This window comes from Streptococcus sp. Marseille-P7376 (assembly GCF_902460385.1).
Lineage (GTDB): Bacteria > Bacillota > Bacilli > Lactobacillales > Streptococcaceae > Streptococcus > Streptococcus sinensis.
Window position 1 is genome coordinate 1 of record NZ_CABPTS010000002.1, and the last position, 115,343, is coordinate 115,343.

Sequence of the window (115,343 nt, forward strand, 5' to 3'; positions counted from 1 at the left end):
TGTTCAAATCATGAATCATTTGGATCGAAAATCGCATGAATACAAAGCATTGAAACGCTACTGGAAACTCATTCAACAAGATAGTCGGAAACTCAGCGATAAACGCTTTTATCGTCCGACTTTTCGCATGCACTTGACAAATCAAGAGATTCTTGAAAAGCTACTTTCTTACTCTCAAGAACTCAGAGAACACTATGAGCTTTACCAACTCTTGCTTTTTCATTTTCAAGAGAAACAAGCTGAGCATTTCTTTGGACTCATTGAAGAAACAATTTCTTGTATAAATCCTATCTTTCAGACTGTTTTTAAGACTTTTTTGAAAGATAAGGAAAAGATTATCAACGCTCTTGAACTCACCTACTCAAATGCAAAACTAGAGGCCACTAACAACCTCATCAAAGTTATCAAGCGCAACGCTTTTGGCTTTCGGAACTTTGACAACTTTAGAACTAGAATTCTCATCGCTTTGAATATCAAAAAGGAGAGAACCAATTCGGTCCTCTCCAGATGTTAGCTGACATCAACCCACTACAGTTGACAAAGAGCCCATTTTTTTATTTGCGATACATTTTGACTTGAAGATAGAGGTCATTATAAGTCCCAAGCCATTTTGGTCCTAACTGCTGATAGACTTCTAGATGCTTCATAGTTTCTTCTGTCGGATAGAAAGCCTCATCTTCCTGTATGTCTTCTGGCAGCATAGCCTTGGCAGGAAGATTTGGTGTTGAATAGCCAACATAAAGCGCATTCTTATAAGCATTTTCTGGTCTCAGCATAAAGTTAATAAACTGATAGGCAGCTTTTTTATTTTTGACCGTCTTTGGAATAACGATATTATCAAACCAAAGGTTGCTGGCTTCTGTCGGAACGACATAGCGCAGATCCTCGTTGGCTTCCAGCATTTGACGGGCTTCACCAGAGAAGGTGACGCCTATGGCCGCGTTATTCTGAATCATGTAGCCCTTCATCTCATCAGCGACGATTGCCTTGATGTTAGGCGTCAGAGTATAAAGCTTATCGACAGCTTCCTGCAGCTGCTCTGCATCTTTGGAGTTGAGACTATGACCATTCGAGTTCAGACCAATCCCCATGACTTCGCGGGCTCCGTCAATCATCATGATAGAATTTCTATATTCTGGCTTCCAGAGATCGTTCCAGTGCTCAGGCGCGTGCTCGACCATTTTAGTATTGTAAACAATGCCTAGCGTTCCCCAGAAATAAGGAATAGAATACTGGTTTTCTGGATCAAAAGGTTGATCCAAAAAGTCCGAACCAATATTTTCCAAGCCTTTGATCTGGCTATGGTCCAATTTCTCCACCAAGTTTTCCTTCATCATCTTGGCAATCATGTACTCACTCGGGATGGCAATATCGTAGGTTGTTCCACCTTGCTTGATTTTTGTGTACATGGCTTCATTGGAATCAAAGGTTTCGTACTGAACCTGCACACCTGTCTCCTTGGTAAACTCAGTCAGCAAGTCTGGATCAATGTAATCTCCCCAGTTATAGACAACCAATTTATCACTGCCCTTGCTGTTGGTTCTGCTTTCAATCCGATAGCTAATTCCCCACAAGATCAGGATAATCGCAAGAATCCCTGCTAAAAACGAATAGAGTTTTTTCATGCTGCTTCCTCCTTCTCACGCGTGATAAAGTAATAGCCGATGACTAAAACGATACTAAAGAGAAAGACCAGAGCAGACAAGGCATTGATTTCCAAGGAAATTCCTTGCCGTGCGCGGGAATAGATTTCAACCGAAAGGGTTGAAAAGCCGTTTCCTGTCACAAAGAAGGTCACAGCAAAGTCATCTAGGGAGTAGGTGAAAGCCATAAAGTAGCCGGCAATGATGGCTGGCGTCAGATAAGGCAGCATGATTTCCTTGAGCATCTGGACTTGACTGGCTCCCAAATCATAAGCGGCTTTAATCATATCGTCATTCATTTCTTTCAGCCTTGGCAAAATCATCAGCACCACAATGGGAATTGAAAAGGCGACGTGGCTGGCCAAAACAGATACAAAGCCCAACTGGAATTTAGCCGTGGTAAAGAGAATCAGGAAGCTAGCCCCAATCATAACGTCAGGCGCCACCATCAAAATATTATTGATGGATAAGAAAGCATCCTGATACTTTTTGCGGGCCTGGTAAATATAAATAGCACCAAAAGTTCCGATAATTGTAGCAATGAGTGAAGAAAGAAAGGCTAAGAAAAATGTCTGCACCAAAATCAAAATCAAGCGTGAATCTTCAAACAGCTTTTGAAAATGAACCAGATCAAATCCAGTAAATTTATTCATATCTTCGCCAGCATTGAAAGCATAGGCAATCAAGTAAAAGATCGGAAGATAAAGGATTAGAAACACAATCGCTAAATAGAGATTAGCAAATTTTTTCATCGTTCTCTCCTTTCCTTGGTTGCCCACATGGTGAAGAGCATGGCAATAATCAGAACTACTCCGATTGTTGAGCCCATTCCCCAGTTTTGCGTTGTCAAGAAATGCTGCTCAATGGCCGTACCCAGCGTAATGACACGGTTTCCACCAATTAAACGCGTCAGCATGAAGAGACTGAGACTAGGAATAAAGACTGACTGTACACCACTTCTCACGCCATTCATCGAAAGAGGAAAGACAACATTGCGGAAGGTCTGCCATCGATTGGCACCCAAGTCATAGCTGGCATTGATGAGATTGGGATCCAAATCATCCAAGACGTTGAAAATCGGCAGAATCATAAAGGGCAGCTCAATGTAGCTGGCAACAAAGATAAAAGAAAAGTCAGTAAAAAGAATCTGCTTGGGACCGATACCGATAAAGGTCAGAAATTCATTTACCGATCCGTTTTGTCCAAAAATACCGATAAAGGCGTAAGCCTTAAGCAAAAGATTGATCCAGGTCGGCAGGACAATCAGCATAAGCCAGAGCTGGCGATGCTTGAGCTGGGTCAAAAAATATGCGGTCGGATAAGAAATGAGCAAGGTGACCAAGGTAATAATACCTGCGTAAAACACCGAGTTAAAGCTCATTTTCAGATAGGTCAGATTCTGCGATGTGAAATAAATCCGATAGTTTTCCAGCGTAAACTGACCTTCGATATTAAAGAATGATTTCCAGACAATCATCATCACTGGAGCTAGAACAAAGAGCAGAATCCAAAGAAAATAAGGAACCAGAAAAAGGTTAGAGGTTGTTTTCTTCATCTCTTTCCTCCTCAATGGCATTGATCAGCCCTGCTTCTTGCTCTTCGATTTCTACATACTCTTCAATCCGAGCATCGAATTCTTCTTCTGTTTCATTGAGACGCATGATATGGATATCCTCTGGTTCAAAGTCCAGACCGATTTCTTCTCCGACGATGGCCTTTCGAGTCGAGTGAATCATCCATTCATTGCCGAGCTCATCATAGGCGATAATTTCATAATGAACCCCGCGGAAAAGCTGGGTATCCACTTTTACCTGCAGTTTTCCTTCTTCAGGCAGGGTAATGCGCAAATCCTCTGGACGAATCACCACTTCAACGGATTCGTTTGGTCGCATTCCTCCGTCAACTGCTTCAAAGCGCTTGCCATTGAACTCGACCAAGTAGTCTTCGATCATCTTACCTGGCAGGATATTAGATTCTCCGATAAAAGTCGCAACAAAGTGGTTAATCGGCTCATCATAGATATCTACCGGCGTTCCTGACTGGACAATTTCGCCTTCATTCATGACAAAAATCCAGTCACTCATAGCCAGGGCTTCTTCCTGATCGTGGGTCACAAAGACGAAAGTGATACCGAGGCGCTGCTGCAGTTCCCGGAGCTCATATTGCATGTCCGTACGAAGCTTCAAATCCAGAGCAGAGAGAGGCTCATCCAATAGAACGACTCGTGGCTGATTGATGATGGCACGGGCAATGGCCACCCGCTGGCGTTGCCCACCTGAAAGTTTTCGAATAGAGCGACGCTCAAAGCCTTCCAGTTGAACCATTTTCAGCACTTCAGCAACCCGCTGTTCAATTTCTTTTTTGTCCACCTTCCGAAGCCGCAAAGGAAAGGCCACATTCTCAAAGACATTCATATGTGGGAAAAGGGCATAGGACTGAAAAACTGTGTGAACATCACGTTTATTGGTGGGAATGTCATTAATGCGGACACCATCCAAAAAGATGTCTCCTGTAGTCGCATCCAGTAGCCCTGCAATTATATTGAGGATGGTTGATTTCCCAGAGCCAGAAGCCCCTAGAAGCGTGTAAAATTTCCCTTCTTCTAATTCAAAGTTGATATCTTTGAGAACGATGGTATTATTGTCTTCAAAAACTTTTGAAACGTTTTTGAACTCAATGATTGGTTTTTTCAATTGACATAAATTCCTTCTTTTCCATGTATTAACAGATTTTTGGTTCTGTCAGACCACAAAGACCTCTCGAGGGCTACTATGGCCCTGCATACTTGCGATATCGATAGGCTTTCACCCCCTTTACTAAGATACACATGGATAGTTGCTATTCCAAATACTTGGACAAACCTAGGAACTAGAAATCAGAAAGAACTAGTCTGACAAATTGCTTGTCGAACTATAAAGCTTCTCCGATGATTCTAACTTCGCGTTCCAGAGTGACCCCAGAATGCTCTTTTACTGTTTGAATAACGTGGGCAATCAGATTTTCATAATCACTAGCCGTACCATGATCGACGTTAATCATAAAACCAGCATGTTTTTCTGAAACCTCTACACCACCGATTCGACAGCCTTTTAAACCAGCCTCACTAATCAACTGCCCGGCAAAATGCCCTAGCGGACGCTTGAATACTGAACCGCAAGATGGGTATTCCAAAGGTTGCTTGAGTTCACGCAGATGGGTCAAGCGTTCCATTTCATGACGAATATTTCGATGAACACCAGGTGCCAAGGCAAACTTAGCCGAAATCACAACGTCACCTGTTTCCTGAACAAGTGAATGACGATAGCCAAATCGCATATCACGAGCATCTAGGGTCTTAATTTCCCCCTCCGGCGTCAAGACCTTACAAGAAACCAGCACATGACCGATTTCACCACCATAAGCGCCAGCATTCATAAAGACAGCGCCACCGACACTACCTGGAATACCGCAGGCAAATTCAAAGCCTGTTAAGCTATGATGCAGAGCAATACGCGTTGTCTGAATCAGATTTGCCCCTGCTTCAGCCTCAATTGTGTAACCATCCACTGCTACATTGTTTAATTTGTCAAACATGATGACAAAGCCCCGAATACCGCCGTCCCGTACAATAATATTGCTGGCATTCCCTAACACCAGCCAAGGGATGTTTTCACGATTGGCGAATTTGACAATTCTAGCCAGCTCATACCGATTGCGCGGAAAAACTAAGAAATCAGCCGCTCCTCCTACCTTTGTGTAGGTATATTGACTCAAAGGTTCATTGAAGCGAATGTCAATTCCTTCTAATTCAGCATTAAATTTTTCTAAGTTTTGCATGATTTACTCTCTTTTTTACAAAATACACTCTATTATATCAAAATTATATGACATTTACGATAATTTGAATAAAAAAGCTGATAAATATCTAGCTAGACTATTGCTAATTTTACTCCACATCAAAGCAATTTTAAGGTTGAGAGGCTATAGAGACAGCAAATAGAACCCAAACTCAAAATGAGTTTGGGTTCTATTTTACCCAACAATCGCTTCAGCAATCTCTTCTTTGCTGATACCGGCAAAATAGCGGGTAATATCAATCGTTTCCAGTGCTTTGAGGACATCCTCACGTTCATAGCGAACGCCGCGAAGGACATCTTCTACAGCTGCGACGTCTTCGATACCAAAGAAGTCACCATAAATCTTGATATCTTGGATTTTAGACTCGATAACATTGGCAAAAACTTCGACCTTACCGCTAGGGAATTTTGTTCCACGACGGATGTTAAATTCAGGTGATTTGCCGTAGTTCCAGTCCCAAGTACCGAATTTGGTATCCTTGATACGATTGATTTCCGCCAGTTCTTGGTCCGAAAAGACATACTCTGTCATCTCAGGGTACTCTTTTTTCATATAAGCCAGGAGAAGATCTTTAAATTCTTCAACAGTGATTTTCTCTGGAAGCTCGTCCACAATATTGGTCACACGAGCACGGACAGATTGAACTCCCTTGGATTCAAACTTATCCTTAGAAACCTTAAGAGCATTGGCCAAGACTGACAAATCAACGTCAAAAAGCAAGCAACCGTGGTGCATAATGCGTCCGTTGATGTAGGCTTGGGCATTACCACAGAATTTTTTGCCATCAATTTCCAAGTCATTGCGGCCAGTGAATTCAGCCTTTATCCCAAGCTGAGCCAAGGTATTGATTACAGGCGTTGAGAAAGATTTGAAATCAAAGGCTTTATTCTCATCTTCTTTGGAAATAATCGTGTAGTTCAGGTTGTTCAGATCGTGGTAAACGGCTCCACCACCGCTAATGCGGCGAACCACTTCAATACCATGTTCCCGCACATAGTCGCGGTTGATTTCTTGGATGGTGTTTTGATGGCGCCCGACAATAATCGATGGCTTATTGATCCAGAGCAGGAAAATTTGATCCTCATCAAGGAGATGCTTAAAAGCATACTCCTCGAGAGCGATATTAAAGGCAGTATCATTGCTGTTGTTAATGATATATTTCATTGACGAGACATCCTTTATTTCTTCTTAGGTGAGTGGATAGCCATTCCTAGAACATCCGCAAACGCTTCGTACATCACTTCTGAATAAGTTGGGTGTCCGTGGATGGTCTTGAGCATTTCCTCAACTGTGATTTCCATTTCGATAATGCTTGACGCTTCGTTGATCAATTCTGCCGCTGCAGGACCAATGATGTGGACGCCAAGGATTTCTCCGTATTTCTTATCAGCGATAACTTTAACAAAGCCTTGAGCCGCGTCAGAAGCGATAGCACGACCATTCGCTGCGAAGTTGAATTTACCGATGGCAACATCGTATTTCTCACGAGCTTGTTTTTCGGTCAGACCAACTGCTGCTACTTCAGGAAGAGTATAGATAGCGGCAGGAGTCAAGTTGAGTTTCGCAACAACATGGTTACCTTTAAGGGAATTTTCAGCCGCTACTTCACCCATACGGAAGGCTGCGTGGGCCAACATCTTGGTACCGTTGATATCGCCCGGTGCGTAAATACCTGGAACAGAAGTTTCCATGTACTCGTTGACTTTGATACGGCCACGATCCAGTTCGAACTCAACATCTCCGATACCTTCTAGGTCCGGCACACGTCCGATTGAAAGAAGAGCCTTACTTGCGACAATGTCCTCTTTTCCTTCTACCTTGATACGAAGTTTGCCGTTTTCTTCGATGATTTCTTCCAACTTAGTTTCAGTCAGAATTGTCATCCCCTTGCGTTCCAAGATGAGGCGAAGGTTCTTAGAAACTTCCGCATCCATGGCTGGAACGATACGATCCATCATTTCAATGACAGTGACTTTTGAGCCAAATGTCATGAAGGCTTGACCAAGCTCAATACCAACAACTCCACCACCAATAATAACGAGGCTTTCTGGCACTTCATTCATTTCCAGAATATCATCACTGGTCATAACAAGAGATGATTCCATACCTGGAACATTGATCTTGCTGACTTTTGAACCACTAGCAAGGATGATTTTCTTGGTTTCAAGCAATTCCGAACCATTTACCAAAACATTCTTGTCTTTAGTAATGGTACCAATTCCCTTATGGACATCTACGCCATAGCTTCGGAGAAGGCCAGCAACACCGCCAACTAAGGTATTGACAACTTTAGACTTGGTTGCCAGGAGCTTGTCCATATCAACAGTAAAGTTAGGATTTTCAATGACAATACCGCGATTTGCTGCATGACCGATGTTTTCGATAATTTCAGCATTGTGAAGGTAAGTCTTCGTTGGGATACAGCCACGGTTCAAGCAAGTTCCGCCGAGTTCAGACTTCTCAACCAAGGCAATCTTGCCACCAAGTTGAGCCGCTTTGATGGCTGCTACGTATCCAGCAGGACCACCACCGATAACAACGATATCGTAAGCATCATCGCTCTTACCATCATCATTTGAGGCACTTACTGCAGGTGCAGGGCTAGCTGCTGGCGCTGCTGCTCCTGCTGTTGGGATATTTTCGCCTTCTTCACCAAGGTAACCGATAACCTCTGTTACTGGAACGGTTTCGCCATCACCCTTGAGAATGGCAATCAGGTAGCCATCTTCTTCTGCTTCCAATTCCATGCTGACCTTGTCAGTCATGATTTCCAAAAGGATTTCCCCTTCTTTGACAAATTCGCCGACTTTTTTATTCCATTGGACAATTTGTCCTTCGGTCATATCCACGCCGGCTTTTGGCATAATTACTTCTAAAGCCATTTTTCTTTCCTTTTCTAACTAGTTTTTCATTTGCTAAGTGCCTCTTTGCTTTTTAGAATAGCAAAGAAAATCTTATACCAACATTGAAATTGGGTCTTCAATCAAAGCCTTCAAGTCCTTCATAAACTTAGCTCCAGCCATTCCATCAACTACACGGTGGTCAATAGTCAAGCCCAGACTCATAATTGGACGGATAACAATTTCGCCATTAACAACGACAGGTTTTTCAACCGTTGAGCTGACACCCAAAATAGCAGAGTTTGGTTGGTTGATGATTGGCCCAAAGGACTGAACGCCAAACATTCCCAAATTACTGATTGTGAAGGTTGAGTTTTGCAGTTCGCTCGGTGCCAACTTACCATCCAACGTACGTCCGATAACGTCTTTAAAGGCTACAACCAACTCTGACAAGCTCATTTTTTCTGCGTTGTAGACAACTGGTGTCATCAGGCCATTGTCCATACCGACCGCCATAGCCAAATTCACATAATTGTGAGTGATGATAGTTTTACCATCTTCAGTCAAGGAAGCGTTGATGTATGGGTGCTTCATCAATGTCTTGACAACAGCAAGAGAAAGCAGGTCTGTGACCGTTACTTTTTTTCCAGTAGCTTCCATGATTGGCTCTAGCACTTTTTTACGCAAGGCCAGCATTTCTGTCATATCGACATCGTAGTTGAGAGTGAAGGTTGGTGCCGTCAGGTAAGATTCTACCATCCGTTGAGCGATGACCTTCCGCATCGGTGTCATCGGAATCCGCTCAATTTCACCGTAAGGAGTAATGTTGTCTGGAACTTCTTCCACTTTCTCGATTTGAGCAGGAGACTTAATCGTATCTGACTCAATATTTTCAGGCAGAAAGGCAAGGACGTCCTTTTTCATAATCTTGCCACGATGGCCAGTTCCTTGAATTTCTTGCCAAGCAATATTATGTTCCTTGGCAATTCGTTTTGCAAGCGGTGAAATACGGACCGCATGGGTATTTTGGTAAGTTTCCACGTCTTCTTTGTGGACACGACCGTTTGAACCTGTGCCAGATACATCGTAAAGGTTAATTCCCAAATCATCTGCTAGTTTTCTGGCAGCAGGAGTCGCTCTAAGCTTTTCGTCAGTCATGACCTCTCCTATTCTAAGTGAGTTTATTCAATGCAGCTTCTGCATTAAGATTTTCTTTTTTATACGAGTTCAATTTACATAAAAAATCTTACATTAACTAAATGTTTTCATTCTTTTTTATTATAGTTTATTCTTTGTGATAAGTCTTACGAATAGCATCTTTGATGCTTTCAACGGTCGGAATCATCGCATTTTCCAAGTTTTGTGCATAAGGCATCGGCACATCTTCACCTGCACAACGGCGGATTGGAGCATCTAGATAGTCAAATGCTTCAGATTCAGAAATAATCGCTGAAATTTCACCAATAAAACCGCTAGTTTTGTGGGCATCATTGACCAGAACGACCTTCCCAGTCTTCTTAACAGAATTGATGATAATATCCTTATCAAGCGGCACCAATGTACGTGGATCAACCACTTCTACAGAGATACCTTCTTCTGCCAATTCTTCAGCAGCTTGAACCACACGTCGTAGCATTTTACCGTAAGTAACAACTGTTACATCGGTACCTTCTTTTTTGATTTCGCCAACACCAAGTGGGATTACATACTCAGGATCTAGTGGCACCTCGCCTTTTTGGTTAAATTCAGACTTGTATTCCAGGATAATGACTGGGTTGTTGTCTCGGATAGAAGCCTTGAGAAGGCCTTTCATATCTGCCGGAGTTCCTGGAGCGACTACCTTAAGCCCTGGAATGTGGGTAAACCAAGATTCCAAAGACTGCGAGTGCTGAGCAGCAGAACCAACTCCATTACCTGCTGCACAGCGGACAGTAATTGGCACTTGGCCTTTTCCGCCAAACATATAACGCGTTTTAGCGGCTTGGTTGACAATAGCATCCATGGCGATAACAGAGAAGTCCATGAAGGTCATATCGACGATTGGACGTAGTCCTGTCATGGCTGCTCCAGCAGCTGCTCCAGAAATAGCTGCTTCAGAAATTGGACAGTCACGCACACGCTCAGGTCCAAACTCTTCCAGCATACCAACAGATGTTCCGAAATCTCCACCAAAGACTCCGACATCTTCTCCCATCAAGAGTACATTTTCATCGCGACGCATTTCCTCAGACATAGCGAGGATAATGGTGTCACGAAAAGACATAGTTTTAGTTTCCATTTTCTTTTTTCTCCTCTCTTTAGTCTGCGTAAATATCTTCAAAGGCAGATTCAAGCGGCGGGAATGGGCTTTCTTCTGCAAACTTGACAGATGCTTCTACTGCTTCTTTGACACTAGCTTGGATTGCTTCCAGCTCTTCCTCGCTTGCAATCTTGTTTTCCAGCAAGTATTTACGAAGATATTCGATTGGATCTTTTTTCTTCCATTCTTCTACTTCTTCACGAGTACGGTATTTACCTGGGTCAGAAGAAGAGTGTCCCAACCAACGATAAGTTACGCTCTCAATCAAGACAGGTCCTTTACCACTGCGAACATGCTCCACAGCCTTTTGGAAACCTTCATAGACATCCAGAACATTATTGCCATCTTCGATGAACATACCTGGAATGCCATAAGCTGCACTGCGCTCGTGGATGTGCTCTACATTGGTCATTTTCTTGATGTCAGCAGAAATGCCATAGCCGTTATTGATACAATAGAAAATAACTGGAAGATTCCAGATAGAAGCCATATTGACTGCTTCATGGAAGACACCTTCGTTGGTAGCACCGTCACCAAAGAAGCAGACAACAATCTTACCGGTCTTATGCATTTGCTGGGTCAGAGCTGCTCCGACAGCGATTCCCATACCACCGCCAACGATACCATTGGCACCAAGGTTTCCGGCATCTAAGTCAGCAATGTGCATAGAGCCGCCTTTTCCTTTACAAGTACCATTGTACTTACCAAGGATTTCAGCCATCATACCATTTAGGTCGATACCTTTAGCAATGGCTTGACCATGCCCACGGTGATTTGAAGTGATCAAATCATCAGGATTTAAAGCAAGCATCGCTCCTACATTTGCAGCCTCCTCACCAACTGAAAAGTGGGTCATGCCCGGAACTTTTCCTTTTTTTACAAGTTGTGCAATTTTCAAATCCATGCGACGGATTTCTTCCATCTTACGGAACATCTCTAACAAAAGATCTTTATCTAAAGTTGACATATTTTTGCCTTTCTAAGCATCATTCTATAGACACATTTTATCCAAAGCTGTAAGCCCTGTCAAAATTTATGCTTAGAAAATTTCACAAAGAAAAATTGGCATATCGCATAGATACACCAGTTTTGGCTAGAAAATTAATATTTTCACAAACTTTAGACTACATTGATTACTTAACAATAGCCCTATCATTTTTCTATTTCAATGACTTCATCTGCCATGTCCGAAATTATCGGATTATGAGTTGCTATGATAATCACTCGCTCCTCACTTTTTAAAGAACCATTAAATTTGTAATAATTAACGACCAAACTCGAAGAGCGACTTGTTGAATCTTTTGCTTTATTCAGCCCTTGAGGCAATTTCTCCTGACCATATAACTCATATCGAATATTTTTATCGCTATTCTCATCAGAAACTTGCACCATACGACCGATGAGGGTCGTGTTTCCCTCTGCGAGTTTATCCAATTCAGTTTTGATATTTTCATATTTGAAAGTTTCGCTGGCAGAAAAGACAAAGACTGAAGAATATAAATCATAAGTTAAACATTGGTTTGTAATTGAAAACACCCACAAAAAGAAAATCAACAGCATAACATTGGAAAAAACAAGAAAAATTCGCTTCATAATTTCTCTCTTTTCTAGCAAACAAAAAGAGGTGGCTGACCGCCACCTCCAGACATTCATGAATCTTACTCTAAAATAATGCAATAGATTTCAAATTATCTCTCGTATTCTAACTCTATTAGACACTATATGTATGTGCTAAACAAATGATTGCTGTGCCTGACGTTTTGCATGGTGTCGAAAACTATTGTGCGGCATCGTCCACTTTCTTCCCAAAATCTACCACCATTTGATCAAGCTCCTCGCGGCTTGGAGTCGTCAGCATATAGAGAACATCGCCCTGAAGCTCTGCGAAAGCTGCTGGCATATCTTTTTTGACTTTAAAGTTATCCCGATATTTTTCAAGCAAGTCTGCCTCTGAATAAGCATAATGTGAGGTCGAACGGCGAGCGGTTGCCAAGCAGAATAATGGCTCCATGTGTGACCCAGGAAATGGTTCGCCTGCTACAATAGCAGCATAACCCTTATAAAGATCGATTGAATGAGCGTAATTATAAACATCAATTGTAAAACCACCGGCCGGTCGATTATTGTATTCTAGGGCGATATAATCACCATCTTGACGGAAAAATTCTATGTGGAAAAAGCGCTCTTTCATGCCAAACGTTTTGACAATCGCTTCCCCATATTCACGAAGTTTTGGATCCATATCCTTGAGGATGTAATAGGAATTATCTGCTTTATAGAGCATCAAATCAAGCGGTGTGTGCGCATAGTCAAAGGTTGTTGAAAAGACAATATTTCCATTAGAATCAATCAGTCCATCAAAAGTACAAATCTCACTTGAAGTCACAAATTTTTCAAAGAAATAAACTGTTTCCTGATCCCATTCTGCCTTGAAACGATCAACATCTGCTCCTGTTTCAAGCTTGAAAGTGGCTGCTGCTCCAACACCATTGTCTGGCTTGGCAATCAGGGGCAGACCGATTTTATTGACAGCCAAATCCACACCGGACAGAGTTTTAACAACCTGACCTGGAACAACTGGCACACCAGCCTTTTTGAAGAATTTCTTCATTTCAGACTTAAACTTGGTCTTTTTCAGATCTTTTGGTTTGGCTCCGAAAATATTAAATTGCTCTCGCAACTGGGCATCCTGCTCCAGCCAGTATTCATTGTGGGACTCGATGCGGTCAATTGGGCCATGTTTGTAGAAAAGGAAAGCAACTGCACGTTTGACTTCATCCAGATTTTCTAAATTTTCAACACGGAAATACTCAGTTAAAGCATCTTTCAACGGCTGATCTAGTTGGTCATAAGGCTCCTGACCGATACCAAGTACTGTAATGCCCTTGTTGGCCAGCTCAATTGTAAACTGCTGAAAATTTTGCGGATAGTAAGGGGAGATAACGATATAATTCATAGTAAGACTTCCTTTCTACTTGACATTTTAAAGATTTAACTGACTTAGGAAATAAGGCATCTGCTTGCGCCACCAAATCCAATCATGGGCCACATCATGCCCCCACTCAGAGAACCAAGCTGGAATATTTTTGTGCTCAAAAGCTTCTTTTAGGGTATAGAAGGATGGCAGGCCATCTTGTTCCCAATCACCCAGGCCAGTACAAATAATGATATCTGCTTGACGGTAACGGTCGATGAACCAACCGTCGTTTTGGTTCCAGATATAGTCAGCTGGCGAGTTTTGATAAATGGCTTCGTCGTTCAAATTGTCACCGACAAAAAAGCGAGCGTCGTAAACTCCGCTAAGGGCAATCACTTTATTGAAAACATCCGGATGCTGGAGGAAGAAATTAACAGCGTGATAAGCTCCCATAGAACAGCCGGTCGTCATCATTGGGTCAAACCAGCCTGTCTTGTGCTTGATAAACGGAATCGCTTCTTCAATGACATAACGCTCATAAGCACGGTGCATCTCAGCACGATCGTGGGGATGCTTCCAGTCAGCCAGCCAGCTTTCGCTATCCACGCTGCTCAAAGTGAAAAACTGAACCTTCCCTGTCTCGATGAACCAAGAGCAGGCTTCAATCATGCCAAAATCAGCATATTCATTGTGAGTGCCACCTGACGAAGCAAAGACCACTACTGGAATACCAGCATGACCATAACGATTGATATACATTTCTCGGCCTAGATTTCCACTCCAATGACTTAAAAATTCTACATGCATTTGTTTTCTCCTTTTAGCTTCTTTTCCTACCACTTTTCACTGATAAAGCGGAAACAGTCGGGTAGATTCTCTGCCCAGTCTACTTCATTGTGAATCGCTCCGGACTGGATTTTGATGTGCAGATTATCCAGCTCCACACCAGTAGCAATCAGCTGACGGTAATAACTGAGCGAAGAATCGATATAGGCTTGTTTGATATTACCTGCCATGAGGGTCTTGTCCGTATCATCAGCTTCCTCCGTTCCAACATAGATGAAAATCCGCTGGTCAGGTTGTAGCTTCTGACGCTCTATATAACGGTCAAAGGCTTCCTGATGGAGCCAGTTAGCTGATGAAAAAACACCCAGACAGCCGACTTGGTCTTGATACTCAATGCCTATAAACTGAGTGATATTGCCCCCCAATGAGGAACCAATCATAGCTGTATGCTGGCGATCAGCCTTCGTCCGATAGTTTTCGTCAATAAAAGGTTTGACGACATCCATAACGAACTCTGCATACTCTGTTCCCTTACCGCCGAACTGAATACCAGGAATATTGGACTCTTGAAACTTCCAGGCTGAGTATTCATTCATTCGTCTCGGACCGTCGTTATCAATGGCTACGACTATCATTTTTTCAATATCGGGATTGCGCTTGATTGTCGGAATAACTTTCCAAGAATGGCCACTGAAAGACTCCTTGCTGTAAAGGATGTTTTGCCCATCGTGAAAATAGACGACTGGGTAAGTCTGCTTGGTGTCTTGAGCATAGTTTTTTGGAAGTAAAACCCTCACGCGTCGTTTTTGCTTGGTATAAGGAACCACCAACTCATGGGTTTTCATATCAAGGTAGAAATATGATTTATTCATTTTCAGAAAACTTTCTATTTTCAAAAATTTTATTTATTATATCATAAAATTAGTAAAAAAGTTAGGCGTTTCCTAACTTTTTTGAGATTTTCGGTAAAATTCTGCTCTATTTATCTAAATAGGCCTCTAAATCTGCCAATGCCCGCTCAGCAATCTTCTCATAACGCTCTTTCTTGTCACGAATTCGAGGGCCGTCCAGCTCTTTGATAATGCCAAAATTGACATTCATGGGTTGGAAATGCTTGCTGTCAGCATGGGTAACATAATGAGGCAGGCTGCCGATAGCTGTTGTTTCTGGAAAAACAAGTGCTTCTTCTCCCTTGAAGAGTCGAGCGGCATTGATACCAGCGACCAGACCAGAAGCCGCAGACTCAACATAACCTTCAACACCCGTCATCTGACCAGCAAAGAAAAGATTGGGCTGTTTCTTAGAGCGGAAAGTCTGCTCCAGCAGATTTGGAGAGTCCATGTAGGAGTTACGGTGCATGACACCGTAGCGAACAAATTCTGCATTCTCAAGACCAGGAATCATCTGAAAGACACGCTTTTGCTCACCCCACTTGAGATGAGTTTGGAAGCCGACAATGTTGTACAGACTACCTGCTGCATTATCTTGACGAAGCTGCACCACAGCGTATGGCGTCTTAAAATCTCCGTCGCGAGGTCCTTGATAGTCATCTGGATATTCTAAACCAACTGGCTTCATTGGTCCATAAAGCATGGTTTTAATGCCTCGCTTAGCCATGACTTCAATAGGCATGCAGCCTTCAAAGTATTTTTCTTTTTCAAAGGAATTGAGTGGTGCTTCCTCCGCATTGACCAAAGCCTCATGGAAATCCATAAATTCTTGCTTGGTCATAGGCGCATTGAGATAGGCTGCTTCCCCCTTATCATAACGAGATTTGAGATAGACCTTGCTCATATCAATGGTATTGACATCAATGATTGGCGCTGCTGCGTCATAGAAATAAAAACCATCGCCTCCATTGAGCGCATGGATTTTTTCTGCCAAAGCATCGCTGGTCAAAGGCCCTGTCGCAATGACCGTGATGGCATCTTCTGGAATTTCAGTGATTTCCTCACGAATGACTTCAATCAATGGATGATTGGTCACTTGCTCCGTTACTAGCTGCGAAAAACCTTCTCTATCAACTGCTAGAGCGCCACCAGCTGGCACTCGAGTCGCTTCTGCAGCTCTTAAAATGACCGAGTCCAGCCGCCGCATTTCTTCCTTAAGCAGACCGACAGCGTTGGTCAGCGCATCTCCGCGCAGGGAGTTAGAGCAGACAAGTTCGGCAAAGTCCGCAGTTTTATGTTGGGGTGTTGACTTGACACCCCGCATTTCATAGAGTTTGACTGGGATTCCGCGCTTGGCAATCTGGTAAGCTGCTTCACTGCCCGCAAGACCAGCTCCGATAACATTGATATAGGATGATGACATGATACTCTCCCTTGGATATTTCTAGATTTTCACTCTGACCATTATAACAAAAAGCTAGTAAAAAAGACAGACAGGAGAAGTCCCGTCTGTCCATCATTTTGCCATTTTTTCCAAGTAAGCAATCTTAGCAAAATCCTTATGATTGTTATTCTCGTTACGGTAAGAATCTTGAGAAGAAGCGCGGTAGATACCCAAAAAGTGCTCTGCATTCGGCAGTAGAAATTCAACATCTTCAACTTCTTTTCGAGTCAACTTCTCTAGCGGCACACCAGCGAATGCCTCCAAGGTTTCCATGACCCCAAATTCAACAGACAAGCCTTCTTTTTGAAATTCATGCTCGTGCAGATCGACCAAACGATAGCCCAAGCGATCCATCATGGGTTCAATCTTGTCCATATTATAAATACGCTCTTCATCAGGTGCTTCCCAGCCACGCTCATCACCGTGAACGTGAATGTCGATATCACGCGCCTGCCAGTCAAGTCCTGTAACCAGCTCCAGTCCCAGAGAGCCCATCAGCAGTGGAACAATTCCCATCTTATTCAGTTGAGACGCGATTTTAAGAAATTCGGCAAATTTATCTGTCATAGCCTGTTCCTTATTTTTTAAAATAGATTGAACAATACAACTTATTTCACTTTTTCCTCTTGATAGTCGCCATTGCTGCAGACCACCTGCTTACCGCCGCCGCGAACTTTCTTTTCAACTAGATAGTGGTCGCATTTTGGACAGTTACGTCCGACTGGCTTGTCCCAAGATGTGAAATCACAATCTGGATAACGATCACAGCCATAGAAAATGCGATTTCGCTTAGTCTTACGCTCGATAACTTGACCTTTCTGGCACTGTGGACAGGTCACGCCGATTTCCTTGACAATAGCTTGAGTGTGACGACAGTCAGGGAAATTACTACAAGCATAGAACTTGCCAAATCGACCCAACTTGATAACCATGGGACTGCCGCAGACCTCACAGTCAAAACCGGCTGGCTCATCCTTGATTTGGATTTTCTCCATCTCAGACTCAGCTTTAGCCACTTCCTTTTCAAAAGGTTGATAAAACTCGTCAATAACTTTCTGCCACTGCTCTTTTCCGACTTCTACATCATCCAGTTTTGCTTCCATTTCGGCTGTAAATTTCACATTTACGATGCCTGGGAAGAATTCGACAATTAGTGAATTGACAATCTCACCTAGTTCCGTCGGCTCAAAGCGCTTGGAAACCAGCTTAACATAGTAGCGTTTCTGAATGGTCTCAATAGTCGGTGCATAGGTAGATGGCCGACCAACACCATTTTCTTCCAAGGTCTTGATGAGAGTCGCTTCAGAATAACGAGCAGGTGGCTGGGTAAAATGCTGTTCTGGATTGGTATTGACACGTTTGACTGTGTTCCCCTCTTCCATGTCTGGCAGCATTTTATTTTTGTCAGAGTCGTTGTAAATAGCCAGATAACCATCAAACTTGACCTGACTGCCGTTGGCAGCAAATTGGACACCATTTTGCCCCAGCTTAACATTCATAGTATCAAAGACTGCTGCAGTCATTTGGCTGGCAACAAAGCGGTTCCAAATCAGCGTATAGAGCTTAAGTTGATCCTTATCCAGATACTTTGCGATACTTTCCGGTGTATTGAAGACGCTGGAAGGACGAATGGCTTCGTGGGCATCTTGAGCCCCAGAAGCATTCTTAGCCTTGCTGCCATGTTTGGAATATTTGGCGCCAAATTTATCCGTGATAAAGCTTGCTGCTTCATTTTGCGCCACAGGGCTGATGCGAGTCGAGTCGGTACGCATATACGTGATCAGACCTTGGACGCCAGAACCGATATTAATCCCCTCATAGAGCTGCTGAGCCACCATCATGGTCTTACGAGTTCGGAAATTAATCTTATTAGCGGCATCCTGCTGCATAGAGGAAGTCGTGTAGGGCAGCGGAGCATTGCGTCGACGCTCTTTCTTTTCGACACTGTCGACTGTAAAGTCATCACCCTTGAGGTGAGACAGAACTTCTTTGACCTCATCGTTATTAGTCAGCTTCATCTTTTTACCATTCATACCGTAAAAGCTGGCTTGAAATTGACGAGTTCCTTTCTTGAAGGTTCCGTCAATCGTCCAGTATTCTTCCGGTTTGAAGGCGTTGATTTCATTTTCCCGATCGATAATCAGCTTGAGAGCGACAGACTGCACCCGACCGGCCGACAAGCCTTTTTTGACTTTTTTCCAGAGAATAGGAGAAATGGAATAACCAACCAAGCGGTCCAGAACTCGACGAGCCTGCTGCGCATCAACTAAATTCATATCAATCTGACGCGGCTCTTTAAAAGCATTTTTGACAGCATCTTTGGTGATTTCATTGAAGACGACACGGTTTTTCTCTTGTTCATCTAGATTAAGAATATGAGCCAGATGCCAGGAAATAGCTTCTCCTTCGCGGTCCGGGTCACTTGCCAGAAAAACTTGCTTGGCTTTCTTTGCTTCTTTTTTCAAGTCATTAATCAAAGGACCTTTGCCACGGATATTGATGTACTGCGGCTCATAGTTATTCTCAAAATCGATGGACATGGTGGACTTTTTCAGGTCTCGAATATGTCCCACACTGGCTAGAACCTTATAGTTTCGTCCCAGATATTTTTCTATTGTTTTTGCCTTGGCAGGCGACTCTACGATGACAAGATTTTTCTTGGTCGTAGATTTTTTCTTTGTTTTTGTTACCAATTTAGACACCTTCTATCAGAAATAAAATCTCATAGAGTGTAAACTATTTTTTGATAGATGTCAACTACTAACTTTTCTTATAGGAAAACTTGTTTTAAAAATCAAACTCAGAAAGGACGTCAGAGCCTGATGTGATGCACTTTGCGCCCTCTTGAATCAAATGATGGCAACCGTCAGATTTTCCATCCAAAATTGATCCCGGAATTGCAAAAACATCCCGCCCTTCTTCCATTGCTCGCTCGCAGGTAATGAGACTGCCCGACCGCATTTTGGCTTCCGCCACAATGACGCCTCGGCAGAGACCGGCTATAATGCGATTCCGCTCTGGAAAATGAAATTTTAAAGGCTGTTCACCTGGACCATACTCCGTCAGCAATAGATGATTCTTACCAATATAAGCCTGTAATTTTTTATTGGCCTTGGGATAAAAAACATCCAAGCCCGTCCCAATAACAGCGATTGTCTGCCCCCCGTTTTGCAGGGCAGCCATGTGAGCTACGGTATCAATCCCACGAGCCAGTCCGCTGACGATGACCAGTTCGTTATTAAGCTCTTTGACAATCTTTTGAACCGAAGCATTGCCTTGCTTACTGCTATCTCGGCTGCCAACGACTGCAGCCTTAGGCAGCTCTAGCAGGTCTAGATTTCCCTGATAAAAGAGAAGAGTCGGAGCATCATAAATCTCGCATAAATCCCAAGGGTAAACATCGTCCAAGATAGAAAAGGATGGAAATCGGTCAAACTCTTCCTTCAAAGCTTGCAGATCGAGCCGCTTGTACTTTTCCATAAAGAGAGCAGGATTGCGGCATTCAGACACGACAGCCTTGTCTCGCAAAGAAAGCTCACTCTCTCTAGTCTCGGCATATCTCAAAACATTTAAGACCTGATGATTGGTCAAACCAGCTTTTTTCATTTTATAAATTTCAAAATTATTCATTTTTTCACCTCACTTTATTATTCGTAAAAGAAATAAAAAAGAGCTGAAAGACAGCTCAATTTTGAAAATCTTAGATTATAGTCTGTGATTACCCAAGCTGATTCAACAATGCCTGATAGATCCCAACTGTCTGGCATAAAGGTCTTGGTGACGGAGTTGATTTCCCTTTTGTTTGAGTGCAAGACCAACTTGATAAAAATACCACCAAGGTCCGTAGCTAGAAAATCGCTCTTCTTAGGCCTCCTCTTCCTTATGAATAGGAATTTCCTTAATCATCCGTGCTGGGTTGCCACCTAAGACCACATTATCACCAAAAGACTTGGTCACAACAGCTCCTGCTCCGACCACGACATTATCACCCAGCGTCACTCCTGGCAAGATCGTTACTCCGCCGCCCGCCCAGAAGTTGTCACCAATCTTAATGGGCGCTCCGTATTCAACACCTGAATTTCTCTCCACTGGATCAAGCGGATGCAATGGCGTCAGCAGCTGGCAATTGGGACCCAGCATGGCATTTTTTCCGATGGTAATGGGACAAACATCTAGCATGGTCAGGTTCCAGTTAGAATAAAAATTCTCTCCAAGGTGGATATTCACCCCATAATCACAGACTAAATCAGGCTTCATAGCTAGATTCTCCCCTGTGCTACCAAACCACTCCTTGATGATAGCGCTGCGTTTCTCACTATCGCGCTCTTGGTTAAAGTGATACTGAAAATCTCTTGACCTAGCGGCTAATTCTCTCAATTCATCATCCTGAGGGCTGTAGCTCTCTCCGGCAATCATTTTCTCATATTCACTGCTCATACTTATCTCCTTTTCATGCGTGATAGATGGATAGTCAGATAGAGCTGCTCATCATCTGAAGTTTGGTAATTGCGCGTTCGATGCAAATAATCACTAATCTTTTTGGTTGTTTCAAAGGCTAAAGGATACTTGATTTTCAGCATATCAAACATATCGTTATCTGGCAAATCTCGATGTCCATCATTAGCCAAAACCCTCTGGCAGAAGAATTTGAGGTGGGTCATGAAGCGTTCGACGTAAATATCATGATCTTCTAAAGAGGTCTCCAGACTGTATTTGACAATGGTCAGGATTTCCTCCATGAGCTGAGTTAATTCTCTCGCAGCAGCTGTGCCAGTTCCTAGCTCCGCATTAACAAGAGTCAGGGCTATAAAAGCTGCCTCATCATCTGGTAGGTCCTTGCTCAGATAATCGCTCAAGAGCTGATTTGCAAATTTTCCGACCTCATATTCTTTTGGAAAGAAACGCTTAATATCCCAAAGCAGAAAATTTTTCATGTAAAGATCGTCCTGCAGGCGCAGGGTCACACCATAGATATGATCCGCCACTGCTAAAAAAGCACTGTCCTTAAGCTTACTCTCCAGATGATTATGGGCAAAAGTGATAATCTGATCGGCCATTTCCATGATTTCAGCTGGCAGATCCATGAGGAGTTCTCTTTCCTGCTCAGAAGAAACATAGCGTTTTTCGATTAAGTCGGTTGGAATCTCATCTCCTACCTTGCGACCAAAAGCCAAGCCGCACCCCATTAAAATCACTTCCTGTCCTTCAGCTTCAGAAAGGACGACATTGTTGTTCAGTATTTTAGTAATAATCATCTTTTACCTCTCAGGGCTTTTTATTATGGACTTATCATGGATTTCACCGGTTCAAAACTTCTGCGATGAATCGGTGTGATACCGTATTTTTCCAAGCCTTCCAGATGTAGCTTGGTGCCATAACCAGCATTCTGGGCAAAGTCATAGCCTGGATAAACCTGATCAAATTCCGCCATCATCTTGTCCCTCGTCACCTTGGCTACGATGGAAGCCGCAGCGATGGACAGGGAATTAGCATCGCCCTTAATAATAGACTGCTGGGGCAAGGGCAAGTCTAACTTCATCGCGTCAATCAAAAGGCAATCCGGCTTTATCTTGAGCTGGGCTACAGCTTCTGCCATGGCTAGCTTGGTTGCTTCATAGATATTGACTCGGTCAATCGTTTGATTGTCCATAATCCCCAGACCAATGGCTAAGGCCTGATCTAGAACTGCTTGATAAATTTCCTCATGCTTTTTCTTGGGAATCTTTTTACTGTCATTCAGACCTTTGATTTTACAGTCAGGAGGCAGAATGACTGCTGCCGCGACTACTGGCCCAGCTAAAGGGCCTCGTCCGACTTCATCAATGCCAGTAATCGCTTGGAAGCCTTGACTGTAGAGTTCTTTTTCATAGCGCAGCATAAACTCCAGACGTAGATCCTCATCTAGCTCTGCTTGGATTTCTTTGTGGCGCTTGAGTAGCAGTTTTTGAACACCGCTCCGCTCATCCTGCTTCAAATTCTGAAAAAGCGGATCCTGCAAGTCAGAAACTTGAGCCAGCTGCTCTTGGATTTCCTTAATCGTGGCCATCCAATTCCTCCAGAGAATCCAATGTATAACGACCTAAGCGGCCATCACGCACTTCCTTGACAAAGAGGCTATAAAAACGATCGTAGTCCTCTCTGAAGCCCAATTTCTGGGTCATATCCATAATCATGTCTGGCGCTTCCAACTCTAAATCCAGCTGCTTAAAGCGCTCCTGCAGTACCTTAGGATAATGCTCTTTGAAATAATTGAGTCCAAAAATCGTGACCTCATCCATGGGCAGCAAATTATCCTTGATAGCTCCCGTCAAAGCGAGTTTTAATGCCACCATTTCATCTTCAAATTTTGGCCAAAGAATCCCCGGTGTGTCTAGAATTTCCAAATTCTTATTGGACTTGAGCCACTGCTGACCTTTGGTGACCCCTGGTTTATTGCCGACTATCGCGATTTTCTTACCAGCTAGTCGGTTCATCAGCGTTGACTTTCCAGCATTGGGAATCCCGATAATCATAGTTCGCAGAGTCTCGATTTGAATTCCTCTTTCCCGCTGGCGAACTAGCTTATCGGCCATCAATTTCTTAGCTGCTTCGGTCACTTTTTTAACTGCAGATTGCTCCTTAGAGTTAATAGCCAAGGTTTTGATTCCCTGACTTTCAAAATAAGCTTGCCATTCCTTGGTCAAGGTCGGATCTGCCAGGTCAGCCTTGTTTAAAATCAACAACTTGGGCTTATCTCCAACAATTTTAGTCAGCATAGGATTTTGACTAGACAAAGGCAGTCTCGCATCCACCAAAATCGTCACAAAATCTACAAATTTAATACTTTCTTGAACCTGTCTCCGAGCCTTGGACATGTGCCCTGGAAACCATTGAATAGTAGCCATTGAGTTTTTTTCCTTTCGTAGCAAGGGTTTAGAGCCCCTATTTTATTTTACTATTGTCTAAACACCAAGCGAACACCAAAACTACCATGCAATGGAAAAACCTCTTATTTGATTCTCACTTGATTTCACAATCTTTATATCAAACTGTGGGTGGTATTTGACAATATCTTTTTTGATTTTTAATAGTAAATTTGAAACAATATTTTTAGGTGAGTAACGTGGACTAAGATGTAACAAGTCTTTGAACTCATCAACACTTAATTCTACTTTATTGCTATTATCACTAGTTTCAATGAATTTTTCAATCATTCTGGAATATTTACAGGTATAACTTTTCAATTCTTCAAAATGGAAATTGTGATTTTCTACAAATTGATTTAAGGCATTTACAGTATTTTCTTGTGAACGATTTATATTATGTGTATAGCCCATTGTTGTCTCAAAGTTAGCATGTCCTACTCTAGTCATAATATCTTTCACTGCTATGTGCATCTCATTACTTTGAAGGTAACTAATATGCATATGCCTAAACGAATGGGGAGTAACATGTTTTACCCACTTAAAACCATAGTCACTTAAACAATTTGTCAATAATTTTCCTTCTATTCGTTTCAAAATTTGACGAAAAGTGCTTGATGTTATTGGAGAGCCGTATTCTGTTCTAAATACACTTTCAGAATGTGTAAAAGCAGGACAGGGATGTTTCTTCATATAAGCATCAAATTCTTTATTTCTCTGTATTGTCCTTTTAATAGCTTCGCTTGCAGCTTCAGGCAAAGCTACTTCTCTAATTGAATTGAGTGTTTTAGTTGTATCAAAATGAAATTGTTCAACTTTTAAACAATGATATTGAAGTGCCTTATCAATATGCAAGATTCCTTTTTCAAAATCAATATCTGATGGTAAAAATGCTGCTTCACTAATTCGAATACCTGTAAGCAACAATACTATAGCAAGATCATAATAGTTTGCATTTCTGCATTGGCGTAACACATCAAAAAATGCATGTAATTCATGGATTTCTAGAAATTTAGAATCATGTCTTTCTTTTGCTTTACGCCTTTTCTCTAGTGAAATATCTAGTTTTACCGCAGTCATTGGAGAAAACTTAATGACATTATATAACACACCATGATTAAAAATCTTATTACAAGTACTTTTTATATGAGTCATTGTTGAAGGCGATGCATCATACATTTCTAAATATTTATTGAGACTATTTTTCATCAGAAGTGGAGTAATCCTGTCTAACAAAAAATCATCTCCTATAATTTTCCCAAGACGCTTCATAACCAGTAGTTCTCTCTGAATTGTTTGTGGTTTAACAGAGACACACCAAGTCTGAAACCAATTTTCTTTTAACTCTCCAAATGTTGTAATCAGTTCAGGACTAAATTGACTTTCAAATGAAGTAGTTAGTCTATCTATTTTATCAAGAACCTCTCTTTCAGCTTGTTTCCTCGCCCTACTAGTATTCTTAGTATAACTTACAGTTGCTGATTTCCACTTTCCTGTTAGTGGATCTTTGTACTTTTCAACCACTTGATATAAGGGTTGCCCTTTTGAATTTGTTTTAGTTACATAATACATAATTTAATTCCTCTTAACTCTTAAAAAGAAATAAATCATTGTTGTATAGAATAAATAACTACCCTATATTATACCATGACTTCCTTATTTTGTCCGCTTTTGCTTCCATCTTAAGAAACTTTCAAATCCTTCTAGATTAATGAAAACAAGTTTATGGGTTGGGTTAATTACATACATGGAAAATGTTCTGTTTTCTCGCATTTCTTTAATCCATCTGTTCAATGTATATTGATTTAAACCATCCCATCTTTTTAGAATTCCTTTTTTATCAGCCCATTCTGCAATGGAATTTTCGACAGATATATATTTTATATTCATGTCATCATCCTTCCTAAAAAATATTTTCTCCTCCATGGCATGACTGATGAAGTCATCATAAGAATTTCACTTGCTGCTCTTTTACGGTGGCAGCCTGAACGGTCAGAAGTATCATTGTATATCATTTGTATCATGGCATATAAAGTATCGCTCTATTTTATTGATGGTTTTAAAATCGCTCTTATCATGGCGAGCCATTCAAATCTGCTCCACAAATGAGGAAAGTACCATTTTGGACTATTCAATTGTCAATGTGCTTTCTTAACCTACTACTTTTTGGAGTAATGGTCTTCTTTATTATCCACTCGACCTACAAGGTAGTCTAGACTCACCTTATAAAAATCTGCAAGTTTGATAAGGTCATTTATAGAGATTAGCCTGCTACCAGCTTCCATTTTAGAATAAGATGATCTTGTACAATTCAAAACGATTTTCGCAATAAATTCTTGTGTCAAATCATCATCTTCACGTAAATCTCTAATCCTTTTCAACATTTGTTGTCTCCTAAAACAAGTATAATATAGTTATTTTCTTATTTTTAAATATGTGACAAATTGGCACATGAAACTATTCTATATATACTTTTTAGGAAACTGTTTACTCTAAATGTATCTCATTTTCCTCAATAGATTTCATATTTTGTTTTTTCTTATATTTCTTTATTGTTTTATTAAACATTTCAAATAAATTTATTGCTTCTCTATGTTGTTCCTTCAGTTTTTCAATTCTTCCTTTATAGAAGTATAAATCCTTCTCTATTATATCTACTGAACTTTTACCTTGAATACTATTTTCTAAATTGCTAGAACTATTTGTCGTATTATTCAACAATACTTCTTCTAAACTAGTTAAATCATTAATTTTATTTTGAACTTGTTCAATCATATTCTCTAGATATGATATTTGGGCAATGAAATCCTTTGATATATCTTCAAAATCATTCGGACTATTTTCCGCAGATATAAGAAAATCTAATTGTTCTATTTTTTCTTTAATTTTGCTAAGAGGAATTCTTCTATACATATACTGCGGTTCATACTGAAGATTAAATTGCCTAATCAAAGTTTTACCTTTCATAAAGCGATTTTTTTCTGCTGAATCTTTATGATATACATAGTAAGAACTAGTTTCTCTGAGAAATACTTTAACTTTTTCTTCTTCCATATTGATTTGAATATTTGGTACAAAAATAAGTCCTTCTTGTCGGATACCAAACTGTACCTTAATGTAAATTCCATCGTCTACTACTTCTTCTATTTGATTAAGATTCAACTCTACTTCAAACTCATGAACAGTATCCCTATTTCTCTTGAAATCTTGATAGGATTTCCATAACACCTCTTCTGTCGGCAACTCTTTTTCTTTAATTAGCTTTTCTTTATTGTAAAGTTCAACTAAATTTTTATTATCTAAGACAAAAGTTTCATTTTTGTTATTAAAATAGTCTTGAAAATAACTAACACTGTACTGATTCGTTTTTCCCAATTCCTGTTCTGAAAGCTTAATCCCATTAAATTCAAATAGAACATGTTTTTCTTTCGGAATTATTTTTAAGTCAAAAAATTCTGCTTGTTGAATCAATTCATTCATATTCTTCATTTTCGGAAGTAGAAATTCTAAGATGTTTATAATTTCCCTTTGAACAAACTTTTTCTTAAAATAAGTTTCATTATAAGGTTGTTTTCTATTCAATTTACTATCACGTACGACTTGTTTCATATTTGAATCAGTCATAAAAAAAGTGACATGCTTGTGTCTAAAATCAATTTTTAAATGTAAAGCTTTTGCTTTTTTCCTGAAATCTTCAAAATTTTTCGAGTTCTCTATTAGAAAATATACCCGTTGTTTTATTTCATATTTGTAATTGGTTTTTCGATAAACTTCATACTGACGATGCGAATAACGATTTTCTATAATCTTTGCACCTGCAATTTTTGAGAGACGATCTGAAACCATTCGTAGATTACGTTCTGACTTATAATTCCATAGAAACTTTTTATCAGAATTCTGATCAATTGAATTTAGAATGATGTGATTGTGGATATGACCTTTATCGACATGTGTTGCTACGATAAAACGAAATCTACCTCCTGTCAACTCTTTAACTGTCTCATAACCAATCCGATTGATTTGTTCGGGAGTAAGATGGTCATCTGGAGAAAAAGACTGAATGATATGATGAGAATGAATTTTTCGTTGATTTACTTCTTGCCTATCATGACGAAATTCATAAAGACCATCATTACTTAAAAAATTATCATTGTACATCTTCACTAGTTCTTTATAACTAGGAAAATCTAAATAATTTCTCATACCAAAATCTGAAACTAGTGCTAGATTTTTTGTTTTACTTGGATTCAAAATATATTTGATTAGTTTACTACGATAATTTTTTCCATGAATCGCAAAGTGTTTAGTGATGACCATAAAATTTCCTCAATTTTTCAGATTGAATAAGAAAATCTTTCTCCACTTCTACTATTAACTCTTCTATACCTTTTCTCAATTCATTTAACTCAACTTCCGTTATTAAATTCGAATAATTTATGCTTCTGGCTATTTGATTAATATTATTTCCGATTCGTTTTAATTCAAAAATCAAATCTTGATAACCAGTTGTATCAATGGTGATGAAATTCATGCCAGGGTCAAGTAGGGTTCGTCGAGCATATTCTGAAAAAGATTGACAACCGCTTTGGTCGATACAATGTTTCAACTGACTCAATTCGCTATCAGACAGAAACACTTTCTTGAGATTGGTTCGGTAACGATGTTCCATGTACTCACCTCATGTATTTATCACGGAAGTCTTGGCTGAGGGGAATGGAGTTTCCAACTTCTTTAATCAACTCCTGTACGCAGGTTAAGAGAATAGATACATGATCTTGGGTAACTTGATGTTCGGACTGCGCCAATATTAAAACATCATGAACGTCACGACTGATTTGTTCTAGTTTTTGGGATTGCCAGAGGGCAAACCACTTTTCAGCAGCCATTTCAAACTCTTCCTCCAGCAATTTATTTCGAGCAAAGGGCGAAAAATGTTCAAATCCCTTATTTTTCATTATCACTTCAATCATTTCCAATTCATTTGCGGTTAAATTAACCTCTTTGCGAATGTCTCTGTATTGTTCTGACATACTATTTCCTCACTTTCATCAATGGTTGGACAATCACCGACCCCGTATTAACCACGGGAAACTTGCAAAGACAAAATCTATCATCTTGTAAGGCTTTGCGAGCTCAGATATTGTGTCCACAATTTCCCAACAATCATATCGCCTGCCATTTCAAACCTCACGGTTCAAAAAACAAACGATATGACAATGTGGTGGCTCCGCCCCCAAACCCCCAAGATAAATCTAAATTAAAAAAAGTATAACAAATACTTTTTGATAAAATTATCACAGAAAAAAGAGCCCTGTCGGACTCTTACAAATTAAAACAATGTCTCTGATATTCATACTGTCTAATACCACTACTGTCTTTGTTCATCTTGATAGAAAAAACAAAGTAATGATCACGACCGTCTAAAGATTTACTTTTGTTAAGTTTAAAATAATGTTTTTGAGACATAGCCATTGTGCGTAAAATATCATCAGTGATAAATGTTAATGGTATATCTAGAGCGGAATATTTGTAAAAATCTGACTCAAACCGTAAATAAGAATCAGAAAAATAATCCAGCTGTAATTTATCATCATATAATTCTTTACGATTCATATAAATCCACCCCTTCTATCTGGATATCGAGTATATCTTCCCATCTTAATCGAAGAAAACCAGTGTCTGATTTTATAGATATAAACTCTTTTCCAATCTCTTTAACAATACCTGATACTACTTTTCTTTGATTAGAAAACTTAAAAACAAAAGTTGCAGGGAATACATTCGTATAAAGTTGACGAACAAATAAAACTTTCTCTTCCATTGATAGAGAAATGGAGATATCTTCTCTATTTTTTTCTGCCCAAAGAGAACTGGAATGTTCTGATAAAAAGAACCCCATCCACTTAGCCATGCCACGATCCTGATATACTCGGGCAGACTCAAAAGGTAAATAAGAACGATTCATCATTTTAGTCCATCTAATCCTCCAGCTGAATGACCACCAATGAGTTTGCTTCTAGCAATTGTTCTAGAAGCTTGATCTAGGGCATTACCTTTCAATAGTGAAGTGAACCCAAATTCTGTTCGAATAGCATCGATTGCGGACTGGAGCCTTTCTTCCTTTTCTATTTTTTCAATATCATCAAATAATGAAATCAATCCAAAGGATTCATCCACTAAACCGGAATAATTCACTGCCACATTCCTGATAGCTCCTGAAGTATATTTAGTGTGAAATAACTTTAAAACGTAGTTTGTCAGTAGTGCTGTTTGATTGGTCGGTTCAATCTTCATTTGAGTATGAATAGATCGTTTCTGTTCCGCCTTAGAATACCCCAAGTGTATAGAAACTACTGTTGCTTTTTTACCAGCTCTTCTCAATCTAACTGCAACTTGTTCTGCCATCTCACGAAGTATGATCTCAATATCTCTTTGTTTAATATAATCTCTTGGTAAAACTTGAGAGTTCCCTATCCCTTTTGACTTTGGCTTATAAGGTTTATGAACGTTACTTTCATCAATCCCATTTGCATGGAACCATAACTCTAGACCCATGATACCAAGCTCTTTTTTAATCAAGTCAGGATTAGCCTTTGCCAATTCTTTAATCGAAAAGATACCTAAATTGTGTAATCTCTTCTCCATGCGATTTCCAATTCCCCAGAAATCTGTCATTTTAGGAATAGTCCATACTTTCTTTTCGATATCCTCATAGGACCAATTGGCTCTCATTGTCGGAGTTTTTTTAGCTTCATTATCTAGTGCTAACTTAGCTAATAAGGGATTAGCGTTAGACATGCCTACCGTTGAATAGATTCCTGTTTTTCTCCAAATCTTTTTTTGAATAGCAGCCGAAATAATATCTAATTTATCTTTCTTACTAATACTTTTATCAGGTACAAAATAATTTAATGAACTTGTTAAATCAATAAATCCTTCATCAATTGAATAAGGATAAATATCGTCTGGTGCCGCAAAATCTTGAAAGATTTTTTGAATTTCCATATTGACTGCTATATAAGTATCCATTCTCGGAGGAACAATCACAGTTGATTTTGCCCATTCCTCAATAAAACGTACATAATCTATCGTTGTCGGTAAACCTTGCTTCTTAGCGTTATAGTAAGAGAACTTCCTAGTTTTTACATCAAATGGTAAATCATAGGAACGTCCAACGTTTGATTTTCCAAAGACCTTTTTAAACATAGGAGAGGAAGCAAGGATTAACCCGGCAGAATTATCTGCACGACTCATAACACAAAGCGAAGTCTTAAGTGGATGTAAGCCTCTATCGACACACTCTACACTTGCATAAAAAGATTTCATATCAATAAATGCAATGTCACTCTTTGGTTCGAGACTATAATCAAACCAACTCATACTTAGTCCTCTAAAGGCATAAAGTTCCCAACTATTTTCCCTATAATGCGAGGATTCTCATCATAAGGCGCAAACTTATCTGAATAGTTACGATTGAGTGAAACTAAACGAAGCCCATTTTCTTCACGATAAACTTTCTTTATATAAGTTTGACCATCCCAATCTATTGCATAAATAGCTCCGTCATAATCAAATCCTGTTTGCTTAATAAGAGCTACCGAACCATTTTCATATGTCGGTTCCATTGAATTACCAAACACCCATGATGCAAAGTCATAATCAAATTGATGATTGAAGTAAACTGTATCGTAATTACCATCATCAAAATAAGCTGTTCCTGTACCAGCTGATAATTTTTCATAGACCTTATAAGCAAATCGTTCAGAAACTTCTAAAACTTTGGAGTTTTGATTGTTCAGCAGTTCTGTAGCATAATGAAGAGTTGCTTTTTGATTCTTTTTAGTTAGCTTGAGATAGGTTTCTACTATTTCATACTCTGATTCAAAATATCGAGGATCTACATTCAAAATCTCACTCAAATTGCTTAGATTATTTTGATTCGGTTTTGTTTTACCTGATTCCCAATTAAAGTACGAAGCTCTACTAATTCCTAAACTAGAAGCAAGTTGAGATTGAGATAAGCCCTGACTCTCTCTTTTTTCTTTTAATTTAATAGGTGAAAACATTTGTTCTCCTTTTGTAAGTTTATTAACTAACAAAAGGATACCATAGCTGCTGGAAAAAATCAAGAGTTTAATAATCCCCAAGATTTAAAATAATCATAAACTACTCTAAATTAGTACTTATATTGTTAGGAAATCATCACTGAAGAATGCTAAAACTTTTGAAAAAATATGAAGAACAGGAGATTGAGAATATAAAAAAGGATCGTTATTTTTTTATTGACGATCCAATAGACTTTATTTTAAAAATCTAACTCTACAAACCATTTCGATTAGTTAAATCTTTCAATCTTTCTTCTCCTGATTTAAGCATATCCTTCTCTACTTGATTCCATTCTCCAAATAGTAAGTCATGAAGAACGGTTGCTGCTGAAGTTGTATTTTCTTTTGAATCATATACACAACTTCTATCTCGTTGGTAAATTTGAATTCTTTCAAAGATAGCTAGTTCTTCCAATTGTCGTGTATTATTAACTAGATGATTTACAATGAAATCATGATGTTCTTTTGTAGTTGCGCGTGCTTGATTTGGATTGATAGCGTACAGTTCTTCGAATCGGATAAGAGTGCTCAGATAGGACAGCTTAGGCTTTGTCGCAATCAAGGCTAATTGTACTTCGTATCCCTTATTTTTCAAGAGTTGTGCTGTTTTCTTTGGAACATCAACTGTTCGTAAAGTTCCCTCTATCAAAAGATTGTATCCCAAATGACTCAATTCTCTTACTAAAGACTCTACCATTTTCCCCGCAAACTCTTTGGTATACTCCACACTATCTTTGCCATATTCTTGCTGCAGTTCTAAATAGTGTGGATGCTGAGAACGAAAACTATCACCATCTATGATAACAATATTTCCTTGAAACTCTTTCTGTTTAATACGATGAATTGTAGTCTTACCGGCACCACTTTGCCCTCCAAGCAAAATCGCTATAGGTTGCTTACTGGACTTTTTTCCTCTTGTCAGTGAACGAAGATTCCGCGCTAAAGCATGTTTGAATTCACTATCAGTATAATCTTGGATATCCATTAGGCTACCATCCGTTTTTCAGATATCTCTAACATACGTTCAATTCCATCCAAATAGCCGCTATATCTCTCTATTTCATCAAAAGTTTCAACTAGATAGATATTCGTATGAATCAAATCAGAAAGATCATCACTCATTAAAATCCAAGGATTAGATTCATCATCAATGCTAATTCCCTGACTATCTTGATAACGATAGAGTCGTGATAATAGATTAGCTCCTCTTTCTTTCACAATTTCAATTTTTAAAGTCAATTCATAATCTTCAACAGGATTCAGCATTTTATCTTCTCCTACAATATCGACATAAGATACATTAAACTTCTGACAAATGATATCTATTAGTTCCGTAGAGACTGAACTCGTTCCATTTTCATACCGGCTCAAGCTATTTCGAGAAATTCCTACAATTCGGGCAAAGTCGTCTTGTGTTAAGTCATGTGTTTTACGTAAGGATTTTATGTTCTTTCCAATCATGGCAAACTCCTTTTATTTTTATACCACCATTATAACATTTAGAAAAAGTAAATGCACCATTTTTGGTGCATTATTGACTGTTTTTCCTAAATCTCTCTAAATTCTTCTCCAATTGTTCTTTATGAAGTTGGTTCTTAGCTTCCTTTAATGTGTCGTCCAAAGTTTCTTCTCTGTAAGTGGCTTCTGTTTTTAGTTGTTCTGATCCTTGATCTGGAGTGAAAATGATATCTAACAGTCGGTCTATTTTTTCAAGATCTTGGACAGACATATCAGATAGTCTATGAATTAGCTTCTTAAATACATCACTATTGTCTTGGTTTTTCTTAAAAAATGTTGTAAACATCTATAACCTCTCAAAAAAAGCAGCCTATCAGGACTGCTTAGTGTAATTCCGAAATCGCATCATAAATGGACTGCAATTTCTTATTGTCTTTATTCTTTGTGTCAATCAACGTATGTAGCTCTTCAATTTTCTTTTGACTGCTTTCAATATCGCTATTGTTATCCGCAATAAGTCTTTTAAGATGTTGCTGATAACTTGTAGTGATATCTGTCTCTTTTCCTGTTCTAACCTCTGTAACTTTGGGTTTAGAACTAGAATTTGATTCCGTCACAGGTGCTTGTTTGCGCTTTTGAAAAGCTGCTTCATAATTTACATCATTACCTCCTTGATGATTTCCAAATAAGGCCGCAATTTTATCTGGATCTTCTTGATTTTCTGATTTACTTTCTAATGGTTGATTAAAATTCCAATCTTTTGTCATTCACTCATTTCATCCTTTCTAAATTCAGAATCATCGAATTGTCTTTCTTTACCAAAGGCATGGTCAAGAGCTTCTTCAAAACTCATGTGACTAATGCTTTGACGCCTTTTGAACGTCGCAAACATCGCTGTCTCCAGTTGCTCTTTGTAAGCAGCGAGTTTTTCTGTCTCTCTTGCTACCTTGCTTTCTTGCCTAGTGACCTTTTCTTCTAAGCGTTCAATAATGGTCATATACGATCCTCCTTCATTCTAATATTAGCTAAAACATCTTGATTTTGTTATCACAATTCTAAACATTGAGAGGTTTGTCTTACTGGTTGATTCCTCAATGTCTCTTTTGCAGTCTCGATCATCAATTGTAAATCTGACTTCTTTTCTCTAAGGACATCATTCCAGTCTACTTTTTCTTTCCCTGATTCATTATCAGGTAAATCCAGTAAAACAGGCAATCCTGATTGAGATAACTTATCGGAAAAATCTTTTCCTGCATCATCACAATCTACCGCGAGTGTCAATAAATCAGGATGATTATCAAAATAGCTGGTGGTATTACGAATTGTATTGATCAAAGGCAATAACTTTGAAGGTGTTACTGTATCTAAAAATTCCAACTTCTGATTTTCTTCAGTTATCAGTCGTAAAATTTGATAAGCCACAACAGACCTTTTTAATCCCTCCATAGATACCAAACGAACATCAGTTAGACTTTGTTGATGAAGTTCGTAATAGCTCATCAAGTCGATAAACGATTCACAAAAGACTAGTCTATTGGGTTTACCAATATCAAAAGATATTCCAATATGTCCATGGCTTCCTTTTAGAATCGTTTTTAACCTCTCTCTAGAAAGAGCGGGATTCTTATAAATCCCTTGTAGGCTTGCTGCCTGCAGCTTATGACGATGATCAAAGCTTTTAAAAACAATAACAGGTTCAACAGTTTCATTTGTTTTCCAACTGGCTTGTGCTATCAAACCTTGTTGAATCATCTTTTGTACGATTTCTTCTGAGATTCCTCTACATTCTGTTAAATAATATCTGGCCAGACTACAGTTAGAATCTTCTGTTCTTTTTAAAGGATAATAAAATGGTCTCTCTCTTTTTTCTTGAACAGCTTCTTTTTGAAAAGGTTCTTCAGAAAGAAAGGCTAGAGCTTCTTTAAAGGAAATTCCCTTAACAAGTCGAACAAAATCAATGACATCACCTTGAATATCTCTTGAAAACCATTTAAAAGTATTAGTAGTTGAAAAAATCCGAAATGAATCGTGTTCAGGATGTTCATAGACACTGCTAGAAATTTGTTTAAAGGAGATACCTAAACGATTGGCTACATCAAGAATTGAAATTCGCTTACATTCTTCTATTTCCATGCAACATCATCATTTTGTCGTAGTATTTGGCAGTGATGGAATAGATGATGATTCTTCTAAAGTTTTAGGAGTTGCCTTATCTAAATCATCTAACCCAGATTTCCAAACCTGTACTTGGTTGACCAATAACTTACCAGGTAGTTTAGAATAGGATAACTTAACTGTTCTTGTTTCTGTCTGATTGGTCTTTGATTGGTTGGCATTCTTTAAATCGGATACATAGGTTACATTATAAGAGACCATGGCAATGGCTTGATTCGTAGTCTGATTGACAAAGATATCTGCTTTTTCAAAATGATAATCTAAAATATAATCCTTATACACTTGGTTCATGGCATCATTTTGACTTGACAATTCTTGAGAATAAGCCGATTCAGTCATATAAGGTTGAATACGTGTATTATTTTCTCCGAGCTTTTCTTTCGTATAGTACTGAGTCAAAAATTCTTTTACAGTATCCGATGACAAAATACTTGCTTTATCTTCTGCTTGTTTGTCCTCTACAAGTTTAGCTGCAGCCAATTCAATCTCTTTACGACTTTGTTTAGCAGTCGAGTGTTGACCAGCAGTATATCCCATCATGAGAATAAAGCTAGTTGCGGCTACTGCTCCAACACTAATTAAGGCTTTAGTTTTGACTTTATTTAACATCTTAGACCTTCTTTCTATAAAAACTAGGTCAAGAATAACAAAAAGAACTTGTAAGTTTTATCACATCACAACGAAAGGTAATTCCTACATTTCAGGCGCAAAATCGTACAGTTCAGAGAAAAATATCAAAACTATCTGTCTTCAGCTTATAATGTAACTATGAAAAATTTAAAAGAAGAAAATTTGAGAAGAGCTCTTTTTCATATTGAACGACATAAACAAGCCATAAATACAAGTAATAACAGTGAGGATAATGATTTTCATAAATTACTGCTCCAATTTAGCTATGAAGTGTATGAAAGAATCAAGGCTAATAAAAAACCTTATCCGAATTTAGATTCAGATAAAGTTTTTTAACTATCTAACAAGTTTACATACTTTCCTTATTTTTGGAGTTTATGAAACGCCAACTGAATCCTAGAACCAACATTAGATTGATGAAAAGGTACACAGTCGTAAAACTAGTTAAACCATGTTGTCTGATATCATCAAAGTATAAAGTCGGTTCAGTAAAGAACAAATAAATTCCATAGGCCTCCACGAAAATAAGAAAACTGACAAAACCAATAAGGAAAAGTCCACTGGCAATAAGAAAGAGTCTCCATAAAAGAATGAGAATTCCTCCTACTGCTAAAAAAATTACTGGGATAAGGAGTAAATCTTTCATGACTTTCTCCTTTCTAGTCAATCAGTTGACGATAATGGGTGGCAAGAGAGGAATCAAACTCTTCTAATTTTTGAACTAAGTCCAAATACTCTTCTTTTTCATGTTCTTCAAAGTCCACACCTCGATGATTCTGAAGAGAGATTTCCAATTGACTAGTGAGTTCTCGTTTAGAAAAACTGTAATCCCCCGTCACTTCCTCATAATGTTCCTTTAGTTCCTTGTAGGCTTGGTATTCTTCAGGTGTTTGAAATCCCTGTACCAAAGCCTCTTCTAATTGATAATAGGTATCTTCCATCATAATTGTTACCTCGTTTCTTTCTTTCTATCTTTATTCTACCGCGCTTTTCTTTTCTTGTCCGCTATTTATATATTTTTTTTAATCTAATTCAAAAGAAAGTTGTTCCTGCTTTTCGTTTCCTTTTTCGTGGAATTGTCTTAAGGCTTGATCAATAATATCTAAATCCGTTTCTGTTTCAATCAATGGCGCGAGTACATCGTATTCGGACTTTTTAGTTTGATAATCTTCTTCCTTTGGAAAATTTTTCTCAATTTCTACCTTAGCAGTAGTCCATTTATCCTTTAATTCATCCAATAAGTTCTGAGTTTTCACTTGGTCCTCCTTGATGTGATCAATCGTATGCTGAAGCCTTTGAATTGTCCCCAAAGGAGAATACAAATCTAAACTGACAGAATACTGATTTTCTCCTACAATCTTAACAGAGAAGGTTTCAGGAAGAGGTTGATTTATTGGAAGACTAAGCATTTTAATGTCAAATCCTCTATAGCTTGCTAGGGTACGGAATTCTTTGCTGTCAGCTTGATTATGACGGATAAGACGGTGTAGGGATTCCCCTGCTTCAGATCGTTGATCAAAAGCTTGCTTACCTACCGTCATAGAAAATGCCTGGTCTTTCGACATTTCAGACTGTTGAATGTCTCCTTCATATTTGCTTAATCGTTTCTCAAGAATAGGCATATTTTCTTCACAGTAAGAGATTGTATGACGATAGTGATCCTTGCTACGTTGAAAGGCGCGTCTTTGATTTTCTAATAGAGTTAGATCATTCTCTAGTTCCATCTTATATTTGAGATAAGGATTACCTGTTGCTAGTGCCTTAAAATCAGAAGCTGTCATGGTCTGCTCATCAATGTCTTCTGCAGCACGAATCGGCTCCTTAGAAGTCATAATCTGCTTAATATAACGGAGTTTGTTCTCCTGAGTTGCCCATAGATAATTATCAAATGAACCTTTGGTAATGTAGTGGTAAATATCCACTTCCTTGTTTTCATTTCCCTGTCGGATAATACGTCCATTGCGTTGCTGAATGTCACTTGGTCTCCACGGTACATCCAGGTGATGAACTGCTTTCATCTTGCTCTGAACATTTAAACCTGTTCCTCCTTTTTCAGTTGAGGCAAGAAGAATCCGCACCTCTCCTGCATTGACCTTTCGAGACAAGCTATTCTTCTTTTCATCACTATTGGCATCATGTACAAAGGCAATTTCCTTACTAGGGATTCCTCTATCAACTAATAAAGCCTTTATTTCAGAATAAACATCAAAGCCATTATCCTTTTTCTTAGGTGTGCCAATATCTGAAAAAATCATCTGAGTAGCCTTATTTTCCATTCCCTCACGATAAATTCTTTCAACATTATCCACTACCTGAAGCAGTTTATGATTGTCTGCTAGACTATAACTAGAGTCCAATAAACGCATATCAATAGCTAGTTTCCGTGCCTCACCTGTTATCTTTAACATGTTATCCTGACTCGGATCAACTGTTCCACATTTGACCATATCTGACCTCATAACTAATTCTTCTAAATAGAGTTTCTGGTTTTCAGTTAACTCACTCTCAATAGGGATAATATGGGCTTCTGGAACAGGTAAATCCAACATATCTTGTGTTTGAATGTCAGCTGTTTCTTTATAGATTTTCATCAACTCAGGTAGATTGACAAACTTTTTAAATCGTTTCTTAGGCTGATACTTATCCCCTGTAGGAGCTAATTCCATAGAGTTTTGAATTTCTCCAAAAGCACCTACCCAAGAGTCAAAATAATCAACTTGATAGCGTTTTAAGATATCGGGTTGAATATAGTTCATCATAGTATATAACTCACTAATAGAATTGGAAACAGGTGTTCCTGTCGCAAAGACAATATTTTTAAAATCATGTTCTTCCTGAATCTGTCGAACCTTCATTTCCATATCCACATTCTTCTTAGAAGTTGTATTAGTAATCCCTGCTACATTCCCAAGTCCAGTAATTGGACGAATATTTTTAAAGTGATGTGCTTCATCCACAAAGAGAAAATCAATTCCTAAGTTCTCAAAATCAATAAAACTATCACGATTAAAGCGTTGCAGTTCTTCCAATTGTTTCTCTAGACCACTTATTGATTGCTCTGCTTCTTTAACAGTATACTTATTTTCAGAATGTGTTTTAATCTCTCGTAGTTCATTAAGTTTATCCTCGATATAGTTCATCTGTCTTTCCTTACTGACAGGGATTTTTTCAAATTGAGAATCCCCAATGACAATAGCATCGTAATCTCCTGTAATAATACGTGATACAAATTGTTTTCTTCTCGCCTTCACAAAATCTTTCTTAGTGGTCACAAAGACCTTTTTAGTAGGGAAAAATTTCATGATTTCTTGACCAAATTGAGCAGACAAACTAGAAGGTACTACATACAAGGGCTTATGAACCATCCCCAACTCCTTTAATTTAAACCCAGCACCAAGCATGGTCAAGGTCTTTCCTGAACCTACCTCATGAGCTAACAAGGCTCTTTTTTCTTCTACGATTCTTTGAATGGCATTCTCTTGGTGAGGGCGAAGGCTGATGTTTTGTGCCAAGCCATCAATGACTAGATGGCTACCGTCATACACTCGACTAACCGTCCGATTATAAAGACGATTATAGCTTTCCTCAATGACTTGTTGGACTTCTGGATACCGTAAGACAAATTCTTGAAAGAGCTCTTGTAAATGCTGCTCTTTTGCTCTTAGAACAGAGGTTTTTTCCAAATCTGTGATGGTCTTTTTCTTTTCTCCTTCCGTAATAGTCATAGTAATCGTCGGTTGGTTCGAATTAAGTAAATTCTCAAAAATCTTTCTTCCTGTATCATAACGTGACCCACTAACTCCAAGACTACTATCTTTGGCACTTGGATAGCGATAAGCAAATGATGTCCTTAAATGAACCTGCCCATCAACATGATTCACTTCAATGACTTGTTCAACATCTGGCGAAGACAATTCAAATTCACGATTGGTAAAACATTCAAAGGCAAATTTACCATAAACGGATTGAGGAATCCAACGTGACCCTATTTTAAACTCAATATCTGCAAGATGAATCCTTGGAGGGCGAACAGATTCTAATAAATCTAAAGCATGGCTCCAATCATATTCTTGGTTGTTTTCCTCCACTAATAGTTGAACTACTTCTATCTTATTGAGAATGTCTCCTGATAAAAACTGGTTCTTAGAAAGATATTTTCTTTCCCCTCTTAAATAGCTTTCTGGATCTATTAAAATCTGGTCACCCAACTCATCTAAAATAGCAGCTTGGCTATGTTCAGGATAAATTGATACCATATAGTCTAAATCAACCCCTCTACCATCCGATAAACTAGAGTTTAAGGCATCTAGAGCCGTTGAAACTCTTGCAATCACTCTCTCTGGCCTAACCAATGCTTTCTCAAAGGCTAAAGATTTTTTATATTTTACTTTCTGACTTTTAGAATCAATGTATTCATCTTCTAAACTTGCTAGTAAAGAATACTTATCGTCACTATCAAATAAGTTCCGATTGACTGAGGCATTCAAGTATCCAAATTGACTTACAAAGCGATCATAGTCATGATTGAGTTTACTAAGTAACACCTGAAAATCAGCCCGACTATAATCTGGATGACGTTGAATTTCAATTAAGGATTGATAGGTCTCTCTCAAATCAACCATGCCCTTAATGCGACTAATGTCCTTATCCGATAAGGGACTTTCATAAAAGACAGTTTTTTTGAACAGTCCCTTATATTTCCCTCTTTTACTCGCTTCTTCTGACTTGTAAACATCTAGTGCTTCCTCATCTGTCAAATGAAGTTGCACGAATCGGTCTATTTTATGTTCAGACAAAGAACTGTCCCAAGCTTTAAAATCTCCCTTCTCATCTACATAATAACTAATTTCGTCTACTTTTGAACTTTTCCGAATGCCATGCGTATCTCGGTAATAAATTTGATTTCCCTCATATCCAAAAGAATAGAGCGCTAAGTCCTCACGTATACGACTTGGGATAGAATTATCCACTTCTTCTTGGATAAAAACAGGTGCTTTCAAAGAATTGTCAATTTGTTTAGGTGCTTCCACATTCTCGAATGCTTTCATTATTTCAGTAGCTAATGTTTCTGATTCCCCCTTAACATTGAGGGTTCCTCCATTAAAATTACGTACTTCATATTCACCCAAAACTTGTGTATTGTATTTCCCATCAAAATAAGGATTGATCCAGACACGCTTATCCTCCTCAAAGGGAATAGAACCACTAAAAACAAGTTCCTCTTCATTAAGATTCTTTGCTTGATTCTTTTGAAAGAAGAGGAGATCTGTGGTCACTCGAGTACCTGCAATCTTTTTAAAAGCCGTATCCGGCAAACGAACTCCCCCTAAAAAATGAGTGTTGGTTTTAATCTCTTGTAAGACATTATCTGTCCGCTTATCCATTGTCCCGATAGATGAGATAATCGACACTTGTCCTCCGTCTCTTACTAAATCAAGTGAGTGTTTGACAAAGTAATCATGAATCATATAAGGTTTATCATAGTTTTTATCGGCAATGCGAAAATTTCCAAATGGAACATTCGTTAAGACTAAATCAAAACTATTATTTTGATAGGGAACTTCTTCAAATCCTCGCACTTCAATGTGGACATTTGGATGGAGTTGTTTTGCGATTTCGCCTGTCACACTGTCTAATTCAACCCCATAGAGTTCTGATTTATCTCGTATACTTCTAGGCATAGCCGCAAAGAAGTTCCCAGTCCCCATAGAAGGATCTAATATCCTTCCTCCCTCAAAACCATCATCCAGTAATTTTTGCCAAATCTGGCGAATAATCATTGGGTCTGTATAATAGGCTGTGAGAGAACTTTGTTTCATGGTCGAGTATTCTGATTTACTTACTAAACTCTTAAGAGTTAAACGTTCTGCTTCATACTTTGGATTGAGTTCATCGAAAAATTCATTGGCAAGACCACCCCATCCAACATACTTAGCTAGTAGTTCTTGTTCTTCTGGATTCGCTTGTCGTCCCTCTTTTTCTAATCTTTTAACAAGGTCAATTGCAGCGATATTCGTTTCAATTTTTTCTCGATTTGTCTTAGGGTAAAAGTCCTCTAAATCATCTGGAAAAACGAAATCTTGAACAGGGATATCCAACTCTTCTATACTTGAAATAAGAGTTTCTGTTTCCTTATCCTTTTCATTTTCTTCTTCCAGATAGGAAAACAAATCTATTTCCTGACTTTCACTTGATGAATCAATCTCAATCTCTGAATCTTCTTTTTCAAGTTCTACAAGAGACAATACTTGTTCAATCTCTTCCAAACTGTTCAAGTATAAGATAGGATTTTCTTCAAATAACTGGTTGGAATCATTGAATAGCTCTAGGCGAACTAAGTCATTTAACTGGGCATTTTCAATCGAAACCAACTGAAATACTTGACCTTTATAACTTACTTGTGAACCGATTGGATATTCCCTCAAAGCTTCTTCTACAATTTTATCTACTTTAGATAGGGAATGAACTTCCACATTTTCTTCTACCTGGTCAATATTATCTAAAGGTAAGACCGCTTCCTCTACTTGCTTAGATTTTTCGCTTCTAGCCTTTACATCATCAAAATGAGTAATAATCTTCAGCTTTTGTGTCAGTGGTAGTTGTTGGTAGTTTCCTTCATGATGGACAAGATCCGTAACGGTATCTAAAGTAGCCATCAATTCTGAACCCAAATAGGCTAGAACATCTCCCTCTTTTTCTTCAAAATGAATCTCAAGAACCTCTTTTTCTAGTTCTTTGGAATCAACCATTAGAAGAAATTCCTCTATATCTCTACTAATGCGGTCAGATAGATTATTCGCAACCCGATAAACATTGACTAAATTGACCTCCTGATTCTGATGACATACAAGCTCACTTAATGGTGTTAGCTTTTCTTTTTCAGATTGGATGTAAAATCGAGTGGAAAGGTTATAGGTTGCGACTTCCAGAACTAAGTTTTTCTCAAAATTACTTAATTGAGATAATTTACCTAGACCCGCTTGCCCAAAATTTCTTGTGTAACTTTCTAAATCTTGGTCATTATTTTCAGAACTGGCCTCTAGGAAAGAAACAATATCTTGATGAAACGAATAGACATGAGGTATCTCTTCTATCTTACCCTCTTCAGCCAAAAAACTCTCTACCAAGTCCTGCCATTTCTCATCAAAATGTTGCGCTTGATATCGAAGAAATAGGTCCATTTTCTCCCTATCTTTTGGAATTGTTCCACGAAACATAGCCAATAATTGCATTACTTCCATACTCGCTCCTTTCATCTATACGAAAATAGGAGAATCACATGATTCCCCTACAACTCTATCTCCATTTCAACCTCTTGAGGACTGGTTTCTAAATCACTAGACAAAAGAGAAACGGTATCTGTTCTCATGTAGTAAGTATATAAGTCTTCTAGGTCTTGTTGATTTTCAATCCCTGTTTCAATACTAATCAGAGCCTGTATAAATTCCTTGTAGTGACTCTCCATCATATCTGAAATCTTTTGTTTCATTTCCATAAATACTGAGGATGGTTCAGTTAAACTTGTTTGGTTTATGTTTTGTAAATCCTTTTCTAAGGGATTTGTTCCTTCTTCTACTTCCACTAAATCTGAACGTCCATCACCATCAGAATCTGCGCTAAGAGGATTGGTTCCTAGCGCCAATTCTTGAGCATCAGTTAGTCCATCTTGATCCGAATCACGTTGATAAATGGCTTCCATATACTTCCTTCTTTCCTAGTTAATCTTTTTTCACTCCAATCCTACCAAATATTCCTTGAAAGAAGTATCACAACAAAAAAGAGAACGAGCCAAAACTGCGTTCTCCTGAAAATGATAAAACATTACTATTAAAATAGATTACATGTAAAACTCTAATCAGGCAGAGCCTGCTAACTCATGACAGAAAAAGATGTTTAGCCTATAGTGCTGGCATTAAAAAATCCTCACACATCACGCAAGGAAATCGCTAAATAAAACAGGCTTTGACCATGTCGGGATTAATTGCAGCACATTCCAAGGATCCAGCTTTTTCTTTTTTTTATAATCGAATTTCCCAAAGAGTAAGCAAGATGAAGGCCGTCATTGCTTATGCTCATAAGATTCTCAGAATCATTTACAAACTACTTTCTGCCAAGCATACTTATCAAAAAGAGAAGGGGCTAGGACTGAGGAAACAGTTCTAACGCCAAAACTAAAAAATTTCAATTACACGCTAGTACAGGAATTGATTTTTTACGCTTTCTTACTGTTTTTTTAGAAAAAAATAGCATAAAAATCTAGTTATCCGCATAAAAACTGGACTTATCACACTTTATCAAGGTCAAAACCACTCAATTTACTACTAATTTACTACTTATGAATGAGCTTTGATACGACGATTTATCCTTGAAAAGTGAAGATATAAAGATACTTCCAATAAAATTTGAATATTTAATAGGTAGACACTTCAAAAAATGAGGTGTCTATTTTTTTACCCGATTTTGAAAGGAAGTGAACTTATGAAAACAAAAAATCAAGAATCAAAAGGTCGTTCCCCACTCTTTAAGACCATCAAACATTCATTCAGCCAATAAAAAAGAAAGGATAGGTAAAAATATGGAACTTAAATTTGTGATTCCCAACATGGAAAAAACATTCGGCAATTTAGAATTTGCTGGCGAGGATAAAGTCGTTCAGCGAAGAATCAACGGACGGCTAACTGTCTTATCAAGAAGCTATAATCTCTATTCTGATGTTCAAAGAGCAGATGATATTGTGGTGGTGCTTCCTGCTGAAGCTGGCGAAAAACATTTCGGCTTTGAGGAACGTGTGAAGTTAGTCAATCCACGTATTACCGCAGAGGGCTACAAAATCGGCACTCGTGGTTTTACAAATTACCTTTTACATGCTGACGACATGATAAAAGAATAAAGAAAGAGAGGAAAAATGATGAGATTAGCAAATGGCATTGTATTAGATAAAGACACGACTTTTGGAGAATTGAAATTCTCTGCTCTACGTCGTGAAGTGAGAATCCAAAATGAAGACGGGTCGGTTTCAGATGAAATCAAGGAACGTACCTATGACTTAAAATCCAAAGGACAAGGACGCATGATTCAAGTAAGTATTCCTGCCAGCGTGCCTTTGAAAGAGTTTGATTATAACGCACGGGTGGAACTTATCAATCCCATTGCGGACACCGTTGCTACTGCCACCTATCAAGGAGCAGATGTTGACTGGTATATCAAGGCAGACGATATTGTGCTGACAAAGGATTCTAGTTCATTCAAAGCTCAACCACAAGCAAAGAAAGAACCGACACAAGACAAATAGTCGCTAGGTAGAAAGGAGACTTTTTCGCATGAAACAGCGTGGTAAAAGGATTCGCCCATCTGGTAAAGATTTAGTCTTTCATTTTACGATAGCGTCACTCCTGCCTGTTTTCCTGCTGGTTGTCGGACTGTTTCATGTGAAGACAATCCAGCAGATCAACTGGCAGGATTTTAACCTATCACAAGCAGATAAGATTGACATTCCCTATTTAATTATCAGTTTCAGTGTCGCAATTCTTATCTGCTTGCTGGTAGCGTTTGTATTCAAACGGGTTCGCTATGATACGGTTAAACAACTTTACCACCGTCAAAAACTGGCAAAGATGATACTTGAAAACAAGTGGTATGAATCTGAACAGGTCAAAACAGAGGGTTTCTTTAAAGATAGTGCTGGTCGTACAAAGGAAAAGATAACCTACTTCCCTAAAATGTATTATCGACTTAAAAATGGCTTGATACAGATACGGGTGGAAATCACGCTGGGAAAATATCAAGACCAACTCTTACACTTGGAAAAGAAATTAGAGAGTGGCTTGTACTGTGAGCTGACGGATAAAGAGTTAAAGGATTCCTATGTGGAATATACTTTGCTCTATGACACCATAGCCAGTCGTATTTCTATTGATGAAGTAGAAGCTAAAGATGGTAAACTTCGCTTAATGAAAAACGTATGGTGGGAATATGATAAGCTCCCTCATATGTTGATTGCTGGTGGTACAGGTGGCGGTAAAACTTACTTTATACTGACACTGATTGAAGCCTTGCTTCATACAGATTCAAAACTGTATATTCTTGACCCGAAAAATGCTGACCTTGCGGACTTAGGTTCTGTGATGGCAAATGTCTACTATAGAAAAGAAGACTTGCTTTCTTGCATTGAAACATTCTATGAAGAAATGATGAAACGTAGTGAGGAAATGAAGCAGATGAAGAACTATAAGACTGGCAAAAATTATGCTTACTTAGGTCTCCCGGCACACTTCTTAATCTTTGATGAATACGTCGCTTTCATGGAAATGCTGGGAACAAAAGAAAACACCGCAGTTATGAATAAGCTGAAACAGATTGTCATGTTAGGTCGTCAAGCTGGCTTCTTTCTAATACTGGCTTGTCAACGTCCAGACGCAAAATATTTAGGCGACGGAATCCGTGATCAGTTTAATTTCAGAGTGGCTTTAGGTCGTATGTCTGAAATGGGCTATGGCATGATGTTTGGCAGTGACGTACAAAAGGATTTCTTCTTAAAGCGAATCAAAGGTCGTGGCTATGTTGATGTAGGAACAAGTGTCATATCAGAGTTTTATACTCCCCTTGTACCAAAAGGATATGATTTCTTGGAGGAAATTAAAAAGTTATCCAACAGCAGACAGTCCACGCAGGCGACGTGCGAAGCGGAAGTCGCAGGTGTGGACTGATCTTGCTGGCTGGTGTGGCAATAGCCACGCCAGCACTTAACCCCCCGTATCTAACAGGGGGGTACAAATCGACAGGAAACAGTCAAAAAAACATTAGAAAATCCTTTGGTTACAAGGGATTTACAAAATTTCAGCGTATGTCAAATGGGCTTTAAAAGTTGACATACGCCTTTTTGATTGGAGGGATTTTTACTGAATGAACAAACTTGGTTACAGCATTTAAAAGAAAAACGCTTGGCTTATGGACTATCTCAAAACCGTTTAGCTGTTGCGACTGGTATTACAAGGCAGTATCTAAGCGATATTGAAACAGGAAAAGTCAAGCCATCAGAGGATTTACAGCAGTCCCTTTGGGAAGCTCTGGAACGCTTCAATCCCGACGCTCCCCTTGAAATGCTGTTTGATTATGTAAGGATTCGCTTTCCGACAACAGACGTACAGCAGGTGGTCGAAAACATCTTACAACTGAAACTGTCCTATTTTCTTCATGAGGACTATGGTTTCTATTCTTATTCAGAGCATTATGCTTTAGGCGACATATTCGTCCTTTGCTCCCATGAACTGGACAAAGGAGTTCTGGTGGAATTGAAAGGTCGTGGGTGCAGACAATTTGAAAGCTATCTTCTGGCACAACAAAGAAGCTGGTATGAGTTCTTTATGGACGTTTTGGTGGCTGGCGGTGTGATGAAACGCCTTGACCTTGCCATTAACGATAAGACAGGGATTTTGAATATCCCTGTACTCACTGAAAAGTGCCAACAGGAAGAATGTATCTCCGTCTTCCGCAGTTTTAAAAGCTATCGCAGTGGCGAACTGGTACGCAAAGAGGAAAAGGAATGTATGGGAAACACCCTCTATATCGGTTCATTACAAAGTGAAGTTTATTTCTGTATCTATGAAAAGGACTACGAGCAGTACAAGAAAAATGATATTCCCATTGAAGACGCAGAAGTAAAAAACCGTTTTGAGATTCGATTGAAAAATGAGCGTGCCTATTATGCAGTCCGTGATTTACTCGTCTATGACAATCCAGAGCATACCGCCTTTAAAATTATCAATCGGTATATCCGTTTTGTAGATAAAGACGATTCCAAACCTCGTTCTGATTGGAAACTGAATGAAGAATGGGCTTGGTTTATTGGGAACAATCGTGAACGATTAAAACTAACCACAAAACCAGAGCCTTACTCCTTCCAAAGGACGCTGAACTGGCTATCTCATCAAGTTGCCCCGACCTTAAAGGTTGCGATTAAACTTGATGAAATCAACCAGACGCAGGTTGTAAAAGACATTCTCGACCATGCGAAACTGACAGACCGACACAAGCAGATTTTGAAGCAACAGTCAGTAAAAGAACAGGACGTGATAACAACAAAAAAATAACTCAAATACAAATTCATTGAATATAGAGAGGAGAACATTTTTATGAATTTTGGACAAAACCTTTATAACTGGTTTCTATCAAAAGCTCAATCACTGGTGCTTTTAGCAATCGTTGTGATTGGCTTGTATCTTGGCTTCAAGCGTGAGTTTAGCAAACTGATTGGCTTTTTAATTATTGCGATTATTGCGGTTGGCTTAGTCTTCAACGCTGCTGGAGTAAAAGACATTTTACTAGAGCTATTCAATCGCATTATTGGTGCTTAAATAAAACCGTTCTTTTGTGGAATATAAGTGGTTTTCTTATGTTCCGCAAAGGAATGGTACACCAAACGAAGTGCGGTAGGGATTTTTGAATCTCTACAAAGAAAGGACGTGAATATATGGACGATATGCAAGTCTATATTGCGAATTTAGGCAAATACAATGAGGGCGAATTGGTCGGTGCGTGGTTTACCTTTCCCATTGACTTTGAGGAAGTCAAAGAGAAAATCGGCTTGAATGATGAATATGAGGAATACGCCATTCATGACTACGAGTTACCCTTTACGGTTGACGAATACACTTCCATTGGCGAACTCAATCGACTATGGGAAATGGTATCGGAATTACCCGAAGAATTACAATCGGAGCTATCTGCTCTGCTCACTCATTTTTCAAGCATTGAAGAACTAAGCGAACATCAAGAGGATATTATCATTCATTCCGATTGTGATGATATGTATGACGTGGCACGCTACTACATTGAAGAAACGGGTGCTTTAGGCGAAGTACCAGCTAGTCTTCAAAACTATATTGATTATCAAGCCTATGGTCGGGATTTAGACCTTTCAGGAACGTTTATCTCAACCAATCATGGGATTTTTGAAATCGTCTATTAAATCTGTCGGTACATTACTACTGGCAGATTTTCTATTTTACGGGGTGGCTCAATCAGCTACCCCTATTTTTTATGAAAGGATTGATTACATGAAGAAAATACGAAGCTATACCAGTATCTGGTCTGTGGAAAAGGTACTGTATTCTATCAATGATTTTAGACTTCCGTTTCCCATAACCTTTACGCAAATGACATGGTTTGTCGTGTCACTCTTTGCAGTGATGATACTTGGCAACTTGCCCCCTCTTTCCATGATAGAGGGAGCATTTCTCAAATACTTTGGGATTCCTGTGGCTTTCACATGGTTTATGTCTACAAAAACTTTTGATGGTAAAAAGCCTTATGGATTTTTGAAGTCTGTCATTGCTTATGCACTGCGACCAAAGCTGACCTATGCAGGAAAAAAAGTAACGCTTGGCAGAAACCAGCCACAAGAAGCCATTACAGCAGTTAGGAGTGAATTTTATGGCATATCCAATTAAATACATTGAAAACAATCTCGTCTGGAATAAAGACGGGGAATGTTATGCTTACTATGAGCTTGTTCCTTACAATTACTCATTTCTAAGTCCAGAACAGAAAATACAAGTGCATGATTCTTTCAGACAGCTTATCGCACAAAATCGTGATGGCAAAATTCATGCTTTACAAATCAGTACAGAATCCAGCATACGTTCTGCACAAGAGCGTTCCAAAAATGAAGTCACTGGCAAGCTCAAAGCGGTTGCCTATGACAAAATCGACCAACAGACAGACGCTTTAATATCCATGATTGGCGAAAATCAAGTGAACTACCGTTTCTTTATCGGCTTTAAGTTGCTTCTCAACGATCAGGAGTTTTCTATGAAAAGTCTTACCGTTGAAGCAAAAAATGCTTTGTCTGATTTTGTCTATGATGTGAACCATAAGCTGATGGGCGATTTTGTTAGTATGAGTAATGATGAAATCCTGCGTTTTCAGAAGATGGAAAAGCTCTTAGAAAATAAAATCTCTCGTCGTTTCAAAATCCGCAGGTTAGATAAGGACGACTTCGGCTATCTGATTGAACACCTTTACGGACAGACAGGCACTGCCTATGAAGAGTATGAGTACCATCTATCAAAGAAAAAGCTGGATAATGAAACGCTGATTAAATACTATGACTTGATTAAGCCTACTCGCTGTTTGGTGGAAGAAAAACAGCGATATTTGAAAATCCAGCAGGAAGATGAAACCGTCTATGTAGCTTACTTTACCATTAACAGCATTGTCGGAGAACTGGACTTCCCGTCCTCTGAAATCTTCTACTACCAGCAACAGCAATTTACATTCCCGATTGATACGTCAATGAATGTGGAAATTGTAGCGAATCGTAAAGCCCTATCTACTGTCCGCAATAAAAAGAAAGAACTGAAAGACTTGGATAACCACGCTTGGCAAAGTGATAATGAAACCAGCTCCAATGTGGCGGAAGCTCTGGAAAGTGTGAATGAGCTGGAAACCAATTTAGACCAAAGCAAGGAATCTATGTACAAGCTGTCTTATGTGGTAAGGGTATCAGCAAATGATCTTGACGAACTCAAACGTCGTTGTAATGAAGTGAAAGATTTTTATGACGATTTAAGCGTAAAACTGGTACGACCATTTGGGGATATGCTCGGCTTACATGAAGAATTTTTACCTGCCAGCAAGCGTTATATGAATGATTATATTCAATACGTGACCTCTGATTTCCTCGCTGGTTTAGGTTTTGGTGCTACTCAAATGCTGGGGGAAAATGAGGGGATTTATGTTGGCTACAGCTTAGATACTGGACGCAATGTCTATCTGAAACCTGCTCTTGCCAGTCAAGGGGTTAAGGGTTCAGTAACCAATGCGTTAGCGTCGGCTTTTGTTGGTTCGCTGGGTGGTGGTAAATCCTTTGCGAATAACCTTATCGTCTATTATGCGGTGCTTTATGGGGCACAAGCAGTGATTGTAGACCCAAAAGCAGAACGTGGCAGATGGAAAGAAACCTTGCCAGAGATTTCCCATGAAATCAATATCGTCACTCTGACTTCTGATGAGAAAAACAAAGGCTTACTTGACCCTTATGTGATTATGAAAAATCCCAAAGATTCTGAATCACTGGCTATTGATATTCTGACATTCCTTACGGGGATTTCCTCTCGTGATGGGGAACGCTTCCCAATCCTTAGAAAAGCCATTCGTGCAGTAACCAATAGTGAAGTACGAGGGTTGATGAAAGTGATTGAGGAATTACGGGTTGAGAATACGCCACTAAGTACCAGTATAGCCGACCATATCGAAAGTTTTACAGACTATGACTTTGCACATTTATTATTCAGTAATGGTTATGTGGAGCAGTCTATCAGCTTAGAAAAACAACTGAACATTATACAGGTTGCGGACTTGGTACTTCCCGACAAGGAAACTTCCTTTGAGGAATATACCACTATGGAGCTTTTATCCGTTGCTATGCTGATTGTCATTAGTACCTTTGCTTTAGACTTTATCCATACAGACCGAAGCATTTTCAAGATTGTAGATTTAGACGAAGCATGGAGCTTTTTACAGGTAGCACAAGGAAAAACACTATCTATGAAGCTGGTTCGGGCTGGTCGTGCTATGAACGCTGGGGTATATTTCGTGACCCAAAATACAGACGACCTCTTAGATGAAAAACTGAAAAATAACCTCGGCTTAAAATTTGCATTTCGTTCCACTGACCTTAACGAGATTAAAAAGACCTTAGCCTTTTTTGGTGTAGACCCAGAGGACGAAAACAATCAGAAGCGATTGCGTGATTTGGAAAACGGGCAATGCCTTATCAGTGATTTATATGGTCGTGTCGGTGTGATACAGTTCCACCCTGTATTTGAAGAACTGCTCCATGCCTTTGATACCAGACCACCTGTGCGAAAAGAGGTGTAAATGTGAAACCATCAATAGTAAACAGAATAAAATCAAACTGGACGCTGAAACGTCTAGGTAAAGTGGCAATGACAGTGGCTTTCACACTTGTGATTGCCATTTTTCTTTTAGCCATGCTGGGAACGGTGGTTCAAGCTGCGGGCTTGGTAGATGATACGGTCAATGTGGCAAATGAATACAGCCGATACCCACTTGAAAACTATCAACTGGATTTTTATGTGGATAATAGCTGGGGCTGGCTTCCGTGGAACTGGTCGGACGGGATTGGAAAACAGGTCATGTATGGACTATATGCCATTACCAATTTTATTTGGACAATCAGTTTGTATGTTTCCAATGCGACAGGTTACTTAGTACAGGAAGCCTATTCCTTAGACTTCATTTCCGCTACAGCAGATTCCATTGGTAAGAATATGCAGACCTTAGCTGGTGTGAGTGCAAACGGATTTTCAACAGAGGGTTTCTATGTTGGATTCCTCTTACTCTTGATTTTGGTTCTTGGGGTTTATGTTGCCTATACGGGACTGATAAAGAGAGAAACCACAAAGGCAATTCATGCCATTATGAATTTTGTGCTGGTGTTTATCCTATCGGCTTCCTTTATTGCCTACGCTCCCGACTACATTAAAAAAATCAATGACTTTTCATCAGACATCAGTAATGCCAGTTTATCACTTGGCACGAAGATTGTCATGCCCCATTCCGATAGTCAAGGCAAGGACAGCGTGGACTTAATCAGAGATAGCCTGTTTTCCATACAGGTTCAGCAACCGTGGCTACTGCTTCAATACAACAGTTCAGACATTGAAAGTATCGGTATTGACCGTGTGGAAAGCCTGCTCTCCACCAGCCCAGATTCCAACAATGGCGAAGACAGAGAAAAAATTGTTGCGGAAGAAATTGAAGACAGAAGCAATACCAATCTAACCATTACAAAGACCATTAACCGTTTAGGTACAGTCTTCTTCCTATTTGTCTTCAATATTGGGATTTCCATATTTGTATTCCTATTAACAGGAATCATGATTTTCTCGCAGGTACTTTTTATCATCTATGCTATGTTTCTGCCTGTGAGCTTTATTTTAAGCATGATTCCATCATTTGATGGTATGTCAAAACGAGCCATAACAAAGCTCTTTAATACCATTTTGACACGAGCTGGAATCACATTGATTATTACGACAGCATTTAGTATTTCAACCATGCTCTATACCTTATCGGCTGGTTATCCGTTCTTTTTGATTGCTTTTCTACAGATTGTGACCTTTGCAGGAATCTACTTCAAGCTGGGCGATTTAATGAGTATGTTTTCTCTACAGAGTAACGATTCTCAAAGTGTGGGAAGTCGTGTGATGAGAAAACCTCGTATGCTTATGCACGCTCACATGCACCGTCTACAGCGGAAACTTGGACGTTCCATGACTACTCTAGGGGCTGGGTCTGCCATTGTTACAGGTAAAAAAGGACAGTCGGGTTCGGGGAGTTCTGCAAGGACACAAGCAGATCACTCCCGACCAGACGGAAAGGAAAAATCAACACTTGGAAAACGTATCGGTCAAACCATCGGTACAGTAGCTGATACCAAAGACAGAATGGTAGACACTGCTAGTGGTTTGAAAGAACAGGTTAAAGATTTGCCGACCAATGCAAGATATGCAGTATATCAAGGAAAATCCAAAGTAAAAGAGAATGTCCGTGATTTAACCAGTAGTATTTCTCAAACCAAAGCGGACAGAGCCAGTGGACGCAAGGAACAGCAGGAACAAAGGCGAAAAACCATTGCGAAGCGTCGCTCTGAAATGGAACAGGTCAAACAGAAAAAACAGCCTGCTTCTTCTGTTCATGAAAGACCGACTACAAGACAAGAACAATATCATGATGAACAGACCTCAAAACAGTCTAATATTCAGACTTCATATAAGGAATCTCAACAAGCCAAACAAGAGCGTCCAGCAGTTAAGTCCGATTTTTCAAGTCCAAAAGTGGAACGCCAAGGCAATACCGTTCAAGAAAAAACCGTTCAAAAGCCAGCAACTTCAACCACTACAGCAGATAGAACTTCACAACGTCCAATCACAAAAGAACGTCCGTCTACTGTTCAAAGAGTACCACTACAAAATACAAGAAGTAGACCACCAATCAAAACCGCCACCATTAAGAAAGTCGGTAAGAAACCATGAAGTTGAAAACTTTAGTGATTGGTGGTTCTGGATTATTCTTGATGGTCTTCTCACTGCTTCTGTTTGTTGCCATTTTATTTTCAGATGAACAGGACAGCGGAATTTCCAATATTCATTATGGAGGTGTGAATGTTTCCGCAGAAGTGCTGGCTCATAAGCCTATGGTAGAAAAATATGCCAAAGAATATGGCGTTGAAGAATATGTCAACATACTTCTTGCGATTATACAGGTGGAATCGGGCGGTACTGCGGAAGATGTTATGCAGTCCTCGGAATCCCTCGGTCTTCCACCTAATTCATTGAGTACAGAAGAATCCATTAAGCAAGGTGTGAAGTATTTCAGTGAATTATTAGCCAGTAGCGAAAGGCTCAGTGTAGATTTAGAATCGGTTATCCAGTCCTACAATTATGGTGGTGGTTTCTTAGGGTATGTGGCTAATCGTGGAAATAAATATACCTTTGAACTGGCTCAAAGTTTCTCAAAAGAGTATTCAGGTGGCGAAAAAGTGTCTTACCCCAATCCCATAGCCATACCTATCAATGGGGGCTGGCGATACAACTATGGCAATATGTTTTATGTGCAACTGGTAACGCAGTATCTTGTCACAACAGAGTTTGATGATGATACGGTACAAGCCATCATGGACGAAGCACTGAAATATGAGGGCTGGCGATACGTTTACGGTGGAGCTTCCCCGACTACTTCTTTTGATTGTAGCGGACTGACACAATGGACGTATGGAAAAGCTGGAATTAACTTACCACGAACCGCACAACAGCAATATGATGTGACCCAGCATATCCCACTATCGGAAGCACAAGCTGGCGATTTGGTTTTCTTTCATTCTACCTATAACGCTGGCTCTTATATTACTCATGTTGGGATATACCTTGGCAATAACCGTATGTTTCATGCAGGCGACCCAATCGGTTATGCCGACTTAACAAGCCCCTACTGGCAACAGCATTTAGTGGGAGCAGGACGAATCAAACAATGAGAAAGGAAGATTTAATGATGAAATTTAGAAAAAATCAGAATAAAGAAAAACAGATACCAAAGGAAAAGAAACCTCGTGTCTATAAGGTCAATCCTCATAAAAAGGTTGTGATTGCCTTGTGGGTACTTTTAGGGCTTAGTTTCAGCTTTGCGATATTCAAGCACTTTACAGCTATAGATACTCATACTATTCACGAAACAACTATCATAGAAAAGGAATACGTTGATACTCATCATGTAGAAAATTTTGTAGAGAACTTTGCGAAAGTCTACTATTCATGGGAGCAATCCGATAAGTCCATTGATAATCGAATGGAAAGTCTAAAAGGCTATCTGACAGATGAACTTCAAGCTCTCAATGTTGATACAGTACGCAAAGATATTCCTGTATCGTCTTCTGTAAGAGGATTTCAGATATGGACGGTAGAGCCAACTGGCGACAATGAGTTTAATGTAACCTACAGTGTAGACCAGCTCATTACAGAGGGAGAAAATACAAAGACCGTCCACTCTGCTTATATAGTGAGTGTCTATGTAGATGGTTCTGGAAATATGGTACTGGTTAAGAATCCGACCATTACCAACATACCTAAGAAATCAAGTTATAAACCAAAAGCCATTGAAAGTGAGGGGACGGTTGATTCCATTACAACCAATGAAATCAATGAGTTTTTAACGACGTTCTTCAAGCTCTATCCTACAGCGACAGCCAGTGAACTTTCCTACTATGTGAATGACGGGATATTAAAACCAATCGGAAAAGAGTACATCTTTCAAGAACTGGTAAATCCTATTCACAATCGTAAGGATAATCAAGTCACGGTATCGCTGACAGTGGAGTATATCGACCAGCAGACCAAAGCAACGCAGGTATCTCAATTTGATTTGGTACTTGAAAAGAACGGGAGTAATTGGAAGATTATAGAATAACAAATATTGGTACATTATTACAGCTATTTTGTAATCACGTACTCTCTTTGATAAAAAATTGGAGATTCCTTTACAAATATGCTCTTACGTGCTATAATTTAAGTATCTATTTAAAAGGAGTTAATAAATATGCGGCAAGGTATTCTTAAATAAACTGTCAATTTGATAGTGGGAACAAATAATTGGATGTCCTTTTTTAGGAGGGCTTAGTTTTTTGTACCCAGTTTAAGAATACCTTTATCATGTGATTCTAAAGTATCCGGAGAATATCTGTATGCTTTGTATGCCTATGGTTATGCATAAAAATCCCAGTGATAAGAGTATTTATCACTGGGATTTTTATGCCCTTTTGGGCTTTTGAATGGAGGAAAATCACATGAAAATTATTAATATTGGAGTTTTAGCTCATGTTGATGCGGGAAAAACTACCTTAACAGAAAGCTTATTATATAACAGTGGAGCGATTACAGAATTAGGAAGCGTGGACAAAGGTACAACGAGGACGGATAATACGCTTTTAGAACGTCAGAGAGGAATTACAATTCAGACAGGAATAACCTCTTTTCAGTGGGAAAATACGAAGGTGAACATCATAGACACGCCAGGACATATGGATTTCTTAGCAGAAGTATATCGTTCATTATCAGTTTTAGATGGGGCAATTCTACTGATTTCTGCAAAAGATGGCGTACAAGCACAAACTCGTATATTATTTCATGCACTTAGGAAAATGGGGATTCCCACAATCTTTTTTATCAATAAGATTGACCAAAATGGAATTGATTTATCAACGGTTTATCAGGATATTAAAGAGAAACTTTCTGCCGAAATTGTAATCAAACAGAAGGTAGAACTGTATCCTAATATGTGTGTGACGAACTTTACCGAATCTGAACAATGGGATACGGTAATAGAGGGAAACGATGACCTTTTAGAGAAATATATGTCCGGTAAATCATTAGAAGCATTGGAACTCGAACAAGAGGAAAGCATAAGATTTCAGAATTGTTCTCTGTTCCCTCTTTATCATGGAAGTGCAAAAAGTAATATAGGGATTGATAACCTTATAGAAGTTATTACTAATAAATTTTATTCATCAACACATCGAGGTCAGTCTGAACTTTGCGGAAAAGTTTTCAAAATTGAGTATTCGGAAAAAAGACAGCGTCTTGCATATATACGTCTTTATAGTGGCGTACTGCATTTGCGAGATTCGGTTAGAATATCGGAAAAGGAAAAAATAAAAATTACAGAAATGTATACTTCAATAAATGGTGAATTATGTAAAATCGATAAGGCTTATTCCGGGGAAATTGTTATTTTGCAGAATGAGTTTTTGAAGTTAAATAGTGTTCTTGGAGATACAAAGCTATTGCCACAGAGAGAGAGAATTGAAAATCCCCTCCCTCTGCTGCAAACGACTGTTGAACCGAGCAAACCTCAACAAAGGGAAATGTTACTTGATGCACTTTTAGAAATCTCCGACAGTGACCCGCTTCTGCGATATTATGTGGATTCTGCGACACATGAAATCATACTTTCTTTCTTAGGGAAAGTACAAATGGAAGTGACTTGTGCTCTGCTGCAAGAAAAGTATCATGTGGAGATAGAAATAAAAGAGCCTACAGTCATTTATATGGAAAGACCGTTAAAAAAAGCAGAGTATACCATTCACATCGAAGTTCCACCGAATCCTTTCTGGGCTTCCATTGGTCTATCTGTAGCACAGCTTCCATTAGGGAGCGGAGTACAGTATGAGAGCTCGGTTTCTCTTGGATACTTAAATCAATCGTTTCAAAATGCAGTTATGGAGGGGATACGCTATGGCTGTGAACAAGGATTGTATGGTTGGAATGTGACGGACTGTAAAATCTGTTTTAAGTATGGCTTATACTATAGCCCTGTTAGTACCCCAGCAGATTTTCGGATGCTTGCTCCTATTGTATTGGAACAAGTCTTAAAAAAAGCTGGAACAGAATTGTTAGAGCCATATCTTAGTTTTAAAATTTATGCGCCACAGGAATATCTTTCACGAGCATACAACGATGCTCCTAAATATTGTGCGAACATCGTAGACACTCAATTGAAAAATAATGAGGTCATTCTTAGTGGAGAAATCCCTGCTCGGTGTATTCAAGAATATCGTAGTGATTTAACTTTCTTTACAAATGGACGTAGTGTTTGTTTAACAGAGTTAAAAGGGTACCATGTTACTACCGGTGAACCTGTTTGCCAGCCCCGTCGTCCAAATAGTCGGATAGATAAAGTACGATATATGTTCAATAAAATAACTTAGTGTATTTTATGTTGTTATATAAATATGGTTTCTTGTTAAATAAGATGAAATATTTTTTAATAAAGATTTGAATTAAAGTGTAAAGGAGGAGATAGTTATTATAAACTACAAGTGGATATTGTGTCCTGTATGTGGAAATAAAACACGATTAAAGATAAGGGAAGATACTGAATTAAAAAAATTCCCCCTCTATTGTCCGAAATGCAGACAAGAAAATTTAATTGAAATAAAGCAGTTCAAAGTAACTGTGATTACAGAGCCAGACGCAAAGACGCAGAGCCGATAAAATGAGATTAATACAATCTCATTTTATCGGCTCTTTCCGTTATGTATGGATTCTTTTAATTAGTCTTCGATGTTTCTTGCTTCGTTGATACCGCTGGCTAAAGATTCCATTAAGGATAGTTCTTTGTCTGTAAAGCTATCCATGTATTTCTCTATCTGTAATCGTCGGGTGCTTTTTACCAAGTTATTAGCAGGTAAGAAAAATTCATCAACGGAAACATGAAGTAACGATACAAGGTCATAAAGAACTTGTATGCTGGGGTGTTGCCCTTTATTTTCAATATTAGTTAAGTACCGTGGGTCAATTTCAATCAATGCTCCCACTTGTTCACGAGTTAAACCTCGTTTCAATCGAGCTTCTTTAATGGCTAAACCAAAGGCTCTAAAATCATATTTATCTTCTTTTTTACGCATAGTAGACCACCTCTATACATTTTATTGTTCCTACTGAATTAAAAACAGGTATAGAAAAACGTGTTATATGGTTTATAGGTTTATATTTAATAAAAAGCACTACTAAACGCCAATAAAAAAAACCGTTATATGGTAGTGCTATTTACGCTGTTAAAATATTGTATATTACTTCCAAATGGCGGTTTGTTGGAGGTCAACGTCGCCATGAAGTACATCATATACAATAAATTTCCTTACATTGGGTTCTTGTCAAAAAAAGTCGTCTATCTGCAATAGATAAGTACGTCCACCAATGTGGTTTTATAAATCATATAGATAGAATAACAGAAGCATGTAAACAGAGAAATAAATCTGTTTATATGCTTTTTTGGCTATTCAGAACTTTTTTACAAAGTTTATTTATCAGTAATGCAACAAATCCCCCTTTCACATTGGGACTAAGAGTGAAAGGAGATAAACGAGCAAGGCTCACTTCCTTTCCTAGACAGAAAGGGGGTGAGAAACATGAAACCATCTTCTTTTCAGACCACAATAGAAAATCAGTTTGACTATATCTGTAAACGTGCTATGGAAGACGAGCGAAAGAATTATATGCTTTATCTTTCAAGGATTGCAAAGCGTGAGGTGTCCTTTTCGGATGTTGGCGATTATCTTGTTAGCCAGTTTGCGACAACAGATAACTATTCAACTGACTTTCAGATTTTTACACTCAATGGGTTATCAGTAGGCGTTGAAAATGATTTGTTGAGTGAAGCATTACGTGAGTTGCCAGACAAGAAACGTGAAATTCTACTGCTGTTTTACTTTATGGACATGAGCGATTCAGAAATTGCAGACCTGTTGAAATTGAACCGTTCTACTGTCTATCGGCATAGAACCAGTGGACTAGCCTTAATTAAAAAGTTTATGGAGGAATTTGAAGAATGAAAACACAATATCCTATGATTCCCTTTCCTCTCATTGTAAAGGCAACAGATGGCGATACCGAAGCGATTAACCAGATTCTACATCATTACAGAGGGTACATAACGAAGCGTTCCCTACGACTTATGAAAGATGAATATGGCAATCAAAGTATGGTCGTTGATGAAGTCTTACGTGGAAGAATGGAAACCAGACTGATTACAAAGATTTTGTCATTTGAAATTAAGTAATATCCTCTCTCCTTTCGTGGAAGCGTGCTAAACCATTCCACGCTTCCCGAACAGGGAGGTTTGTTATTCCACCAAAGCATATTGAGCTTTCAATGTGTTTTGATAGGCTAACGAGCCATTGTTCTTTGAAAACTGAATAAAAGTAATCGAATACGTTTCGATAAGAAAAGAGCCAACGGAACTAACCGCCATGACCTATCTTATAAAGATAGCGAGCGATTCATGTTAGTGATCCGAGAAGCAATCTTTAGCAGGATTGCCTGCAACGACATTCTTATCGTGATAATGATACTCCCATACAGTCAATAGTCCGAGCGTGATAAAACCGTCGCAGGCAATGAGTATGGCTACATGAGAACCATGCAGGGGTGGAACTCCCGTGAGCTTTGCTAAAGCTGTTCGATTGCTGGTAAAACAACTTTTATGAAATCCAAATAAGTGATTTGGAAAGGAGGATTTTATGAAGCAGACTGACATTCCTATTTGGGAACGTTATACCCTAACCATTGAAGAAGCGTCAAAATATTTTCGTATTGGCGAAAACAAGCTACGACGCTTGGCAGAGGAAAATAAAAATGCAAATTGGCTGATTATGAATGGCAATCGTATTCAGATTAAACGAAAACAATTTGAAAAAATTATAGATACATTGGACGCAATCTAGCGTCGCCAAAGGGTCTTGTATATGATAAAATAGTATTAAGTCGTATCAAGGCTCTTTCCATAAAGGAAAGGAGCAAATGCCATGTCAGAAAAAAGACGTGACAATAAAGGTCGAATCTTAAAGACTGGAGAGAGCCAACGAAAAGACGGAAGATACTTATACAAATATATAGATTCATTTGGAGAACCGCAATTTGTTTACTCGTGGAAACTTGTGGCTACAGACCGAGTACCAGCAGGAAAGCGTGATTGTATCTCACTTAGAGAGAAAATCGCAGAGTTACAGAAAGACATTCATGATGGTATTGATGTTGTAGGAAAGAAAATGACACTCTGCCAGCTTTACGCAAAACAGAACGCTCAAAGACCAAAGGTTAGAAAAAACACTGAAACTGGACGCAAATATCTTATGGATATTTTGAAGAAAGACAAGTTAGGTGTAAGAAGTATTGACAGTATTAAGCCATCAGACGCTAAAGAATGGGCTATTAGAATGAGTGAAAATGGTTATGCTTATCAAACCATCAATAACTACAAACGTTCTTTAAAGGCTTCATTCTATATTGCTATACAAGATGATTGTGTTCGGAAGAATCCATTTGACTTTCAACTGAAAGCAGTTCTTGATGATGATACTGTCCCTAAGACCGTACTAACAGAAGAACAGGAAGAAAAACTGTTAGCCTTTGCAAAAGCTGATAAAACCTACAGCAAAAATTATGATGAAATTCTGATACTCTTAAAAACAGGTCTTCGTATTTCAGAGTTTGGTGGTTTGACACTTCCAGATTTAGATTTTGAGAATCGTCTTGTCAATATAGACCATCAGCTATTGAGAGATACTGAAATTGGGTACTACATTGAAACACCAAAGACCAAAAGTGGCGAACGTCAAGTTCCTATGGTTGAAGAAGCCTATCAAGCATTTAAGCGAGTGTTAGCGAATCGAAAGAATGATAAGCGTGTTGAGATTGATGGATATAGTGATTTCCTCTTTCTTAATAGAAAGAACTATCCAAAAGTGGCAAGTGATTACAACGGCATGATGAAAGGTCTTGTTAAGAAATACAATAAGTATAACGAGGATAAATTGCCACACATCACTCCACATAGTTTGCGACATACATTCTGTACCAACTATGCAAATGCAGGAATGAATCCAAAGGCATTACAGTACATTATGGGACATGCTAATATAGCCATGACGCTGAACTATTACGCACATGCAACATTCGATTCTGCAATGGCAGAAATGAAACGCTTGAATAAAGAGAAGCAACAGGAGCGTCTTGTTGCTTAGTAGTACAAATGAATTTACTACTTATTTACCACTTCTGACAGCTAAGACATGAGGAAATATGCAAAGAAACGTGAAGTATCTTCCTACAGTAAAAATACTCGAAAGCACATAGAATAAGGCTTTACGAGCATTTAAGAAAATATAAAAAGATAATTAGAAATTTATACTTTGTTTCAAATAAAAAAGATGACTTACTGAACCTGTAAGCCACCTAATCAGTCGGTTTATTCTGGTGTCTGCCACCGCTTGGCCCGTACGTCCAAGATTGCTATCGGATTTTGTTCTGGTGTCCGCCACCGCTTGGCCCTTATGTCCAAGATTACTATCAGATTGACCATGAGCCGACCACTCATTTATAGACATATTGTATCTTTAAATAGCTACAATTTCAAGTGTAAACTCTTCTATTTGGTCGTATAAGCAAAACTGATGGCACTATCTGCTTGAGAGATTTTTCTAAAGGTATAGTTAGGGTTGCCCCCATAGTTGGTTTCAGACACAAGGAAAGAACCATCATCATAGACCTTCTCTACAAAAGCCACATGACCATAGCTGGCTGGTGTACCATGTGTACCTCCTACAAAAGAAACAATAGCACCTGCTCTTGGTGTAGAGCCCGTTTCCCCACCAAGACTTGAAGCTGTCGCAACCCAGTCTTGACCATTTCCCATGGTATTAATGATTGAAATCTTTTCTCCATTTCTACCTTTTAATTTTAAGCCTAACTGGTTCATACGAGCCGCAACACCCCATGTACATTGTCCATAAGCATAGGCCATACCATCTCCACCACCAGGAACAGAATGATCATACAAGTCCCCACGAACCCCTTCAAGGGATTGTGGATCACTTTTTGCCTGTCCTCCATTTGTTTGACTAAAGCCTTTTTCAATTTGGTAATACCATTCCGTTGCTCTGGTTTGTCTTTCCAGTAGTTTGTCACCAGAATTTCCCTCCCAATAGGTCAGAAAGAGTTGGGCCAGATTGGCTGCACTGCCTGTATTTTTAAAGAAATCCTTTAACCAACTTTGATAGTAAGGACTATCCCCATGAAGCATAAAATCAAGTTGTAGGTCTAAATCATACCATTTCTTATTTTGGGTGCGTGCATAATTTAACAAGGCTGTATGCCGTGTTGACCCATCTGCGGTATCTGTCCATTGCCCTAAACCTAGACCTCTATGAAGAATATTAGGATAAGCACCACTATAAATGGCTGGACCTCCAATCGCTAACCAGCTTTCATCATCCCATGAGGAATCGGTAGCGCCAACAGGAGGAGATAAATAATCTCCTTCAGCTCGTTTAGGATTAATAGAAGACTCTACCGACCAATTTCCTAAAATTGCCGCAATGGCTTGGGGACTTGCCCCTTGAGATTTCAAAAACTCATAAATATGTTTTGCTCGTTCAAACTCATCCCCACCAAACTGACCAATGGCTGGTAAGATAGTGGTCTGAAGTTGAATGACTTTTGGAAAATAAAATTGCGGATTGACATACACCAATTTTTCTTTCTTGTTTTTATACTTTTGATAGGAAACTTTCAAACCTGTATCGTCTGGTGTTTCACCAATAATATCACCCGTTAGGACTCTTGTCCCCTCAATCGCACGGCCATTATGAATAGAATACAAGGTCAATCGACTCTCATTCTCTCCTTTTCCGTTAGTGAGAATAACATCATCTCCGTCTAGAGATACAACACCATCCATTGGTGCGACAATTGTTTGGTGAGCCTTCGCTTCTAGTAGAATATACTCCTGAAGAGTAGGTTTTCCGTCTAAATCATAGTATCCATAACGATAAGTCATGGTTAGACTATCTTCGTTGCTTTTCCCCTCAAATGGATTGTCCAATTCCTGCATGGAAGCATAGACACCCTCTTCTTTTAGTTCCTTTATTTCCTCTTGATCGTCTCTCGATAGTTTATACTTAGGAGTTTCATAGAGGTCTTGCATGGATTTCAAATCATCCCCATCGTTTAAATCATGCCACAAAGTAGACAGATAATCCTTGTAAGATTCTGAACTAAATAAGTGAACTGGTTTGTGTAACTCATAGTCATGGAATTTAAAGTTCATATACCCCATCACATCATCAACTTTTGTGTAATAAGTAATTCCTTTGTCATTTGTGCGAGTATGTTCTGCATCTTCCCAAGTTAGGTGGGTATAAGCTTTTGTTAATTCAAATTCATCTTGTTGAATCAAACTAGCAGATGAAAATCCTAAAAAGAAGCTCATCATAAGTAAAAGAAGAAAGACTATTCCTCCAACTATCCAGGTTACAGGATTTCCAGCCACAAATGTAAAGAAGGAAAAGGCTGCTTTTAATTTTTGATAGATATTTCGGACACTTAAAAGACCTTGTTTCTTTAATTTTCGATACCGATTTTTAAAGGAACTTGGATTATCTTTAGTTAGTTTCCATCCTTTTCCATCCTTAAAATGATGGTATCGCTCTTTTGTGTTGGTCAGTCTTTTCTTGGTAAAACGACCTGTTGCTTGTCCTGTTTTGACACTAGCTTTTCCAAGATTATAAGAAAGCCGACTGTAGCGTTTCCCTTTTCTAATGGTCTCATGAAGTGTGCGATAACTTTCTAAATCTTCATTTTCTGAAGCTAACTCTCCACCTTCACGTCCAAGGACATAAAGAAAGGTTTTGGCTTTCCTACTGATTTTTTTGAACTTATAGGCTTGCTTAGTAGATTTTAGATTCTCTTTTGCGGCTTTGACTTCTTTCTTAGCTTTTAATTCTTCTAGATTCTTCCCTTGAAGGAAAAAATTGGATCTTACTTTCGTTTCCTGACCGTAGAAAAATTTTTGATTGGTTTTTCTTTCTTTACGACTCTCTTTTCTTTCTTCTTTTGCTTCAACCTTAGCTTCCTTAAATTGTTTCTTGGCTATTTTCAATCGTTTCCTAGCATGAGGCAATCGTCTATCTCTTAATTCTTTCCGATTCAAAAGTGATGGAGGACTATTTTGAAGAATATGATTGTAGTCTTCATTTGCTTGTTTTACTCTAGCCTTTGAAGCTTCTCTCATATTCTCCAGCTTTTGCTTTATCTCATTTTTCCATGCTTTTTCATCCAGTACAGCGGAATCTTTTTTCTGTTTTCTCACCTCCTTCTTTCCTTGTTTTAAGAATTTCTTCTCATCTTTTAGACTTCTTCTAAATGCCTTTCGGGCACGTATGATTTCTCTCTTATCCTTCATTTACCTTCCCCTTAATTAGAAGCCATTTTATCAGGATCTGTACTCATGATATCAAACAATTGTGTACCTTGGGGAATCTTATTTTTAAAGGGAACGACAACTGAACCAGCTTTTATTAGTCCTGCCCCTTTTTCTGGATTGACTAGGTATTTTTCGAGTTCTTTTGACAAGCCTAAGAGTTGAACTAGTTCTTCTCGGTCATTTTTTGCTTGCTTGAGGAGAATCATAAATTCACTATTGGCAATAATCCGTCTACCATTTGGATCTAACAATAAGGTTTCGACATTTTGGGTTATCCCAGTCGGACTGGCTCCATATTTTCTGACACGACTCCACAATTTAAAGAAGAAATCACTGGCATATTTATCTAATAAAAGAAGCTGCATTTCATCAAAATAAATCCAAGTCTTCTTCCCTAATTTTTGGTTCCGAACGACACGATTCCATATCTGATCAAAAACAACCATAAGAGCGATTTGTTTCAGCTCATCTCCTAACTTTTTAACGTTATAGATTAAGAAGTTAGATCCTGTCTGAATATTGGTCTTATGAGAAAAAATATCAAGAGAACCTTCAACATACAGTTCCATATCAAGTGCCAAATTCTGCGCTTCTTCTTCTGGTTGTTGGCTCAAGACAAAGACCCATTCTTCCAAAGAAGGCTCTTTAAATGACTGATAGGTGAGTCTAGTGACTCGGTCTATAATCGATTTTTCTCTCCCATCCATTTTTCTATCCAATAACTTGCCAATAAAAGATAAAAGAAATTCTGATTTTACCTTTACAGGATCCTCATCCATATTTTCCTCAGACAAGTCAAGGACATTGAGATAAGTTTGGGAATCGGGCGCAATATCAATCATTTCTCCCCCAAAAGCTCGTCCAATGACACTGTACTCTGCTTCTGGATCCACGATGATAATTTCAGTATTTTCACCAGATTCCTTGATTTTGGTCGTGATAATTTCATGCTTAGTTGCCATCCCTTTCCCAGCTCCAGATGTTCCTAAAATCAGACCAGACGGTGTATTTAATAGGCTGCGATCAATGGTAATAATATTGCTTGAGATTTGATTGATACCGTAATATTTCCCACTACGGTCTTGTAAATCTACTGAAGTCCAAGGTGAGTTTACTGCTACATTAGATGTTAATAAACTCCGTGATACTCCCTCTAAAAAATCACAACCAAATGGCAGCAAACTATTAAAGGCTGCTTCTTGCATATATGGAAGTTTATCAATCATTAGGTCATTTGAGCCGGCCACTTGTTGGATAGTGTCTAGGGCTTGTTTGAGTTCTTCTTCATCCTGACCAAAGACCCCAATCAAGAAGACCGTTTGAAATAGTTTATCTCCTGTCTCGGTCATGGTTTTTAAGAGTTCCTCAGCTTCATCGATATTGCTTTCTAATACATGACCTACTTTTTCCAAATAGATACCTGTACGAGCTAGTTTTTGTTGTTCCCCAATCTTTTGGGATTCCATTAAGGTTTTCTTTGTTCGTAGTTTCTTCATGGCATCTGCCTTGGTCGAACTTTGAGCATGAAGGCTTACAATCAATTCCAAATCTCCTTGCATGAGGTCTCGGATAAACTGATCCCCTAATTCCATGCCGTAGTCTCTCACATAGACAATCTGCAATAATCGGTCATTGATTTGTAGGTAATTTTTGTTTTTAAAATCCAAGAGATTAGGCGCTATGAAGTGACGAGTTGTCTGACCAGATCTCGTTAAATCACGGTAAGAAAAAGGAAGATGGTGTTCTCCTCTAAGCATATCCGCCAACAAGTTCACACGTTCTTCTCCAGCCAAGGATTCAAAGCGAGCATCAATTTCTGAGAAACCACTCTTGAAATATTCTCCAATTTGAGACAAGGAACGATAGGCTTGTTTGGGATTAGAATCCTTTCTACCAAAGCTAATCAGTTTCACAGCTGAAAAATTATTTTCCCCACTGTCTAAATTTTGATTCATCATACGATTCAATTCTTTACGATAGGTATCGTATCCATCTTCTTTTTCCTCATACAGAACACTTTGTCTGAATTTTTCTAAATTCAATCTTTTATTAAAGATAGTCAATTGGAAGTTGGTTTGGTCATCTAAAGAGTTAATCAAATCAGAATACTTCTCAATGATTGCGCCCTTATCTTCTAAACCAACAGTTTGGTAATTGACATCACCAAGTAAATAGCTTTGTGAGAAATAATCTTCTTTTATCTGCATCAGACCATTTTGATACAGGGCTTGATAGGAAATAGTATTAGCCGTTGATGGTAACACTTCCTCTTTTTTTCCTTTAACTACTTCTTTCTGATTAGTCATTGAAGTTTTTTGTTTCTTTAATGTATTTGATTTTCTTTTCATGTTCAGGTCCTTTCTTTCCTGTAATTGTGCGTAGGGGAACCGTTAGTTCAAAATGAAGACGGTATTTCAAATAATGTTCAAAATATAAATCATTGGGTTTATAGACTCCAAATAGCATGAGGGGGATGGTAAAGGCAAACACAAAACCGTAAACAAACCAATCTCCAAATTGCCAGAAAAAGAGATTCAAGCCCAAAACAATAATTGTGACAATAAAAGCTGGTAAAACAAAGATGATTTGTCTTGTGGTGAAACCTAACCAAGCCCTGTGTTGGTATTTTGAGATGTCTTTAAAGACACGTGTATTCATGACTTTCCTTTCTAAAAAGGCTAAGAAGCAATCACTTCCTAGCCTTTATCTAATTACATACCTAAAATTGAGCGAGCCGTACGTTGAGAACCAACGAGGGCAATAATCAGTAAGATAGCTTGTATTAAACTACCAAACATAATCGCAAGAGATTGTAGGACTCCTGCACCATTTGAAACGGCTATTTTCCCAGCAGATTCAAACAAAGGAACAAGAGAAACAATCAGAAAAATAAGAACCCCTTGTACCGCATAGACCATAATATTTTTTAAATAGCCAATACCAATAGACTTCCATTCATCACTTAAAAATGTTGGAATCGTAAGAGGGGCAAATGGAATCATAAGGTAAAGTTGAATAAATCGAATAGATACCAAAAGATTGACCATGGCTGCACTTACTATCCGAACAAGCCAAATGAGGAGGGCGAAAAAGCCTACAATCATCCGGCCAATAAAGCCTGAACCTTTTAATCCAGAGATGGTATCATACTTGGCCCCACCGTGAGCCACAATTGAGGCCACTTGTTCAATGGCGTGACTCGCAATCCCGATGATGGCTTCTACAATGACGGTAGTGTTGGTAATTACAACTGCGACCATAATATAACTAATCAACATCGGGGCTAATGCTTCAAAGGTCATCGCTCCACCAGAGTTAGCAATTTTCTTTGCCATCTTCGAAAATTCTAGGATGAGAACAACTGATAAAATCGCAACTCCAAGAGGCTGCATGACACTTTTAGTGATACTAGACATGTAAGTCCAAACTGTTGGATTGTAGCTAGATAGAGATTTAATCAGATCTACCGTTGATTGTAAATCCACATTAAATCCTTCAAATAAATTTTCAGCTGATATTTTTTCAGATGCAAGGTAAACAAAGGGTGAAACTAAACTAAGATTCATGTCATTGTTTATCCTCCTAAATTGAAATCTGGGTTACAAAGGCTCCAGCAGCCCCGACCATAACACCACCGACAATTTCCAGAATGGCATTCCGAACACCTGGTCCACCATCTTTAATGTTGGTTGCAAGGTTAACAATCCCCACAACAACGAGAAAGGCACCAACCGCAATCAATCCCTTCTGTAACAAAGACATAGCTTGTGCAAACATAGCACTTGCGTCTACTCCATAAACAAAACCTTTAAAATGCGTAATCATCTATTTCCTCTTTTCTATTTTTATTTTAAACTAGATTCAAAAGTTAAATCACGAATTCTAAGGCCTTCAAGATGATTTTCTTGTCTTTGATTCAAAGGATTGATTTGATAGTTCCACCACCGTTCATCGCTTTCTTGATTGGCTAGGTATTTCCAGTTTGGATGCTTAATGGAATTGTACTTTTTGCTTTTAAAGACAGGCATATTGGCAATTCGAACCAAGCATTCATGCCGTTTCATATTTCCGACTTCATCGGGTGTCATTAAATCACGAGCAATCTTTTGATGAGAAAGGGATCCTGAACCTGTCTGGCCAAAGGAACGACTAGTATTTCGAACATCAATGGTTTGTTTACCGAGTAAGCCACTCATAAATTTAAAGGTATCTTCATCATTACCACCTAAGTAGACTAAGCTATCACAGTTCCCAAGAATGGTTTTCCAAGCTTCTTTTTCTTTATAGAGCCCTTGAAGTTGGGCAATATTTTGAAGAATGGGAACGAGACTCATATTCCGAGAACGGACTGTTGAGGTTTGTTCAGCAAAATCTGGGATTTCTCCGATATTTGCGAACTCATCTAAATAGACTCTCACATGAAGAGGTAATTGACCCTTAAAATCAATATCTGCTTGTCTTGTTAGGGTTTGAAATACGGTTGAAAAAAAGAGGGCTGAAAGAAAGCGAAAGGTACTATCGTTATCTGGGATAACTAAGTAAACCATTGATTTTTCCTGGCCCCATGTCTTCATATCAAGGGTATCTCTTTTGGTCAAATCCATGACACTTTGAATATTGAAGAGGGCAAATTTAGCAGTGGTTACAGCTATAACAGAATCCAGAGTCTTATCCTTATAATTTTGGAAATCTGCCCAATTTCGCATGGTAAAATTTTCAGTTCCATACTTTTTAGCATAATTTTCAAATAGAATTTCTAAGACACTTTTTTCTTGATTTTCACCCTTGGATAAGTGTTTAATGAGTTTTGAGATTTCAGCAAAACTTGGATAACGCCCTCGTTTTTTTCGCTCTTCCACTTCTTTTTTTTGACGTTTCAACAAGTTTTGGTATTCTGTTTGACTCAAACGACTTTCTTCTATGAGCTGTTCTCTTGTTTTGGGTGGGTTATAGAAATCGACCAAGTAGGAGGCTAAAGCTCGTACCAAAGTCATAGAAGCTTCATCCCAAAATGGATCACTACGAGAGCCAGAGCCTTTGGTGTTATTGAAATAAACCGTCAGCATGCGATTCAAATCATTTTCTGTCTCTATATAGCGAAAAGGATTGAAGCCATCTGAGTTCTTCATATTAACTAAATCTAACACCTTTACTTGGTAGCCATGTTCTAAAAAGAGTTTGCCTGTTTTTTCGGCCAAGTGATCTTTAGGATCCACTACAATATTAGAACTATTCATCTGAATCAGATTGGGTTTCACAAAGCGAAATGTCTTCCCACTTCCTGAACCTCCAATCACCGCAATATTCTTATTTCTATCATATTGGGGTGGTTTTTTATCTAATAATGTCAAACGAACATCTTGAGCTAAGATCGTATCATGAGAAAATTCCTTACCGTAAAAGAGCTTCTTTTCTTTTAGAGTTCCAAAACGGGCGCTCCCGTATTCTACCCCTTCTCGGTATTGTTTTTTACCAGTCTCTAGATAGAGATAAACCAGCAACATCATCACAAAACCTAGTAGAAAAAAAGCACTTGATTTTCCAGTAAAGGAAACATTCCATGGCGACTGAAGAACTTCATCTTGACCTTCCATCAGAAGATGAGTCCATTTATCTAAGCTATTTCCAGTATAGGAATCATACAAAAGCGTCAAACGATGAAAAAGATAGCCTAGTAAGATACCTAACAGTGAGAATAGTAGGAATTTCTTTCCACTGTACATCATCTCACCATCTCTTTCTGTTTGACGGCCCCTTCTTGTCTAAAGGTAATTTGAGATTTAGCCTCATCAATTGCATCGTCTAATGACTTATCCATGGTAAAATCAGCTAATTTCTCCGGATCATTAACCATTTTTTCTAACAGATGGTCTAAATGATTGTCTAGAATCGAACGGTCTTTCGTGTAGAAATGTAGAGAATCCCCTTGCCAAGCGATGGCTAAAGGAATCTCTTCTTTTTCTAAAAAAGCTTTAAATTTCTCTATATCAATTGGTTTGTCTAAGAAATCTTTTTTCAGATTAATCGTATCAATCGAATAAGGAGATTGTAGCAATTCTTCTAATTTCTGTACTCCTATCTTATAGGCAGAATCCTGTGATAAAGCCTGACGTCTAGACCATTCTAGAATCTTTAAAAGACTTTTGACAGTGAATAAAAGACTACGCTCAGCATATTGAACTGCCATTCGTTCCTGTTGTTCAGAGGACATCTGAGGCCTCCTTCTTCACAAATAGCAGCTTTCCTTCTTTATAACGATAAGCTATCAATTTCTGACGTTGCTTAATCGACTTGACAACCTGCAGTAGATCTCTCGAATAAGGTTCTCGAAGAGTAACTTCTACTGCTTTCCCATCAATGATACCAACACGTTTAAATTCAATGTAGTCTTTTTTGAGATGTCCTAAGCCCATACCAAAAGGAAAGTGATGAATCAATTGGATGGTACAACCACCTTTATTTCCCATTTGTTTCAAATCATACAAGTTTACTACCTTCATGATTAACTCCTTTATCTAGTTTGTCGCATCGTTTAAGTCTGGTAACGATAAACTCCGTGTCTGTTAGAAAATTCTCACACACGTCTTGTGCCAGTTGCCCTTCACAGGGAAATACTCTCAGTCCCTACTTACACAGGCACGCTAATCAAGACGGAGTGGATTCAATTTTCAAAGAACAGGTAGCTTTATTATAGATAAGAGTAGTTGAAATTTTTATCACATTTCTTATTTTTCTATCGAGCTAAATTCATATTAATCAAAGAGTTTGAAATAAAAGACTAACATTATTACATAACGTTAGCATTTCATTTCCCTAAACAAGTAGCAAACTATAAACTAGTAGGTTCCACACCAAGTGTAGACCCATACTGCCCCATAAGTCCGATTTATAGCGTACCATCCCTAAAAACATCCCAAGTAAAACATATAAACACCAAGCTAGAATGGTTCCTGGATGATGTACTAAGGCAAATAAAACACTTGTCAACGCAACTCGAATATCTAATTTTCTCACCAAATTCCATATAATTTCTCTATACAGAAATTCTTCAACCATACTCGCATTGATTAAGAACAATAAAAATGAAAACCAAGGAACTTGATGTTGAAGTCCAATTAAGTTTGCTTGATTCGTGGTTCCTTGAGCATGGATTAGGCTAAAACATAGACTTATAATCAGTAGGCTAATGAATCCAATACCAAGCCATTTCATCCTAGATTTCATATTGACCTTATGAGCTTGTTTGCGTTGGCCATACATCCATAAAAAAGAAATGAGTGACGCACCATAGAGAATCTCTAGTATAGTTAACTCACCGATACAAAGAAATTTCAGTAAGTATAGAGATACCAATAGGACATTTACTTGTTGGAATATATAAACTGGAATTATTCTTTTCATAGTTACCTCCGAAATAAATCTTCATAATCTAAATCTAATACCTGCACAATCCTTTCTACCCATGGACTTTGAGGCATTCGTTGTTCCATCTTGTAGTGACGAATCTTTTGATACAAACGATTCAATTCACTTGGATAGTGAAACTCTCCCGCAAACATTTTTCTGGTTAACTCAATCCAGCTGATATTTCTTTCAGCCAAAATAATGGACAAGTTCTCCCAAAATCGTTCAGCCATATTGCTTCTCCTTTAGTTAGATAAATAATGTGTTTGTGCCATGTAAATCAATTGTTTCGTATCTCTTGGCAATAAAGCTCTAGCCTCTTCCAAATTCAGATTCGGATAAACCCGCTTATTTGAAACCGCAAGAGGAAGTCTGATGGTTAGTTCAGGATTTTTTAAAATCATCTCAACGAAATCCGTTAATTTTAGATTGTCTCGGTTCTTAAATCGTAATAAATTGGGAGATAAAAATTCAAAACAATCTGAAGAATAGCTCATCATCTCAATTAATTTGTCCTTTGTCATTTCAGAAACTGAATGACAAGATACCTCGATGCCATAGTTTTGGAAGAAGTCTAAAAGAAGTTGATTTCTTTGGCTATTTTTACTTAGATAGAGATCAATCATGGGAGACCTCCCAAAGATTCGGTTCCATTTGATATTCTGAGACGATTAAGGAATCCAATAAATTTGCGAAGTTAATCGGTTTCTTGTCTTCATCATAAGCTTTGACAGTTACTTGGGTTGTAAGTATTCCCTCTTTTCCCTCGGCTCGATAGCCTTGTCCATATAAAACAAAAACAAGATTATGATTATCATCTACAAAGGCATCAGCTCCGTTCTTTATATCCTGACTTTCAAGGAATTCCATAATGTTTTGAAGATAGGATTCATAAAATAGTGGGTAATTGTGTTTTTTATGGTAATAATCTAAAAATTTCACTTCAAACTCACATGGATAATTGGGCATCAAAAATATTTGTTCATCCAACTGCATCATTTCTGCATCATGTAATTCTGTTTCTAATTCATCACAATATAGTATTGACTCTTTATTTAACGCTTTCATCTTTTTCCTCTATTTCTTTTAATTTCTTTGCGATTGCAGCAATCACAGGAACGGTTACACTATTACCAGCTTGTTTATAGAGCTGACTATTACTAGAGACTTTTCTAGCAGCTTCAAAAGCCCAATCAGGAAAGCCCTGAAGTCGAAAACACTCTTTAGGGGTGATTCTTCGTATCCTCAAACGGTAAAATTGCCCATCAATTAAGACACCGGCTACATGATAAACTTGTTTATCTTCTCCTTCATAGCTAGCCACTACTACTCCCATTTGACCACTAGTTGTTAACGTATTCGCTATACCTTTTCCAACTCTACCACGACGATACTGAGAACTTGGTCTTTCTAAATTGATTGAATCCCCAATCTCTGCTTGAGCATATCCTTTTTTCGTTGCCTCTCGGACTTTAAGAAATTGGATTGGTTCTGGAATCAGTATTTTGGGGATTTTATCTCCTCCTTGCATCGTAGTCAGTGTTGGAGATAAGCCCTCACTTCCATAGACGCGACCAGTTTCCTTAAAGCTAGTTGGTAAATCTCCAACAACGACAATACCATGGCGATCCTGAGTATTTAAAGTAAACATTGGCTCTTGATTATCCTTGAAACGTCTACCATTTTGTCTTTTGTCTAATCTGTCTGGTGTCATACAAGGAATCGCAACTTTAAATCCTTCTCCTTTTCCACGAACTAAGGTTGGCGCAAGACCTTCTGAATAATAGACTTTACCGCTCATTCCACTTTTTGATGGATTCAAATTCCCTAATATTTTTAAAGTCTCAGAGTTAGTTGCTTGACCTTCTCGTCTGAAAGGAAATAAGAGTCTGGTACCTCTCTTTCTAGAATGTCCGATAATAAACACCCTCTCTCTGTTTTGGGGAACGCCAAAATCCTTACTGTTAAGCACCTGCCACTCAACATCAAACCCCAATTCATCAAGCGTGGTAAGGATTGTGGTGAACGTCCGTCCCTTATCGTGATTGAGTAGGCCTTTAACATTTTCAAGAAAAAGAAAACGTGGTTGGATTTGTTTGGCCGCCCGAGCAATTTCAAAGAATAAAGTGCCTCTAGTATCTTCAAATCCCAATCGTCTTCCTGCGATTGAAAATGCTTGACAAGGGAATCCCCCACAGATGACATCGACTTTCCCTCTAAGTTTTTTAAATTCGTCATCTGAAACATCTCGTATGTCATGAAATTCAATTTCTCCTTCCGTTTGAAAAATGGACTTATAAGATTCTCTAGCAAATTTATCAATCTCACAAAATCCAATACACTCATGTCCAACACTTTCCATTCCAAGTCGAAAACCACCGATACCTGAAAATAAATCAATAAATCTCATTTCTTTATCACCCCTTTCTTATCGACTACCATTGTCAAAACTGTCACTCCACTTGAAATGACAATAAGCATAACTAATATCCACTCGATTGGCGACATTTAACCACCTCCTTTTCTAACACGGTTATTCCAAACAGAATACAAGCCATTAAACACAAATTCAGCAAGTACTTCCGCTCGTCTAACAAAGCGAACATTGTCAAGAGCATACTGATAGATTCTCTCAAAATCAGTCATAGCAATTTCACTGGCTGTTTCAGAAAAACCTTCTCGTCTAAATTGATCTTGTACCAATCCCCAAATATAATCTCGATCATATTTTGTGACCTTTTCTACTTTTCTTTTCAAGATAGGTTGAGTATTCCTATCCTCCTCATCCTCAATAAATAAAGAATCAGTCTCACTATATTTAGTCTCACTAACTTCAGTCTCACTAGGGGCTGAATGTGAGACGGGGGCTGTTTCATTTTCAACCTGCCCTAGTCTTTTTTTAACACTAGGCCTGTTTGAATTACCTACTGGGGTAGTAGACAACTCCCCTAAATAAATCTTATTAGCTAGTCTCCCTTTCTCACTTGAAGACTGTTGGACTTCATCAATTAGGTCATATTCTTTTAGAATTTTTTTGATTGATAGTAATTTTGACTTCGAACAACCTAACAGCCTCATCAGTTTAGAATTAGAAAATACTAAATAAACCGCTCCTTCTTCATCTATCCAACCACGACTAAGAGATAATTCTAAACGATCTTTTAAAATAGAATAAGCCACCTTTACTTCTAGTTTCATGTCCATATATTTCTCATCCTCAAAAAGAATTTTAGGTAATTTGTAATACCGTTCTGAAGTTTGGTATTGATTTGCGGTAATTCGTTTCATAGCGCACCTCCAAGTTCTTTGAGTATTAAATCTCCACTTGATTCCAAGCGAACCAAGCCACTTTTTTCCAATTCAGCCATAAGAGAGATGGCTTCAACAATGTCAATTCCCATTTCACGTACTAAAAATGAAATGACAATATAGCGTGATGATTGTAATTCTTTTGTCATTTTCCCTCCATAAAATAAAAAAAACGGAAAGATTGTGAAATTCCTTTCCGTAACATAATAGATATTTGAACACCAAACTCAACACCAAAAAAATGTTTTTATTGATGATTATTGCTCAATCAAGCACTTATAACAATGTAAAAAATAAAAATCTGTACTCACAAAAACCCTTGAATTTCAAGGGTTTTAAGCATTTATTCTACTTCACAATGTTTTATTATTTTAAATCTTCTAGACCAACCATTGAATCGTTACCATAATATTTCTCCTATTGAGTCTAATTTCTCATTGAAAAAAGCCATTAAAAGGGCTCTGTTTACGTTTATTATAGCAGAAAAGACAAAAAATGTCGCAAGGCAATGCTGAAATCATGAGAAACTTTGGCAGGCTTCGCCATTAAAGAAGCACTCAAGTATTTCGTAGCCCTGCCCGAAAATATTAGCTGCGTATTTATGGATAACCATAGTCCTGATAATGGCACAGCCATTGATATTCCCCTAAAGCTTTCTGAGCGGAAGACTGGTGTCTTCTTTGGTTGGCTCTTCCCCCAAGCTTTCCTTCGCGTAGCATAGGTTGCTCCCAAAAACGTCGGGACACCGACTACATCTGTTATTCTTATGAGGTTTAATCTTGGGCCAGCCTTTGCAACACCAATGGTCAACAGACTAGCTGTGCCGTCGATCTGACAAGCTCGACTTGTGTTCTGAGCTTCTGTGGATTTTGTTTTACAGCTCTCGCTATCTTGAATACATCTATAATTTCTTTGATAAGAAAAAACAACATGATTCCGTAATTGTTGGAGTCATGTTGTTTTTGTATAAACACTTTAATTTACCTATACAAATTACCAAACTATCACAATAGAATCAGAAACTTAACCAAGCATGGCCATCAGCTAAAAATATTAGCTCATTTCCTGCTGGGACTCTCTTTCCAGACTCACCCTGACAGTCACTTTGGAGCAACGCTTGTATGCCCTCTACTCTCTTTTCCAAGAACGCTTGAATAGTCGCCTTGAGACAGGTAGACCAGACAAGTCCAGTGCAATCAGCTCTTCTAGATTAAAGCCAGACTGGTCATTAAGCGGATAATTGGTGGTGCTGTTGGACAGATGGACTGTACCATCAATCCCCTCTTAGTTGCTAGCTGTGACATGATAGAGTGACCTTATTTCTCCTTTGCATTCAGCTTCTCTCAAGATTAGCTGTATAAGATTGCCTTCCAAACTCGTACACAGACAAATGCCAATATTGGGCTTAAAATCTATCTCTAAATCGTCTCTGTAGTGAAACTGCGGCTTTCTAGTACCTTCAGCATGGCATCAGCTGTATCCAAGGCTGTAAAGAGTGGAACTCCGTGCTCAATAGCTGAGCGGCGGATAATTTGACCATGCTTATCTGCTGTCCGCTTGGTTCCGACCGTGTTGATAATAGCCTGAACCTTGCCCTTGCGGATATAAGCTGGGATGTTCTTATCATCGTCACTACCGATTTTTTCTACAAGTCGGAAGTGTAGACCATGATTTTCAAAATAAGAGGCTGTTCCCTTGGTTGCCCAGATACTATAGCCGATATTGGCAAAGCGCTGAGCCAGCTGCAGGGCTTCTTCTTTACTATCGTCTGCGATAGTAAAGACAATATTGCCGAAGTTTGGCAGATGAAGATAGGAAGCCTCAAAAGCCTTGTAGAGTGCTTTTTCGAGCGTTCGGTCACTGCCCATGACTTCACCAGTAGACTTCATTTCAGGTCCCAAGAGACTATCGACCTTAGCCAGCTTGGTAAAGGAGAAGACCGGAGCCTTGATATGAACCATGGAACTTTCTGGATGAAGGCCGTCTTCATAACCCAGCTCTGCCAAGCTTTCCCCAAGAATCAAACGAGTCGCTACTTGCGCCATCGGAATATCGGTCACCTTGGACAAGAAAGGAACAGTCCGGCTGGCCCGTGGATTGACCTCAATGACATAGACCTGCTCATCTTTGATGACGAACTGAATATTCATCATGCCGATACAGTTCAGTCCCAGAGCCAAACGTTTGGTATAGTCTGCAATAGTATCCTTGACTTTCTGAGATAAGGTTTGCGGCGGATAAGCCGCCATGGAATCCCCTGAGTGAACCCCTGCCCGCTCGATATGCTCCATAATCCCTGGAATCAAGACCTGACGGCCATCAGAAATAGCATCCACCTCGCACTCATCACCGACAATGTAAGAATCAACCAAAACTGGATGGTCTGGACTGGCCTTAACCGCTGTCCGCATATAAGAGCGTAGATCCGCTTCGTTTTCTACGATTTCCATGGCACGGCCACCCAAGACATAGGAAGGGCGCACCAGAACAGGGAAGCCAATCTTACGAGCAGCCTCTACTGCTTCCTCTTCATTAGTAGCTGTTTGACCCGGTGGCTGCGGAATATCCAGCTCCTTCAGCGCTTGCTCAAAGAGATCCCGGTCCTCAGCTCGATCCAAGTCCGCTACTTGGGTACCTAAAATCTTAACACCAGCCTTGGACAGAGGCTCTGCCAAATTAATGGCTGTCTGCCCGCCAAACTGAACAATAACCCCCTTAGGCTGCTCCAGCTCAATGACATTCATGACATCTTCAAAGGTCAGTGGCTCAAAATAGAGCTTGTCAGAGACAGAAAAGTCGGTGGATACAGTCTCTGGATTGCTATTCATGATAATCGCTTCATAGCCAGCTGCCTGAATAGCTTTTACAGAATGGACGGTCGCATAGTCAAACTCGACCCCTTGCCCGATTCGGATAGGACCAGAACCCAGCACCAGAACTGATTCCTTGCTGGATTTGACAGATTCATTTTCAAAGCCATAGGTAGAGTAGAAATATGGTGTCGAAGACTCGAACTCAGCAGCACAGGTATCGACCATCTTGTAAACCGGCACAATCTTCTGCTCCTGTCGGATGCGACGCACCTGCTCAGCTGTCATGTCCCACAAGGCTGCAATCTTAGGATCCGCAAAGCCATTTTGCTTGGCCTTCTTGAGCACATAACTATCTCCGATATGACTGGCCAGCTCCTGCTCGATTTCGTAAATGTGGAGCAGCTTATCCAGGAAAAAGACATCAATCTTGGTCAACTCAGCAATTTCATCCGGACTGTAACCACGGCGAATAGCCTCTGAGATGTAGAAAAGCCGGTCGTCTTGCGCCTTGACAATCTTCCTCATCAGCTCATCATCGCTTACTTGGCTGAGAGCAGGCAGCTCATTGTGATCCACACCAACTTCCAGAGAACGGCAGGCCTTGAGCAGACTCTCCTCGATATTGCGGCCAATAGCCATGACTTCGCCTGTCGCCTTCATCTGGGTTCCCAGACGGCGCTCACCCTGCTCAAATTTATCAAATGGAAAGCGCGGAATTTTAGCGACCACATAGTCCAGAGCCGGCTCAAACATAGCATAGGTAGAGCCTGTCACCGGATTGATGATTTCATCCAATGTAAGCCCGACCGCGATTTTCGCCGCTAGCTTGGCAATCGGATAGCCAGTCGCCTTAGAGGCAAGGGCTGATGAGCGGGAAACCCGCGGATTGACCTCAATGACATAGTATTTGAAACTATGCGGATCCAGAGCCAGCTGCACATTACAGCCCCCCTCAATCTTCAGCGCTCGAATAATCTTGAGACTGGCGTCCCGCAGCATCTGGTATTCATAGTCTGAGATAGTCTGACTAGGCGCAAAGACGATTGAATCCCCTGTGTGTATGCCGACGGGGTCAAAGTTTTCCATATTACATACGACCAGCGCATTGTCGGCGCCATCCCGCATGACTTCATATTCGATTTCCTTAAAGCCTGCTATGGAGCGCTCAATCAGACACTGAGTAACCGGAGAAAGTTTGAGGCCGTTTTCTGCGATTTCCTGCAGCTCTTCCTCATTGCTACAGATACCGCCGCCAGTTCCCCCCAGTGTAAATGCCGGACGGACAATGACTGGATAGCCGATACCAGCCGCAAATTCCAGCGCTTCATCAACTGTATTGACAATCTCTGACTCAGGGATGGGCTGGCCTAGCTCTTCCATCAGCTGCTTGAAAAGGTCTCGGTCTTCCGCTTGGTCAATGGCTGATAACTTGGTTCCCAAGAGTTCCACTCCCAGCTCTTCTAAAAGCCCTGACTTGGATAATTCCATAGCCATATTGAGTCCGGTCTGGCCGCCCAGAGTAGGCAGAAGAGCATCTGGCCGCTCCTTACGCAAAATGCGTGCAACAAACTCCAGCGTGATAGGCTCGATATAAACCCGATCCGCAATTTCCTTGTCCGTCATGATGGTCGCTGGGTTAGAATTAACCAAGACAACACTGTAGCCCTCTTCTTTCAAGGACAGGCAAGCCTGAGTCCCAGCATAGTCAAACTCCGCAGCCTGTCCGATGACGATCGGACCAGAACCGATGACCATGATTTTTTGAATATCTTTACGTTTTGGCATCTTTTACCTCGTTTTCTATTATCTATGTCCCTGCATAAACTTAAATATACTGGCAAGCAAATTTGAATATAAATCTCCTAGCGCTGGGTTAGGAATCCTTTGAATGAATCTCTTGGAAAGTATCCATCATCTCCATAAATTCATCAAAGAGATAGCTGGCATCATGAGGGCCAGGTGCAGCATCAGGGTGAAATTGAACAGAGAAGGCCGGATAATATCTGTGGCGCACTCCTTCAACGGATTTATCATTGATTTCTTCATGGGTCACAATTAAGCATGCCGGCAAATCCTCACGGCTAACTGCATAACCGTGATTTTGACTAGTAAAATCAACTCGTCCCGTCGCAATCTCACGTACCGCATGATTGAAGCCACGATGACCGAACTTCATCTTATGCGTCCTGGCACCATTGGCCATTGAGAAGAGCTGATGCCCCATACAGATACCAAAAATCGGAATCTTACCCTGAACTCCCCGAATCATCTCCAGAGCCTCTGGCACATCCTCTGGATTGCCTGGACCATTAGACAGCATGACTCCATCAGGATTGAGCTGCAGAATTTCCTCGGCGCTGGTATCATAAGGCACCACTGTCACACTGCAGTTGCGCTTGGCTAGCTCTCGCAAAATAGAGTGTTTGAGACCAAAGTCCACCAATACCACGCTGCGGCCAGTTCCCGGAGCGGGGTAGGCTTGCTTAGCAGACACCTGCTTGATATTATCCGTTGGTAGGACTGTTGCCTGCAGCTGATCTTGGATGTGCTCAATCGTATCCTCCGCATTGGCAAGTGTCGCCTTCATGGTTCCGTGTTGGCGGATAACCTTTGTCAGTGCCCTTGTATCAATTCCTGAAATTCCTGGAATATCCTTCATTTTGAGAAACTCATCCAAAGACATTTGATTTCGCCAATTGCTTGCGCGGCGGGCATGTTCATAAACAACCACCCCCTTGCAGGTCGGGCGGATAGACTCATAATCATCGCGATTAATGCCATAATTTCCCACAATCGGATAGGTAAAGGTTAAAATCTGACCATTATAAGATTGGTCTGTAATCGACTCTTGATAGCCCGTCATACCTGTGTTAAAGACAATTTCTCCTGTCACACTAAGGTCAGCTCCAAAAGCCTCTCCTTCAAAAATCATGCCATTTTCCAATACTAAAAGTCTTTTTGTCATTGTCTCCTCCTTCTGTACCCAACTAACCCAAAGAATTAGTTGAGGGATTCAATTCACTTAACTGCAGCCACAAATTCTTGCTATCTATATAATAATAGGGAGCAGGATGACTCTTTTTGAGTCCAACCCCACTCCCAACCGAAATATCTGAGATTATTTACGTCCTTTGAGAACTGCCTCAATGATGGCCATTCTGACAAAGACACCATTGGTCATTTGTTCTACGATACGAGATTTTGGAGCCTCAACCAAGTGATCTGCAATTTCCACATCGCGGTTGACAGGCGCTGGGTGCATCAGGATAGCGGTATCCTTCATACGGTCATAGCGCTCTTGCGTCAAACCATGAAGTTTATGATAATTTTCCTTAGAGAAAATAGAGTTGTAGTCATGGCGCTCATGCTGCACACGTAGGAACATCATCACATCTACTTGATCAATTACTTCATCAATCGTTACGAATTTACCATAATCAGCAAACTCATCGCTTCTCCACTCATCTGGACCAGCAAAGAAGAGCTCAGCGCCAAGACGTTTCAAGATTTGCATATTAGACTTGGCTACACGAGAGTGATCGAGGTCACCGGCAATAGCCACTTTCAAACCATCGAAATGGCCAAATTCTTGGTAAATTGTCATCAAGTCAAGCAGGCTTTGGCTTGGGTGCTGACCAGAACCGTCACCACCATTTACGATGGAAGTTGTAATCGTTGGACTTTCGACCAATTCTTTATAGTAATCCACCTCGGGGTGACGGATAACACAGACGTCTACACCGATAGCCGACATAGTCAAAATCGTGTCATATAAGGTTTCTCCCTTATTGACTGAGCTTGTCTTGACATCAAAGTCAAGCAGGTCACATCCAAGTTTCAATTCTGCTACTTCAAAAGCCTTGTGAGTCCGAGTCGAAGGTTCAAAGAAGAGATTCGCAACGATATGTTGCTCATCGTAATGAACCTTTGCGCCGTTTTTGAATTCAATCCCGCGCTTAATCAGGGCCATCACTTCTTCGTTAGTGAGGTGTTCCATAGATACAAGGTTTTTAAGTGCGATTTGATTTGATGACATGATGTTATACTCCTTTTATATTAAAAACGTTGAACAAATGTAGCAAGCTTGTCAGCCTAATTTTTAGGTTCTGGCAGGATGAGGTAGAGTGCAATTCCTAGAACAGTTGATAGAGCAACTCCTGAAATTTGCAGACCTGATAGTTGCAGGGTCAGACCACCGATACCAGATACCAAAATGACACTGGCAATCAGTAGGTTCTTTTTGTTGTCAAAATTGGTTTGCGCTTCAATCAGAATTTTAAGACCGCTGGAAGCAATCACCCCAAAGAGGGCGATGGAAATACCACCCAGAACGGGACTCGGGATCGATTGGAGCAGGGCAGAAACTTTCCCAACAAAACTCATGATAATAGCCAATACAGCAGCACCAGCAATCACATAAACACTGTAGATTTTATTGAGCGCCATAACCCCGATATTTTCACCGTAGCTGGTCACTGGAGGAGCACCAAAGATACCTGCGATGACCTGAGCCAGACCATCCCCAGCCAAAGTCTTATCCAAACCAGGCTCTTTAAAGAAATCCTTGCCTGTCAAGCTATTCAAAACCATAACATGCCCAAAGTGCTCTGTCATCGTTACAAAGGCGATCGGTGCCATTGTTAAGATTGCACTTGGATATAATTTAAAATCATAATCTATAAACGGAAGATTCATTGGCGGAACGTTGAACCAAGAAGCTTTTGTCACGTTGGCGAAGGAGATAATCTCCTGACCTGTCACTGCTCCGGCAATCAAAGCAAAGATATATCCAACAATCAAGCCCAGCAGAACCGGAATAATACCAACGATTTTCTTACCGTAGATGTTAAAGAGAATGACGCAGAGAAGGGTTACCATCCCGATAGCAAAGTAGGTGATGTCGTAGACCTTCTGGTCTCCAACGGTCTTGTACATCACATCGCCAACGGCTGTACCCGCTAGACTCAGACCAATCACCATGATGATAGGCCCTACCACTACTGGCGGCAAAATCTTATCAATCCAAGCATTCCCTGCGAATTTCACGATGAAGGCTACGATGAAGTAGACCAGACCGCCCGTGATGGCACCTTGCGCCACTGCTGCAATCCCATCTGTCTTCATCAGCATTTGCATGGCAGCGATATAAGCGAAACTCGAACCCATATAAGCAGGAATCTTGTACTTGGTCACTGTCAAGTGAGCCAGTGTACCTAAACCACTTGAGAAGAGCGCAACTGCTGGATCAATCCCCACCAGAATCGGAACCAAGACCGTTGCACCAAACATGGCGAATAAATGCTGGAATGAGAGTCCTAAGAGTAAACCAGGTTTTGGCATATCATGGACATCGTATTTAACTTCTTGACTCATCTTGTCTCCTCCTCTACGATCAGGACTCGGTCCTGACCATCTTTTTCAGTCATTTCAACAATGATTTCCTCTCGACGGCTAGTTGGAATATTTTTCCCAACATAGTCTGCTCGAATGGGAAGTTCGCGATGACCACGGTCAACTAGAACCGCCAAACTGACACGAGATGGCCGTCCATGACTGACCAGATTATCGATAGCGGCCCGGATGGTCCGCCCTGTATAGAGAACATCGTCCACGAGAATCACTTCACGGTCAGTAATATCAAATGGAATCAGTGTTGTATCTTCCTCGACCTTGACATCATCCCGAAATGGCTTGGTATCCACTTCACCGACTGGAATATCAATATTTTCCAACTGAGCCAGTCGTTGCTGGATGCGCTTGGCAATGAAAACCCCTCTGGTCTTAATGCCCGCCAAAACAATCTGGCTTAAATCCTTGTTGCGCTCGATGATTTCATAAGTAATCCGTGTAATGGCACGGTTCATGGTGATGTCATCGACAACTTCTTTTGTCTTCATCTAAACCTCCTAAAAGCATAAGAAAAAGTCCCCCTTTACAAGGAGACTTCAGAAAATATAGACAGGCTGGCACAAGACGCACTTGTTTATACTCCGCCCATCATTTTTACTTTGCTCCTTGCCTATCTCTCTGGATAGAATTAAAGGATTATTTAATTTTTTATACTATATCACAAATTAAAAACTATTTCAAGAAAAAAATTATGTTTTTTATGATTGTCTTAGATAAGCATCAGTGATTAGCTTCTTTATCCGCTTTTTCCTTATCTTTTGGATCCTTTTGATTTTCTTTGTCTGCTGCTTGAGCTGGCTCATCATCTAATGCAGGCTTTTCGGCAGCTGGAACTTCTTCTGATGATGGTTTTGAAGAAGCTTCCGCGTCAACAACCCGCTCGCTAAGTTCTGCTTCAGGAGATGCAGCTGGATGCTCGGCATCTTTGGGAGCTTGCTGGCTGCTTGCTTCAGTTGAAGCTTGCTTGTCAGATGCTTCCTTCTCTTGTTCAGACGTTCCGTCAGCCTCGCTCTCTTTTACCACTTCCTTATTTTCTTCAGCTTTGCTTTCAGTAGCTTCTTGATTTTTTAAAGCAGTAATTTCTTCAGCTTTTGCATCAGTAGGCTGATTATTATCAATGCTGCCCCCCTGAACATCTGGGAAATGCTGTGCTAAAGCCTTTGGAATTTGCTTTTCATTCAATTCAAGCTCTGCTTTGGGAATATGATTATCACTGACATTGATATAAGTCACCGTCTTATTTGGTTCCTGCAGCGCTAAGGTTGTGATTTTATTCTTGTTGACAGCCAGATTGTCTAAAGCCCTAAACTGATTAATTCCTTCCAAGTTTTTCAACTCATTCTCACCCAAGTTCAAATTCTTCAAGGAAGACTGAGCGGCTGGAATGTCTAAAGTTTTAATCTTGTTTTGTGTTGCAGACAAGGTGACTAAATTCTTAGCAGCTTCAACTCCTGCTAGTGAAGTCAAGCGATTGCCGTTTAGGCTTAGAGTTGTCAGATTTGGATTAGATTTCAGGAAGTTCAAGCTCTCAACATTGGAATTGTCAGCTGTTAATTCTTCAAGTTTGGAAGCTTTAAGGGTATTAAGATTTAAGTTTGGGTTGTTGGATAAGAAGAGTCTTGCTAGATCTTCTTTTTGGCTCAGAGCAGACACATCTTGCAGCTGATTGTGTTCTAAACTCACTGCTTTTAATTTTGAAAGTTTCGACAAAGCAGAAATATCAGAAATATTATTGTAGTCAAGATTCAATGACTCTAGATTTTTCAGCTTAGCCAAAGGCGAGATATCGGTAAGGTCATTTCCCGCTGCCGCCACTGTTTTGAGGTTCGGATAATCCTTCAAGAAAGACAAATCAGTGATGCCATTCTGCGAGATGTCTAAGCCTTCCAATGTCGGAATTTCTTTTAAGAAATCATAGTTAGTAACGCCTGTCTTTGTCATCCACAGTTGTTTTAAATGCTTAAATTGCAGGACTGGTCTGATGTCCTTTATCGGGGTAAAGCCAATTCCCAGAACTTCAATATTCGGCATTAGATCTAAACCTTTTCGTTCCAAAGGATCTTTGCGTTGGCCGATATTTAAGTATTTTACAGTTGCCAGCCAAGCTTTCATCTTTTCCAGATCCGTTTCATCTGATGGAAATGGTGTGTCAGCCGTAGCATGTAAAATATCTTCAATGATTTCATCATCAAATCCTAAGGCCTTCAAGGTTGCCATACCAACTGCATCATGAGCGTGTGGATTTCCATGAGGGTCAAAAGGCTTGGTCGTATCAATCTCGCTGATCAAGGTCGAATGACTATGGTCGCCGTGCGGGTAGATGAATACCTTTCCTTTATCCGTATCACTCACTTGAATCAAGCTTTCATCGATTCCTAATTGCTGAGCCAAATAGGCCTTTTTCTTAGCAATTTCTTCTTCCTCTTTTGATGGAGTAGGCGTAGGGTCAGGTGTAGGAGTCGGTGCTGGTGCCGGCAATGGTTCTGGTGAAGGCTGTGCGTGCCCTCGTCGGCCATAATAGGCATCTTCAGCAGCTTTCTTATGTTCTGCTGGAATCAACGACTCCCACTTCGAAGCAATCAGCTGCTCATAAGGAATAAAATGAGTATGGCCATTATGATCTGCCAACAAGCCTGTAGCCAGCTTGCCTGTTACTCCTGTCCCTCTAAATAAGAATCCATCACTTGTAGGGTAATCAATCCCAGCAAACTGACGCTTATTTGTGCCTTGCTGCTGTGGAGAAGATGGTACAGGACTCGGCTGATAAATATGTCCCGTGGCATTGCCAGAGAGGTTTGGACGATAAGTTGGTACTTGTGCAAGATTAGCTACAGACTGCTTCAAAATGTAATGGTAATGATCACCGTGGCGCACCACGTAGCCGTATTGGTCTTCTGACACGATGTCTTTAGGATTAAAAACATAGCCATCATCGGCAGTGTTCATTTGATTTGTCAGCTGAGCAGAGCCAGAGCCCGCAGGCGCTTGCCCATCTTTTGGTATCAGATAGGCCCATTTACTATTTTTTAAATCAGAATAAAAAATAAAATGCGTATGGCCATCATGCTCTAAAATCAGACCTTCACTAGTTCTAGCCTTAATTTGAGACTCGCTTTTAAAAAGAAAGCCATCATCCGTCGGCTTATCAACACCAGGAACTGCCCCATTTTTACTAGCTTTGCTTTCCTTTTTCACCTCTCGCTTAACTTTTACCTTTTCCTTGCTGTTCTCCTGATGAGATGACTGAGACTGGCAAGCCGCCAAGCAAAGATTACAAGCTAAAATAACTCCTGCTAAACTTAACAATTTTTTATTGAATGTCATATTTCCTCCTCAATGTTTAACCAGTTAATTATTAACTAGTTAACTATATCACACAAAGCAGATATTGGCAAGAAAAAAATAGAGACAAAATAAAAAACAGAAAAAATCTGTTTTTCATCTCCTATTATAACTATCTAAGCTTTTTGCTTCTTTGAAAAAGAAAGGGATTTGATTCCGTAAAAGACAAAGCCAAAGACCAGATAAGCTACAAAAATAATCAAGCACATCTTGATGACATAGGGCCATTTGTATTTATAGACATTCAAGAAAAAGTAAGGAAAGGGATTGTCCTTGGCTCTTGGAATGTCAATCTTGAGAAAAAATCCGTTAAGGAGGGAGAAGGCCATGTAAATCAAGGGGACACTTGTCCAAGAAATGGGGTCAAACCAACGATACTGCCGAGTTTTATCAAATACAAGAGTATCAAAGAAAAACATAAGCGGCACAATGTAATGGCAAAGGAAATTTTCCAAGCGATAAAAATCCGTCGCAATCGGAGCTAGGAGTAAGTGATAGACAACACAGGTAATCATGATACACATGGTCACGCCGCCCTTCACGCGCAACAGCTTGGGACACTCCCAGTTATTGTCCGTCCACATTCTAAAAATGAGGTAGGCGATAAATAAAAGAACCAGAAGATTGGACAAGACCGTGTAGTACATCAGCATCCCCCAGCCGTATTTAGCGATTTCCAGATAGACTCCGACAAAAGCTAAAATCAGAAGAAGGAGGCGATAAGCAAAAATTACTTTTTTATTCATAGGGTTTCTCAGATTTTTTTGACAAATTCTGACTTGAGCTTCATAGCACCAAATCCATCAATCTTACAGTCGATATTGTGGTCGCCTTCGACAATACGGATATTTTTCACACGCGTTCCTTGTTTGAGATCCTTAGGAGCACCTTTGACTTTCAAGTCCTTGATTAAGGTAACTGTGTCGCCATCAGCCAACTGATTGCCGTTCGCATCAATAGCCACTGGACCAGCTTCTGCTACTTCAACTTCTGCTGGATCCCATTCGTAGGCACATTCTGGACAAACCAAGAGAACACCGTCTTCATAAACGTATTCTGAGTTACATTTAGGGCAATTTGGCAAATTATTCATTAAATCATTTCTCCTTATAAGCGGACAGACATTCAAAAAAGAACAGAACCTGAATGACATCCATATTTTACCGTCTTATTATACGATATTTTCTCTTATTTGACAAATGAGTCCGGAAAATCATCCTATTTTCAAAAATTTTTCTTGACTTTTCTGACAAAACAGTGTACTATTCTAGTGTATATACAGTTAATAAAAGGAGATTCTAATGAAACCAAAATCTAAAAATCAATTTATGACCCTAACTGCTTTTTTGACAGCATTAGCCATCGTTATCCCACTGGTCATGCCGATTAAGATTGTCATTCCGCCTGCTTCCTTCACTCTGGCTAGCCACGTTGCAATCTTTCTGGCCATGTTTCTCTCGCCTCTGATGACAGTGATTGTCGTCCTCGGCTCTACCATCGGATTTTTTATGTCCGGTCTCCCTTTCATCATCACACTGAGAGCCCTGTCTCACCTGCTCTTCGGTACTATCGGAGCTCTTTATCTGCAAAAGCATCCTGAAACACTGGACAGTCAGAAAAAGACTTGGATCTTTAATTTCGTGCTGGCCTTGATTCATGCCTTTGGCGAGGTAGTGGTCTGCATTCTCTTTTACACAACGACAGCCTATCCAGCTAATGCCTTCTACATCTTATTCGGTTTAGTCGGACTTGGTACAGTCGTTCACAGTATGGTAGACTTCGTCATTGCTAAATTTGTCTATCAGGCTCTGAAAAAGATTCGTTAAACCTTGAATCTTCTAAAGTTTTGATTTACAATGAAGATATGACAAAAAAACGAAGAAATGATGTATTAGAGCTTTTAAAAGAAGCTCGGCAACCTTTAAACGGACAATTTTTGGCAGAACAATTTCATGTCACTCGCCAAATCATCGTTCAGGATATTGCCTTGCTGAGAGCCGATGGTGCTCCTATTATCAGTACCAATAGGGGCTATCTCTATAAAGAAAGCAATCAGCCTGCTCATTTTCACCGCCTTTTTAAACTCAAGCATAAGGCCGACGATATCGAAGCCGAACTTTTGGCCATCGTTGATAATGGCGGACGAGTGCAAAATATCATGATTGAGCATCCTGTCTATGGGGAAATCCAGACCTATCTGAAATTGACCTGCCGTCGCGATGTGCAGCAATTTTTAGAGCAGATCACAGAGAGCGATTTTCGTGCCTTATCCGAGCTAACAAATGGAATTCACTACCATTTAATCGAGGCAGATTCTCAGCAGGACTTAGACTATATCGAGGAAGCCTTAGCTAAACTAGGCTTTCTGCAAGAATAAGCGCGACGCAAATATTCTAGATTTAACCAGTTTTGAAAGGAAGTCAAAGCTGGTTTTTCCGTTTTGAAATGACCAAGAAACTTTGTCAACTTCCTAGAAATAAGGTAGAATAAGAGAAAAGAAATCTGTAGGGGGACAGAATGGCAGCAAAAGCAAAATACCAAATCATCATGGATAAAATTATCAGGGATATTGAGAAGGGAAAGCTTACTACAGGTCAAAAGATTCCCTCTGTCCGCAAGCTAGCAGACCGCTACCATTGTAGCAAGGACACTGCCCAAAAGGCCCTGATTGAACTCCGTTATCAGAAGTACATTTATGCCGTGCCTAAGAGTGGTTACTATGTCTTGGAAAATGACCAAAATAAAAAGGAAGATATCGAGCTGGCTGTTACAGACGACCGCCATCAGGCCTACGAAGACTTCCGCCTGTGTGTCAATGAAACACTGATTGGTCGAGAAAACTATCTTTTCAACTACTATTCCCAACAAGAAGGACTGGAGGAGTTGCGACAGTCAGTCCAGCGCTTGCTCTTGGACTCCGCAGTCTACACTTCTTCAGACAATCTGATTCTGACTTCTGGTACCCAACAAGCCCTCTACATTCTCTCTCAGATTGATTTCCCCAATGGCAAAGACACCATTCTGGTTGAGCAACCAACCTACCACCGAATCAATGATTTACTGCTAAATCAGAAATTGCCTTATGAGACCATTGAACGTAAACCGACTGGGATTGACCTGAAAGAGTTAGAGAGGATTTTTCAAACAAGGCGGATTAAGTTTTTCTATACGATTCCCCGTTTCCACTATCCACTTGGACACTCCTACACCCGTCAGGAAAAGGAAGAAATCCTTGCCCTAGCTATGCTCTATGATGTCTATATCGTTGAAGACGACTATCTGGCTGACTTTGACAGCAAGCGGGAACTACCCTTTCATTATCTAGATGACAGCCAGCATGTCCTCTATATCAAGTCTTTTTCTACCAGTCTCTTTCCTGCCCTGCGCATCACGGCCTTGGCTCTGCCACCACAGATTCAGAAGACATTTCTTGATTATAAAAGAGCGGTTGACTACGACAGCAACCTCATCATGCAAAAGGCTCTCTCCCTCTATATCGACAATCTGATGTTTGAAAAAAATCGTCTGGCATTATTAAAACGACTAGAAACTGAAAAAAATAAGGCACAATCCCTCTTGGACGCCCTTCATTTCCCTCTGCCACACCAGTTGACAACAGATGGCGTGATTTTTGACCTCAAATCCCTCCCCTCGGTCAGCTCCCTCAAACATAGCAAGCTGCCGCTGGACTTTTTTGAAAGCAGCTACATGCAGACTTGCCCCTACCACTATGCCAAGTTATATTATGACGATTTAAAAGAAAATCTGGAAAAATTTAAAGACTATCTAAAAAAGAGAGTGGGACAGAAATCGGTAATTCGTTAGAATTCGATTTCGTCGTCCCACCTCCGCACAGTTGAGTAGGGCTGTAAAAGCTGATGAAATCCGCGTAGTAGAGTCCACTCAACCACTGCGTCTTGCTCGACAATCCAAAAACAATTGAGAGGCTAGGACTTTTGTCCCAGCCTCTTTTCTTTGAATTTCTCCTTGTTTATCAGGCATCCAACATTCCAGCCTGCAGCTGGTACATTTTCTTATACGTTCCATTTTTCGCTAGAAGCTCTTCGTGATTGCCCGCCTCAATAATGCGCCCTTTATCTAAGACATAGATGCAATTAGCATCCTGAATCGTAGACAGTCGATGGGCAATGGCAATGGTGGTTCGGCCCTGCCGCATTTTCCGTAAGGAATGCTGAATCAGCTCCTCAGTTTCCGAATCGATATTGGCAGTGGCTTCATCCAAAATCAAGATTTTAGGCTTGGTCGCGATGGTTCTGGCAAAGGCCAAAAGCTGTCGTTGGCCACTGGAGAAGGTGGAGCCGCGCTCAGTAACCGGACTATCATATCCCTTAGGTAGCTGGCTGATAAAGTCATGGGCATCCACAAAAAGAGCTGCTTCTTCGACCTCTGCTTGTGACAGACTCTCCTGATACATGCGGATATTGGAGGCAATGCTACCGTGGTAGAGGAAGGGATCCTGCAAAACAAGACCAATATTCCGTCGTAACTCTGCTTGACTGTAGTCTCTGATGTCTCTGCCATCAATAAGAATCTTACCTTTCTCAAATTCATAAAAGCGCAGGAAAAGGTTGATAATAGAAGATTTGCCCGAACCCGTTGGCCCGACAAAAGCAATGGTCTCGCCTTGTTTGACGCTAAAGGAAATGTCCTTTAGAATCTCCCTCTTTCCGTCATAGGAAAAGCTCACATGCTGAAAGTCAATATTGCCTGCCTGAATCTCAGGTCCTTCTTCTGCTTGCTCAGGCTCAAAGTCTCGACGATCCATCAGTTCAAAAACGCGCTCCGCAGCCACCATCGATGTCTGAAGAACAGAGTAATTTTGCATGACATCAATCAAAGGATTGAAAAGCTGGTTGACATACTGGATAAAGGCATACATGACACCCGCAGTTACTCCAGCTACTTGCCAGCTCAAGCCAAAATAAGTCAGAATGACTGCATAAGCCAAAATTTTCAGCAAGGACATGGCCGGTCGCAGAAAGAGGCTGTTAACATTCAGATAGCGATTGCTAAAAGCCAAATGTTCCCCATTGATTACTTCAAATTCTTCTAAAAGCCGCTTTTCCTGACCAAAGGCTTGGATGATCCGCATCCCTTCAATACTCTCAGAAAGTTTAACGTTGAGGTCGCTCAGTCTGGCTCTAACTTGTTTAAGCAAGCGATTAGAGAGCCGCTGATAAAGCACAATCGAGCCAAGCATGATGGGCAAAAAGAGGACAATCAGTAGAGTCAGTCGCCAATTCAGAGCCAGCATAGTTGCGACTGTGACCACTAAAATAAGCATGGAACTGAGAAAATTTGAAAAAATACTACTAAACATATCAGCCACTGACTGGGTATCATTGGTCAAGCGAGAAACGATAGCCCCTGCTGCTGTCTGGTCAAAGTAAGCCATTCGTAATTGCTGCATATTCGCAAAAGTTTCCTGCCGAAGATCACGAACAATGCTGTAGGCCACCCGTGCAAAAGCATATTGCCCCAGAAAAGTAAGGAGCACCCGCAAAAGAAAGAGACCATAGTAAATCCCCAGCAGATAGAGACCGCTTGTGGCTGCTTCTCGGCTGACAAACTGGTCAATATAAGAACGAGCCAAGAGTGGCAAGGCCGTTGTCACCAGTGTTGTCGCAAAAATAAAGACTAGAGCCAGTAGACTACTCCATTTGTAGCGCCACATATAACCTAGGAGGCGTCTAAAAGTTGAGTGTTTTGTCATTTTGCAGACTCCTCCTTGAAACGTTCATATAGTTGCTGATTTTGATAGGTTTGAGCATACCAGCCCTGTGCTGCTAGAAGTTCTTGGTGAGTACCTCGCTCCTTGATGTGCCCATTCTCCAGCACTAAAATCAAATTCGCATGGACAATGGCTGACAGACGATGAGCAGTGATAATGGTCGTCTTGTCAGCTCGCTCCTGCTTGAGATTTTCTAAAATCACATGCTCGGTCTTGGCATCCACTGCTGACAAGGAATCATCCAAGATCAAAATTTCTGGATGTGTGATGAGGGCTCTGCTCATAGCCAAACGCTGCTTTTGACCACCAGAAAGCGAGACGCCCCGCTCACCAAGCAGCGTATCCAAACCATCCGGCATAGCCTTAATATCCTCATAAACACCACAAAGCTGGGCTGCTCGGATAACTTGCTCATCTGACAGTTCTGGATTGGCAAAGCGGATATTGTCCCGAATGGACAGAGCAAAGAGTATCTGATCCTGAGGCACATAACCAATCAGACTGCGCAGATCCTTAAGGCTATACTCTCGAATATCGTGACCATTCAGATAAATTGCTCCTTCCTGAATATCCTGCTCCCGAAGCAAGAGGCGCAGCAAGGTGGTCTTCCCAGATCCAGTCGGTCCGACAATTCCCAAGGTCTGCCCCTTGTCCAAAGCAAAATGAATACCCCTCAAAGTCACTTCATTCTCATAAGCAAAGTAATCTATCTCATAGTCCAGTCGACCATTTTGAATACTGGCAAGTGGCTGCTGGGCTTCCTCGACATCCGACTCCTCCGCCAACAAGTTCTCGATCCGTTCATAAGAAACAGCTCCCCGCTGGCTGATATTCACTAGGTAACCCATCGCCTGCAACGGCCACACTAGCATATCCAGATAAGTCATAAAAGTAACCAGCTCACCGACTGTAAATTGACCTTGGGAGATAAACATTCCTCCGAAAATCAAGGTCAGAACATAGGATAAGCCGACAAAAATCAGCACCATCGGGTCAAACAGGGAATTATACTTAGCAGCTAAAATATTCTTTTGATAGACTTCTTGGTTGATTGCTACAAAGGACTGGGTCTCCGCCTCCTGATAGCCAAAGGACTTGGTTACTTTAATCCCAGCTACGCTTTCTTGAACTTTGTTGTTGAGATCTGAAAAGGCCTCCTGAGCCGCTTTAAAGCTCTCGTGATTCTTCCGACCAATCAGACTGGTTCCCCAGGACAGAAAGGGCAGAGGAAGAATTGCAATCAGGGTCAGCCGCCAGTCCAAGACCAGAAACATGGTGATGAGGGTCACTAAGGCCGTAATAGAAGCATCTACCGCTGACATAACACCACCGCCAGCCACGCTGACTACCGCATTGATATCATTGGTTGCATGAGCCATGAGGTCACCCGTTCGGTATTTTTGATAAAAACTTGGCGGCATTTGCGTAAAATGCTCAAAAAGCCGAAAGCGTAAGATGCGTCCCAGATTATTTGCTGTGCCAAAGATGTAGAGCCGCCAGACATACCGCAAACCATACATGATAAAAGCTGATAAAATCAGAAGAAAGAGATTATAGGCGAGTTCTCCAGCAGTCAGACTCCGCCCAGCAATTCTATCTATGACCTGTCCAATGACTCGTGGTGGAATCAGATTAAAAACACTGACCAGAGACAAGGCCAAAATGCCGATAATATAACGCCGCTTTTCCAATTTGAAAAACCAGGCCAGTTTTCTGATAAGATTCATTTCACTTCCTCATTCCAAACAAAGGACGGACAGCCCTTAATCCGACTGTCCGTTTCTCACTATCTCTATTATACGCTATTTCAGACAAAAATGAAACTCAAGTAAGTTCTGATCACTTTTTCTTAGTTAGGGAAAAACTGGTATCCAGCAAATCAAAAAGCTGCTGATCCGACAGCGTTCCATCCAAAGGCAGGCTGAGCCAGTATTTTTTATTCATATGAAAGGCGGGATAAATCCCTTTTTGCTGAATAAGCTCTTCAACTCGGTCACTCTTGACATTTAGAACCTCAATCAGACCACTGCGATCCTTCTCAAACTTAGACCAGTCGGTCGTCAAAAAAGCTCCGTACCATTTCTTGCTATCCTGATGGCGAAAAACAGCTGCCCCATTAGTGCTTTTCCGAGAGAATTTCTCCCAGAGATACTCTAACTGCCCCTGATAAGTAGCTGCCACATAAGAGCTCAGTCGCTGACTTTGCTCATAAAGAAAGCCTACCTCCTCAAAGCAATTCTGCCGAATGTCCAGCAGAACCTCCTGACAGGCCGCCCTGACTTGACCGACAAATTCTCCTGTCATACTCTCCATCTTAACCTGCCGGTACTCATCACCGGTATCCAAGTCAAGCACCTGAAAATCTAGCTTTCCATCGGAAATCTGCACATCCATCTGGAAGTCGTCATCCATTATCTCAGTCGAATAGCTGTACTCTGCACCAGACCTGACAAAGCCATAATCCAGCAAACTTTCTTCCCTCAGCCTGTATTTGTCAAATAAATCCAGCATGAACTTTCCTTCTAAAATACCACTCTGGTCCCATGTAGTTGATCAACACCCAAAGTGTCAGCAATCTCAGCACGATTGTCTAGGTTAATCCCACCACCAGGTAAAATTTCTATCCGCCCTGCCGCATGCTCAATCAATTCATCCAGCCAAGCCAAATGCTCTAGAATGGACTCTGCCGCTGGCCCGCCGTGAGTCAAAATCCGCTTCACTCCATGTTCTACCAGCCAGTCTAACTCCCCAAACTGATACTCAGCAGGAATCGCATCAAAAGCCATATGAAAGACCACATCTAGCCCCTGAGCGGCTTCTAGCAACCGCTCCATCTTAGGATAATCGATCTCATTATTTTCTGTCAAAACACCAAAAACTAGGCCGTGGCTGCCCGCCTCACGTGCCTTCTGAATATCCGAGAGCATTATCTCAATTTCCAGATCAGAATAAACAAAATCTCCACCACGAGGCCGAATCATGGTCATCACAGTCGCACCATAAGGCTGAGCCAGCTGGACTGCAGCTTCAATGACACCGTAGCTAGGCGTTGTCCCACCGACTGTCAGATTGTCACACAACTCAATCCTCCTTGCTCCAGCTTCCAAAGCCTTGTCTACCAAAGTCACATTCTCCGCACAAAATTCGTAAAGCATGGTATTACCTCTGATTTAATATATTGATTTTCTCTATCTATTATAACACAAAAATCCCGCTGAGTTTAGCTGCTACCAAATTTTCTGCATTCTTTTTTACACCAGTCCAGCCACTGAATCTGATAATCCGACTGAGACAAAATCCTATTCTGTAAATCAGCTATTGAAAAGATTCCTCTTTGCTCACAGGCTTGGACACAGTATCTGTAAAAATCCCAGTTGAGCTCGTCTCCATCAAAATAGACTGGAATATCCAAAAGCCCAGCACGATAGGCCTTAAAAGCTCTGCTATGTCCATCGGTAAAGAAAATCTTACCATCCAAGCGTTTTATGGGTAAGGGAGACATCTCCCCAGCTTCGAAATCAATACTAATCTTGTCTAGCTTGTTCTGTGAAAGATAAAACTGACTAGGCTGAATCTTCGCAAGAGGTAAGCTTAAATCCAAAGCGTAGGCCCATCCTTTCTCCTTAGGAACTGTTTGGTAAAAACCAATCGCTTCAAACATTCGGCGTGAAGCTTGATTAAAATCAAAAATCTCTTGGACAGTCAGCTGATGATAACCCAGCGAACGCCCACGATCAACCAAGGCAGAAATGACTTTTCTTCCAATCCCCCGCCCCCGATAAGCCGCATTGCCTATCAGAATAGGCAAATCTTCCTGCCAAAAAGTCACATCACCAATTGGCAACCAACGCTCCTGTTCCCATACCTCGATAAAATACACTTCGCCCCGTTCCGCCAAATACTCATACATCTTTTGAATCCGTTCCAGTGAGTATGGATTTCTATTTCCATCAATCAAATAAATCACCTCTGGATCCTGATACCAATCAAAAGCTAACTCAAACTGACCATCATAAGCCCGCAAACGCAGGCCATTATCAACCATTATCGACTCTTCTTGTCTGACATTTGGAATAGGCATCTTTTCTCCTTTACAACTGAAAAACGATAGTATAAAAACTCCACTTGAGCTAGTGCAAACTGGCATCAAATGAAGTTTTTGAAAATGAGATTAAAGCAAACCCACACTGAACTGGATTTTCACATGATTATCTTGAAGACTGACCTTGTCAATACTGAACTGCGACTGAGGCAAAGAGAAGATGAAATGATCCCCTTCGATTGCAATAGAGTTATTATTGGCCGCCAGATGCTGTTTGAGAATAGCAGTCACCAGAGATTTAGGGATGGGAAACTTCCCCAACTTAGCACTAGTAATATCAAAATGCAGAGCATTATTTATAAAAACCACATCCAAGTCCAAATCCACCTTACTATCCACAAAGGCCAATTTAAGAGGATACTGGACTCTGAGTTTGTCTCCATTGATACTGTAAACAGCCTCCAGCAACTCCTTATTCTGATCATCTGACAAGAAAGTTTTTAAGAGCTGATTAACCTGGGCAGTGTTGAGAGATACTTCTGTACTGATTCCCTGAGCTGTAACATTGGCATTGCTCAAAGCCGGCTCAATGATACTGGTCCAAGAAGCGCTGCCTTCAATATTTTTTAATTGTTCCTTTGAGTTGACTGATGATGGTACTAAAAATATGACCGCTGCCAGAAAGAGCAATATAGCAAACCCAAACAGTTTTCTAACTAGTTTAAACATAGTATTTTCCTTTACATTTCAACATCCATTCTATCAACAGACATCAGTATTTATCTTATTTTACACTATTTTCCGATGTTTTTCTGTAACAAAACCATTAAGAAAATGACAGTAGGATAAAAATATAAGCAATCTGAAAAATCAGCCGTTTTTCAAATAGCAAAAAAGAGAAGACCGAGATGTCTTCTCTTTTTCCAGAATCATTTCTATAAAATTCTATTTATTTTTTTCGACGTGGTCAGCCAGTTCTTCCTGTGCTTTCTTATTTGAAGCAGCCATTTCTTCTTCCCATTTTTTCTTAGCAGCTTCATATTCCTTCGCTGTCACAACGTCAGACTGCAGTTTAGTCAACTTAAAGTTGAATCCTGAAGCGCCCTTAGCCCCTACAAGAGAGTAAGCCTTACTAAACGGCACTGACTTCGTCACACGCGGAGTTGCACCTTGAGAAACTGTCGGCATAATCAAACCGCTGTCAATCATCCAAGCCTCTGCTTCTGCGTATTTTTCATAACGAGCTTGGACATTTGTAGTTTCTGCATTTGCTTCTTCAAGCATGCTAGTATATGTATCTAAACCAAGTGCTTTAACTTTTTCATTATTCACGTCTTGTCCAGGTTCAAAACCAAAGTTTTGCAGACTTCCTCCGTTTTTAATATTCAGAGTATCCAAATAAGTAGATGGATCTTGATAATCCGCAGTCCAACCACCACCAGAAAGGTCATAATCTTTTTGAGCAGCAGTATTTGCAAAGTAAGTAATATTATTAATATCATCAGTACTCATCTTCTGCAGATCAATGACAACATTTTCTGCACCAAGGTTTGATTCGATGGACTGTTTCATTGAACTTGCCCATTGAACTGAAATTGAGCTTGACTGATCAACCGGCATGTCCAAATGAATTGGGAACTCCACTCCTTTAGCTTGGAGAGCAGCTTTTGCTTCTGCAAATTTTGCTTTTGCTTTTTCTGGATTATAGTATGCATCCTGAGCGTCTGAGAAATCCATATTTTCCCATTGAGTACCGTATTTTACTACTTTTTCTGAGACTACTTCGCCAAATGTTTTATCCCCAATTTGAACAAAAGTAGGCGGAACCAGCAAGTTTCTCAACAGTTTAGTTGCACCAGCTTCACCATTTCCTTGAGCTCCGTATGAGGTACGGTCAAACGCAAAGTTCACCGCTTGACGGAACTCTTTATTCATAATCGCTTCATTAGTAGCAGACTTTTGAGCGTCAGTTGTTTTGGAAGTGTGATTATATGCTTGACGGTTGTAGTTAAAGTTAGCGTAATAAGAAGTTGAGTCTTGTTCGCTGTAAATAATGTTATCAGCGTATTTCTTCTGAGCTGCAGCAAAACCAGAGCTATTTGGGTACAGACGAGCAGCACTATAAACGCCATCATTAAAGTTACGAATGAGAGCTTCCTGGTCCGTTCCATCATAGTAAGTTAGTTTAATATTTTCAATGCTAACTTTATCCTTGTCATAGTAGTTTGGATTTTTAACAAATTCCATCACAGACTTTGAAGTCAAAGCTTTCAAAAGGTAGGGACCATTGTAAAGGATACTTGATGGTTTCACAGAACCAAAATTGCTTCCTTCCGATTTAACAAATTCTTCATTTACTGGGAAAAGAATGGTACTAGTCGTCTTAGAATTCCAGTAAGGTTCTTGCCGAGTCAGTGTGTACTGAACAGTGTAGTCATCCAGAGCTTTGACACCAACATTTGCAAAATCTTTATCTTCTCCTCTTACGTAGGCATCCAAGCCTTTGACAGAATCTTGCACCAAGTAAAGAGCTTCTGAATTTTCATCAGCTGCATATTTCAGACCAGCTACAAAGTCTTTTGCTTTCACATCCGCATATTCTTCACCTTCAGAAGTATACCATTTCGCATCTTTTCGTAGCTTATAAGTATAGGTAAGACCGTCTTCCGAAACTGTCCATGACTCTGCCAGAGATGGAATCAAATTCCCGTATTCATCATTTTCTAACAAGCCATCGACCAAATTAGTGATCACGTCAGAAGTCGTTGCACGGTTTGCAGTAAGGTAGTTCAAGCTATCAGGATCTGATCCATAAACATAGGTATAAGTTGAAGTACTGGATGTTGAATTCCCACAACCAGACAGTAACAGGCCAGCACTAAGTACGACACCAGTTGTAATAAGCCATTTAGATGCTTTCATTAATAAACCCCTTTTAATGTTATATTTTATAACATGGATAATTATATCAAAAAAAATATAAAAAGTAAATAGATAGAGGAGGAAAAACAACAAATATGTATGAATTTTCTAAAAATATTAGCCAAAATATAGAAACTTTGACAAACATTTTTTAAAAGAATATAATAAAATAAAGGTAATTAAGTGAGGAAAGATGATGGCCGATTCTAATTATATCACTCGTCTCAAACGTTCTGAAGGACAATTGAGAGGAATTCAAAAAATGATTGAGGAAAATCGAGATTGTTCAGATGTCCTTACGCAGTTACTAGCTGTTCGCTCTAGTGTTGACCGCGTTATTGAGATGGTTATTACAGAACATTTGACAGAGTGTTTGGAAAATCCTTTGGAAAACCCTCTGGATCAAAAGGAGCGTATTGAAAAAGCTATTCGTTTCCTCATCAGCCGAAAATAAGAAGGCAGTATCAAGCGCTCCTCTTGCTCTACTAATAGACAACCAAAATTGTAAATAAAATTATTTTTTTCACATGTACACACTCCCCTTGCCTCATATTTTATAGAAAGAGATTCAAATGGACCCATACGTAGCAGTCAAAGAAAAATTAAAAGAATTGGATATTTCTTTTGAATTAGTTGAACACGAGCCTGTCCTGACGACAGAGCAAGCCGACTCCTTCATAGAGGGCATCGACGGAGTCCGCACCAAAACCATGTTTCTCACCAATAAGAAAAAAACAGCTTATTACTTGCTGATCATGGATGATAAAAAAATGCTGGACATGGATTTATTCAAAGATTTAGTTGGAGCTAATCGTATTAGAATGGCCTCCTCAGACAGTCTTTTCGAAAAAATGAAGTTACCTCCTGGCACCGTCTCTCCTTTTGGCCTTTTAAATAACGAAAGCAAAGATATCGAAGTCTTTTTTGACAAAGAAATCATGGATGAAAAACGCATGTGTTTCCATCCTAATACAAATGAGAAAACACTTTTCTTAGACACTAAGGATATCCTAACCTTCCTAGAAGCTATTGGTTACACGCCTCATATCATCGAATTATAAATCTATAACAAAAACGATTCAACTGCAAAATTGAATCGTTTTTTTATGTATCATTTAATCTCTCCTGACCAAGCGTTCATGCCACCCGAAACGTTGGTCACATCAAATCCTTGCATGGCAAGAAACTGGCAAGCTGCTGCTGAGCGTGCCCCTGCTTGGCAAATAATATAATATTTATACTGTGGTTCAAGGTTTTTATAGCCCGTTTCCAACTCACTTAGAGGGAGATTGGTAGCAGTCGGGATATGACCCGCTTGAAATTCATGTCTTTCACGCACATCTACGATTACCAATTTTTCAGATTGATACTGCTGCTCTAAGTCAGCTGCTGAGATGGTTTTCATTTTTCTACTCCTTCTGGTTTTACCATTTTGTATAAAGCATAAGCTCCGTCTAGATTTTTCACTGCAAATCCTGCTTGTTTTAAGATTCGCTCCGCAATATAGCTGCGCAGACCGCTGTGACAGCTCACGATATATTCTTCTTTTTTATCCAGCTCACCCAAACGTTCCCTGAGTTCATTTAGCGGAATATGGACTGTCTTATCCACCTTCAAGCGCCCTTGCTCAAATTCATTGAGTGTTCGGACATCTAAAAAGAGTTTCCCGCTTGCCAGCTCATCTTTCAGCTGGTGCCATTGGATATTTTCACTCAAGCCTTCTGCTAGATTCATAGCTGCATAGCCCAGCATATTGACTGGATCCTTGGCTGAGCCAAAAGGTGGTGCATAGGTAAATTCCAGCTCTGGCAAATCAAAAATCGTCAGATTTCCTTTAATAGCCGTCGCCAGAATATCAATCCGCTTATCAACGCCTTTTTTACCCACACCTTGAGCACCATAGATTTTGCCAGTTTTTGGCTCAAAGAGCAATTTCAAGATCAAGTCAGTCGCACCTGGATAGTAGCCTGCATGATCCTTACCGCTGACATGAATCGCTTGATAAGGCAAGTGATTTTGCTGAAGGAAACGCTCGTTCAGGCCTGTTGAAGCAGCTGTCATGTCAAAGACACGCACAATAGCCGTACCTATACTTCCCTTATTCTTCCGCTCCAAGCCAGCAAGCACATCTGCTACCTGACGTCCTTGTCGATTAGCAGGCGAAGCTAGAGCAATCAAAGCATCATCGCCAGTAATTTCCTGCTTGACAAGGATGGCGTCTCCGACTGCAAAAATATCTTTCTGACTCGTCTCATAATGTTCATCAACTAAGATTCCCCCACGAAGACCTGTCTCAATGCCGGCTGCCTTAGCCAAGCTATTTTCAGGCTGGACCCCGACAGAGAGAATGGTCACATCTGAAGTCAATTTTTGACCGTCTTCCAAGACGATTACTTTGCCATTTTCTTCGAAGCGAGTCGCTGACTGGGAAGTGATGACTTTCACTCCCTTATCGGCTAATTCCGCTTGAACAAAAGCTGCCATTTCCTCATCAAGTGGTGGCAAGACATGCGGTGCCTTTTCTACGATTGTCACATTCAAGCCACGCTTGCGCAGATTTTCAGCCGTTTCCAGACCGATAAATCCAGCACCGATGACCACAGCCTCTTGAGGCTCTTCATCCAAGGCTAACATGATCTGATCCAAGTCTGGCACATTGCGCAAAGTGAATACATTAGTTGATTCTGAAAGTCCTTCAATCTCAGGAATAAAAGGCTTCGCCCCCGGTGAAAGAATCAGCTTGTCATACTTCTCTGTGAACTCTGAACCGTCATGAACCACCGTCACCGTGTGCTCTTCAGGAGAAATTTTCACCACCTCATGAAAAGGTCGCACATCCAAGTTAAAGCGCGCCTTGAGACTTTCAGGTGTTTGAACCAAAAGAGCATCTCGCTCAGCAATTTCACCAGAAATATAATAAGGCAGGCCGCAGTTCGCAAAAGATACAAAAGGACCTTTTTCAAAAATTACAATTTCAGCATCTTCCATCAGCCGTCTTAAACGTGTTGCTGCAGACATACCGCCTGCAACTCCACCAACGATAATAATTTTCATTTTTTAACCCCTTCTACTTAAATGGTTTTCCCTGTCCAAGCGCTCATACCACCGCGGACATTGACAACATCATAGCCCTTTTTCTTCAGCTTTTTCGCTGCCATCTTGCTCCGCATGCCTGAATGGCAGATGACGTAAATCGTCTCCTTTTTTGCTGGTGCAAATTGACCAATTTGGCTCAAAGGAACATTCTGAGCCTCTTTGATATGTCCTCTACGAAATTCGGATGGTGTCCGTACGTCAATTAGTTGGATATTGGACTTCAACCGCTTCTCCAACTCATCTGTTGAAATACTATCTATCTTTGTAAAAAAATGAAACATATTTTTTCTCCTTTATACCCCTATAGGGTATATTAAAACACTAAGAAGAGAAAATGTCAAGGAAACGATTTCAAAACTAAATAAATCAGCAGATATTGCCGATTTATTTTTTAAAATTCAAAATTGGGATTTTTCTTTTGTCCGCTTCTTTTTCGGTTCTTGTCTTTGTTACCCAGTCCTCGATGGCCTTAATTTCCTCATAAGCAGTACTTTTAATTAAAATTTGATACAGTTCTGGATTATTGCAAAGTGTATCGTAATTAAAAACAAGTTTAAAAAATCTAAACGGATACCTATTTATAAACTCAGTTAATTCCTTTATTGATATTGGCATCAATTTAGATAGTTCATTATATATATCACGTTGACATTCTAATGTTTCGGGTAAATTATAATCCATATTTAGCGAATAACTTGGGAGTGAGTATATTCTTTTAATTAATAAATTTTTAGGAAGCTCTATAAGTTTATCTGAACGAGAAAAATCCTTTAAAAAATTATAAAATAGATACAATAATAAACTATATGAAAATCTTGGTGTCCATTCATCGAACTCTCCTTTCCCGTCTTTATCAATCCATAATAAATAGTCTTTAGCATAAAACTTTAGTGGTTCTTCTCCTTTATGTCTATACTCTAATTCTTCAAAAATCGGTAGTAAGATATTATATTTTAACTTTTCCTTATTAAATTCTTTATCTAATTCAGCATAATATTCTAAAGTAGTTTCAATCAAACGATCATTCATATCTTCAGAAAGAAAATTATTTTTAAAAAAATGCTCTTGAACTTCATTATCCAAATCATATAAATAGTTTGCTGCGTAAAATTCTTGGAAAATATTATGGACAAAGTAATAAGATTGTCCCTCTTCATGTATGATACATAAACAAGTTATCAAATCAGCAAGAAAATCTTCAGCTCTTGTCGAAGATAAGCCTTCATCATTTAATACCCTATCTAGCAAAGAACGAATCTCACTTTCTGTAAACTCTGATTTCTTTCCATTATTTTCAAAATAAGTGAGAAAACATAGATAAGAAATCACTCGCATCATAGTAGACTCAGGTAACTTGGTTTTAAACTCTCTAGTTAGAGCAACTAATTTTGAATGATCATGTTCTTTATATAGCAGTCGGTAAGAATCTTTGATAAATAGAGCTTTTTCAGTCGGAAAATTTGCATTTCTTTCAAACATTTGTAACATCAAAAAAAGCAATATAGGATTTTCTGCAAATGATTGATATTCATCATATAACCGTTCTTCTAAGCTCTTAATAAATCGTTTAAACACCTCTTCTTTTGGCTCTGATATAGGCAATGTACTGATGCGCTTTATTAATGCTATTGATTCCTCTTTACTTAAGCCATTCGTTTGGTAGGGATGAAATAAAGAGGCATTATTTATATGATTAAAAGGTAATTTCCGACTAGTTACAAAGATTGGATTATTAGAATATTTAGTGGCTAATTCTTCTATCTCTGTCGCCGCTTGTTCCATATTATTTGAAGCTATTTCATCAAAAGCATCCAAAAGAAAAATAAAACGCCCTGTTTTGGCCATATATTCAAAATACTTAAATTCTAAATCAAACCCTAATACTTTAGCTTCTTCATATATAAAATTTAAAAATTCCCTTCTTTTCTTCGAATCAAAATTATATTTCCTCAATTCAATATAAATGGGAATTCTTTGATTATTATTACTCGTAGCTTTTTCAATCTCCTTAAGAAAAAAGTACTTCAGCATGGTTGATTTACCAATGCCACCATATCCATAAATCCAAGCATTATTAGATTTTTCTAAAATATTATCTAAATCAGCAGTATAACAGCTCACATGACTTATTTCTGATTTTAAATAAGTGGGCTGGAAAATAGAAAGCAAATCGATATTATTTGTACCGCTTAACACAAACGGAATATTCTTCACTCTCTTAAATGAACCCTCAAAATAGGATGTAAAACTTTTATTAAATCTAGTTTCAAATTTTTCCCAATTTTCTACACCAAAGTCCATCAACTCATCTTTTAATTGAATCAACGTATTATTTAACAAAGCTGAAATAGCTAAACCCAAAAATCCCATATTGCCCTCCTTAGAATATCCTTATAACAACTCCATTATACAAAAAAAACATTGCAGGTAGCAACTGTTTCTTTTAAAACGATTTCAATTTTTTCCAAAAATAAAAATCCCAATCTTGAGACAGGGATTTTTATCAATAATGAATTATTTCGCAATTGGGTAAACTGATACTTGTTTCTTATCGCGACCTTTACGTTCAAAGCGTACTACGCCTTCAACTTTCGCGAACAATGTATCGTCTCCACCGCGGCCAACGTTAACACCTGGGTAGATGTGAGTACCGCGTTGACGGTAAAGGATAGATCCTCCAGTTACAGTTTGTCCGTCAGCTGCTTTAGCTCCAAGACGTTTTGCTTGTGAATCACGTCCGTTTGACGTTGAACCTCCACCTTTTTTGTGGGCGAAAAGTTGCAAGTTTGCAAGATTCATTTTTAACATAGTGTTTTTCCTCCGTGTTAGTTTTCTGTGATAACTCTAGTTTGGACGAACTCAGATGAGTCCTCCGATAAGTTTGCCATTCCCAAGAAGAATGATTCAAAGAAAAGTTGAGTCATTTCTCTCTGGTGCGGCGGAATATCCGTTGGTATTTCTACTCTTAAAAATCCGCCTTCTTCTTCGTTTAATTCTAAGATTGGTTCGTAGCCTGCAAATTTTTCAATCGAATTGATAAAATTTATGGCAAGCGTAGAAACCGATGCACACACGACATCAAAGCCGTATTCGCCACTTTCGGCGTGTCCAGTAATTTCCGCACTCCTCAGCTCGCCATCTTCGGCTTTCTCAAAGACTGCCTGTATCATGTGTTCTCCTATAAATTAAGCGTTGATTGCGTTGATGACAACTTTAGTGTATGGTTGACGGTGACCTTGTTTGCGGTGGCTACCTTTTTTAGGTTTGTACTTGTAAGTAACAACTTTCTTTTGTTTTCCTTGTTTTTCAACAGTTCCAACTACAGTAGCTCCAGCAACAAGTGGAGTTCCGACAACAGTTTTATCACCACCAACAAGAACAACTTCGTTAAAAGTCACTTCTTGACCAGCTTCAACATCCAATTTTTCAACGTAGATAGCTTGACCAACTTCAACTTTAACTTGTTTTCCGCCAGTTTTAACGATTGCGTATGTGCTCATTATGCACCTCCTATGATTTTTTTGGGTTTCCCCGTATTTTTGTGAAGACTCGCCTAGCATCGTGGGACGAACCACTTAATACTCACTAAATATGAGCTACGATGTTCGAGCGGTTGCACAGGCTGTGCATAGTCAACATTCTTAGTATAGCACTTATTACCTACTTTGACAAGTAATAAATTTGAATAAAAAGGATTTTTTCAAAATATTTGTTACAAACTAAAAAGCCAGGATTACCTGACTTCTTAGGCTCTATAATTTCTGTAGTGGGTAAATCCACCGCAGGGATTATGGAGCCTTTTTAAGTGTACACAAAAAGTCCCATATGACCTATAATGAAAAGCGACAAAACCATCATTAGAAAGAATCTTATGGAACAATTAAATTTTATCACAAACTTACTGGAAATCAAAGACCCTAACATCACTATCTTGAATGTTCTAAATGCTGGAACGCATAAAGAAATCTTCGCCAAGCTAGATTATCCCGCACCTAAATGCCCTCACTGTCAAGGACAAATGGCTAAATATGACTTCCAGAAAGAATCGAAAATTCCCTATCTAGAGTGCGCGGGATACAAGACATTGATTCGTCTAAGGAAACGACGTTTCCGCTATCAGGATTGCGGAAAAATGGCTGTCTCTACTTCCACCGTCATTCGTAAATTGAAAGAATTCAAGTTCAAGACTGACCTTAGCTACCTTCCAGAACACATGAGCTGGGATGAATACAGCTTCAAGAAAGGAAAGATGAGCTTCATTGCACAGGATTTCGATTCCAGAAAGATCATAGCTATCTTAGATGGACGGACCCAAGCAACGATTCGCAATCACTTTCTGCGCTATTCCAGACAGGTCCGAAACGGCGTTAGAGTCATTACCATGGACATGTTTAGTCCCTACTATGACTTGGCTAGACAACTTTTTCCATGCGCTAAAATCGTCCTCGATCGCTTTCACATTGTGCAACATCTCAGCCGGGCTATGAGTCGTGTTCGTGTTCAAATCATGAATCATTTGGATCGAAAATCGCATGAATACAAAGCATTGAAACGCTACTGGAAACTCATTCAACAAGATAGTCGGAAACTCAGCGATAAACGCTTTTATCGTCCGACTTTTCGCTTGCACTTGACAAATCAAGAGATTCTTGAAAAGCTACTCTCTTACTCTCAAGAACTCAGAGAACACTATGAGCTTTACCAACTCTTGCTTTTTCATTTTCAAGAGAAACAAGCTGAGCATTTCTTTGGACTCATTGAAGAAAGGATTGCTTGTATAAATCCTATCTTTCAGACTGTTTTTAAAACCTTTCTCAAGGACAAAGATAAAATTATCAACGCTCTTGAACTCCCTTACTCAAATGCAAAACTAGAGGCTACAAACAACCTCATCAAGGTTATCAAGCGCAACGCTTTTGGATTTCGGAACTTTGACAACTTTAGAACTAGAATTCTCATCACTTTGAATATCAAAAAGGAGAGAACCAATTCGGTCCTCTCCAGGATATGACTTTTCGTTAACCCACTACAGTTGACAAAGAGCCACTTCTTAATCTAAAATTACAATTCGATGTCACCAAAAAGATCCGCCATTGAGAAACCAGTTTGAGTTTCTGGAAGCTCAAAGTCACGTTTTTCTTGACGACGTGGGCGACGTGGACGAGATTGACGTTTCTCTTCTTTTTGTCCTTCTTCTTGAGCTGGACGTTCTTCAAGAGCCTTGATAGAAAGTGATACACGCTCAGCGGCAGCATTTACTTCAAGAACTTTAACAGTCACTTCTTGACCAACTTTAAGCGCATCTTTTGGATTTTCAACACGTTTGTGTGAAATTTGTGAGATATGAACAAGTCCATCAATTCCTGGCAATACTTCAACGAAAGCACCGAAGTCAGTCAAACGTTTTACTGTTCCTTCAATCACATCACCAGCAGCAAGTTTTTGCTCAACGCCATCCCAAGGTCCAGGAGTTGTTGCTTTAAGTGAAAGTGACACACGACCTTCCTCTTCGTTCAAGTCAAGAACCTTCACTTCGATTTCTTCACCAACTGAAACAACAGATTTTGGTGAAACATTGCGTTCGTGAGAAAGTTCAGTCAAGTGAACCAATCCATCAACACCACCAAGATCAATGAAAGCACCAAAGCTTGTGATACGAGCAACTTTACCAGTCACAACATCACCAACATTGAGCTTGCCAAATACTTCCGCACGAGCTGCAGCTGCAGCTGCTTCTACAACTTCACGACGTGAAAGGATGAAGCGGTTTTCTTTTGGATCTACTTCTTTAATTTTAGCATCAAATTCTTGACCTACAAAACGCTCAGTGTTGCGAACGAAACGAGTATCGAGCATTGAAGCTGGAATAAATCCACGAAGTCCTTCAAACTCAACAGAAAGTCCACCTTTAACAGCACGAGTGCCCTTAACAGTAACAACTTCTTCTTCACGACCAACCAATTTGTCCCATGCTTTGCGAGCTTCTAAACGTTTTTTAGATACTAGGTAAGTTACAGTATCAGTGTCTTTACCTACTACTTGACGAAGAACAAGCAATTCAAGTGTTTCACCTGGTTTTACAAGGTCATTAATGTCTGCATCACGGTCGTTTGTCAACTCACGAAGAGTCAAAACACCCTCAACACCAGTTCCAGCGATTGCAACATTAGCTTGGTTAGCGTCAACAGTCAATACTTCAGCAGTAACGACGTCACCTGGCTCAACTTGGCTAACACTGTTTAGCAAATCTTCAAATTCATTCATCTAAAAAAATCCTCCAACAATCAAGTATACTACTTGACATACTTATAATTATTTTCCTAAGCACCCGCAAACGACATTTGATTTATCTTTAACGTTTTCCACCCTATAAAGAAATAAAATATCCAACGATATTTTATCATTTATCTGATCTATTACCTAAGAACTGGGGTAGCTGGATTCGAACCAACGCATGAGGGAGTCAAAGTCCCTTGCCTTACCGCTTGGCTATACCCCAAGATGAGCGCTGACAAAAGTCACTTTATCATCATCACAAGTAACGCTAATGGAGAGAGAGGGATTCGAACCCCCGAACCCGAAGGAGCGGATTTACAGTCCGCCGCGTTTAGCCTCTTCGCTATCTCTCCGCAATCAACGACATCTATTATATCATTGTTGCCATGAAAATGCAAGCCCTTATTTACCTAAACTGTAGGTTTCAATCAAACTTTCCACTGCTTTTTCAAGCTTTTTATAAAAACTTTCAACATTTCCATTTTTTACAACTGCAAATTGGCCATCAAACTCCGCAATCTCACCAATTGCCTTTTTCCCAATGGAGAGTGTATACCCATCAAATTGATCAGCACCGACGGTTACCTTGCTATCTGCAATCTGAATCTCAATTTTTTTATCTTTTTTACTCATTCTTCTACCTCTTTCAAGTCTCTATTTTACACGAAAATAGCTAAGCTGGCAAGTGATTTCGTCATTAAAAAGAGCCTCAAAGGGCTCTTGGGTTATTCATCTACTTTGACAATCCAGCCTTCTGGTGCTTCCACATCACCGAATTGGATGCCGGTCAATTCATCGTAGAGCTTGCGGGTCACAGGTCCGACTTCCGTCTCGCTATAAAAGACATGGAAATCATCACCATGCTGGATTCCTCCGATTGGTGAGATGACAGCTGCTGTTCCACAGGCACCTGCTTCGACAAATCGATCCAAATCATCAATCGGTACATCGCCCTCAATCGGAGTAAGACCTAAGCGGTGCTCGGCCAGATAAAGCAGAGAATATTTAGTAATAGACGGTAGAATGGATGGACTGAGCGGGGTCACAAATTCATTATCCTTGGTAATTCCAAAGAAATTAGCTGAGCCGACTTCCTCAATCTTAGTATGAGTCGCAGGGTCCAAGTAAATGACATCAGAAAAGTTCTTTTCTTTAGCAATTTTTCCTGGCAGAAGACTGGACGCATAATTCCCACCAACCTTAGCCGCACCTGTACCGTGTGGAGCTGCGCGGTCGTATTCATCCTGAATCAAGAAATTCGTTGGCATCAAGCCACCCTTGAAGTAATTGCCAACTGGCATGGTGAAAATCGTGAAAATGTACTCCTCAGCTGGCTTTACTCCGATAATATCGCCAACCCCAATCAAGAGCGGACGAATATAAAGGGTACCGCCTGTTCCGTATGGCGGAACATATTCTTGATTGGCGCGAACAACCTGCTTGACCGCATCCACAAACATTTCTGTAGGAACTTGTGGCATGAGCAGGCGATCTGACGTGCGTTGCAGGCGCTTAGCATTTTCATCTGGACGGAAAAGCTGGATACTGCCATCCTTAGTGCGATAAGCTTTCAGCCCCTCAAAAGCCTGCTGGCCATAGTGAAGACACGGCGAGGACTCAGAAATATGCAGGATCGCATCTTCAGTCAGCTGGCCCTTCTCCCACTGACCATTCCGGTAATGAGCGATATAGCGATAGGGTAATTTCATATATGAAAATCCAAGATTTTCCCAGTCAAGATTTACTGTCATAGTCTTTTCCTCTTTTCCTAATCTTTCAATTTATAGATACTCCCTATTTTACACCTTTTTATGAAAACTTCAAGTTTTATTTGCAATATTCTGAAAATTTCTTTTAAAAATGAGGCTGGGACAAAAGTCCTAGCCTCTCAATTGTCTTTGGATTGTCGAGCAAGACGCAGTGGTTGAGTGGACTCTACTACGCTGATTTCATCAGCTTTTACAGCCCTACTCAACTGTGCGGAGGTGGGACGACGAAATCGAATTCTAACGAATTACCGATTTCTGTCCCACTCTCTAATATGGATTATTTGATATAAGCTGAGAAGACTTCTTCGTCTGAAATAGTATCAGAGATAAAGCTGCCGTTACTGGTGCGCTCAGACAGGCTGAGGTCAGCCAGATTGATTTCATAGGCCGTTCCTTTATTAGAAAGGACTTGTAAAATCTGCTCCTCACTGGCTTCTGCTTCGGTAGTAAAGAGGTCAAAGTCCGTAGCTTCGCCAAAGACTGGACCAGCTGCGAAGACACGATGCGGCTTGGTCTTAAGCTCTCTCAGAACTTGAAGACCGCGATTTGCCCGACTGGCAACAGGAATATCTGCGACTGCCATACGCTTGAGCGAACCGCGCTGAGTCAGGATGTAAAGCGAGTCTGTGTTGGCGATAAAGGCTGCCGCTAGGACATCGTCCTTCTTGAGGTTGATAGCCTTTACTCCAGCCGCTTTAGCTCCGACAACTGGTACTTCTTCAATATTGAAACGCAGGGCATAGCCCTTTGTAGTCACTAACATGACATCGTCTAGCTTAATCGGTGCCAGAGCAATGACCTGATCTTCTTCATTTTTCAGCTTGGCAAACTTGAGCGACTTAGACTTGTAGGTCCGCCAAGGGCTGAACTCCTTGCGCTCCACTCGCTTGATTTGGCCTAGCTTGGTCGCTGCAAAGTAAGTCCCTTCCTCAAAGCTGTCCAGCAATTCTGTATAGATAACCTCTTCCTTGGTATCAAAATTGCTGATGGTCTGGCTGAGGTGTTCGCCGATTTCTTTCCATCGGATGTCTGACAGCTCATGAACAGGCCGGTAAATGACATTTCCTAGACTCGTAAAAATCAGCAAGTGCTGAGTCGTCTTGGCTGGACTGAGGAAAATCAGGCGGTCATCATCACGCTTGCCCATCTCCTCTAAGGTCGAAGCAGAGAAGGAACGCGGACTGGTCCGCTTGATATAACCAGAACGAGTCACGCTGACATAGGTTTCTTCCTCAACAATCAGACTAGCTGTATCAATCTCAATGGCATTTGCTGTATCTTGCAACTCACTGAGACGCGGATTGCCAAACTTCTTCTTGACATCGCGGAGCTCCCGCTTCATAAGATTATACATGGTGCGCTCATCACCGATAATGGCAGCCAGCATGGCAATCTTCTCGCGGAGCTCTGCTTCTTCCTCTTCCAGAACCACTACATCTGTATTGGTCAAACGGTAGAGTTGGAGAGTGACGATAGCCTCAGCTTGCTCCTCAGTGAAATCATAGCTAACTTTAAGATTTTCCTTGGCGTCCGCTTTGTTTTCGGAAGCACGAATCAGGGCAATCACCTCGTCCAAGATGGAAAGCACCCGAATCAATCCTTCCACGATATGAAGCCGTTTCTCAGCCTTGGCCTTGTCAAAGCGGCTGCGAGCCAGAATAATCTCCTTGCGGTGGGCAATGTAGCTGGTCAAGATTGGTACAATCCCCACCAAACGAGGCGTGAAATTATCAATAGCCACCATGTTAAAGTTGTAATTGACCTGCAAATCAGTGTACTTAAAGAGGTAGTTGAGAATCAGCTCGGTATTAGCATCTTTCTTAAGCTCGATGGCAATACGAAGACCGTCACGGTCGGATTCGTCCCGCACCTCAGCAATGCCGGCCACCTTATTATTGACCCGCACATCGTCGATTTTCTTGACCAAGACCGCTTTATTAATCTCGTAAGGAATCTCGGTGATGACGATTTGCTCTTTTCCACCCTTTAGCTTTTCAATCTCAGTTCTAGAGCGCACCACGACACGACCTTTACCAGTCTCGTAGGCTTTCTTGATTTCATCACGACCTTGGACGATAGCTCCTGTCGGGAAGTCTGGACCAGGAAGAAACTCCATGAGTTTGTCCACCTTGGCAGACGGATGGTCAATCATATAGATGACCGCGTCAATGACTTCGGCTAGATTATGAGGTGGAATATCAGTCGCATAACCAGCGGAAATCCCAGTTGCTCCATTGACCAAGAGATTAGGAAAGGCTGCTGGCAGAACAGTCGGCTCCTTCTCGGTATCGTCAAAGTTCCAAGCAAAAGGAACAGTATTTTTCTCGATATCCTGCAAAAGATAGCCAGCCATCTCAGACAAGCGCGCCTCAGTATAACGCATAGCCGCCGGTGGATCACCGTCCATGGAACCATTATTTCCGTGCATCTCAACGAGAATCTCACGGTTCTTCCAGTCCTGAGACATGCGGACCATGGCATCGTAGATGGAGCTGTCACCGTGGGGGTGGAAATTCCCCATGATGTTCCCAACTGACTTGGCTGACTTGCGGTAGCCCTTGTCAAAGGTATTGCCGTCCTTGTTCATCGAATAAAGAATACGGCGCTGAACAGGCTTCAAGCCATCGCGAATGTCCGGCAAAGCCCGCTCTTGAATGATATATTTGGAGTAGCGACCAAAGCGCTCTCCCATGATGTCCTCAAGGGACATGTTTTGAATGTTGGACATAATAATTCTCTTTTTAGTGTTTTATTGTAAAGTAAATCTATATTTTATAAATTTAACTGTTTCTTTGTAGGTAGTGAGAAAAGAAGAGCAATCCTACTAATCCTAGAATGAATAAAAGATTAATTTTAATAACAAATAAGCTAAGTAGGGTATTAATTAGACCGTGAAAAATGGCGCAAAAGAGGACCGACCTAGTCTTTTTGAAAACAGCCGCTAGAAGAATGCTGAGATAAATTGCGAATAGACTGAATAATATAAAAGGCATCCTACTTTGGGAACTTCCAATCACAAACCATAAAGGTATATGCCATGCTGCCCAAATACAACCTGTTATTAAACTGGAAATCCAAAAGGAGAATCTAGTTTCCAAAGTTGGTTGCAAGGTGCCTCGCCATCCCAATTCTTCTTCGCCACCATAAACACAGACTGCACTCAAAAAAACAACAAACAAATTTCCTAGCGGAAAAGCTGGATTAATCTCCTTAGAAGAAAAAGCAATAACACCCGTCTGCACGAAAATTAGTAAAAGAAATAATAAAATATATTTCTTTGAGTCCCCCAAGATAAAAGAGACTATGCTTTTAATTGATTTTTGAGGCAAACAAGAAATGGCTGCAATGGTTGGACCGAAACCTCCTAGTAGATGGAGAAAAACTCCCAGTGGACTTGTTAGACTTAAGAGGCTCATTTGCGTCAGAAAAGCGAGCAATCCCCAACCAAATCCCCAAGAAATGAGAAAACTAATCAGTAAAAATTTTGTTATCTTATTATTTTGTAAATGTTTCATTTGTTTCGAGCCTCTCCTCAGCATACTCAATCATCTTCTCTGCGGTTGCTTTGTCATAGTGGAAGCCGGTTTTGAGAGAGAAAGCTTGTGCTTCTTTGTAGAAAAAGTCCATGGTAGCCAATAGAGACTTGGTGAGGCTTTTCTGGTCAGAAAAGTCAAGCAAGGCTGTAAATTCTTTCTCTTTCTTGGCAGGCAAATACTGAAAGAGGTATTTGTAGTTCTTACCAACATCAACCGTCCCCTTTTCTGCTGCCACTTGCCAAGCTAAAAGCTTGAGCAATTCTTGCTGGCAGATTCCATACAGATGATCTGTCGCATAGACAAGGTGATTTCGACAAATGCCCTTGACCACATAGGCTGACACCCACCAAAATTCATTGCAGGATTTGTCAAAGTCAGTCGCACTAGCTGGTGCCGTCCAGTAGCGCTTA

115 protein-coding genes, 2 tRNA genes, 1 pseudogene and 1 other annotated feature (1 of these 119 running past the window's edge) are annotated in these 115,343 nt (G+C 39.9%); of the genes and pseudogenes, 28 read left to right on the top strand and 90 right to left on the bottom strand.

All coding sequences use genetic code 11. The features are described 5' to 3' along the window. Positions 1 to 514, top strand: a 514-nt coding sequence (locus FZ952_RS01560; RefSeq protein ID WP_148880368.1) for a transposase, incomplete at its 5' end; no start/stop codon positions are given. A 40-nt stretch (positions 515 to 554) separates the two neighbouring features. On the opposite strand, the gene FZ952_RS01565 is transcribed toward FZ952_RS01560, so the two are convergent. The 39 genes from FZ952_RS01565 to FZ952_RS01755 all read right to left on the bottom strand — a co-directional run bounded on the left by FZ952_RS01565 (position 555) and on the right by FZ952_RS01755 (position 35,905). Then, a complete protein-coding gene (locus FZ952_RS01565; protein WP_148880369.1) occupies positions 555 to 1,625 on the bottom strand; it encodes an ABC transporter substrate-binding protein in 1,071 nt (356 codons plus the stop codon). Next, a complete protein-coding gene (locus FZ952_RS01570) occupies positions 1,622 to 2,395 on the bottom strand; it encodes an ABC transporter permease (protein WP_062198374.1) in 774 nt (257 codons plus the stop codon). The genes FZ952_RS01565 and FZ952_RS01570 overlap by 4 nt, the downstream gene beginning before the upstream one ends. Next, positions 2,392 to 3,198 carry an ABC transporter permease gene (locus FZ952_RS01575; RefSeq protein WP_125373028.1) on the bottom strand — a complete coding sequence of 269 codons (807 nt, stop codon included), beginning with the start codon at positions 3,196 to 3,198 and terminating at the stop codon, positions 2,392 to 2,394. The genes FZ952_RS01570 and FZ952_RS01575 overlap by 4 nt, the downstream gene beginning before the upstream one ends. After that, entirely contained in the window at positions 3,179 to 4,336 is a 1,158-nt protein-coding gene (locus tag FZ952_RS01580; protein WP_148880370.1) for an ABC transporter ATP-binding protein, read from the bottom strand. The genes FZ952_RS01575 and FZ952_RS01580 overlap by 20 nt, the downstream gene beginning before the upstream one ends. Positions 4,337 to 4,553: 217 nt before the next feature. Beyond that, positions 4,554 to 5,459: a UDP-N-acetylmuramate dehydrogenase gene (murB, locus tag FZ952_RS01585; RefSeq protein ID WP_062198381.1), complete on the bottom strand. Its 906-nt coding sequence runs from the start codon at positions 5,457 to 5,459 to the stop codon at positions 4,554 to 4,556. A 195-nt stretch (positions 5,460 to 5,654) separates the two neighbouring features. Beyond that, on the bottom strand, positions 5,655 to 6,644 hold the full coding sequence (locus tag FZ952_RS01590) for a lipoate--protein ligase (protein WP_148880371.1): 990 nt from the start codon (positions 6,642 to 6,644) through the stop codon (positions 5,655 to 5,657). Between the two features lie 14 nt (positions 6,645 to 6,658). Continuing rightward, positions 6,659 to 8,362 (bottom strand): dihydrolipoyl dehydrogenase, encoded by a 1,704-nt coding sequence (gene lpdA, locus FZ952_RS01595; RefSeq protein WP_148880372.1) that lies wholly within the window; start codon positions 8,360 to 8,362, stop codon positions 6,659 to 6,661. A 72-nt stretch (positions 8,363 to 8,434) separates the two neighbouring features. After that, entirely contained in the window at positions 8,435 to 9,478 is a 1,044-nt protein-coding gene (locus tag FZ952_RS01600; protein WP_148880373.1) for a dihydrolipoamide acetyltransferase, read from the bottom strand. 127 nt (positions 9,479 to 9,605) lie between these two features. Continuing rightward, positions 9,606 to 10,598 (bottom strand): alpha-ketoacid dehydrogenase subunit beta, encoded by a 993-nt coding sequence (locus tag FZ952_RS01605; RefSeq protein WP_148880374.1) that lies wholly within the window; start codon positions 10,596 to 10,598, stop codon positions 9,606 to 9,608. A 19-nt stretch (positions 10,599 to 10,617) separates the two neighbouring features. Beyond that, positions 10,618 to 11,586, bottom strand: coding sequence for a thiamine pyrophosphate-dependent dehydrogenase E1 component subunit alpha (locus FZ952_RS01610; RefSeq protein ID WP_062198391.1), 969 nt, complete (start codon positions 11,584 to 11,586; stop codon positions 10,618 to 10,620). 185 nt (positions 11,587 to 11,771) lie between these two features. Further along, positions 11,772 to 12,212 (bottom strand): hypothetical protein, encoded by a 441-nt coding sequence (locus FZ952_RS11710; protein ID WP_262366315.1) that lies wholly within the window; start codon positions 12,210 to 12,212, stop codon positions 11,772 to 11,774. Positions 12,213 to 12,396: 184 nt separating this feature from the next. Beyond that, a complete protein-coding gene (locus tag FZ952_RS01620; protein WP_148880375.1) occupies positions 12,397 to 13,575 on the bottom strand; it encodes an acetyl-CoA carboxylase biotin carboxylase subunit family protein in 1,179 nt (392 codons plus the stop codon). Between the two features lie 27 nt (positions 13,576 to 13,602). Then, positions 13,603 to 14,343, bottom strand: a complete 741-nt coding sequence (locus tag FZ952_RS01625; RefSeq protein ID WP_148880376.1) for an esterase family protein — start codon at positions 14,341 to 14,343, stop codon at positions 13,603 to 13,605. Between the two features lie 26 nt (positions 14,344 to 14,369). Continuing rightward, the gene (locus FZ952_RS01630; RefSeq protein WP_148880377.1) at positions 14,370 to 15,194 is read right to left on the bottom strand and encodes an alpha/beta hydrolase; all 825 of its coding nucleotides are present in this window, start codon (positions 15,192 to 15,194) and stop codon (positions 14,370 to 14,372) included. Positions 15,195 to 15,300: 106 nt separating this feature from the next. Continuing rightward, positions 15,301 to 16,635 (bottom strand): methylenetetrahydrofolate--tRNA-(uracil(54)-C(5))-methyltransferase (FADH(2)-oxidizing) TrmFO, encoded by a 1,335-nt coding sequence (gene trmFO / locus FZ952_RS01635; protein ID WP_148880378.1) that lies wholly within the window; start codon positions 16,633 to 16,635, stop codon positions 15,301 to 15,303. Between the two features lie 93 nt (positions 16,636 to 16,728). After that, positions 16,729 to 17,223: a phosphoribosylanthranilate isomerase gene (locus tag FZ952_RS01640; RefSeq protein ID WP_148880379.1), complete on the bottom strand. Its 495-nt coding sequence runs from the start codon at positions 17,221 to 17,223 to the stop codon at positions 16,729 to 16,731. 41 nt (positions 17,224 to 17,264) lie between these two features. Continuing rightward, positions 17,265 to 19,358: a type I DNA topoisomerase gene (topA, locus tag FZ952_RS01645; RefSeq protein ID WP_148880380.1), complete on the bottom strand. Its 2,094-nt coding sequence runs from the start codon at positions 19,356 to 19,358 to the stop codon at positions 17,265 to 17,267. Positions 19,359 to 19,443: 85 nt separating this feature from the next. Beyond that, entirely contained in the window at positions 19,444 to 20,286 is an 843-nt protein-coding gene (dprA, locus tag FZ952_RS01650; RefSeq protein ID WP_037614933.1) for a DNA-processing protein DprA, read from the bottom strand. Positions 20,287 to 20,520: 234 nt separating this feature from the next. After that, complete coding sequence (locus tag FZ952_RS01655; protein WP_148880381.1) at positions 20,521 to 21,093, bottom strand: sugar O-acetyltransferase; 573 nt, start codon at positions 21,091 to 21,093, stop codon at positions 20,521 to 20,523. Between the two features lie 2 nt (positions 21,094 to 21,095). Next, positions 21,096 to 21,911, bottom strand: a complete 816-nt coding sequence (locus FZ952_RS01660) for a PRD domain-containing protein (RefSeq protein ID WP_148880382.1) — start codon at positions 21,909 to 21,911, stop codon at positions 21,096 to 21,098. Positions 21,912 to 21,934: 23 nt separating this feature from the next. Then, complete coding sequence (locus tag FZ952_RS01665; protein ID WP_148880383.1) at positions 21,935 to 22,702, bottom strand: ribonuclease HII; 768 nt, start codon at positions 22,700 to 22,702, stop codon at positions 21,935 to 21,937. Next, positions 22,689 to 23,540, bottom strand: a complete 852-nt coding sequence (gene ylqF, locus FZ952_RS01670) for a ribosome biogenesis GTPase YlqF (protein ID WP_148880384.1) — start codon at positions 23,538 to 23,540, stop codon at positions 22,689 to 22,691. Before ylqF ends, FZ952_RS01665 begins: the two co-directional genes overlap by 14 nt. A gap of 81 nt (positions 23,541 to 23,621) precedes the next feature. Beyond that, the gene (locus FZ952_RS01675; protein WP_001845535.1) at positions 23,622 to 25,130 is read right to left on the bottom strand and encodes a tyrosine-type recombinase/integrase; all 1,509 of its coding nucleotides are present in this window, start codon (positions 25,128 to 25,130) and stop codon (positions 23,622 to 23,624) included. Positions 25,131 to 25,214: 84 nt separating this feature from the next. Next, positions 25,215 to 25,448, bottom strand: a complete 234-nt coding sequence (locus FZ952_RS01680) for a hypothetical protein (RefSeq protein WP_001022845.1) — start codon at positions 25,446 to 25,448, stop codon at positions 25,215 to 25,217. A 269-nt stretch (positions 25,449 to 25,717) separates the two neighbouring features. Then, the gene (locus FZ952_RS01685) at positions 25,718 to 25,942 is read right to left on the bottom strand and encodes a helix-turn-helix domain-containing protein (RefSeq protein ID WP_001845537.1); all 225 of its coding nucleotides are present in this window, start codon (positions 25,940 to 25,942) and stop codon (positions 25,718 to 25,720) included. Between the two features lie 103 nt (positions 25,943 to 26,045). Next, positions 26,046 to 27,875 (bottom strand): SAG1250 family conjugative relaxase, encoded by a 1,830-nt coding sequence (locus FZ952_RS01690; RefSeq protein WP_061706387.1) that lies wholly within the window; start codon positions 27,873 to 27,875, stop codon positions 26,046 to 26,048. Beyond that, the gene (locus tag FZ952_RS01695; RefSeq protein WP_061706388.1) at positions 27,862 to 28,227 is read right to left on the bottom strand and encodes a MobC family plasmid mobilization relaxosome protein; all 366 of its coding nucleotides are present in this window, start codon (positions 28,225 to 28,227) and stop codon (positions 27,862 to 27,864) included. Before FZ952_RS01695 ends, FZ952_RS01690 begins: the two co-directional genes overlap by 14 nt. 4 nt (positions 28,228 to 28,231) lie before the next feature. Beyond that, on the bottom strand, positions 28,232 to 28,588 hold the full coding sequence (locus FZ952_RS01700; RefSeq protein WP_061706389.1) for an SAG1252 family conjugative relaxosome accessory protein: 357 nt from the start codon (positions 28,586 to 28,588) through the stop codon (positions 28,232 to 28,234). A 292-nt stretch (positions 28,589 to 28,880) separates the two neighbouring features. Beyond that, positions 28,881 to 29,171 (bottom strand): DUF5960 family protein, encoded by a 291-nt coding sequence (locus tag FZ952_RS01705; protein WP_037606793.1) that lies wholly within the window; start codon positions 29,169 to 29,171, stop codon positions 28,881 to 28,883. Further along, complete coding sequence (locus tag FZ952_RS01710; RefSeq protein WP_061706390.1) at positions 29,161 to 29,526, bottom strand: hypothetical protein; 366 nt, start codon at positions 29,524 to 29,526, stop codon at positions 29,161 to 29,163. The genes FZ952_RS01705 and FZ952_RS01710 overlap by 11 nt, the downstream gene beginning before the upstream one ends. Further along, positions 29,523 to 30,938 (bottom strand): Y-family DNA polymerase, encoded by a 1,416-nt coding sequence (locus tag FZ952_RS01715; RefSeq protein ID WP_061706391.1) that lies wholly within the window; start codon positions 30,936 to 30,938, stop codon positions 29,523 to 29,525. The genes FZ952_RS01710 and FZ952_RS01715 overlap by 4 nt, the downstream gene beginning before the upstream one ends. 2 nt (positions 30,939 to 30,940) lie before the next feature. Further along, complete coding sequence (locus tag FZ952_RS01720) at positions 30,941 to 31,624, bottom strand: XRE family transcriptional regulator (protein WP_061706392.1); 684 nt, start codon at positions 31,622 to 31,624, stop codon at positions 30,941 to 30,943. A 253-nt stretch (positions 31,625 to 31,877) separates the two neighbouring features. Further along, the gene (gene pezT / locus FZ952_RS01725) at positions 31,878 to 32,648 is read right to left on the bottom strand and encodes a type II toxin-antitoxin system toxin PezT (protein WP_061706393.1); all 771 of its coding nucleotides are present in this window, start codon (positions 32,646 to 32,648) and stop codon (positions 31,878 to 31,880) included. Further along, entirely contained in the window at positions 32,648 to 33,124 is a 477-nt protein-coding gene (gene pezA / locus FZ952_RS01730) for a type II toxin-antitoxin system antitoxin PezA (protein WP_000579597.1), read from the bottom strand. Before pezA ends, pezT begins: the two co-directional genes overlap by 1 nt. 70 nt (positions 33,125 to 33,194) lie before the next feature. Further along, positions 33,195 to 33,467, bottom strand: coding sequence for a hypothetical protein (locus tag FZ952_RS01735; RefSeq protein ID WP_000495448.1), 273 nt, complete (start codon positions 33,465 to 33,467; stop codon positions 33,195 to 33,197). A 37-nt stretch (positions 33,468 to 33,504) separates the two neighbouring features. Further along, positions 33,505 to 33,888, bottom strand: a complete 384-nt coding sequence (locus tag FZ952_RS01740) for a DUF5945 family protein (protein WP_001845547.1) — start codon at positions 33,886 to 33,888, stop codon at positions 33,505 to 33,507. After that, the gene (locus FZ952_RS01745; protein WP_000152419.1) at positions 33,885 to 34,118 is read right to left on the bottom strand and encodes a DUF5965 family protein; all 234 of its coding nucleotides are present in this window, start codon (positions 34,116 to 34,118) and stop codon (positions 33,885 to 33,887) included. Before FZ952_RS01745 ends, FZ952_RS01740 begins: the two co-directional genes overlap by 4 nt. Before the next feature lie 50 nt (positions 34,119 to 34,168). Continuing rightward, on the bottom strand, positions 34,169 to 35,254 hold the full coding sequence (locus FZ952_RS01750; RefSeq protein WP_001845548.1) for a toprim domain-containing protein: 1,086 nt from the start codon (positions 35,252 to 35,254) through the stop codon (positions 34,169 to 34,171). A 9-nt stretch (positions 35,255 to 35,263) separates the two neighbouring features. Further along, on the bottom strand, positions 35,264 to 35,905 hold the full coding sequence (locus tag FZ952_RS01755) for a hypothetical protein (protein WP_000933082.1): 642 nt from the start codon (positions 35,903 to 35,905) through the stop codon (positions 35,264 to 35,266). Between the two features lie 159 nt (positions 35,906 to 36,064). On the opposite strand from FZ952_RS01755, the gene FZ952_RS01760 reads away from it, so the two are divergent. Next, positions 36,065 to 36,262, top strand: coding sequence for a hypothetical protein (locus tag FZ952_RS01760; RefSeq protein ID WP_001845549.1), 198 nt, complete (start codon positions 36,065 to 36,067; stop codon positions 36,260 to 36,262). 13 nt (positions 36,263 to 36,275) lie between these two features. Here FZ952_RS01760 and FZ952_RS01765 read toward each other — a convergent pair whose 3' ends face one another. From FZ952_RS01765 to FZ952_RS01780, 4 genes are all read right to left on the bottom strand, one after another. Continuing rightward, complete coding sequence (locus FZ952_RS01765; RefSeq protein WP_025172644.1) at positions 36,276 to 36,572, bottom strand: DUF5966 family protein; 297 nt, start codon at positions 36,570 to 36,572, stop codon at positions 36,276 to 36,278. A 13-nt stretch (positions 36,573 to 36,585) separates the two neighbouring features. Beyond that, positions 36,586 to 36,870 (bottom strand): DUF5962 family protein, encoded by a 285-nt coding sequence (locus tag FZ952_RS01770; RefSeq protein WP_000969643.1) that lies wholly within the window; start codon positions 36,868 to 36,870, stop codon positions 36,586 to 36,588. Between the two features lie 78 nt (positions 36,871 to 36,948). Next, complete coding sequence (locus tag FZ952_RS01775) at positions 36,949 to 43,167, bottom strand: DEAD/DEAH box helicase family protein (protein WP_187423845.1); 6,219 nt, start codon at positions 43,165 to 43,167, stop codon at positions 36,949 to 36,951. Positions 43,168 to 43,214: 47 nt separating this feature from the next. Next, the gene (locus FZ952_RS01780; RefSeq protein ID WP_000387512.1) at positions 43,215 to 43,625 is read right to left on the bottom strand and encodes a thrombospondin type 3 repeat-containing protein; all 411 of its coding nucleotides are present in this window, start codon (positions 43,623 to 43,625) and stop codon (positions 43,215 to 43,217) included. A gap of 269 nt (positions 43,626 to 43,894) precedes the next feature. On the opposite strand from FZ952_RS01780, the gene FZ952_RS01785 reads away from it, so the two are divergent. From FZ952_RS01785 to FZ952_RS01865, 16 genes and pseudogenes are all read left to right on the top strand, one after another. Further along, entirely contained in the window at positions 43,895 to 44,089 is a 195-nt protein-coding gene (locus FZ952_RS01785; RefSeq protein WP_000015688.1) for a hypothetical protein, read from the top strand. Positions 44,090 to 44,501: 412 nt separating this feature from the next. After that, positions 44,502 to 44,816: a YdcP family protein gene (locus FZ952_RS01795; RefSeq protein ID WP_000420682.1), complete on the top strand. Its 315-nt coding sequence runs from the start codon at positions 44,502 to 44,504 to the stop codon at positions 44,814 to 44,816. Between the two features lie 15 nt (positions 44,817 to 44,831). Beyond that, positions 44,832 to 45,218 (top strand): YdcP family protein, encoded by a 387-nt coding sequence (locus FZ952_RS01800; protein ID WP_000985015.1) that lies wholly within the window; start codon positions 44,832 to 44,834, stop codon positions 45,216 to 45,218. A 28-nt stretch (positions 45,219 to 45,246) separates the two neighbouring features. Then, on the top strand, positions 45,247 to 46,632 hold the full coding sequence (locus FZ952_RS01805) for an FtsK/SpoIIIE domain-containing protein (protein ID WP_000813488.1): 1,386 nt from the start codon (positions 45,247 to 45,249) through the stop codon (positions 46,630 to 46,632). A 2-nt stretch (positions 46,633 to 46,634) separates the two neighbouring features. Beyond that, positions 46,635 to 46,787: a hypothetical protein gene (locus FZ952_RS01810; RefSeq protein ID WP_000879507.1), complete on the top strand. Its 153-nt coding sequence runs from the start codon at positions 46,635 to 46,637 to the stop codon at positions 46,785 to 46,787. Between the two features lie 22 nt (positions 46,788 to 46,809). Further along, the gene (gene mobT / locus FZ952_RS01815; RefSeq protein WP_000398284.1) at positions 46,810 to 48,015 is read left to right on the top strand and encodes a MobT family relaxase; all 1,206 of its coding nucleotides are present in this window, start codon (positions 46,810 to 46,812) and stop codon (positions 48,013 to 48,015) included. 42 nt (positions 48,016 to 48,057) lie between these two features. Beyond that, the gene (locus FZ952_RS01820) at positions 48,058 to 48,279 is read left to right on the top strand and encodes a hypothetical protein (RefSeq protein WP_070701361.1); all 222 of its coding nucleotides are present in this window, start codon (positions 48,058 to 48,060) and stop codon (positions 48,277 to 48,279) included. 116 nt (positions 48,280 to 48,395) lie between these two features. Further along, positions 48,396 to 48,893 (top strand): antirestriction protein ArdA, encoded by a 498-nt coding sequence (locus tag FZ952_RS01825; RefSeq protein ID WP_000342539.1) that lies wholly within the window; start codon positions 48,396 to 48,398, stop codon positions 48,891 to 48,893. Between the two features lie 88 nt (positions 48,894 to 48,981). Beyond that, entirely contained in the window at positions 48,982 to 49,374 is a 393-nt protein-coding gene (locus FZ952_RS01830; RefSeq protein ID WP_000723888.1) for a conjugal transfer protein, read from the top strand. Further along, entirely contained in the window at positions 49,358 to 51,805 is a 2,448-nt protein-coding gene (locus FZ952_RS01835; protein WP_000331160.1) for an ATP-binding protein, read from the top strand. Before FZ952_RS01830 ends, FZ952_RS01835 begins: the two co-directional genes overlap by 17 nt. Positions 51,806 to 51,807: 2 nt before the next feature. Then, complete coding sequence (locus FZ952_RS01840) at positions 51,808 to 53,985, top strand: CD3337/EF1877 family mobilome membrane protein (RefSeq protein WP_000804748.1); 2,178 nt, start codon at positions 51,808 to 51,810, stop codon at positions 53,983 to 53,985. Next, positions 53,982 to 54,983 (top strand): lysozyme family protein, encoded by a 1,002-nt coding sequence (locus tag FZ952_RS01845; protein ID WP_000769868.1) that lies wholly within the window; start codon positions 53,982 to 53,984, stop codon positions 54,981 to 54,983. The genes FZ952_RS01840 and FZ952_RS01845 overlap by 4 nt, the downstream gene beginning before the upstream one ends. Next, the gene (locus FZ952_RS01850; RefSeq protein ID WP_001224318.1) at positions 54,980 to 55,912 is read left to right on the top strand and encodes a conjugal transfer protein; all 933 of its coding nucleotides are present in this window, start codon (positions 54,980 to 54,982) and stop codon (positions 55,910 to 55,912) included. Before FZ952_RS01845 ends, FZ952_RS01850 begins: the two co-directional genes overlap by 4 nt. A 313-nt stretch (positions 55,913 to 56,225) precedes the next feature. Then, positions 56,226 to 56,273, top strand: a pseudogene (locus FZ952_RS11925) (hypothetical protein); the annotation flags it as partial. 15 nt (positions 56,274 to 56,288) lie between these two features. Next, positions 56,289 to 58,208, top strand: coding sequence for a tetracycline resistance ribosomal protection protein Tet(M) (gene tet(M), locus FZ952_RS01860; RefSeq protein ID WP_000691741.1), 1,920 nt, complete (start codon positions 56,289 to 56,291; stop codon positions 58,206 to 58,208). Between the two features lie 118 nt (positions 58,209 to 58,326). Continuing rightward, entirely contained in the window at positions 58,327 to 58,494 is a 168-nt protein-coding gene (locus FZ952_RS01865; RefSeq protein WP_000336323.1) for a cysteine-rich KTR domain-containing protein, read from the top strand. Positions 58,495 to 58,553: 59 nt separating this feature from the next. Here FZ952_RS01865 and FZ952_RS01870 read toward each other — a convergent pair whose 3' ends face one another. After that, entirely contained in the window at positions 58,554 to 58,907 is a 354-nt protein-coding gene (locus tag FZ952_RS01870) for a helix-turn-helix transcriptional regulator (RefSeq protein WP_001227347.1), read from the bottom strand. 504 nt (positions 58,908 to 59,411) lie between these two features. On the opposite strand from FZ952_RS01870, the gene FZ952_RS01880 reads away from it, so the two are divergent. Together FZ952_RS01880 and FZ952_RS01885 are read left to right on the top strand one after the other, a co-directional pair. Continuing rightward, complete coding sequence (locus FZ952_RS01880; RefSeq protein ID WP_000804885.1) at positions 59,412 to 59,834, top strand: sigma-70 family RNA polymerase sigma factor; 423 nt, start codon at positions 59,412 to 59,414, stop codon at positions 59,832 to 59,834. Next, on the top strand, positions 59,831 to 60,061 hold the full coding sequence (locus FZ952_RS01885; protein ID WP_000857133.1) for a helix-turn-helix domain-containing protein: 231 nt from the start codon (positions 59,831 to 59,833) through the stop codon (positions 60,059 to 60,061). The genes FZ952_RS01880 and FZ952_RS01885 overlap by 4 nt, the downstream gene beginning before the upstream one ends. Positions 60,062 to 60,286: 225 nt before the next feature. On the opposite strand, the gene FZ952_RS11715 is transcribed toward FZ952_RS01885, so the two are convergent. Next, the gene (locus tag FZ952_RS11715; protein WP_001845478.1) at positions 60,287 to 60,538 is read right to left on the bottom strand and encodes a hypothetical protein; all 252 of its coding nucleotides are present in this window, start codon (positions 60,536 to 60,538) and stop codon (positions 60,287 to 60,289) included. Between FZ952_RS11715 and FZ952_RS01895 the strand changes: the two genes are divergently transcribed. Together FZ952_RS01895 and FZ952_RS01900 are read left to right on the top strand one after the other, a co-directional pair. Beyond that, complete coding sequence (locus FZ952_RS01895; RefSeq protein ID WP_000814511.1) at positions 60,522 to 60,725, top strand: excisionase; 204 nt, start codon at positions 60,522 to 60,524, stop codon at positions 60,723 to 60,725. The genes FZ952_RS11715 and FZ952_RS01895 overlap by 17 nt on opposite strands. 81 nt (positions 60,726 to 60,806) lie before the next feature. Next, complete coding sequence (locus tag FZ952_RS01900; RefSeq protein ID WP_001291561.1) at positions 60,807 to 62,024, top strand: tyrosine-type recombinase/integrase; 1,218 nt, start codon at positions 60,807 to 60,809, stop codon at positions 62,022 to 62,024. Between the two features lie 404 nt (positions 62,025 to 62,428). Here FZ952_RS01900 and FZ952_RS01910 read toward each other — a convergent pair whose 3' ends face one another. The 23 genes from FZ952_RS01910 to FZ952_RS02020 all read right to left on the bottom strand — a co-directional run bounded on the left by FZ952_RS01910 (position 62,429) and on the right by FZ952_RS02020 (position 88,633). Continuing rightward, positions 62,429 to 65,242: a phage tail tip lysozyme gene (locus FZ952_RS01910; protein ID WP_000653464.1), complete on the bottom strand. Its 2,814-nt coding sequence runs from the start codon at positions 65,240 to 65,242 to the stop codon at positions 62,429 to 62,431. An 11-nt stretch (positions 65,243 to 65,253) separates the two neighbouring features. Then, positions 65,254 to 67,611, bottom strand: a complete 2,358-nt coding sequence (locus FZ952_RS01915; protein ID WP_029757566.1) for a VirB4-like conjugal transfer ATPase, CD1110 family — start codon at positions 67,609 to 67,611, stop codon at positions 65,254 to 65,256. Continuing rightward, positions 67,562 to 67,921: a PrgI family protein gene (locus FZ952_RS01920; RefSeq protein ID WP_001097589.1), complete on the bottom strand. Its 360-nt coding sequence runs from the start codon at positions 67,919 to 67,921 to the stop codon at positions 67,562 to 67,564. The genes FZ952_RS01915 and FZ952_RS01920 overlap by 50 nt, the downstream gene beginning before the upstream one ends. Positions 67,922 to 67,974: 53 nt before the next feature. Beyond that, complete coding sequence (locus tag FZ952_RS01925) at positions 67,975 to 68,829, bottom strand: conjugal transfer protein TrbL (RefSeq protein ID WP_001054256.1); 855 nt, start codon at positions 68,827 to 68,829, stop codon at positions 67,975 to 67,977. A gap of 16 nt (positions 68,830 to 68,845) precedes the next feature. Further along, the gene (locus FZ952_RS01930) at positions 68,846 to 69,088 is read right to left on the bottom strand and encodes a hypothetical protein (protein ID WP_000627865.1); all 243 of its coding nucleotides are present in this window, start codon (positions 69,086 to 69,088) and stop codon (positions 68,846 to 68,848) included. A 20-nt stretch (positions 69,089 to 69,108) separates the two neighbouring features. Beyond that, positions 69,109 to 70,986 carry a VirD4-like conjugal transfer protein, CD1115 family gene (locus tag FZ952_RS01935; RefSeq protein WP_061706400.1) on the bottom strand — a complete coding sequence of 626 codons (1,878 nt, stop codon included), beginning with the start codon at positions 70,984 to 70,986 and terminating at the stop codon, positions 69,109 to 69,111. Continuing rightward, entirely contained in the window at positions 70,986 to 71,474 is a 489-nt protein-coding gene (locus FZ952_RS01940; RefSeq protein WP_000093685.1) for a hypothetical protein, read from the bottom strand. Before FZ952_RS01940 ends, FZ952_RS01935 begins: the two co-directional genes overlap by 1 nt. Beyond that, complete coding sequence (locus FZ952_RS01945; RefSeq protein ID WP_000869759.1) at positions 71,464 to 71,763, bottom strand: hypothetical protein; 300 nt, start codon at positions 71,761 to 71,763, stop codon at positions 71,464 to 71,466. The genes FZ952_RS01940 and FZ952_RS01945 overlap by 11 nt, the downstream gene beginning before the upstream one ends. Before the next feature lie 313 nt (positions 71,764 to 72,076). Then, on the bottom strand, positions 72,077 to 72,664 hold the full coding sequence (locus FZ952_RS01950; RefSeq protein WP_061706395.1) for a CPBP family intramembrane glutamic endopeptidase: 588 nt from the start codon (positions 72,662 to 72,664) through the stop codon (positions 72,077 to 72,079). Between the two features lie 2 nt (positions 72,665 to 72,666). Beyond that, on the bottom strand, positions 72,667 to 72,900 hold the full coding sequence (locus FZ952_RS01955; RefSeq protein WP_000840776.1) for a hypothetical protein: 234 nt from the start codon (positions 72,898 to 72,900) through the stop codon (positions 72,667 to 72,669). A 12-nt stretch (positions 72,901 to 72,912) separates the two neighbouring features. Continuing rightward, positions 72,913 to 73,293 carry a hypothetical protein gene (locus FZ952_RS01960; RefSeq protein ID WP_061706396.1) on the bottom strand — a complete coding sequence of 127 codons (381 nt, stop codon included), beginning with the start codon at positions 73,291 to 73,293 and terminating at the stop codon, positions 72,913 to 72,915. Further along, a complete protein-coding gene (locus FZ952_RS01965) occupies positions 73,286 to 73,735 on the bottom strand; it encodes a hypothetical protein (protein WP_061706397.1) in 450 nt (149 codons plus the stop codon). The genes FZ952_RS01960 and FZ952_RS01965 overlap by 8 nt, the downstream gene beginning before the upstream one ends. Then, entirely contained in the window at positions 73,719 to 75,077 is a 1,359-nt protein-coding gene (dcm, locus tag FZ952_RS01970; RefSeq protein WP_061818976.1) for a DNA (cytosine-5-)-methyltransferase, read from the bottom strand. The genes FZ952_RS01965 and dcm overlap by 17 nt, the downstream gene beginning before the upstream one ends. Positions 75,078 to 75,175: 98 nt before the next feature. Next, the gene (locus tag FZ952_RS01975; protein ID WP_061706398.1) at positions 75,176 to 75,955 is read right to left on the bottom strand and encodes a replication initiator protein A; all 780 of its coding nucleotides are present in this window, start codon (positions 75,953 to 75,955) and stop codon (positions 75,176 to 75,178) included. Further along, on the bottom strand, positions 75,952 to 76,125 hold the full coding sequence (locus tag FZ952_RS01980; RefSeq protein WP_000159607.1) for a hypothetical protein: 174 nt from the start codon (positions 76,123 to 76,125) through the stop codon (positions 75,952 to 75,954). The genes FZ952_RS01975 and FZ952_RS01980 overlap by 4 nt, the downstream gene beginning before the upstream one ends. A gap of 1,269 nt (positions 76,126 to 77,394) precedes the next feature. Continuing rightward, positions 77,395 to 80,574: a carbamoyl-phosphate synthase large subunit gene (gene carB / locus FZ952_RS01985; RefSeq protein WP_148880385.1), complete on the bottom strand. Its 3,180-nt coding sequence runs from the start codon at positions 80,572 to 80,574 to the stop codon at positions 77,395 to 77,397. 88 nt (positions 80,575 to 80,662) lie between these two features. Continuing rightward, positions 80,663 to 81,754: a carbamoyl phosphate synthase small subunit gene (locus tag FZ952_RS01990; protein ID WP_037614947.1), complete on the bottom strand. Its 1,092-nt coding sequence runs from the start codon at positions 81,752 to 81,754 to the stop codon at positions 80,663 to 80,665. A gap of 153 nt (positions 81,755 to 81,907) precedes the next feature. Next, positions 81,908 to 82,825 (bottom strand): aspartate carbamoyltransferase catalytic subunit, encoded by a 918-nt coding sequence (locus FZ952_RS01995; RefSeq protein ID WP_148880386.1) that lies wholly within the window; start codon positions 82,823 to 82,825, stop codon positions 81,908 to 81,910. A 56-nt stretch (positions 82,826 to 82,881) separates the two neighbouring features. Then, positions 82,882 to 84,162 (bottom strand): uracil-xanthine permease family protein, encoded by a 1,281-nt coding sequence (locus FZ952_RS02000; protein WP_148880387.1) that lies wholly within the window; start codon positions 84,160 to 84,162, stop codon positions 82,882 to 82,884. Then, positions 84,159 to 84,686, bottom strand: a complete 528-nt coding sequence (gene pyrR, locus FZ952_RS02005; RefSeq protein ID WP_148880388.1) for a bifunctional pyr operon transcriptional regulator/uracil phosphoribosyltransferase PyrR — start codon at positions 84,684 to 84,686, stop codon at positions 84,159 to 84,161. Before pyrR ends, FZ952_RS02000 begins: the two co-directional genes overlap by 4 nt. A gap of 232 nt (positions 84,687 to 84,918) precedes the next feature. Further along, positions 84,919 to 87,522, bottom strand: a complete 2,604-nt coding sequence (locus tag FZ952_RS02010) for a pneumococcal-type histidine triad protein (RefSeq protein ID WP_148880389.1) — start codon at positions 87,520 to 87,522, stop codon at positions 84,919 to 84,921. 134 nt (positions 87,523 to 87,656) lie between these two features. Continuing rightward, positions 87,657 to 88,286, bottom strand: coding sequence for a Pr6Pr family membrane protein (locus FZ952_RS02015; RefSeq protein WP_148880390.1), 630 nt, complete (start codon positions 88,284 to 88,286; stop codon positions 87,657 to 87,659). An 8-nt stretch (positions 88,287 to 88,294) separates the two neighbouring features. Beyond that, positions 88,295 to 88,633, bottom strand: a complete 339-nt coding sequence (locus FZ952_RS02020; protein WP_148880391.1) for a zinc ribbon domain-containing protein YjdM — start codon at positions 88,631 to 88,633, stop codon at positions 88,295 to 88,297. Between the two features lie 208 nt (positions 88,634 to 88,841). Between FZ952_RS02020 and FZ952_RS02025 the strand changes: the two genes are divergently transcribed. The 3 genes from FZ952_RS02025 (at position 88,842) to FZ952_RS02035 (ending at position 91,365) form a co-directional block, all read left to right on the top strand. After that, a complete protein-coding gene (locus FZ952_RS02025; RefSeq protein ID WP_148880392.1) occupies positions 88,842 to 89,366 on the top strand; it encodes an ECF transporter S component in 525 nt (174 codons plus the stop codon). Positions 89,367 to 89,404: 38 nt separating this feature from the next. Next, positions 89,405 to 89,917 (top strand): transcription repressor NadR, encoded by a 513-nt coding sequence (locus FZ952_RS02030; protein ID WP_148880393.1) that lies wholly within the window; start codon positions 89,405 to 89,407, stop codon positions 89,915 to 89,917. Between the two features lie 140 nt (positions 89,918 to 90,057). After that, positions 90,058 to 91,365: a PLP-dependent aminotransferase family protein gene (locus tag FZ952_RS02035; protein ID WP_148880394.1), complete on the top strand. Its 1,308-nt coding sequence runs from the start codon at positions 90,058 to 90,060 to the stop codon at positions 91,363 to 91,365. 169 nt (positions 91,366 to 91,534) lie between these two features. On the opposite strand, the gene FZ952_RS02040 is transcribed toward FZ952_RS02035, so the two are convergent. The 7 genes from FZ952_RS02040 to FZ952_RS02070 all read right to left on the bottom strand — a co-directional run bounded on the left by FZ952_RS02040 (position 91,535) and on the right by FZ952_RS02070 (position 100,256). Then, positions 91,535 to 93,274, bottom strand: coding sequence for an ABC transporter ATP-binding protein (locus tag FZ952_RS02040; RefSeq protein ID WP_148880395.1), 1,740 nt, complete (start codon positions 93,272 to 93,274; stop codon positions 91,535 to 91,537). Further along, positions 93,271 to 95,019: an ABC transporter ATP-binding protein gene (locus FZ952_RS02045; RefSeq protein ID WP_148880396.1), complete on the bottom strand. Its 1,749-nt coding sequence runs from the start codon at positions 95,017 to 95,019 to the stop codon at positions 93,271 to 93,273. Before FZ952_RS02045 ends, FZ952_RS02040 begins: the two co-directional genes overlap by 4 nt. Before the next feature lie 112 nt (positions 95,020 to 95,131). Next, positions 95,132 to 95,803 (bottom strand): MmcQ/YjbR family DNA-binding protein, encoded by a 672-nt coding sequence (locus tag FZ952_RS02050; protein WP_148880397.1) that lies wholly within the window; start codon positions 95,801 to 95,803, stop codon positions 95,132 to 95,134. An 11-nt stretch (positions 95,804 to 95,814) separates the two neighbouring features. Beyond that, positions 95,815 to 96,447: a copper homeostasis protein CutC gene (locus tag FZ952_RS02055; protein WP_148880398.1), complete on the bottom strand. Its 633-nt coding sequence runs from the start codon at positions 96,445 to 96,447 to the stop codon at positions 95,815 to 95,817. Positions 96,448 to 96,512: 65 nt separating this feature from the next. Continuing rightward, the gene (locus FZ952_RS02060) at positions 96,513 to 97,373 is read right to left on the bottom strand and encodes a GNAT family N-acetyltransferase (protein WP_148880399.1); all 861 of its coding nucleotides are present in this window, start codon (positions 97,371 to 97,373) and stop codon (positions 96,513 to 96,515) included. A 90-nt stretch (positions 97,374 to 97,463) separates the two neighbouring features. Continuing rightward, positions 97,464 to 98,063: a hypothetical protein gene (locus FZ952_RS02065; RefSeq protein ID WP_148880400.1), complete on the bottom strand. Its 600-nt coding sequence runs from the start codon at positions 98,061 to 98,063 to the stop codon at positions 97,464 to 97,466. 216 nt (positions 98,064 to 98,279) lie between these two features. Continuing rightward, entirely contained in the window at positions 98,280 to 100,256 is a 1,977-nt protein-coding gene (locus FZ952_RS02070) for a peptide ABC transporter substrate-binding protein (protein WP_148880401.1), read from the bottom strand. A 196-nt stretch (positions 100,257 to 100,452) separates the two neighbouring features. Here FZ952_RS02070 and FZ952_RS02075 point away from each other — a divergent pair, with 196 nt between their 5' ends. Next, positions 100,453 to 100,710, top strand: coding sequence for a metal-sensitive transcriptional regulator (locus FZ952_RS02075; RefSeq protein WP_037616256.1), 258 nt, complete (start codon positions 100,453 to 100,455; stop codon positions 100,708 to 100,710). A 118-nt stretch (positions 100,711 to 100,828) separates the two neighbouring features. Continuing rightward, the gene (locus FZ952_RS02080) at positions 100,829 to 101,317 is read left to right on the top strand and encodes a prolyl-tRNA synthetase associated domain-containing protein (protein ID WP_148880402.1); all 489 of its coding nucleotides are present in this window, start codon (positions 100,829 to 100,831) and stop codon (positions 101,315 to 101,317) included. 50 nt (positions 101,318 to 101,367) lie between these two features. Here FZ952_RS02080 and FZ952_RS02085 read toward each other — a convergent pair whose 3' ends face one another. The 7 genes from FZ952_RS02085 to rplU form a co-directional block, all read right to left on the bottom strand. Continuing rightward, positions 101,368 to 101,661: a rhodanese-like domain-containing protein gene (locus FZ952_RS02085; protein WP_148880403.1), complete on the bottom strand. Its 294-nt coding sequence runs from the start codon at positions 101,659 to 101,661 to the stop codon at positions 101,368 to 101,370. Further along, a complete protein-coding gene (locus FZ952_RS02090) occupies positions 101,658 to 103,310 on the bottom strand; it encodes an FAD-dependent oxidoreductase (protein ID WP_148880404.1) in 1,653 nt (550 codons plus the stop codon). The genes FZ952_RS02085 and FZ952_RS02090 overlap by 4 nt, the downstream gene beginning before the upstream one ends. A gap of 17 nt (positions 103,311 to 103,327) precedes the next feature. Continuing rightward, positions 103,328 to 103,633 carry a rhodanese-like domain-containing protein gene (locus FZ952_RS02095; RefSeq protein WP_148880405.1) on the bottom strand — a complete coding sequence of 102 codons (306 nt, stop codon included), beginning with the start codon at positions 103,631 to 103,633 and terminating at the stop codon, positions 103,328 to 103,330. A gap of 103 nt (positions 103,634 to 103,736) precedes the next feature. Further along, positions 103,737 to 105,722: an NACHT domain-containing protein gene (locus FZ952_RS02100; RefSeq protein ID WP_148880406.1), complete on the bottom strand. Its 1,986-nt coding sequence runs from the start codon at positions 105,720 to 105,722 to the stop codon at positions 103,737 to 103,739. A 144-nt stretch (positions 105,723 to 105,866) separates the two neighbouring features. After that, on the bottom strand, positions 105,867 to 106,160 hold the full coding sequence (rpmA, locus tag FZ952_RS02105; RefSeq protein WP_003032879.1) for a 50S ribosomal protein L27: 294 nt from the start codon (positions 106,158 to 106,160) through the stop codon (positions 105,867 to 105,869). Between the two features lie 17 nt (positions 106,161 to 106,177). Then, positions 106,178 to 106,522 carry a ribosomal-processing cysteine protease Prp gene (locus FZ952_RS02110; protein WP_037616265.1) on the bottom strand — a complete coding sequence of 115 codons (345 nt, stop codon included), beginning with the start codon at positions 106,520 to 106,522 and terminating at the stop codon, positions 106,178 to 106,180. A gap of 15 nt (positions 106,523 to 106,537) precedes the next feature. Then, positions 106,538 to 106,852, bottom strand: a complete 315-nt coding sequence (gene rplU / locus FZ952_RS02115; RefSeq protein WP_015605032.1) for a 50S ribosomal protein L21 — start codon at positions 106,850 to 106,852, stop codon at positions 106,538 to 106,540. 35 nt (positions 106,853 to 106,887) lie between these two features. Then, positions 106,888 to 106,977: a sequence feature (ribosomal protein L21 leader region), on the bottom strand. 246 nt (positions 106,978 to 107,223) lie between these two features. Here rplU and FZ952_RS02120 point away from each other — a divergent pair. Continuing rightward, a complete protein-coding gene (locus tag FZ952_RS02120; RefSeq protein ID WP_148880407.1) occupies positions 107,224 to 108,363 on the top strand; it encodes an ISL3 family transposase in 1,140 nt (379 codons plus the stop codon). 50 nt (positions 108,364 to 108,413) lie between these two features. On the opposite strand, the gene rpsA is transcribed toward FZ952_RS02120, so the two are convergent. The 8 genes from rpsA to FZ952_RS02165 form a co-directional block, all read right to left on the bottom strand. Next, positions 108,414 to 109,616 (bottom strand): 30S ribosomal protein S1, encoded by a 1,203-nt coding sequence (gene rpsA / locus FZ952_RS02125; RefSeq protein ID WP_037616267.1) that lies wholly within the window; start codon positions 109,614 to 109,616, stop codon positions 108,414 to 108,416. 163 nt (positions 109,617 to 109,779) lie between these two features. Then, positions 109,780 to 109,851 (bottom strand) — tRNA-Gln (locus FZ952_RS02130). 49 nt (positions 109,852 to 109,900) lie between these two features. Then, positions 109,901 to 109,981: transfer RNA gene (locus FZ952_RS02135), tRNA-Tyr, on the bottom strand. Between the two features lie 49 nt (positions 109,982 to 110,030). After that, a complete protein-coding gene (locus FZ952_RS02140; RefSeq protein WP_148880408.1) occupies positions 110,031 to 110,261 on the bottom strand; it encodes a DUF2969 domain-containing protein in 231 nt (76 codons plus the stop codon). A 92-nt stretch (positions 110,262 to 110,353) separates the two neighbouring features. Continuing rightward, positions 110,354 to 111,409 (bottom strand): branched-chain amino acid aminotransferase, encoded by a 1,056-nt coding sequence (locus tag FZ952_RS02145; protein WP_316246189.1) that lies wholly within the window; start codon positions 111,407 to 111,409, stop codon positions 110,354 to 110,356. Positions 111,410 to 111,674: 265 nt separating this feature from the next. Next, positions 111,675 to 114,125, bottom strand: a complete 2,451-nt coding sequence (gene parC / locus FZ952_RS02155; protein WP_148880410.1) for a DNA topoisomerase IV subunit A — start codon at positions 114,123 to 114,125, stop codon at positions 111,675 to 111,677. Positions 114,126 to 114,177: 52 nt separating this feature from the next. Next, on the bottom strand, positions 114,178 to 114,912 hold the full coding sequence (locus FZ952_RS02160) for a CPBP family intramembrane glutamic endopeptidase (RefSeq protein WP_148880411.1): 735 nt from the start codon (positions 114,910 to 114,912) through the stop codon (positions 114,178 to 114,180). Beyond that, positions 114,893 to 115,343 carry the 3' portion of an aminoglycoside 6-adenylyltransferase gene (locus FZ952_RS02165; protein WP_148880412.1) on the bottom strand. The gene runs 383 nt beyond the window's last position, so only the last 451 of its 834 coding nucleotides appear in the window; the start codon falls outside the window, past its right edge — the gene reads right to left on this strand; it ends in the stop codon at positions 114,893 to 114,895. The genes FZ952_RS02160 and FZ952_RS02165 overlap by 20 nt, the downstream gene beginning before the upstream one ends.

Bases quoted from the DNA above. Each gene is read 5' to 3' on its own strand.
- FZ952_RS01565 (WP_148880369.1), bottom strand. From the start codon at position 1,625: ATGAAAAAACTCTATTCGTTTTTAGCAGGGATTCTTGCGATTATCCTG.
- FZ952_RS01570 (WP_062198374.1), bottom strand. From the start codon at position 2,395: ATGAAAAAATTTGCTAATCTCTATTTAGCGATTGTGTTTCTAATCCTT.
- FZ952_RS01575 (WP_125373028.1), bottom strand. From the start codon at position 3,198: ATGAAGAAAACAACCTCTAACCTTTTTCTGGTTCCTTATTTTCTTTGG.
- murB (WP_062198381.1), bottom strand. From the start codon at position 5,459: ATGCAAAACTTAGAAAAATTTAATGCTGAATTAGAAGGAATTGACATT.
- FZ952_RS01590 (WP_148880371.1), bottom strand. From the start codon at position 6,644: ATGAAATATATCATTAACAACAGCAATGATACTGCCTTTAATATCGCT.
- lpdA (WP_148880372.1), bottom strand. From the start codon at position 8,362: ATGGCTTTAGAAGTAATTATGCCAAAAGCCGGCGTGGATATGACCGAA.
- FZ952_RS01600 (WP_148880373.1), bottom strand. From the start codon at position 9,478: ATGACTGACGAAAAGCTTAGAGCGACTCCTGCTGCCAGAAAACTAGCA.
- FZ952_RS01605 (WP_148880374.1), bottom strand. From the start codon at position 10,598: ATGGAAACTAAAACTATGTCTTTTCGTGACACCATTATCCTCGCTATG.
- FZ952_RS01610 (WP_062198391.1), bottom strand. From the start codon at position 11,586: ATGTCAACTTTAGATAAAGATCTTTTGTTAGAGATGTTCCGTAAGATG.
- FZ952_RS11710 (WP_262366315.1), bottom strand. From the start codon at position 12,212: ATGAAGCGAATTTTTCTTGTTTTTTCCAATGTTATGCTGTTGATTTTC.
- FZ952_RS01620 (WP_148880375.1), bottom strand. From the start codon at position 13,575: ATGAATTATATCGTTATCTCCCCTTACTATCCGCAAAATTTTCAGCAG.
- FZ952_RS01625 (WP_148880376.1), bottom strand. From the start codon at position 14,343: ATGCATGTAGAATTTTTAAGTCATTGGAGTGGAAATCTAGGCCGAGAA.
- FZ952_RS01630 (WP_148880377.1), bottom strand. From the start codon at position 15,194: ATGAATAAATCATATTTCTACCTTGATATGAAAACCCATGAGTTGGTG.
- trmFO (WP_148880378.1), bottom strand. From the start codon at position 16,635: ATGTCATCATCCTATATCAATGTTATCGGAGCTGGTCTTGCGGGCAGT.
- FZ952_RS01640 (WP_148880379.1), bottom strand. From the start codon at position 17,223: ATGACAGATAAATTTGCCGAATTTCTTAAAATCGCGTCTCAACTGAAT.
- dprA (WP_037614933.1), bottom strand. From the start codon at position 20,286: ATGAATAATTTTGAAATTTATAAAATGAAAAAAGCTGGTTTGACCAAT.
- FZ952_RS01655 (WP_148880381.1), bottom strand. From the start codon at position 21,093: ATGAGCAGTGAATATGAGAAAATGATTGCCGGAGAGAGCTACAGCCCT.
- FZ952_RS01660 (WP_148880382.1), bottom strand. From the start codon at position 21,911: ATGATTATTACTAAAATACTGAACAACAATGTCGTCCTTTCTGAAGCT.
- FZ952_RS01665 (WP_148880383.1), bottom strand. From the start codon at position 22,702: ATGGCCACGATTAAGGAAATCCAAGAGCAGCTGGCTCAAGTTTCTGAC.
- ylqF (WP_148880384.1), bottom strand. From the start codon at position 23,540: ATGGCTACTATTCAATGGTTTCCAGGGCACATGTCCAAGGCTCGGAGA.
- FZ952_RS01675 (WP_001845535.1), bottom strand. From the start codon at position 25,130: ATGTATTATGTAACTAAAACAAATTCAAAAGGGCAACCCTTATATCAA.
- FZ952_RS01680 (WP_001022845.1), bottom strand. From the start codon at position 25,448: ATGAATATAAAATATATATCTGTCGAAAATTCCATTGCAGAATGGGCT.
- FZ952_RS01685 (WP_001845537.1), bottom strand. From the start codon at position 25,942: ATGTTGAAAAGGATTAGAGATTTACGTGAAGATGATGATTTGACACAA.
- FZ952_RS01690 (WP_061706387.1), bottom strand. From the start codon at position 27,875: ATGGTCATCACTAAACACTTTGCGATTCATGGAAAAAATTATCGTAGT.
- FZ952_RS01695 (WP_061706388.1), bottom strand. From the start codon at position 28,227: ATGGAACATCGTTACCGAACCAATCTCAAGAAAGTGTTTCTGTCTGAT.
- FZ952_RS01700 (WP_061706389.1), bottom strand. From the start codon at position 28,588: ATGTCAGAACAATACAGAGACATTCGCAAAGAGGTTAATTTAACCGCA.
- FZ952_RS01705 (WP_037606793.1), bottom strand. From the start codon at position 29,171: ATGAATCGTAAAGAATTATATGATGATAAATTACAGCTGGATTATTTT.
- FZ952_RS01710 (WP_061706390.1), bottom strand. From the start codon at position 29,526: ATGATGAATCGTTCTTATTTACCTTTTGAGTCTGCCCGAGTATATCAG.
- FZ952_RS01715 (WP_061706391.1), bottom strand. From the start codon at position 30,938: ATGAGTTGGTTTGATTATAGTCTCGAACCAAAGAGTGACATTGCATTT.
- FZ952_RS01720 (WP_061706392.1), bottom strand. From the start codon at position 31,624: ATGTTTTCACCTATTAAATTAAAAGAAAAAAGAGAGAGTCAGGGCTTA.
- pezT (WP_061706393.1), bottom strand. From the start codon at position 32,648: ATGGATATCCAAGATTATACTGATAGTGAATTCAAACATGCTTTAGCG.
- pezA (WP_000579597.1), bottom strand. From the start codon at position 33,124: ATGATTGGAAAGAACATAAAATCCTTACGTAAAACACATGACTTAACA.
- FZ952_RS01735 (WP_000495448.1), bottom strand. From the start codon at position 33,467: ATGTTTACAACATTTTTTAAGAAAAACCAAGACAATAGTGATGTATTT.
- FZ952_RS01740 (WP_001845547.1), bottom strand. From the start codon at position 33,888: ATGACAAAAGATTGGAATTTTAATCAACCATTAGAAAGTAAATCAGAA.
- FZ952_RS01745 (WP_000152419.1), bottom strand. From the start codon at position 34,118: ATGACCATTATTGAACGCTTAGAAGAAAAGGTCACTAGGCAAGAAAGC.
- FZ952_RS01750 (WP_001845548.1), bottom strand. From the start codon at position 35,254: ATGGAAATAGAAGAATGTAAGCGAATTTCAATTCTTGATGTAGCCAAT.
- FZ952_RS01755 (WP_000933082.1), bottom strand. From the start codon at position 35,905: ATGTTAAATAAAGTCAAAACTAAAGCCTTAATTAGTGTTGGAGCAGTA.
- FZ952_RS01760 (WP_001845549.1), top strand. From the start codon at position 36,065: ATGAAAAATTTAAAAGAAGAAAATTTGAGAAGAGCTCTTTTTCATATT.
- FZ952_RS01765 (WP_025172644.1), bottom strand. From the start codon at position 36,572: ATGAAAGATTTACTCCTTATCCCAGTAATTTTTTTAGCAGTAGGAGGA.
- FZ952_RS01770 (WP_000969643.1), bottom strand. From the start codon at position 36,870: ATGATGGAAGATACCTATTATCAATTAGAAGAGGCTTTGGTACAGGGA.
- FZ952_RS01775 (WP_187423845.1), bottom strand. From the start codon at position 43,167: ATGGAAGTAATGCAATTATTGGCTATGTTTCGTGGAACAATTCCAAAA.
- FZ952_RS01780 (WP_000387512.1), bottom strand. From the start codon at position 43,625: ATGGAAGCCATTTATCAACGTGATTCGGATCAAGATGGACTAACTGAT.
- FZ952_RS01785 (WP_000015688.1), top strand. From the start codon at position 43,895: ATGTCGGGATTAATTGCAGCACATTCCAAGGATCCAGCTTTTTCTTTT.
- FZ952_RS01795 (WP_000420682.1), top strand. From the start codon at position 44,502: ATGGAACTTAAATTTGTGATTCCCAACATGGAAAAAACATTCGGCAAT.
- FZ952_RS01800 (WP_000985015.1), top strand. From the start codon at position 44,832: ATGATGAGATTAGCAAATGGCATTGTATTAGATAAAGACACGACTTTT.
- FZ952_RS01805 (WP_000813488.1), top strand. From the start codon at position 45,247: ATGAAACAGCGTGGTAAAAGGATTCGCCCATCTGGTAAAGATTTAGTC.
- FZ952_RS01820 (WP_070701361.1), top strand. From the start codon at position 48,058: ATGAATTTTGGACAAAACCTTTATAACTGGTTTCTATCAAAAGCTCAA.
- FZ952_RS01825 (WP_000342539.1), top strand. From the start codon at position 48,396: ATGGACGATATGCAAGTCTATATTGCGAATTTAGGCAAATACAATGAG.
- FZ952_RS01830 (WP_000723888.1), top strand. From the start codon at position 48,982: ATGAAGAAAATACGAAGCTATACCAGTATCTGGTCTGTGGAAAAGGTA.
- FZ952_RS01835 (WP_000331160.1), top strand. From the start codon at position 49,358: ATGGCATATCCAATTAAATACATTGAAAACAATCTCGTCTGGAATAAA.
- FZ952_RS01845 (WP_000769868.1), top strand. From the start codon at position 53,982: ATGAAGTTGAAAACTTTAGTGATTGGTGGTTCTGGATTATTCTTGATG.
- FZ952_RS01850 (WP_001224318.1), top strand. From the start codon at position 54,980: ATGAGAAAGGAAGATTTAATGATGAAATTTAGAAAAAATCAGAATAAA.
- FZ952_RS01870 (WP_001227347.1), bottom strand. From the start codon at position 58,907: ATGCGTAAAAAAGAAGATAAATATGATTTTAGAGCCTTTGGTTTAGCC.
- FZ952_RS01880 (WP_000804885.1), top strand. From the start codon at position 59,412: ATGAAACCATCTTCTTTTCAGACCACAATAGAAAATCAGTTTGACTAT.
- FZ952_RS01885 (WP_000857133.1), top strand. From the start codon at position 59,831: ATGAAAACACAATATCCTATGATTCCCTTTCCTCTCATTGTAAAGGCA.
- FZ952_RS01895 (WP_000814511.1), top strand. From the start codon at position 60,522: ATGAAGCAGACTGACATTCCTATTTGGGAACGTTATACCCTAACCATT.
- FZ952_RS11715 (WP_001845478.1), bottom strand. From the start codon at position 60,538: ATGTCAGTCTGCTTCATAAAATCCTCCTTTCCAAATCACTTATTTGGA.
- FZ952_RS01900 (WP_001291561.1), top strand. From the start codon at position 60,807: ATGTCAGAAAAAAGACGTGACAATAAAGGTCGAATCTTAAAGACTGGA.
- FZ952_RS01910 (WP_000653464.1), bottom strand. From the start codon at position 65,242: ATGAAGGATAAGAGAGAAATCATACGTGCCCGAAAGGCATTTAGAAGA.
- FZ952_RS01915 (WP_029757566.1), bottom strand. From the start codon at position 67,611: ATGAAAAGAAAATCAAATACATTAAAGAAACAAAAAACTTCAATGACT.
- FZ952_RS01920 (WP_001097589.1), bottom strand. From the start codon at position 67,921: ATGAATACACGTGTCTTTAAAGACATCTCAAAATACCAACACAGGGCT.
- FZ952_RS01925 (WP_001054256.1), bottom strand. From the start codon at position 68,829: ATGAATCTTAGTTTAGTTTCACCCTTTGTTTACCTTGCATCTGAAAAA.
- FZ952_RS01930 (WP_000627865.1), bottom strand. From the start codon at position 69,088: ATGATTACGCATTTTAAAGGTTTTGTTTATGGAGTAGACGCAAGTGCT.
- FZ952_RS01935 (WP_061706400.1), bottom strand. From the start codon at position 70,986: ATGTACAGTGGAAAGAAATTCCTACTATTCTCACTGTTAGGTATCTTA.
- FZ952_RS01940 (WP_000093685.1), bottom strand. From the start codon at position 71,474: ATGTCCTCTGAACAACAGGAACGAATGGCAGTTCAATATGCTGAGCGT.
- FZ952_RS01945 (WP_000869759.1), bottom strand. From the start codon at position 71,763: ATGAAGGTAGTAAACTTGTATGATTTGAAACAAATGGGAAATAAAGGT.
- FZ952_RS01950 (WP_061706395.1), bottom strand. From the start codon at position 72,664: ATGAAAAGAATAATTCCAGTTTATATATTCCAACAAGTAAATGTCCTA.
- FZ952_RS01955 (WP_000840776.1), bottom strand. From the start codon at position 72,900: ATGGCTGAACGATTTTGGGAGAACTTGTCCATTATTTTGGCTGAAAGA.
- FZ952_RS01960 (WP_061706396.1), bottom strand. From the start codon at position 73,293: ATGATTGATCTCTATCTAAGTAAAAATAGCCAAAGAAATCAACTTCTT.
- FZ952_RS01965 (WP_061706397.1), bottom strand. From the start codon at position 73,735: ATGAAAGCGTTAAATAAAGAGTCAATACTATATTGTGATGAATTAGAA.
- dcm (WP_061818976.1), bottom strand. From the start codon at position 75,077: ATGAGATTTATTGATTTATTTTCAGGTATCGGTGGTTTTCGACTTGGA.
- FZ952_RS01975 (WP_061706398.1), bottom strand. From the start codon at position 75,955: ATGAAACGAATTACCGCAAATCAATACCAAACTTCAGAACGGTATTAC.
- FZ952_RS01980 (WP_000159607.1), bottom strand. From the start codon at position 76,125: ATGACAAAAGAATTACAATCATCACGCTATATTGTCATTTCATTTTTA.
- carB (WP_148880385.1), bottom strand. From the start codon at position 80,574: ATGCCAAAACGTAAAGATATTCAAAAAATCATGGTCATCGGTTCTGGT.
- FZ952_RS01990 (WP_037614947.1), bottom strand. From the start codon at position 81,754: ATGACAAAAAGACTTTTAGTATTGGAAAATGGCATGATTTTTGAAGGA.
- FZ952_RS01995 (WP_148880386.1), bottom strand. From the start codon at position 82,825: ATGTCATCAAATCAAATCGCACTTAAAAACCTTGTATCTATGGAACAC.
- FZ952_RS02000 (WP_148880387.1), bottom strand. From the start codon at position 84,162: ATGAGTCAAGAAGTTAAATACGATGTCCATGATATGCCAAAACCTGGT.
- pyrR (WP_148880388.1), bottom strand. From the start codon at position 84,686: ATGAAGACAAAAGAAGTTGTCGATGACATCACCATGAACCGTGCCATT.
- FZ952_RS02010 (WP_148880389.1), bottom strand. From the start codon at position 87,522: ATGACATTCAATAAAAAATTGTTAAGTTTAGCAGGAGTTATTTTAGCT.
- FZ952_RS02015 (WP_148880390.1), bottom strand. From the start codon at position 88,286: ATGAATAAAAAAGTAATTTTTGCTTATCGCCTCCTTCTTCTGATTTTA.
- FZ952_RS02020 (WP_148880391.1), bottom strand. From the start codon at position 88,633: ATGAATAATTTGCCAAATTGCCCTAAATGTAACTCAGAATACGTTTAT.
- FZ952_RS02025 (WP_148880392.1), top strand. From the start codon at position 88,842: ATGAAACCAAAATCTAAAAATCAATTTATGACCCTAACTGCTTTTTTG.
- FZ952_RS02030 (WP_148880393.1), top strand. From the start codon at position 89,405: ATGACAAAAAAACGAAGAAATGATGTATTAGAGCTTTTAAAAGAAGCT.
- FZ952_RS02035 (WP_148880394.1), top strand. From the start codon at position 90,058: ATGGCAGCAAAAGCAAAATACCAAATCATCATGGATAAAATTATCAGG.
- FZ952_RS02040 (WP_148880395.1), bottom strand. From the start codon at position 93,274: ATGACAAAACACTCAACTTTTAGACGCCTCCTAGGTTATATGTGGCGC.
- FZ952_RS02045 (WP_148880396.1), bottom strand. From the start codon at position 95,019: ATGAATCTTATCAGAAAACTGGCCTGGTTTTTCAAATTGGAAAAGCGG.
- FZ952_RS02050 (WP_148880397.1), bottom strand. From the start codon at position 95,803: ATGCTGGATTTATTTGACAAATACAGGCTGAGGGAAGAAAGTTTGCTG.
- FZ952_RS02055 (WP_148880398.1), bottom strand. From the start codon at position 96,447: ATGCTTTACGAATTTTGTGCGGAGAATGTGACTTTGGTAGACAAGGCT.
- FZ952_RS02060 (WP_148880399.1), bottom strand. From the start codon at position 97,373: ATGCCTATTCCAAATGTCAGACAAGAAGAGTCGATAATGGTTGATAAT.
- FZ952_RS02065 (WP_148880400.1), bottom strand. From the start codon at position 98,063: ATGTTTAAACTAGTTAGAAAACTGTTTGGGTTTGCTATATTGCTCTTT.
- FZ952_RS02070 (WP_148880401.1), bottom strand. From the start codon at position 100,256: ATGAAAGCATCTAAATGGCTTATTACAACTGGTGTCGTACTTAGTGCT.
- FZ952_RS02075 (WP_037616256.1), top strand. From the start codon at position 100,453: ATGGCCGATTCTAATTATATCACTCGTCTCAAACGTTCTGAAGGACAA.
- FZ952_RS02080 (WP_148880402.1), top strand. From the start codon at position 100,829: ATGGACCCATACGTAGCAGTCAAAGAAAAATTAAAAGAATTGGATATT.
- FZ952_RS02085 (WP_148880403.1), bottom strand. From the start codon at position 101,661: ATGAAAACCATCTCAGCAGCTGACTTAGAGCAGCAGTATCAATCTGAA.
- FZ952_RS02090 (WP_148880404.1), bottom strand. From the start codon at position 103,310: ATGAAAATTATTATCGTTGGTGGAGTTGCAGGCGGTATGTCTGCAGCA.
- FZ952_RS02095 (WP_148880405.1), bottom strand. From the start codon at position 103,633: ATGTTTCATTTTTTTACAAAGATAGATAGTATTTCAACAGATGAGTTG.
- FZ952_RS02100 (WP_148880406.1), bottom strand. From the start codon at position 105,722: ATGGGATTTTTGGGTTTAGCTATTTCAGCTTTGTTAAATAATACGTTG.
- rpmA (WP_003032879.1), bottom strand. From the start codon at position 106,160: ATGTTAAAAATGAATCTTGCAAACTTGCAACTTTTCGCCCACAAAAAA.
- FZ952_RS02110 (WP_037616265.1), bottom strand. From the start codon at position 106,522: ATGATACAGGCAGTCTTTGAGAAAGCCGAAGATGGCGAGCTGAGGAGT.
- rplU (WP_015605032.1), bottom strand. From the start codon at position 106,852: ATGAGCACATACGCAATCGTTAAAACTGGCGGAAAACAAGTTAAAGTT.
- FZ952_RS02120 (WP_148880407.1), top strand. From the start codon at position 107,224: ATGGAACAATTAAATTTTATCACAAACTTACTGGAAATCAAAGACCCT.
- rpsA (WP_037616267.1), bottom strand. From the start codon at position 109,616: ATGAATGAATTTGAAGATTTGCTAAACAGTGTTAGCCAAGTTGAGCCA.
- FZ952_RS02140 (WP_148880408.1), bottom strand. From the start codon at position 110,261: ATGAGTAAAAAAGATAAAAAAATTGAGATTCAGATTGCAGATAGCAAG.
- parC (WP_148880410.1), bottom strand. From the start codon at position 114,125: ATGTCCAACATTCAAAACATGTCCCTTGAGGACATCATGGGAGAGCGC.
- FZ952_RS02160 (WP_148880411.1), bottom strand. From the start codon at position 114,912: ATGAAACATTTACAAAATAATAAGATAACAAAATTTTTACTGATTAGT.